This is a genomic window from Streptomyces sp. NPDC024555 (assembly GCF_055559335.1).
In genome coordinates, this window is sequence record NZ_JBVHKV010000009.1 from 111968 (window position 1) to 223522 (window position 111555).

A 111555-nucleotide genomic window follows, 5' to 3' on the forward strand; every position below is an offset into this window, starting at 1 on the left:
CTCTTCCTCCATGCTTCCGGCGCGCGCGCCGCGCCACGAGGTGCCGGGCCCCCGGACCGGGGGTGGAGCCCGCTACACCCCCGGGGTGCCCGCCGTCCCGTGCGGCCGAGCGGCCGAGCGCCCCCGCGTCCGTGCGCGACGCTCCGGGCGGACCGCGGGACGCGGCGCGGGGGGATCGGACATGATTCGCGCATGACACCGTTACGGGGGCACCGCAGAAGCCCCGGTTCCGGCCCGGCCCCCCGCGCGGCCGGGTACGGGACGGCCGTACGCCCCGGGCCCCGCACACCGCCCCGGGCCGGCGAGATGCGCCGCTTCCTCGCGGTCGGCCTCGACTGCTATCTGTGCGTGGTCCCGGCGGGACTGCTGGCCAGGCCGTACGTGGACGGCGTCCCGGCCGCCGAGGCGGCGGCGCTGCTGGCCGGGCCGGTGCTCGCGCTGTCCTTCCTGAACCAGGTGCTGCTCACCGCCTGCTTCGGCGGCGGCGCCGGGAAGCTGATCATGGACATCCGGGTGGTGAGCCTGCCGGAGGTCCGGCGCCCCGGCCCCGGCCGGCTGGCGCTGCGCTGGCTGTACGGGCTGTGCTGGCTGCCCCTGCGGCCCTGGTACGGGCTGCGGGCCGCCCGTACCGGCGGCGGGGGCCCGTACGCCGCCGCCGGCGCTCCGCACGGCGGCCAGGGACTCGCGGAGCATCTCGCCCCGGACGACCCGCTGGGGCTGCGCCAGGTCCGCCGGGGCGATCTCGCGGCGTTCCGCCGGGCGGCGGCCCTCACCGGCCGGGCCCGGACGGGCTGAGTCCCCCTCCGCCCCGGCGGACGGGGCGGAGGGAGCGGAGGATGCGCCGGGGGGAGGAGGGACGTGCCCCGGCCCCGCTCAGGCCGCCGCGTTCTCCGTGATGGTGACCTTGCCCTTGCGAATGGTGGCCAGCCGCGGTGCGCGGCGGGCGATCGCGCTGTCGTGGGTGACCATGACGAAGGTGAGCCCGTGCTCCTTCCACAGGGTCTCCAGCACCTCCATGATCTCGTCGCGCATGGACTCGTCGAGGTTGCCGGTGGGCTCGTCGGCGAGCAGCACCTTGGGCCGCTTGACCAGGGCCCGCGCGATGGCGACGCGCTGCTGCTGGCCGCCGGACATCTCGCTGGGCAGATGGCCGAGCCGTTCGCCGAGGCCGACGGAGTCGAGCGCCTCGGCGGCCCGGGTGCGCCGCTCGGACGCCTTGACGCCGAGCGGGACGAGGGCGGTCTCGACGTTCTCCTGGGCGGTGAGCGTCGGGATGAGGTTGAAGCTCTGGAAGACGAATCCGATGTTCTCGGCGCGCACCTTGGTGAGCCTGGCCTCGCTGAGTCCGGCGAGGTCCACCCCGTCGAGCTCGACCGTGCCGGCGGTGGGCCGGTCCAGGCCGCCGAGCATCTGGAGCAGGGTGGACTTGCCGCCGCCGGTGGGTCCCTGGATGACGAGGCGGCCGCCGTCCTCGATGGTGAGGTCGACGCCGGCGAGCGCGTGGACGGTGGACTTTCCCCGGGTGTACTGCTTGGTGACGCCTTGAAGGGTGTACATGGGCCAACTCCTGCTGGACGGTGGGCGCGTGTCGCGCGACGGGTGACGGGTGCGGGGGCTCGGGCTACTCGACCCGGCGCAGCGCGTCGGCGGGACGGAGCCGGGAGGCGCGCCAGCCGCCGAAGGCACCCGCGATCAGTCCGCCCGCGACGGCCAGGCCGACGGCGGTCAGGATGACCGAGAGGGAGACCGGTGCGGTCAGCGCGATGTCCAGGGCCTTGGACGCGCTCTGCCGGCCGGGGCCGCCCATCCCGCCGCCCATCGGGCCGCCGCGCATCCCGCCGCCGGAGGCGCCGAGTTCGGCGGTGAGGGTGGGGCTGACGGCGGTGACGGCGTACGCGCCGGCCAGACCGACCGCGATGCCGAGGACACCGCCGATGAGGCCGTTGACGAGGGCTTCGCCGATGACCTGGCGGGTGACCCGGCCGCTCTTCCAGCCGAGCGCCTTGAGCGTGCCGAACTCGCGGACGCGGCGGCTGACGGCGGAGGAGGTGAGGAGCCCCGCGACGAGGAAGGCGGCGGCGAGGACGGCGATGGAGAGCCACTTGCCGACGCTGGAGGCGAGGTCGGAGGCGGTGGACAGGGAGCCGGAGACGGTGTCGGCGAGGTCGGCCGAGGTGGTGACCGTGGTGCCGGAGATGTTCTTCTGGATGGCCGACTTGACGCTGTCGATCTTCTGCGAGTCCGTGGCCTTCACATAGACCGTGGTGACCTTGTCCTTCGCGTCGGCGAGGGTCTGCGCCTGCTGGAGCGGGACGTAGAGGTTGGCCGCCGCGTCACCGCTGTCGGCGGTGGAGACGCCGATGACGGAGAACTTCGTGCCGTGGATCGTCACGGTCTTGCCGACCGCGAGGGACTTCTCCTTGGCGTACGCGGAGTCGACGACGGCGACCTTCGCGTCGGTCTCGGTGGTCTTGAAGGTGCGTCCGGCGGTGATCTTCGACGAGGTGAGCGGGCCGAGGTCCTGCCGGGTGACGTCGGTGCCGTACACGGTGTAGGAGTTGACGTCGAAGGAGGCGCCGCCGCCCTGGACCTCGCCCTGCGGCTGGCCGGAGCCGCCGCCGAACCCGCCGCGGCCGCCGCCCTGGGACGTACCGCCCTCCTGCTGCTTGAACTCGCCGCGCTTGAACTGGCCGTCGACCTTCATGACCGTCAGGCTCAGCCCGCCGACGGCGTCGGCGACGCCGGTCTGCTTGCCCACCTGGTCGACGGTGGAGGCGGCCAGCGACTGGAAGCCCTGGACCATGACCCGGTCCGTGCTCTGCGTCGTGTCGTCGTCGCCGTCCTTGGCGTCGAACTGGAACCGGGGCCGGTCCGTGCCGCCGGAGCCGGGCGCCGCCGCGGCCTTGGTGACGGTCATGTCCGTACCGAGGCCGTACAGGGATTCCAGGACCTTGTCCTGGGCCTTGCTCATGCCCGAGGAGACCGAGCTCACGATGATGACCAGCGCGATGCCGAGGGCGAGCCCGGAGGCGACGACGAGCGCCGCCTTTCTGCGGCGGCGCAGTTCGCGCCGGAGGTAGGTGAAGAACATGGGCGCGAGGCTAGGGAGCGCGCGTGATGGTGGGTTAAGGCCGCGATGAGAGCCGGATGAGAACGCGTACGCCGAAGGCGGCGGCACCGCGGTCCTCGAGGGACCGGGCGCCGCCGCCTCCGGCGTACGGGGTGGGGTTCCGGCTGGGGAGCGGGGAGGCGGATCAGGCCTCGGAGCCCGCCGTCCACTGGGCCCAGCTCATGTTCCAGCCGTTGAGGCCGTTGTCGGGCTGGATCGTCTTGTCCGGGGAGTTCTTGACGACGACGACGTCACCGATCATCGAGTTGTTGTAGAACCAGGCGGCGGCCTGGTTGGGGTCGCCGGCGCCCTGGACGTCGGCGAGGCCGACGCAGCCGTGGCTGGTGTTGACCTTGCCGAAGATGCCCTTGCCCCAGTAGTTGCCGTGGATGAAGGTGCCCGACGTGGAGAGCCGCATGGCGTGCGGCACGTCCTTGATGTCGTACTCGCCCTTGCCGTCGTCGTCCGTGAAGCCGACGGTGGCGCCGTTCATCCGGGTCTCCTTGTACTTCTCGGAGATCACCATCTGACCGTTGTACGTGGGGTTGTCGGGCGAGCCCGCGGAGATCGGGATGGTCTTGACGGTCCTGCCGTCCCGGGTGACGGTCATCATGTGGGTCTTGGCGTCGACCGTGGAGACCTGGTTGCGCCCGATCTTGAAGGTGACGGTCTTCTGCTGGACGCCGTAGACGCCGTCCGCGCCCTCGACGCCGTCCAGGGCGAGCTTCAGCGTGACGGTGGAGCCGCCCGTCCAGTAGTCCTTCGGGCGCAGGTCGAGCCGCTGGGAGTTGAACCAGTGGCCGACGACCTCCTGGCCGCTGCTGGACGTCACCGTGATGCCGGCCTGGACGGCCTTCTTGTCGGTGATCGCCTTGTTGAAGTTGATCGAGACGGGCATGCCGACGCCGACCGTGGAGCCGTCCTCGGGGGTGAAGTTCCCGATGAAGCTGTTGGCGGGCGAGACGGTGGTGAAGGAGGAGTTCTCGTGGGCCTCGCGGCCCTTGGCGTCCTTCGCCGTCGCGGTGATCTTGTACGTGGTGGAGCGCTCCAGCTGGACGTCCGGCTTCCAGCTGGTGCCGTCGGCGGAGATCGTGCCCTTGACCGCCGCACCGGCGGCCGTCGTCATCTCGACGGACGTCAGCGTGCCCTTGGTGACGGAGACCTTGGCGGCGTTGTTGATGCTCGCGTTCGTCGCACCGTTCTTCGGCGCGATCGTTATCTGTGCCTCGGAGGTCTCCTGCGCCGCGGCCTTGTCGACGTCGGCCGCCTGCGACTGCGTCGAGGCGGCGGGAGCCGCCCCGCCGCTGTCACCGTCGCTGTCGTTGCAGGCCGAGAGCACCAGTACGCCGCCGAGCAGTGCGGACGCGGCCACGAGGCCCTTGCGCCGCTTGCTGTCCGTCATCACACGCTTCTCCATCGTTGCCGAAATCCCCGAAAAACCCCGAGCAAGGCCGTCGACCGGCACTACCCCTCAATGTTCCAGAACCCCCGTAATGGGTCACCCGTTCCACATGCGTCTCCGATGTGGGGAACACCACTCATCGACGCGGTGACGGGGGCGGCGGTTCCCGTGGCCGGCTCCGGTGTCTCCGCCGGTCCACCGCCTGGCTCCGTTCCTCCCCATTGTGCGGGACACCGAAAGCGGCACCGTTGCCGCGTCCCTCTCCGGCTGCTCGCCTTCCCCGCCCCGGATGCCGGTATGCGTACGGGCTCCGGCGGGTCGGGTGACGGGGCGGACACCGTCCGCAGACGTCCGTGATGTCCCTCACCATTTCCACCTGAAAGAGTGCGAACCGGGACGTCCTGGAACGTGCGCGGTCCCCTGATCCCACGCGCCGCGCCACCGCCCCCTCCGCGCCCTTTCCCGGGGCCCGCGACGTTCACTAGCATCGCCGCAACAGGCCCGAGGGGGCCCGGCACTTGGGCCGCCCCCTCCTCCACGGCTGTCTTGAGGGAGAACGATTTCCTTGGCCATCCCCCGCCGCCCCCTGCTCACCGCGACCGCCGCGGGAACGCTGCTGTGCGCGCTGTGGTTCGTCCCGTCCGCCCATGCCGACGGCGACCGTTCCGGAGCGCCCGGCCCCGAGACCCCCACGGCCGCGTCCGCCCAGGCCGGTCCGGGCGCCACCGCGCTCGCCGAGAACGGGCCCGGTTTCGACACGACGCCCTATCTGCTGGGCGGCATGGCGTTCCTGGGCGCCGGTGCCGGCTTCGCCGTGCGCTCGGCCCGCCGGACGGAGCCACGCCCGGTGCGCTGAGCACCCGCCCCCGCAGCGCGGAAGCGGCCACCGGATCCGTCCGGTGACCGCTTTCCCGTTGCGGCGGGTCTCAGGCCAGCGGGCCCGTGACCGGCTCGACGGCCGTCACCAGGCCGCCGGAGCGCACGAAGGCGTCCGCCGCGGCCAGGTCCGGAGCGAGGAAGCGGTCCGGCCCCGGGCCCTCGGCCCCGGCCGCCCGCAGCGCCTCGATCGCGGCACGGGAGGCGGGCGCCGGGGTCAGCCCCTGCGCGGCGCGCAGCTCGATCGCCCGGGTCGCCGCGTACAGCTCGACGGCGACGATCCTGGCGAGGTTGTCGACGGCGGTACGGAGCTTGCGCGCGGCCGACCAGCCCATGGAGACGTGGTCCTCCTGCATCGCGGAGGACGGGATGGAGTCCGCCGACGCGGGGACGGCGAGCCGCTTCATCTCGCTGACCAGGGCGGCCTGGGTGTACTGGGCGATCATCAGGCCCGAGTCGACCCCGGCGTCGTCGGCGAGGAACGGCGGCAGCCCGTGCGAGCGGTTCTTGTCGAGCAGCCGGTCGGTGCGGCGCTCGGTGATCGACCCGAGGTCGGCGGCGGCGATCGCGAGGAAGTCCAGGACGTACGCGACCGGGGCCCCGTGGAAGTTGCCGTTGGACTCGACCCGGCCGTCGGGAAGGACGACCGGGTTGTCGACGGCGGCGGCCAGTTCGCGGTCGGCGACGGTCGCGGCGTGCGCGAGGGTGTCCCGGCCCGCGCCGTTGACCTGGGGCGCGCAGCGCACCGAGTAGGCGTCCTGGACGCGCGGCGCGTCGTCCTGATGGTGGCCGGTGAGGCCCGAACCGGCCAGCACCCGCAGCATGTTGTCCGCGCTGGCGCCCTGGCCGGGGTGCGGGCGGATGGCGTGCAGCTCGGGGGCGAGGACCTTGTCCGTGCCGAGCAGGGCCTCCAGGGAGAGGGCGGCGGTGATGTCGGCCGAGGTGTAGAGGGCGCGCAGGTCGGCGAGGGCCATCACGAGCATGCCGAGCATGCCGTCGGTGCCGTTGAGAAGGGCCAGGCCCTCCTTCTCGCGCAGCTCGACCGGGGTGATGCCGTGGGCGGCGAGGAGTTCGCCGGCGGGGCGCACGGTCCCGTCGGGGCCCTCCGCGTCGCCCTCGCCCATGAGGGTCAGCGCACAGTGCGAGAGCGGGGCCAGATCGCCGGAGCAGCCGAGCGATCCGTACTCGTGAACGACGGGTGTGATCCCGGCGTTCAGTACGTCCGCCATGGTCTGCGCGACCTCCGGCCGGACGCCGGTGCGGCCGGAGGCGACCGTCTTCAGCCGCAGGAACATCAGCGCCCTGACGACCTCGCGCTCGACGCGCGGGCCCATCCCGGCGGCGTGCGAGCGGACGATGTTGCGCTGGAGGCGGGCGCGCAGGTCCGGGCTGATGTGGCGGCTGGCCAGCGCGCCGAATCCGGTGGAGACGCCGTAGACCGGTTCGGGCTTCGCGGCGAGCGCGTCCACGATCTCGCGGGCGGCGGCCAGGGCGCCCACCGCGGCGGCGGAGAGCTCGACCCGGGCGTTGCCGCGGGCCACGGCGATGACGTCCTGTGCGGTGGTGCCGGACGTCCCCACCACGACTGTGTGCATATCCATATTCAGAAGCGTACGGACTGAAACCCTTCATGTCACTAGCGGAAGGCGGGTTGACCCCTTACGCGGCTCAGTCCTCCGGGTGGTGCCCGCGCAGCCTGCGGCGGTCGTGCGGCGAGGGCGGCGGGGAGTCCGCGAGCCGGATGACCTCGTTGTCGCGGCCGGCCACCACGGGGCGGGCGGAGCGGGCGGCCTTGGCCCGGTACTGGGCGGCGTCCGCCAGCCGGAAGAGCCGGCGGCCGGAGACGTCCGGTCCGATCGGGTCGCCGGTGGACGCGAGCCCGCAGGCGACCCCGTCGCCCAGCTCCATCTCGGCCGCCCGGTCGCACAGCTCCGTGGCCACCGCGACCACCTCGTCCGCCTCGGGGCCCACCGCGAGCAGACAGAACTCGTCCCCGCCGAGCCGGGCCGCGAGCGCCCCCGGGAGCATCGCCCCGCAGCGGGAGAGCACCGAGCCGAAACGTTCCAGCAGGCGGTCGCCGACGGCATGCCCCCGGGTGTCGTTGACCCGCTTGAGACCGTTGAGGTCGCAGACGACCAGGCTCACCACGGAACCGTCCGCCCGGTGCCGCTCCACCGCCTCGTCCAGCCGCATGTCCACGGCCCGCCGGTTGGCCAGGCCCGTCAGCGGATCGGTGAAGGCGAGCTTGCGCACCTCCTCCAGGCGTTCGGTCTGGACGATCCCGGCGGCGGCCACGGCGGCCAGCACGGTGGCGAAGTCCGCGTCCCGGCGGCCGAACACCGGCTCCCCCAGCGGGCGGGCCACATACAGCTCGCCCCAGGCCCGCCCGTGCAGGACGATCGGCGCGACGACACAGCTGCCGCGGCCCCGCCGCCGCAGGGCCGTCACCCGCTGGTGGCAGTAGCCGCGCCCGTATCCGCGTACGCCCGCGGCCGCCGGCCCGTCCGGTTCGTCGGCGGTCTCCACCCAGGCGTCCGGCTCACCGCCGCCCGCCCACCGCTCGTGCAGGAACTCGGTGATCTCCGGGAACTGGTGGACCGGATAGGTCTCGTCCTCGGGGAACTCCTCCTCCCCCTCGGCCCGCGCACCCGCGTTGACCAGGACCCTCAGCCGGCCGGGCCCGCGCTCCCAGACCGAGAGCGCGGCGAAGGAGCCGCCCAGCGCCTCGCACGCGCCGAGGGCCGCGGCCCGCCAGCACCCCCGAGGGGTGTGCGCCGCGGCCATCGCCTGCGCCAGGGAAACCACGGACCGCAGTCGCGCATCGTCACCACCCATCACCCCAGTTTAGGGAGATTTCGGGCACTTTGATCAGTTAGCCGCCCTCTTTAGATACGGTGCGTCGTCGAAACCTCACCGAACGTGATGCCCCTCACTCGCCGGGCCAGTTCGGCTTCCGCTTCTCGTTGAACGCGGCCACGCCCTCCGCCCGGTCGCCGGAGAAGGCCACCGAGCGCCACGCGGCGTCCTCGACCTCCAGTCCCGCCCGCAGATCGAGCCCGTGCCCCAGCCGCAGCGCCCGCTTGGCCGCCCGCAGCCCGACCGGGGAGTTCGCCGCGATCCGGCCGGCCAGGGCCAGCGCCTCGGCCCGGTCCTCGCCCGCGCCGACCAGTTCGTCGACCAGCCCGAGCGCGCGGGCCTCGGCGGCCTCCACCCGCCGGGCGGTGAAGACCAGCTCGGCGGCGCGGGCCGCCCCGATCCGGCGCGGCAGCAGCTGGGTGCCGCCGCCGCCGGGGATGACCCCGACGGACACCTCGGGCAGCCCCACCAGCGCGGTCGGGTCGGCCACGATCAGATCGCAGGACAGGGCCAGCTCGAAGCCGCCGCCGAGCGCGAAGCCGTGCACGGCCGCGATCGTCGGCATCGGCAGCTCCAGCACGGCGGTGTAGGCGGCGCGCGTGACGGGCCGCTGGCGCAGCAGATCGGCGTCCGTGAAGGAGTTGCGCTCCTTGAGGTCCGCGCCCACGCAGAAGGCGCGCTCATGACTGGAGCTGAGGACCGTGACCCGCACCGCCGGGTCGGCGGCCAGCGCGGCGCAGGCGGCGGTGATCGAGCGCGCCATGTCCGTGGACACGGCGTTCATGGCCTTCGGCCGGTCGAGGACCAGCTCGGCGACGTGCTCCAGGCCCTCGCGGCTCCGTACGACGACGAACTCCCCGAACCGCTGCTCGGACGTGACCGTCATGACTGCACCCCTCAGATCGACGCGTTAACGAGCGTTATCGGAAGGATCCTAGAGCCCCGCCCCGGAGGGGGGCGGGGGGTGGTGTCAGGAGGTGCCGCGGCGGGCCAGCAGCCAGGGTTCGACGATGCCGAGGCCGCGGACCGGGCGCTGCCACATCGGCTGGAGCCCGTAGCGGTAGGTGGGCAGCGGGGCGGGCTCGTGGCCCTCCGCGCCCTCCTTCTCGGCCCGTTCGGCGGCGGCCGCCGCCTCCTGGGCGGCCCGCGCCTCGGAGACGGGGGCGTCGCCGGTCCGGGTCAGCTCCTCGGCGAAGGCGCCGTCCACCAGCACGGCGTCCTTCGGGGCTATGGAGGTCAGCCGGCTGGCGAGGTTCACCGTGGTCCCGAAGACATCGCCCATCCGGGTGGTGACCGTGCCGAAGGCGATGCCCACGCGCAGGGCCGGCATCGTCTCGTCCTGGGTCATCGCCTCGATCAGGCGCAGCGCGATCTCGGCGGCGGTCCCGGCGTCGTCCGCGGCGAAGAGGACCTCGTCGCCGAGGGTCTTGATGAGCCGGCCGCCGTGCGCGGCGACCAGGTCGGCGCAGGTGGTCTCGAAGGACTCGACGAGCTCGCCCAGCTCCTCCTCCTCCAGGCGCCGGGTGAGCCGGGTGAAGCCGACGAGGTCGGCGAAGCCGACGGCCAGGCGCCGGTCGACCATCTCCTCGTCGTCGGCGGCCTGGACGACCCGGCCGGTGGCGGCGGCCAGCTGGCGCCGCCACACGTACACCAGGAACTCCTCCAGCTCCGGCAGCAGCAGCTCGATCAGCGGGTACGTGACCTCGGTGCGGGTCATGCCCGGCTCGGGCGGCTCGGTGAGCCCCTCCAGGAAGGAGTCGATCTGCCATTCGGCCAGCCGGGCGGTGGTCTGGCCGGTCGACCGGGCCACCTGGATCGCCATCGGCTCGCTGAGCAGCCCGGCCTCGACCAGACCGGAGAGCCGCCGCAGCGCCAGGACGTCCGCCTCGGTGAGCGCCTTGGCCTGGCCGATGTCCGCGAAGCCCATGGCGCGCCAGAACCGGGAGGCGAGGTCCATGGAGACACCGGCGGTCCGGGCGGCCTGGAAGGGGGTGTAGCGCCGGTCGGCGCCCAGGATCAGCGCCTCCAGCCGGATCGCGAGCGGATCGTCGGTCGGCTCGGCCGTGTGGTCGACGTCGTGATGCGGTGTCGCGTGGACCGAGGGGCCCGGCGGGGGCTGCTCGCCCGCACCGGAGTTCGTGTCGTCGACGGTCACCAGCCGCCTCCTGCCCGTTCCCTGCGCACTGCCCTGCCGATCTGTCGGTGGATCGCCTCAACGATACGGCAGGTGTGCCCTACCTCACGTCGTCGCGTCGGGACCGGAACGGGCACCCGGGTCAGGTCAGACCGCCGCCCGCGCCCCTCAGGTGCACGATGTCACCGGCGGAGACCGGTGCGCGCAGTCCGTCACCGGTGGACAGGACGATCCGGCCGTCGCCGTCGATCGCGACCGCCTCCCCGGTGAGGGTGCGGTCGCCGGGGAGCTGGGCGCGCACGGTCCGGCCGAGGGTGGCGCAGCCGGCCGCGTAGGCCGCCTGGAGCCCGCTGGCCGCCGCGTCGCCGTCGGCCGCCTTCCACTGCCCGTACCACTGCTCCAGGGAGCGCAGTACGGCCCGCAACAGCGTCTCGCGGTCGGTGGAGACGGCTCCGGCGAGGGCGAGCGAGCCGGCGGTGGGGGCGGGCAGCTCGTCCGCGCGCAGGGAGACGTTGAGGCCGATGCCGACGACGACGCCCTCGCCGGCCCGTTCGGCGAGGATGCCGCCGGCCTTGCGTTCCCCGCCGTCCACGGTGACCAGCAGGTCGTTGGGCCATTTCAGTGCCGTGTCGACCCCGGCCGAGCGGGCCAGCCCGGTGGCGACCGCGACGCCGGTGAGCAGCGGCAGCCAGCCCCACCGCCCCATCGGTACGTCGCCGGGGGTCAGATAGACCGAGAAGAACAGGCCGGAGCGGGCCGGGGCCGACCAGGCGCGGTCCAGCCGGCCGCGTCCCGCGGTCTGCTCCTCGGCGACCAGGACGGTGCCCTCGGCGAGGGAGCCGGCCCGCGCGGCGAGGTCGGAGTTGGTGGAACCGGTGGACTCGACCACGTCGAGCGCGGTCCACAGCCCGTCCGGCCGCAGCAGTCCGCGCCGCAGCGCCGTGAGGTTGAGGGGCGGCCGGTCCAGGTCGGACCAACGGCTGTGTGGCGCATCCGAGGGAGTCATGCAAGCCACCCTAGGTGTGTCAAACGACGCACTGCCGAACGGTATCCGCGCGGATACGCTACGGCTCAGTAGCTGTCCACGGCTGTCCATCCGCCGACCGGCCGCAGCGCCGGCAGCAGCAGTCGTCCCCCGTGACCAGGCAGGGAGCCGCCACCCGATGTCCGAGCCGGAAGAGACCGACATCCACACCACCGCGGGCAAGCTCGCGGACCTGCAGCGCCGTATCGACGAGGCGACCCACGCGGGTTCCGCGCGCGCGGTGGAGAAGCAGCACGCGAAGGGCAAGCTGACCGCGCGCGAACGCGTCGATCTCCTCCTCGACGAGGATTCCTTCGTGGAGCTCGACGAGTTCGCCCGGCACCGCTCGACCAACTTCGGCATCGAGAAGAACCGCCCGTACGGCGACGGCGTCGTCACCGGCTACGGCACGGTGGACGGCCGCCCGGTCTGCGTGTACTCGCAGGACTTCACCATCTTCGGCGGCTCGCTCGGCGAGGTCTACGGTGAGAAGATCGTCAAGGTGATGGACTTCGCGCTGAAGACCGGCTGCCCGGTCATCGGCATCAACGACGGCGGCGGGGCACGCATCCAGGAGGGTGTGGCGGCCCTCGGTCTCTTCGCGGAGATCTTCCGCCGCAACGTCCACGCCTCGGGCGTGATCCCGCAGATCTCGCTGATCGTCGGACCGTGCGCGGGCGGCGCGGTCTACTCCCCCGCGATCACCGACTTCACGGTCATGGTCGACCAGACCTCGCACATGTTCATCACCGGACCCGACGTCATCAAGACGGTCACCGGCGAGGACGTCGGCTTCGAGGAGCTGGGCGGCGCCCGTACGCACAACACCACCTCCGGGGTGGCGCACCACATGGCGGGCGACGAGAAGGACGCCATCGAGTACGTCAAGTCGCTGCTGTCGTACCTGCCGTCGAACAACCTCTCCGAGGCCCCGGCCTTCCCGGAGGAGGCGGACCTGGCGGTGAGCGACGAGGACCGGGAGCTGGACACGCTCATCCCGGACTCGGCGAACCAGCCGTACGACATGCACACCGCCATCGAGCACGTACTGGACGACGGCGAATTCCTGGAGACCCAGGCCCTGTTCGCGCCGAACATCCTCACCGGCTTCGGCCGGGTGGAGGGTTTCCCGGTCGGTGTCGTCGCCAACCAGCCGATGCAGTTCGCCGGCTGTCTGGACATCGACGCGAGCGAGAAGGCCGCGCGTTTCGTCCGGACCTGCGACGCGTTCAACATCCCGGTGCTGACCTTCGTGGACGTGCCGGGGTTCCTGCCCGGTGTCGACCAGGAGTACGGCGGCATCATCCGGCGCGGCGCCAAGCTGATCTACGCGTACGCGGAGGCGACCGTCCCGCTGATCACGGTGATCACCCGCAAGGCCTTCGGCGGCGCGTACGACGTCATGGGCTCCAAGCACCTGGGCGCCGACATCAACGTGGCCTGGCCGACCGCGCAGATCGCCGTCATGGGGGCGCAGGGGGCGGTCAACATCCTGCACCGGCGCACGATCGCCGCCGCGGACGATCAGGACGCCACCCGGGCCGAGCTGATGCGGGACTACGAGGACGCGCTCCTCAACCCGTACGTGGCGGCCGAGCGCGGCTACGTGGACGCGGTGATCATGCCGTCCGAGACCCGCGCCCATGTGGTGAAGGGGCTGCGCCAGCTGCGGACCAAGCGGGAGGCCCTGCCCCCGAAGAAGCACGGCAACATCCCTCTCTAGAAAGGGTCCTGGCCATGATCAAGGTCGTACGGGGCAACCCGACCCCGGAGGAGCTGGCCGCCGCCCTGGCGGTGGTCCGGGCGCGTGCCGCGGCGGCGTCCGCCGTGTCCTCGGGCGCGCCGGAGCTGCCCGCGCAGTGGTCCGACCCGGGCCGGGTGGCCCGCCGGGGCCGGCACGTCCCGGGCCCGCGCGCCTGGGCGCGCACCTACTGGCCCGTGTGACGCGGGTGACGTGCGGGGGCGGCGCCTGAGTACGCGTACTCAGGCGCCGCCCAAGGACCGCCGGGGAGGATCGACGGCATGCTCTGGTCCGACCCCGAGAACAAGCCCCCCAAGGAACTGCGCGACGCGGAGAACATGATGCGCCGCGCGGGCCTGGTGCTGGCGCTGGCCATGGTGGTGGCGATGTTCGTCCTGGGCACGCGCTGACCCGGCCGCGTCCGTCCGTACGATGGCGCCCATGACCACGCCGACGCCCCGCCGCCTCGTCCTCGCCTCCCAGTCCCCCGCCCGTCTCGGTCTGCTCCGGCAGGCCGGGTTCGCTCCCGAGGTGATCGTCAGCGGGGTCGACGAGGACGCCCTGGACGCGCCGTCCCCCGCCGAACTGGCCCTCGTCCTGGCCGAGGCCAAGGCCGCGGCGGTCGCCGCGCGTCCGGAGGCGGCCGGGGCCCTGGTCATCGGCTGCGACTCGGTCCTCGAACTGGACGGCGAGGCGCTCGGCAAGCCGGCCGACGCCGAGGAGGCCACCGCCCGCTGGAAGTCGATGCGGGGGCGCTCCGGGGTGCTGCGGACCGGGCACAGCGTGATCGACACCGCGAGCGGGCGCACCGTCTCGGCGACCGCGTCCACGACCGTCCGCTTCGGGGAGCCCTCGGACGCCGAGGTCGCCGCCTATGTGGCCTCGGGCGAACCGCTGCATGTCGCGGGCGCGTTCACCCTGGACGGGCGCTCGGCACCGTTCGTCGACTCCATCGACGGGGACCCGGGCAATGTGATCGGTCTGTCGCTGCCGCTGCTGCGGCGGCTGCTGGGCGAGCTGGACGTCCTGGTCACCGACCTCTGGGCCTGACCGGCCGCGTTCAGGCGGGTGCGGGGGCCGCGGGCTGCTCGGGCTCGGGGGCGGGGTCCGGCTTCTCGCCGGCGGGGCCGTACGCCACCAGGGCCAGCACGATCAGGCCGAGGACCAGCATCATCCAGGCGAAGGCCGTCCAGCCGACCAGGCCGACGGTGAGCGCGCCCAGCACCCCGTGGACGACGGCGCAGACGACGAGGAGGATCCGGGCCGCGCGGCCCGGGGCGCGGTCGCGGATGCCGGCGGTCAGGAGCAGCGCACCGCACAGGAGCAGGAAGACCCCACTGACGCCGCCGAGCACCCAGGTGCCCTTGGACATGACGTCGGGGTCGGTGCCCGCGAGGGACATGGTCTGGTTCTTCACGACCGTGCCGAGGACCAGGTTGACGATCACCACGCCCACGGCCTCCGCGAACAGCACGAGCGCGGCTATGAAAGCCACCGGCCTGCGCACCACGGCGCTCACCCCCTGTTACCAGCAGTACGTGACAGCCCGGACCCTACTAACGGGTAATCGCGGGGACAAGGGGTGCGGCACGACCCCGCCCCACCCCTTCCTTCCGGACCCCGGACCCCTGTTGTTCACCCCCAAGTGCGTCGGGCAAAGAATCTTTCGCGGCTTAGTAGGAAACCAACAAAGAAACAGCGCACGTCGCTGCTCGTACCAACAGAGACCTGGACCACACCTCGTGGCTACTGTGCGGTCACGGCTCCCGGCGTACCGTGGTGCCACAAGGGATTTCGCGACTCGAGCAAGCCTCGAATCACACTCCGTGTGGGCAAGCTCACCATTGGGGACGGGTCGTACGGCCGTGTCGGTAGTCCCTAAACTCAGCTTGTTTCAAGGAGGGAGCCATCGTGCGCAAGGTGCTCATCGCCAACCGTGGCGAAATCGCTGTCCGTGTTGCTCGGGCCTGCCGGGACGCGGGTATCGGGAGTGTGGCCGTCTACGCCGACCCCGACCGCGACGCTCTGCACGTCCGCGCGGCCGACGAGGCATTCGCCCTGGGCGGTGACACCCCGGCCGCCAGCTATCTGGACATGGCCAAGGTGCTCCAGGCCGCCAAGGACTCCGGGGCGGACGCGATCCACCCGGGCTACGGCTTCCTCTCGGAGAACGCCGAGTTCGCCCAGGCCGTGCTGGACGCCGGCCTGACCTGGATCGGCCCGCCGCCGCACGCCATCCGGGACCTCGGTGACAAGGTCGCCGCCCGGCACATCGCCCAGCGCGCCGGCGCCCCGCTGGTGGCCGGCACCCCGGACCCGGTCTCGGGCTCCGAGGAGGTCGTGGAGTTCGCCCGGGAGAACGGGCTGCCGATCGCCATCAAGGCCGCCTTCGGCGGCGGCGGGCGCGGACTGAAGGTCGCGCGCACGCTGGAGGAGATCCCGGAGCTGTACGACTCCGCGGTCCGCGAGGCCGTCGCCGCCTTCGGCCGCGGGGAGTGCTTCGTGGAGCGCTACCTCGACAAGCCCCGGCACGTGGAGACCCAGTGCCTGGCCGACACCCACGGCAACGTGGTCGTCGTCTCCACCCGTGACTGCTCGCTCCAGCGCCGCCACCAGAAGCTCGTCGAGGAGGCCCCGGCCCCCTTCCTCTCCGACGAGCAGAACGCGGAGCTGTACGCGGCCTCCAAGGCGATCCTGAAGGAGGCCGGCTACGTCGGCGCCGGCACGGTCGAGTTCCTGGTGGGCCTGGACGGCACGATCTCCTTCCTGGAGGTCAACACCCGTCTCCAGGTCGAGCACCCGGTGACCGAGGAGGTCTCCGGCATCGACCTGGTCCGCGAGATGTTCCGGATCGCGGACGGCGAGGAGCTGGGCTACGACGACCCCGCCGCGCGCGGCCACTCGTTCGAGTTCCGGATCAACGGCGAGGACCCGGGCCGCAACTTCCTCCCGGCCCCGGGCACCGTCACCCGCTTCGACCCGCCGAGCGGTCCGGGCGTCCGCCTGGACGCGGGCGTCGAGTCCGGTTCGGTCATCGGCCCGGCCTGGGACTCCCTGCTCGCCAAGCTGATCGTGACCGGTGCGACGCGTGAGCAGGCGCTCCAGCGCGCCGCCCGCGCGCTCGCCGAGTTCCACGTCGAGGGCATGGCCACCGCGATCCCGTTCCACCGCGCGGTCGTGGTCGACCCGGCGTTCACCGCCGACCCGTTCCGCGTCCACACCCGCTGGATCGAGACGGAATTCGTCAACGAGATCAAGCCGTTCGCCGCGCCCGCCGAGGCCGAGGCGGACGACGAGGCGGGCCGCGAGACGGTCGTCGTCGAGGTCGGCGGCAAGCGTCTGGAGGTCTCGCTGCCCTCCTCGCTGGGCATGAGCCTGGCCCGTACGGGCCTCGCTGCGGGCGCCAAGCCCAAGCGCCGCGCGGCGAAGAAGTCCGGTTCGGCGGTCTCCGGCGACACCCTCGCCTCCCCGATGCAGGGCACCATCGTGAAGGTCGCCGTCGAGGAGGGCCAGGAGGTCCAGGAGGGCGATCTGATCGTCGTCCTGGAGGCCATGAAGATGGAGCAGCCGATCAACGCCCACCGGGCCGGCACGGTCAAGGGCCTGGCCGCCGAGGTCGGCAGCTCGGTCTCCTCCGGCGCGGTCCTCTGCGAGATCAAGGACTGATCCGTCCGTACGCTCCACCGGCGCCCCGCCCATGTCACCGGACGTGGGCGGGGCGCCGGTCGTCGTCCGGGGGGATCGCTCCGCCCGCGCGGTGGCATCCTGGACCCCGGTGCGGACACTGGGAGGACTGCGCAATGGCGATCAGCACGGCACGGACACCGGCCCGCGCGCCGCAGCGGCCCATGCGCGCCGACGCGCGGCGCAACTACGACCGGCTGCTGACCGAGGCCCGCGCCGCCTTCGCCGAGCACGGCACGGACGCGTCCCTGGAGGACGTCGCGCGCCGGGCCGGGGTGGGCATCGGCACGCTGTACCGGCACTTCCCGACCCGGCACGCGCTGATGAGCGCGGTCTTCCAGGAGGCGGTGGCCGCCCTGATCGACCGCTCCCGCGAACTGGCGGCGGCCGAGCGCCCGTGCGCCGCGCTGGTGGAGTGGCTGGGCGCGATCATCACTCATGCGGGTGAGTACCGGGGGCTGGCCCAGGCACTCATCTCGACCTGCCGGGACGAGAATTCGGCGCTGTCCCGGTGCAATGTGCCGTTGCGCGAGGCGGGCGCGGTGCTGCTGTCCCGGGCGCAGGACGCGGGCTCGGTCCGCGCCGATGTCTCCATCGACGACCTGATGCAGCTGACCAACGCGATCGCGCTGGCCGCCGAGCAGTCGCCGGACGATCCGGCGCTGGCGGAACGGCTCCTGACGCTCACTCTGCTCGGCCTGCGGACGGCCTCCACGGCCTGATCCGGGAGGACGGTCCGAACACGCCCTAGCGGCGGCGGAGGTCGGCGACTCTGGACCGTTCGCCCTGGCCGCCCTGGTCGGCCAGGACCGATCCGCCGCGCAGCTGCTGGGCGTGGGTACGGCGCTGTCCCGGCAGGGGCATCTCGCGGCGCGAGGAGCGTCCCGAGGGCAGCGGGTCGGTGGTGGGGGCGGCCCCGCCGGGTCCGGCGACCGCGATCTGCACGCCCTGGTCGGCGAGGGCCTGGAGCTCTGCGGCCGAGCGGTCGTCGTGCGCGGCCGGTTCGTCCGTGACCAGACGGGTGATGAGGTCCGTCGGCACGGTCTGGAACATGGTGTCGGAGCCGAGCTTGGTGTGGTCGGCGAGGACCACCACCTCGGCGGCGGCCTGCACCAGCGCCCGGTCCACGCTCGCGGAGAGCATGTTGGACGTGGAGAGTCCGCGCTCGGCGGTGAGGCCGCTCCCGGAGAGGAAGGCGCGGGAGACCCGCAGCCCCTGGAGGGACTGTTCGGCCCCGCTGCCCACGAGGGCGTAGTTGGAACCGCGCAGGGTGCCCCCGGTCATGACCACTTCGACCCGGTTGGCATGGGCCAGGGCCTGGGCGACCAGCAGCGAGTTGGTGACCACGGTCAGACCGGGGACCCGCGCGAGCCGGCGGGCCAGCTCCTGCGTGGTCGTACCGGCGCCGACGACGATGGCCTCGCCCTCTTCGACGAGGCCGGCCGCCAGATCGGCGATGGCCGTCTTCTCCGCGGTGGCGAGATGGGATTTCTGCGGAAAGCCGGACTCCCGCGTGAAACCGCCCGGCAAGACCGCACCGCCGTGCCGGCGGTCGAGGAGTCCTTCTGCCTCCAGCGCCCGCACGTCCCGCCGTACGGTCACTTCGGAGGTCTGGACGACGCGGGCGAGCTCACGGAGCGATACCGCCCCGTTGGCGCGCACCATTTCGAGGATCAACTGACGACGTTCTGCAGCGAACACAAAACTGACAGTAACGTGACCGCCCGAGCGTTTTCAGGTGTTTGCGGCGAATAGCAGAAGTTGCGCATGCCGAGGGTCACCAAGTGGTATAGGCGGCCCTGTTGTTGTTCCGTACTGACCGAACGGCGGTCATGGGACCGCCCGAGCGGTCGGAAGCCGTCGCGGAGCGGCGGACTTCCGACGTCCGGCGGCCGGTTACGCCTCGCCCGCGCTCTTCCGGGTGTGCAACTGGCGGGCCACTTCCGCGATCGAACCCGACAGCGACGGATAGACCGTGAAGGCGTTCGCGATCTGTTCGACGGTCAGATTGTTGTCGACCGCGATCGAGATGGGGTGGATCAGTTCGCTGGCGCGCGGGGCGACGACACAGCCGCCGACCACGATCCCGGTGCCGGGGCGGCAGAAGATCTTGACGAAGCCGTCGCGGATGCCCTGCATCTTGGCGCGCGGGTTGCGCAGCAGCGGCAGCTTCACGACCCGGGCGTCGATCTTGCCCGCGTCGACGTCGGCCTGGGTGTAGCCGACGGTGGCGATCTCCGGGTCGGTGAAGACGTTGGAGGAGACCGTCTTCAGGTTCAGCGGGGCGACCGCGTCCCCGAGGAAGTGGTACATCGCGATGCGGCCCTGCATGGCGGCGACCGAGGCCAGCGCGAAGACGCCCGTGACGTCACCGGCGGCGTAGACGCCCGGCGCGCTGGTGCGCGAGACCTTGTCGGTCCAGATGTGCCCGGAGTCCTTCAGCCGGACCCCGGCCTCCTCCAGGCCCATGCCCGCGCTGTTCGGGATGGCGCCGACCGCCATCAGGCAGTGCGATCCGGTGATGACCCGGCCGTCGGCGAGGGTCACCTCGACCCGGTCGCCGACCCGTTTGGCGGACTGGGCGCGGGAGCGGGCCATGACGTTCATGCCGCGGCGGCGGAAGACGTCCTCCAGGACGGCGGCGGCGTCCGGGTCCTCGCCCGGCAGCACCCGGTCGCGGGAGGAGACGAGGGTGACCCGGGAGCCGAGGGCCTGGTAGGCCCCGGCGAACTCGGCACCGGTGACACCGGAGCCGACCACGATCAGCTCGTCGGGCAGCACGTCGAGGTCGTAGACCTGGGTCCAGTTCAGGATGCGCTCGCCGTCGGGCTGCGCGTCCGGGATCTCCCGGGGGTGGCCGCCGGTGGCGATCAGCACGGCGTCGGCGGTGAGGGTCTCCTCGGTGCCGTCGGCCGCGGTGACCACGACCTTGCGGGAGCCGTCGGCGGCCTGGAGCCCCTCCAGCCGGCCGCGCCCGCGCATCACCCGGGCGCCGGCCCGGGTGACCGAGGCGGTGATGTCGTGGGACTGGGCCAGCGCGAGGCGCTTGACCCGTCGGTTGACCTTGCCGAGGTCGACGCCGACCACCCGGGCCGCCTGCTCGCTCGGGGTGTCGTCGGCGACGATGATGCCCAGCTCCTCGTACGAGGAGTCGAAGGTGGTCATCACCTCCGCCGTCGCGATCAGGGTCTTCGAGGGCACGCAGTCGGTGAGCACGGACGCGCCGCCGAGGCCGTCACAGTCGACGACGGTCACCTCCGCGCCGAGCTGGGCGCCCACCAGCGCCGCCTCGTACCCGCCGGGTCCGCCGCCGATGATCACGATCCGGGTCACGAAAGTCCGCCTCGCGTTTCTCGTCCCGCGGCCGTCTGCTGCCCCGGCCGGGGGTCCGGGGGATCGCCCCGGGGGAATGCAGTACGTACTTCATTGTCCCGCACGCGCCAAGGTGCTTCGCCCCGGGGCCCTCCATACGTGCGCGCGGCGGCCGGGGACCGGGAAGCGGGAACCGGGAGGCCGGGTGATCCGCCTCCCCCGGCCGGGGGCAACCTTCCGGTAATCGACGCTCCCGCCGTCCCCTCCCGTACCCTCGATCCCATGTCGCTCTACGCCGCGTACGCCGGCAACCTCGACGCGCGGCTGATGACGCGCCGCGCCCCGCACTCCCCGCTGCGCGGCACCGGCTGGCTGAACGGCTGGCGGCTGACCTTCGGCGGCGAGCAGATGGGCTGGGAGGGCGCGCTGGCCACGGTGGTCGAGGCGCCGCGCTCGCAGGTCTTCGTGGCCCTCTACGACCTGGCCGCCATGGACGAGGACTCCATGGACCGCTGGGAGGGCGTCGGCCTGGACATCTACCGGCGGATGCGGGTGCGGGTGCACACCCTGGACGGCGAGGAGCCGGCCTGGATCTATGTGCTGAACGGTTACGAGGGCGGTCTGCCCTCCGCGCGGTACCTCGGCGAGATCGCGGACGCGGCCGAGTCCGCGGGCGCGCCGCACGATTATGTGATGGAGCTGCGCAAGCGCCCCTGCTGACCCCCGGACCCCCGCGCTGAACTGCCGTTTCGCGGCCGTACGCGGACCCGACTGTGGGAACACACGAACGAACACGCCCAGACTCTGTCCAGGAGCATCTACGCGCGTAGGGAATCAGCGGTTACGCTCGTCCGCGTGAACGCATCAGTTATTCCGGACCACATCCAGGGCGACCCGTACTCCGCCGCCGCCGACGCCGCCGCCCGCCTGCGCGAGCTGACCGGCGCCGAGACCCACGACGTCGCCCTCGTGATGGGCTCGGGCTGGGCACCGGCCGGGGAGGCGCTCGGCGTTCCGGAGGCCGAGTTCCCGGTGACCGAGCTGCCGGGCTTCCCCGCCCCCGCCGTCGCCGGCCACGGCGGCACGATCCGCTCGTACCGGATCGGCGAGAAGCGCGCCCTGGTCTTCCTGGGCCGTACGCACTACTACGAGGGCCGGGGCGTCGCCGCCGTGGCGCACGGGGTGCGGACCGCGGTGGCCGCGGGGTGCCGGACCGTCGTCCTGACGAACGGCTGCGGCGGACTGCGCGAGGGCATGCGCCCGGGACAGCCGGTCCTGATCAGCGACCACATCAACCTCACGGCGGCGTCGCCGATCATCGGCGCCAACTTCGTCGATCTGACCGACCTGTACTCGCCCCGGCTGCGGGCGCTGTGCAAGGAGGTCGACGCGACCCTGGAGGAGGGCGTCTACGTCCAGTTCCCCGGGCCGCACTACGAGACGCCCGCCGAGATCAGCATGGTCCGGGTGATGGGCGGCGACCTGGTCGGCATGTCCACGGTGCTGGAGGCCATCGCGGCGCGCGAGGCGGGCGCGGAGGTGCTGGGCATCTCCCTGGTGACGAACCTCGCGGCGGGGCTGAGCGGGGAGCCGCTCAACCACGAGGAGGTCCTCCAGGCGGGCCGCGACTCGGCGACCCGGATGGGCTCGCTGCTGGCCCGGGTCCTGGACCGGATCTGACCCGGCCCGCGCACCTCCCACCCCAGCCACACCCCGGAAGGCGGACGACCGTGACGACGCAGGACCTCATCGCGCGGGCCAGGACCTGGCTCGCCGAGGACCCGGACCCCGAGACCCGCGAGGAGCTGGCGAAGCTCATCGACGCGGAGGACCTGGACGAGCTGGGCGACCGCTTCTCCGGCACGCTCCAGTTCGGCACCGCCGGGCTCCGGGGCGAGATCGGCGCCGGGCCGATGCGGATGAACCGCTCCGTCGTCATCCGGGCGGCGGCCGGCCTCGCCGCGTATCTGAAGGACCGGGGGCAGGGCGGCGGACTCGTCGTCATCGGCTACGACGCCCGCTACAAGTCCGCCGACTTCGCCCGGGACACCGCCGCCGTGATGACCGGTGCCGGACTGCGGGCCGCGGTGCTCCCCCGCCCGCTGCCGACGCCCGTCCTCGCGTACGCGATAAGGCATCTGGGCGCCGTCGCCGGGGTCGAGGTCACCGCCAGCCACAACCCGCCGCGCGACAACGGCTACAAGGTCTACCTCGGCGACGGCTCGCAGATCGTGCCGCCCGCCGACGGGGAGATCGCCGCCGCCATCGCCGCGGTCGGGCCGCTGGAGTCCGTGCCCCGGCCCGGCAGCGGCTGGGAGACCCTGGGCGAATCGGTCCTGGAGGCCTATCTGGCACGGACCGACGCGGTGCTCGCGGCCGGCTCGCCGCGCACCGCGCGCGTCGTGTACACCGCGATGCACGGTGTCGGTACGTCGGTGCTCACCGCCGCCTTCGACCGGGCCGGCTTCCCCGCCCCGGTGCTGGTGGCCGAGCAGGCCGAGCCCGATCCGGCGTTCCCCACCGTGGCCTTCCCCAACCCGGAGGAGCCCGGCGCGATGGACCTCGCGTTCGCCACCGCGCGCCGCACGGACCCCGACCTCGTCATCGCCAACGACCCGGACGCCGACCGCTGCGCCGTCGCCGTCCCGGACCCGGCGGCGGAGGGCGGCTGGCGGATGCTGCGCGGCGACGAGGTCGGCGCGCTGCTCGCCGCCCATCTGGTCGACCGCGGCGTCACCGGGGTGTTCGCCGAGTCGATCGTGTCCTCGTCCCTGCTCGGCCGGATCGCCGGGAAGGCGGGCCTCGGATACGAGGAGACGCTGACCGGCTTCAAGTGGATCGCGCGCGTGGACGGACTGCGGTACGGCTACGAGGAGGCGCTGGGCTACTGCGTCGACCCCGAGGGGGTGCGCGACAAGGACGGCATCACGGCGGCCCTGCTCGTCGCCGAACTCGCCTCGGTGCTCAAGGAGCGCGGCCGCACCCTGCTCGGCCTGCTGGACGATCTGGCCGTGGAGCACGGGCTGCACGCCACCGACCAGCTGTCGGTGCGCGTCGAGGACCTGTCCGTCATCGCCTCCGCGATGCGCCGGCTGCGCGAGTCCCCGCCGGCCGCGCTGGCGGGCCTGCCCGTCGTCTCGGCCGAGGACCTGGCGCGCGGCTCGGAGCAGCTGCCGCCCACGGACGGGCTGCGCTACCGCCTCGACGGCGCCCGGGTGATCGTCCGCCCGAGCGGCACCGAGCCCAAGCTCAAGTGCTATCTGGAGGTCGTGGTGCCGGTCGCCTCGGCCGACGGGCTGCCCGAGGCCCGCGCCCGGGGTGCGGAGCTGCTGGCGGGCATCCGGCGGGACCTGGCCGCCGCGGCGGGCATCTGATCCCCGGGGACGGGACACCGGCCCCCGCACGCGTCCGGTGCGTGAAGCCGGTGTCCGGTCCCGCGCGGGAACGGCCCGCGGGCCGGTGTGCCGCGCCCCCTCACCCGAAGCGGCCGTTGACGTAGTCGGCGGTCCGGCTGTCCCGGGGGCGGTGGAACATGTCGTCGGTCGGGCCGTGCTCGACGACGACGCCGGGGGTGCCCTGTTCGGCGAGGAAGAACGCGCAGTGGTCGGAGACGCGCGCCGCCTGCTGCATGTTGTGCGTGACGATGACGATGGTGACCTCCTCCCTGAGATCGGCGATGGTCTCCTCGATGCGCCGGGTGGAGGTGGGGTCGAGCGCCGAGCAGGGCTCGTCCATCAGCAGCACCCGGGGGCGCACCGCCAGCGACCGGGCGATGCAGAGGCGTTGCTGCTGCCCCCCGGAAAGCGCCCCGCCGGGCTGGCGGAGCCGGTCCTTGACCTCGCGCCACAGCCCCGCCTTGGTCAGGCACTCCTCGACCAGGTCGTCCTTGCCGCCCCTGGCCGCCTTGATGCCGTTGAGCTTCAGTCCGGCGAGGACGTTGTCGTACAGGGACATCGCGGGGAACGGGTTGGGCTTCTGGAAGACCATGCCGATCTCGCGGCGGGCCCGGGTGATACGGCGTCCCCGGTCGTAGATGTCGTCGCCGTCGAGCAGCACCCGGCCGGCGAGGGAGGCGGAGCCGATCAGTTCGTGCATCCGGTTGAGGATGCGCAGGAAGGTCGACTTGCCGCAGCCGGACGGGCCGATGAGCGCGGTGACCTCGCGGGCGGGCATGGCGAGCGAGACGCGGTCCAGGACCTTGTGGTCCCCGAACCACGCCGAGACCGCCTCGGCCTCCAGGGTGGCGGGGGCGGCGGTGACGGTGCGGGGAACGGCGTGCGGCCGGACCGTTTCGATGGTCATGCGGGTCATCAACTCCTGGCGTTTCAGAGCAGGTTGGGAAGCAGGCGGGTGGCGGCGCCGGAGACGGCGAGCCCGAGGGCGACCAGGACGGGACCGGCGGAGATCCAGGTCTGCCAGACGCCCCAGACCCGGTGCAGCCAGACGGCGAGGAGCGCGGCGATCAGCAGCGCCTGCGACCGGAGGAAGACCGCGAGCCAGGCGCCGTTCTCCCGGCCGAGCGCCTCCTCGGCGGGCCCGGTCCAGCCGAGCCGGACGGAGCGCGGCGGGCTGGGCTGTACGGGGGTGGTCAGCTCGGCGTCGACGTACAGCACGCCGGCCGGGGTGTACGGGCCGCCGGAGGCGGTGACGAGCGTGAGCCGGCCCCGGGTCCCGGCGGGGGCCGGGAGCCGGTCCCCGGACCGCCGCACGCCCAGGGTCCGGTACACGGCCTTGCCCTGACCCGTCGTCACCTCGACGGCGGCGCCCGCGGGGAGCGTGCCGAGGGCGTGGAAGGGGCTGCCGTAGCCCCACTGCCGGCCCATGACGACGCTGGTGCCGGCCTGGCCGGGCAGCGGGGTGTCCCGGCGGTGGCCGGGTCCGGACATCAGGACGCCGGAGGTGGTGCCCTCGCCGACGACCTCGCGCAGCCCGAGTGCGGGGATGCGCAGCAGGGCGACGGGCGCACCCGGGGCGAGGAGTCTGCCGTCGAAGGTGCGCTGGCCGACCGGGGCGGTGCCGAGGGCGAGTTGCCGGCGCAGTTCGTCGTAGCCGGTCTGCTGGTCGCGGGCGTGCTGGAGGTGGCCGACCACCGTGAGGTCGGCGGCGAAGCCGAGGAGGACGGCGGCGAGCACGCACAGCACCGCTCCGGCCAGGGCGAGGCCGGGGCGGGCGGGCGGTGCGGCCGGGGCGCCGGGGTCCGTCGCGGCCGGGTCCGGAGGGGGCGGGGCGGGGGCCGCCGGTGGGGGCGGCGGAGTCAGCACGGTGGTCACGGCGGGGGCCTTTCGTTCGGGTCGGGCCGGATCAGAACCGGAGCAGGCCCTTGCGGCGGGCGTGCGTCACGAACGCCGTGCCGAGCCCGCAGAGCGCGAGGGCCGCGGCGCCGAGCGCCAGGGCGCTCGATCCGGTGGAGGCGAGCGGCCCGGTGGCGCTCTCGCCGCCGCCGGCCGATCCGCCGGTGTCCGCGGCCCCGGAGTCGCCGCCGTCGGCCCCGCCCGGGGTCCCGCCGTCGTCGGCGGTGGCGGAGGGGCTGGGGTCGGGGTCGGTGCCGGGGGCGTCGCCGACGCCGTACAGGAACTCGACGCTGTGCCCGTCCGCCGTGTCCTCGGTGAGGCTGAGCGTGTACGTGCCGTCCGCACTGTCGTCCGGGACGGTGAACGCGTAGGCGGTGACGGTCCCCTGGGCGTCGGCGGTGGCGTCGGGGAAGGTGGCCCCGCTGTCGGCGAGGACGGCCTTCACCTTGGCGTTCCCGGTGTAGCCGCGCGCGGTGAGGAGGACCTTCTGCCCCGGGGTGAGCGTCGGGTTGACGTCCAGCGGTGTGCCGTCCGCGTCGGTGGCGTCGAGGTCGGCGGACGCGGTCGGCGTGGGGCTGCCGGTGTCGCTCGGGTCCGGGGAGGGCGAGGATCCGGCCTCGGTGACGGTGTAGGCGGTGGCGGTGGAGACCGATGCGGCGTACGCGGCGGTGTCGGCCGGGGCGAAGGACGCGGTGAGGGTGTGGGCGCCCCGGGCGAGCGCGGTCGTCCTGAGCGCGGCGGTGCCGGAGGCGGTGTCCACGGTGCCGAGTGCGGTGGCCCCGTCCAGGAAGGTGACCTTGCCGGCCGCCTCGGCGGGCGTGACGGCAGCGGTCAGGGTGACCTCGGCACCGGCGGGCGCGGTGGCGGCCGGGGCGGTGGTCAGGACGGTGGTGGTCGCAGCGGCGGCGGGGGCCTCCAGGGCCCAGGAGTCCCCGGTGACCCGGGCCTTCGCGGCGAAGTACGAACCGCCCACGTTGGCCGCGGTGCGGCACATCAGGCGGATGTCGTACGTCCCGTCGAGGGACCCGGTCGGGATCCAGGCGCGCAGCAGCGTCTCCAGCGACTTGCCGGCGAGGATGTCGGCGCTGAACGGCCCCTGGTCGAAGGGGGCGCCGACGGTCGTCCTGCCCAGCGTGACCGTGCCGCCGGTCGGCTTGGCCAGGACCAGTGAGACCTGCTGCGCGTTGGTGGAGGGGCAGGGGCCGTCCGTCGTCACCCGGGGGAACGTCGGATCGTCGGCGATCCTGCCCGAGGTGACCGGGAAGGTCAGCTTCCCCAGCGTGTCCACGGCGCGGGCGGACGGCACGGGCCCGAGGAGGGCCGCGGCGGCGGCGAGCAGGAGCGAGCAGGACAGCAGCAGGGCGGTGGCTGTTCTCGGTGGTGCGAGGTGCCTCATGGTGATCGGTCCCCCCAATGGGATGCGGTGGATGTGCGGGTGCGGATACGCCGGGGGGCCGGGCACCCGTGGGGTGCCCGGCCGTCGCGCGTTTACGGGGTGGTGGTCAGCTCTCGCCCTTGAGGGTCGTGCTGCCGCAGTTGGCGAGGGTGCCGAAGCCGTACGTGTTGATCACGGCGGACTGCGAGCAGACCTTGGACGAGGTGCCGACGAAGGCGGCGGCGATCACCGGGTCGGTGAGCTCGGCGGTCGGGACGACGTTGTAGACGTCGCGGTTGAAGGGGAAGGCGGTGTTGAGCGTGCCGTCGGTCAGCTGGGGGGCGACCCCGTTGACCGAGCCGAGCACGGCGGAGCCGCGCCGGTCGACGACGCCGTCGATCTCGTTGCCCTGGGCGATGTACTGGGCGATGGAGTACGGGGCGATGTCGCCCGCGCTGTCCAGGGCCTCGCCGTTGTGCTCCTGGACCGTGTCGTCCACGCAGGAGCCGAAGGTGTCCTCGGTGAGGCCGAGCTGGGCCAGGAAGAAGGACCGGGTGCCGGAGCCGGACTGGGGCAGCAGCGGGGTGAGCGCCACGCCGTTGAGGCTGGTCGTGTCGCAGGTGTAGATGGAGACCAGCTGCGCCGTCGTGAGTGCCTGGGGCAGGGCGCTGTCGGAGCGGACCGCGAAGGTGACCGCGTCCTTGCCGAACGGGATCCAGGTCAGGTCGGTCGAGGAGGTGTCCGCGACGCCGCGCGAGGAGCGCGCGAAGTCCAGGCATCCGGTGTTGTTGTCGACGGCGTTGCGCAGCGCGTTGATGCCGGCCGAGGAGCCGTTGGGCCGGGCGATCTGGCAGCCGGTGGCCCGGGTCTTGATCGGCGACGGCCCGGTGGCGTCGTAGGAGGCGATCAGCGTGCCGCTGTCGATCGCCGTGCCCAGGCCGTTCACGACGTCCTGCGTGGTGTCGGAGCCGACGCCGGCGAGGACCCGGTAGTCACCGGTGGCCGGGTCCGCCGAGGCGGGGACGGCCAGGACGCCGAGGGCGAGGGCTGCGGCACCGACAACGGCACCGATGCGTGCGCGGGACTTGACGTTCACTTCTGTTCTCCTCCGTGCTTACGGATATGAGGAATGGAAGGAATGGACGTTCAAGACGTACAAGCGGGTTCCGGAATTCTGCAGAATTCGATTCCCTTGTGCCGCCGACCCGTCGGCCGGCCACCGATTACCTTTCCGTATCCGGATATCGGCGGCCACCAACGGCAACGGTTGATCAGGTTAAGAATTCCTGTACGGGGTGACTCCTGGGGAACTCAGCCGGCCCGGACGGATTTCCGCACCGAAAGGCGCAGCAGAACCGGTCCGGAAAGGGCCGCCGCGCCGCCCGCGACCAGGACGCCGAGCAGGACCCAGCGGATGATCCCGAGGACCGTGGAGGGGGTGATCCCGCCGGACTCGGCGACGTTCTGCTGCCTGGGGTCCGCCGGGCCCGCCTTGGCCGGTGCGCCCGCCGCGTCCGGGTCCGCGTCGCCGCCGCCCGCCCCCGCGGTGCCGGTCCCGCCGGGGCCGCCGCCCGCTCCCCCGGGCCCGCCGCCGGAGTCCGCGGAGTCCGAGGCGCTTTCGGCCCCCGACGGTCCGCCGGTGCCCGGAGCCCCGTCCGCGGCCTTCGGGTGCTGGAGCCGGTCGGCGGCGGCGAGCGCCTGGGCGCGGAGGGCGGCGGGCAGCGGGGCGTAGCCCGGGGGGAGCCGGCCGGGCGACAGGCCCGGGGTCTGGCCGGCGCCGGCCGCGTACCGGATGAGCCCGGCGTAGTCCTTGCGGTCGGCCGCCGGGAGGGTCGGGTAGGCGGCGGCGTAGGCGACGGCGGCGAGCGGGTAGGCGGTCCCCTTCGCGGTGCCGGGCGCCGGGGCGAGGACGCCCGGCACGGCCGAGTCCCTCATCGCGGCGACGCCCGCGAGCACGGACGCGGTGGTGGGCGTCACGAAGTGGCCGTCGGCGTTGCGCAGGGCCGCCGTCTGGAGTCCGTAGCGGGCCGCGGAGGCGAGGTCGACGATGGCGAGGACCATCCGCTGCCCGGCCAGCGGCGGGGTGTTCACGAGTTTGGCCGGGGTGCCGTTGCCTCCGAGGGCGGCGGTGGTCGTGGCCCCGTTGTTGCCGCGCCGGGTGCGCAGGGCGCCCTCGTGCATGTCCTGGACGTACGGCGCGACCTCCGTGGTCCCGTACTCCAGTTCCTCGTCCCCGATCGTCAGCGAGGTGCGGGTCGGGTCCGCCTTGGGGAAGTCGGACACGGTGCCGTCGGTGGCGAGGCGCAGCTCCCCGAAGTACGGATTGATCCTCGCGCCCCAGGGATCGGGGGTGCCGGCCAGGAATTCCCTGGCCTCGCGGTCCGATCTGAGCCAGTCCCAGACCATTGCGGAGGTGTCGGAGCTCTCCAGCTGCACCATGAGGCTCATCGGCGCGGGCGAGGTGGATTTCCAGTTCGCGAACAAGGGGTTCAGCTTTTGGAACTCCGGGTCGTGGAAAAGACTGAGCGGATTTCCCGCGAGGTGTTCGGGAACGGACTTCCGGCCCCGGGTCACATCCTTCTGGTAGGAGGAGGTGAGCATTTTCGCGAGGAGCCGGGGGGTGAGTTTCATGGCGGCGAGCTGTCCGCTGTCCGGCATCTCGACGAAGAATCCGACGGCGAGTCCTCCGGCGGCCACCGGGGCGTGCACGGGGGTTCCGGCCGCCGTGCCGCCCTCGGCCGGTGCCACCGTGAAGGCCAGTCCGGGCGATCCGGAGCGCGGTGAGGCGATCGTGTCCCGGGCGTAGGCCTCCCCGCCCTGGGTGAAGGCGAACTTCGCCCCGCCCTTCGCCGAGCAGACCGCGGGCTGCCAGGAGCTCATGGCGTCGGTGACCAGTTCCGATCCGATCACCCGCCGCTCGGTCCGGCCGGCCGGGCAGGTGTCGCCGGCCGGGAGGAAGTCCAGCCGAACGACCATGCGGGCCGCCCAGTTGGAGGCGCTCAGCGGGGAGGAGCGCAGCTCGGTCGCCGTACTGGACACGCCGTCGACGTCCGTGTCGCCGCGCGGCACGATCACCAGCCAGCAGGACCGCCCGGTGACCTTGCCGTTCTTCGTCACCGGCTCGCCGCAGCCGAGGTGCGACGCCTCCTGCCGGGTCTGGAGCGCGAAGGTGAACTCACCGGTGCCGTCGTTGTGGGTGACGGCGTACGGTTCCTCGTTGGTGTCCAGGGAGCTGAAGTAGGTCCAGTCGCGCGATCCGGTGGTCGGCTTCCCGCCGTCCGCGGACCGGAACGGTACGTAGGACTCGAAGGTGCCGTTGTCGACGTACTGCGTCTCGGCGGGGTCGGCGACCGAGAGCTGGCGCAGGTTCGTGGAGCCGGAGGAGGCGCCCGGACTCTGCGCCGCGCCGAACTGGCACTGCTCACGGGTGGGTCCGGCGGGGTCGTCCCCCCAGCACTGCATGAGCTGGAGGTAGTCGCCCCGGAAGCCGGTCTGTGTCGGCCTTCCCCCGGTCCAGGTGATCCGCACCCCCTGGGCCCGCAGGTCCTTCGTCTGCGCCACCGTCACCTTCAGTGCGGAGAAGTCGTTGAACTCCCCCTTCCTGCCGGTCACCGTCACCGCGGAGCCGCTGGCGGCGCGCGCCGGCTGGGTGACCGGGGGCAGCGGGAGGAGCGCCACCACGAGGGCGGCGAGCAGGGCCGCGATGGCGGCCGTGAGGCGTCCGGGTGGCTGTGTACGAACCCCCGTCCGGATCAGGCCGAGGGGCCTGGTGCCTTCGAATCCAAGGCGGAGGTACCAGGCCCCTCGGACCCGGGCGCGGGTTCGTACACAGGCACCGAGCTTCATCGGAGGCCTTCCTTGCGTCGGTTGCGGGCGGCCAGGGCCCGTGCGGTGACCGGGGGGCCGACGACCACGCCGAGGAGCAGGACGGCGGAGAGCGCCATCAGCACACCGCGCAGCCCGAGCGAGTCCGCGGCGGCGAGGGTGACCGGATTGCCGACGACGGAGGCGTCGCCGCCCTGACCGCCGCCGGATGCGTCGAGGAGTTCCCCGGTGTCGGGGTCGACGGCGCCGGAGGCCGCCCCGCCCGCCGCGGCCGGGCCGCCGGTCGTCCCGCCGGTCGCGGAGGCGCCGGCCGAACCGCCCGAACCGCCGCCCGTACCGGCGGAGCCGCCCGTGCCGGCCCCCGTACCGCCGCCCGTGCCCCCGCCGGAGGCACCGCCGGTCGCGGAGGAGCTGACCCGGGTCTGCTGCCTGGCACCCGCCGTGCCCTCGGCGCACTGCGTCGGGCCGCGCTTGTCGCAGTCCTTGGGGTAGGGGGCGTTCCTGGCCAGGGTGTTGGAGCCGTCGGAGGAGAACGTGGGGTTGCGGCACTTGGTGAGGTCCACGCTCGACGCGGGGGCGCCCGGGATGCGGCGCACCTGGTTGAAGCCCGCCTGGACGAGGTTCTTCGGCAGTGGCGAGTAGCCCAGTTCCTCGGCCTGCTGCTGGCCCTCGCAGAGGAAGTAGTTGGCGAAGGTGCCGAGCGTGCGGCCCTTGGCGGTGGTGAAGGGGGCCTCCGCCGCCGTGGGCACGATCATGTAGCTGTACGAGGAGAGCGGGTAGGCGCGCCGGTCGCCGGAGCGGTAGACGCCGTCCAGGATCTGGGTCAGGTAGTTCTCGGAGTTCCTGTCCTCGTTGATCCGGGCCTTCAGCAGGGCGACGGCGACGCTGGAGGCGGTCGGTTCGACGTAGTAGCCCGAGGCGTTGAGCATCTTGGCGACCGGGAAGCCGGTCTTGATCGCGTACGAGTACTCGACGTAGGTGATCGCGCCCTCGGCGTGGCCCTGCTTGGTGTAGCCGGAGACGCCGAGCGAGCCGGATTTGGCGATGGTCGAGGAGCCGGGCACGACCGGGAAGTACGAGGTCATCCCGCAGGGCGTGGAGCGTCCGGCGCGCTTGCAGTACGCGTCCCAGAGCCCGCCGTGCTCCTTGGCCAGCCAGGTGGTCAGCTGGGCGGTCGTGCCGGAGCCGTCGGAGCGCACGACGGGGATGATGCGGCGGGCGGGCAGTGCGAGCCCCGGATTGTCGGCCTTGATCTCGGGGGCGTTCCACATGGTCAGCGTCCCGGTGAAGATCCTGGTGACGACCTCGCCGGAGAGCCGCAGGTTGGTGACCTTCTTCCCGCCGATCTTCAGGTTGTACATGAAGGCCGTGCCGCCGGCGACGATCGGCATGTACGCGTACCCCCGCTTCGGCGGGGCGTCGCGCATACCGGCCTCGGTGAGTCCGTAGGGGATCTCGGAGACGGCGAAGTCCGCGGTGCCGTTCTTGAACTGCTCACGGCCCACCGAGGAGCCGACCGCCGCGTAGTTGACGGTCATGCCGCTGTTGGCGGACACATTGCGGCGCCACTGGTCGAGCGCGTTGGAGCTCCAGGTGGAGCCGCCGCCGCTGATCTTCGTGTATCCGGCCGCCCGCGCGGGCGGCTGGTGCAGGGCGAGCAGCGCGCACACCAGTGCCGCCACCGCCGTGGTCAGTCGGGAGACGGTTGCCGGTCTCACTGGTCACTCACTCCTGTGTCGGTGGGGCGCGGCCGTAAGGCGGTCGCGGGCTTCGGGGAGCGGGCCGCGAAGCGCTCGGCGTCCCGGCGCGAGGTCAGGACGCGGCGGTGCTCCTGGCGCCGGGTCAGCTGGCCCGGTCCGCGCCCGCCGATGACGCGCGCGACGACGAACAGCACGAGCACCAGCGCCATCAGCACGGCCGCCGTGCCGAAACCGCGGGCGATCATGGTGGGTTCGGGCGATTTGACGAACTCGAAGGTGGCGAGCGGCAGCGAGACCTGCGGTCCGGAGAGCGGGTCGCCGTTGATCTCGGCGGTGAACCCGGCGGTGAGCAGCACGGGCGAGGTCTCGCCGACGCCGCGCGCGGTGCCGAGGATGACGGAGGTGGTCAGTCCGGAGCGGGCGGTGGGCAGCACCACGTGCCAGACGGTGCGCCAGCGGGAGGTGCCGAGCGCGTACGAGGCCTCCCGCAGGGTGCCCGGGACGAGCCGGATCACCACGTCCGCCGCCCGGATGATGATCGGCAGCATCATCACGGCGAGCGCGAGGGAGGCGGCGAGCCCGGACCGGTCGAAGCCGAGGGCCAGGATCACCGTCGCGTAGACGAACAGGCCCGCGACGACGGACGGCAGCGCGGTCATCGCCTCGACGACCGTGCGCACGAAGCGGGCGAAGCGTCCCGGGACCTCGTTGAGGAAGACCGCGCAGACCATGCCGCTCGGCACGGTGAGGGCCAGGGCGATGGTGATCTGCTCCAGCGTGCCGAGGATCGCGTGCAGGATGCCGCCGGCCGACAGCGGGTCCAGGGGCCCGGCCTTCGCCATGTCCTCGGTGAAGAAGTTGAGGTGCGGCAGCGCCTTGCGGCCCTCCCACAGCGTGAACACGATGACGAAGCCGAGCGCCACGACCATGACAAATCCGAGGCTCTGCACGACGACGGCGGCCAGCCGGTCGCGTACGGCGGGGCCGTTCTCGTCGAGGGAGACGAGCAGCGCGTACAGGCCGAGGAAGAGCAGATAGGCGATGACGAGGAAGCCGACCGTGCCGCTGAACGGCAGCAGCCGGGTGAAGAGCAGCGCGGTCACGGAGAGCGCGGCGGCCGCGGCGCCCAGCAGGGCGTAGACGTCGGTGGCGCGCAGCAGACGCGTGGAGCGGCGCCGCTCCCCCGCGGTCCGGGTGCGCTCCTCGGCGGGCCCCTCCGTGACGGGGGGCTTCTCGGGTGCGAGGGTCATATGGTCTCCAGCCCTGTTCACTTACTCGCTCGCCGCGCCGGAACGGCTGCGGGCGACGATCGACGACGCGGCGAAGTTGACGACGAGGGTCATCAGGAAGAGCGCGAGGCCCGCGGCCATCAGCGCCGACATGCCGAACTCGCTGGCCTCGCCGTAGCGCAGGGCGATCAGCGCGGCGACCGAGCTGGTGCCGCTCTGCAGCACGTGCCACTGGATCTCGAAGACCGGCGAGATGATCAGGTAGACGCCGATGGTCTCGCCGAGCGCCCGGCCGAGCCCGAGCATGGTGCCGCCGATCATGCCGCCCCTGCCGAACGGGAGGACGACGCTGCGGATCATGCCCCAGCGGGTGGCGCCCAGCGCGTACGCCCCCTCCCGCTCGCCGACCGGCGCCTGCGAGAACACCTCCCGCATCACCGAGCAGGCGATGGGCGCCACCATGAGCGCGACGACGACCCCGGCGACGAAGGTCGAGGAGGTGTAGACGGTCCCGGGGGCGAGCGGATCGTCCGGGTCGGCGCCCCTCACCCGGAGGAAGGGGATCCAGTCGAGGTAGGTCGCCATCCAGCGGGCCGTGGGCAGGATCTTCCCCTCGAAGAAGAAGAGCCCCCACAGCCCGTAGACGACGGAGGGCACGGCGGCCATCAGGTCGACGACGCTGATCAGGGTGCGGCGCAGCCGGACGGGGGCGTACTCGGAGATGTACAGCGCCCCGCCGACCGCCAGCGGTACGGCGACGGCGACCGCCACCACCGCGATCAGCACGGTCCCGACGAGGACGGCGGCGATCCCGAAGCGTCCGGCGTCCGGCTCCCAGGTCTCGGTGGTCAGGAACGACCATCCGGCCCGGGAGAGCGCCTGCCAGGCGCGGTACAGCAGGAACCCGCCGACCAGCAGCATCACCGCGAGGACCAGCCCGCCGCCGCCGCGCGCCACCCCGCGGAAGACGCGGTCGGGCAGCCCGGGATCCGCGTACAGCCGCCGGGGCGCCTCGGCCTCGGCCCCACTCGTATCTCTCGTCACGCGGCAGACGGTCGCGGGGTGCGGTGGCCGGGCCCGCACCGCCGTGTGAACGAGGTGTGCCCTACGGGCAACTTCCCCTCACGCCGCCCCCAGCTCCCCCAGGAGTAAGCGGAACCGCTCGTGGGCGGCCCGGCACGTCGAGTGCCGTTCGTACGCCCGCGCCGACACGGCCACCGACCGCCCGGCCGCGTCCCGCAGCACCCAGACCCAGCCGTTGCCGCCGGGGGCGTGCTGCACCCCGCCGCTCAGCTCCCCGGCCCGCGCGCACAGCTCGCCGAAATCGGCCAGGCACTGCGCGTACGCCTCGTGCGTCCCGGCCGACTCGGCGACCACGCGCCCGTTCTGTGCGACCAGCCGCCATGCGTACCCGCCGCCCGCCGCCACATCGACCCGGCACCGCACCCCGCCGGCGTCGACTCTCGCACCGTCCGCCATCCCGCCCGCCATCACGCCCCACCCCCCGCCGCCCGGTCGGATGCCGGTGCGGCAGGCGCAATGTAAGGAGACGGAGGTGACCGGTACACCGAAAAACCGCCGAACCGGTCGGCTTTCACCCGCTGGTTGCCCCCCGGCCGCCCGGCATACACGCGGGGGCCCGGGACGGCACCCGGAGATCAGCCGAACGCCCCCAGCACCACGAGCAGCACCGCGCCGACGGCGGCCGGGGCGATGATCTCGTAGGCCCAGCGGATCGAGCGGGCGGTGCCGCCGGGGACGGGCTCGTCGCCGGCGCGTTCGGCGAGCTGGCGCAGGTCGACGACCGTCTGGTCGGCGGGGGCGACCCGGCTTTTGGAGTCGCGGACGTCGGCGGTGACGGAGGTCCGGCGGTGCGGGTCGTCCATGGCAGCGCGCGACTGGTTGCGGGCGGCCTTCTTGCGCTGGCGCAGCGAGACCGGGACCGCCCAGAGCTGGAACTTCTGCCCGTCGGCGGTGAACAGCTCGCTGGAGTACCCGGCGCGCACGTCGGCGACCTCGGTCCACGGCAGGACGATCGTGCGGAACGGGTTGCGGATGCGGATGCGCTCGTCGTTGACCGCCACGACGGGCCGCAGGGTGAAGGCGATCACCAGCGGCACCGAGGTCAGCAGTCCGGCGAGGGCCAGCCACGGCACGCGGCCGTGCCCCCGGAACGCGGCGTCCCCGCCGATCCAGCAGATGAGCAGGAGCATCAGGGCGCCCCCGACCAGCCCGGCGGGCGACCGGAAGGTCCGGTCGGCGTAGGTGGGCTCGGAGGGCGGCGTGGGGCTCGTCATGGGCCCGATTCTGCCTGACGGCCGCGGCGCGTGCGGGGGCGGCCGCCCGGACACGCGGACGTGCCCGGCGGGGCGGGCGGCGGCCCGTGCGGCGGGGACGCCGGGAACCGTGGCCGGACCCGACCCCCTGTACAGGCCGCTACGCGCGTAGATATGCTCATGTGGTGACCATGCCCACCACTGCACCCGCATTCGCCGAAGCGACGGCGTCCGACAGTGCGCTGCGCCGCTTCCTGCACGGGCTGCCCGGCGTCGACGCCGTCGGCCTGGAAGCCCGCGCCGCCGCGCTCGGAACCCGCTCGGTCAAGACGACGGCCAAGGCGTACGCCATCGACCTGGCCATCTCGATGATCGACCTGACGACGCTGGAAGGCGCGGACACCCCGGGCAAGGTCCGGGCGCTGGCCGCCAAGGCCCTCCACCCGGACCCCACCGACCGCACGGTGCCGCGCACCGCCGCCGTCTGCGTCTACCCCGACATGGCTGCCACCGCCGCGGCCGCGCTGGCCGGCTCCGGTGTGAAGGTGGCCTCCGTGGCGACGGCCTTCCCGGCGGGGCGCGCCGCGCTGGACGTGAAGCTCGCGGACGTCCGCGACGCCGTCGCGGCCGGTGCCGACGAGATCGACATGGTGATCGACCGGGGCGCCTTCCTCTCCGGCCGCTATCTGAAGGTGTACGAGGAGATCCTCGCCGTGAAGGCGGAGTGCGGGACCGCCCGCCTCAAGGTGATCTTCGAGACCGGCGAGCTGTCCACGTACGACAACATCCGGCGGGCCTCCTGGCTCGGGATGCTGGCGGGCGCGGACTTCATCAAGACCTCGACGGGCAAGGTCGCCACCAACGCCACGCCCGCGAACACCCTGCTGATGCTGGAGGCGGTGCGCGACTTCCGCGCGCAGACCGGCGTCCAGATCGGCGTGAAGCCGGCCGGCGGCATCCGCACCTCCAAGGACGCGATCAAGTTCCTGGTGCTGGTCAACGAGACGGCGGGCGAGGACTGGCTGGACAACCACTGGTTCCGCTTCGGCGCCTCCAGCCTGCTGAACGATCTGCTGATGCAGCGCCAGAAGCTCAGCACCGGCCGTTACTCCGGCCCCGATTACGTGACGGTGGACTGATACCCCATGGCATCCGCATTCGAGTACGCACCGGCACCGGAGTCCCGCTCCGTCGTCGACATCGCCCCCTCGTACGGCCTGTTCATCGACGGTGAGTTCACCGACGCGGCCGACGGCAGGGTCTTCAAGACGGTCAGCCCGTCCTCCGAGGAGGTGCTGTCCGAGGTCGCCCGCGCGGGGGCCGAGGACGTGGACCGCGCCGTGAAGGCGGCCCGCAAGGCGTTCGAGAAGTGGTCGGCGCTGCCCGGCTCCGAGCGCGCCAAGTACCTGTTCCGGATCGCCCGGATCATCCAGGAGCGCTCCCGCGAACTGGCCGTCCTGGAGACCCTGGACAACGGCAAGCCGATCAAGGAGACCCGCGACGCGGACCTCCCCCTGGTCGCCGCGCACTTCTTCTACTACGCGGGCTGGGCCGACAAGCTGGACCACGCGGGCTACGGCCCGAACCCGCGCCCGCTGGGCGTGGCCGGGCAGGTCATCCCGTGGAACTTCCCGCTGCTGATGCTCGCGTGGAAGATCGCCCCGGCGCTCGCCACGGGCAACACGGTGGTCCTCAAGCCCGCCGAGACGACCCCGCTCTCCGCCCTGTTCTTCGCGGACATCTGCCGCCAGGCCGGGCTGCCCAAGGGCGTCGTCAACATCCTCACCGGGTACGGCGACGCGGGCCAGGCACTCGTGGAGCACGGGGACGTGAACAAGGTCGCCTTCACCGGCTCGACCGCCGTCGGCAAGGCCATCGCCCGCCAGGTCGCGGGGACCGACAAGAAGGTCACCCTGGAGCTGGGCGGCAAGGGCGCCAACATCGTCTTCGACGACGCCCCGATCGACCAGGCCGTCGAGGGCATCGTCACCGGCATCTTCTTCAACCAGGGCCAGGTCTGCTGCGCCGGCTCCCGCCTCCTGGTCCAGGAGTCGGTCGAGGAGGAGCTGCTGGACGCCCTGAAGCGCCGGCTCTCCACGCTGCGCCTCGGCGACCCGCTGGACAAGAACACCGACATCGGCGCGATCAACTCCGCGGAGCAGCTCGCCCGGATCACCGCGCTCGCCGAGACCGGCGAGGCCGAGGGCGCGGACCGCTGGTCTGCCCCCTGCGAACTGCCCTCGGCGGGCTACTGGTTCGCCCCGACGCTCTTCACGAACGTCACCCAGGCCCACACCATCGCCCGCGACGAGATCTTCGGCCCGGTGCTCTCCGTGCTGTCGTTCCGCACACCGGACGAGGCGGTCGCCAAGGCCAACAACAGCCAGTACGGCCTGTCGGCCGGCATCTGGACGGAGAAGGGCTCCCGCATCCTCGCGGTGGCCAACCGGCTCCGGGCGGGCGTCGTCTGGGCCAACACGTTCAACAAGTTCGACCCGACCTCGCCGTTCGGCGGCTACAAGGAGTCGGGCCACGGCCGCGAAGGCGGCCGCCACGGCCTGGAGGCGTACCTCGATGTCCGATGACCGACTGAGCGTCTTCAAGACCTACAAGCTGTACGTCGGGGGCAAGTTCCCCCGCTCCGAGAGCGGCCGGGTGTACGAGGTGACGGACTCCAAGGGCCGGTGGCTGGCGAACGCCCCGCAGTCCTCCCGCAAGGACGCGCGCGACGCGGTCGTGGCCGCCCGCAAGGCGTTCGGCGGCTGGTCGGGCGCGACCGCGTACAACCGCGGCCAGGTCCTCTACCGCGTCGCGGAGATGCTGGAGGGCCGCCGGGACCAGTTCGTCCGCGAGGTGGCGGACGCCGAGGGCCTGTCGAAGTCCAAGACGGCGGCCGTGGTCGACACGGCCGTCGACCGCTGGGTCTGGTACGCGGGCTGGACCGACAAGATCGCCCAGGTCGTGGGCGGGGCGAACCCGGTCGCGGGCCCGTACTTCAACCTCTCGACGCCCGAACCGACCGGTGTCGTGGCGGTCCTGGCCCCGCAGAAGTCCTCGTTCCTGGGCCTGGTCTCGGTGCTGGCCCCGGTGATCGCCACCGGCAACACGGCGGTCGTCGTCGCCTCGGAGCACGCCCCGCTCCCCGCGCTGTCCCTGGCCGAGGTGCTGGCCACCTCGGACGTCCCGGGCGGCGTCGTCAACATCCTGTCCGGCCGCACGGCGGAGATCGCCACGCCCCTGGCCTCGCACCAGGACGTCAACGGCATCGACCTCACCGGGGCCGGCGCGGAGCTGGCCAAGGAGCTGGAGGTCGCGGCGGCGGACAACCTCAAGCGCGTCCGGCGTCCACAGGCTGTGGACGCCGACGCGGAGCCCGACTGGTCCGAGGACCCCGGCACACACCGCCTGACCGCGTTCCTGGAGACCAAGACCGTCTGGCACCCCACGGGCGCGCTGGGCGTCTCGGGCTCCTCGTACTGACGCGCCCCGACTCACGTACGAGGGCACGCCGGCTCGTACGGGGGCGGGCGCGCGAAGGGCGCGGACCGGGCACCCGGGAGATCCGGGGCCCGGCCCGCGCCCTCGCGTGCGTCAGCCGTGCAGCAGCCCGGTGACCTGGCCGACGACCGGCAGGTCCTTGAGCGCGCCGCCGCTGGTGAGCGGGTCGGTGACCAGGGCCGTGGAGACCGGCTTGAAGTCGGCGACCTGGGTGCCGACCCCGTTGTCCAGCGGGTCCACGCCGGTGCCGGCCAGCGGGTCGAGCCGGAGGTGGGTCACCGGGGCGAGGCCGTTGCCCACCGCGCTGCCGAGGGCACCGGTGACCGCGCCGCCGGCCGCCTCGGTGGCGTCGCCGATGCTGGTGTCGGTGCCCGTCGCCTGGACGAGGGGCAGCGGCGCCGCCTGGGCCGCCGCACCCCCCGCGCCGAGCGCGGCGCCGACCGCGGTGACGGTCAGGCCCGCGCGCAGCAGCGTGCGGCGCCGGGAGGTGAATCGTGCGTGACGTGCCATGGGGTTCCCACCTGGTCGGGTCGATCGAACCGTCGATCGAATCGGGTAATCGACTGAATGCGTAGCGTAGTTGAGGTGTGATGCTGGATACCAACAAGACCTCCGGGGGATCCCCTGTGCGGGTCAATGCCTCACACTCGTGTTCTGTGAGTTCCCAAGCGATTTCGAGCCGTGTCGTCCTGCTGGCGGGCCCCTCCGGTTCCGGCAAGTCCTCCCTCGCCGCGCGCACCGGCCTTCCGGTGCTGCGGCTGGACGACTTCTACAAGGAGGCGGGCGACCCCACGCTGCCCCTGGTCACCGGCTCCCAGGACATCGACTGGGACTCTCCCGACTCCTGGGACGCGGACGCCGCCGTCGCCGCGATCGAGGAGCTGTGCCGCACGGGGCACACGGACGTCCCGGTGTACGACATCGCCACCAGCTCGCGCACCGGCCACGAGGGCTTCCACATCGAGCGCACCCCGCTCTTCGTCGCCGAGGGGATCTTCGCCGCGGACATCGTCGGGCGGTGCCAGTCGCTGGGCCTCCTCGCCGACGCGCTGTGCCTGCGCGGCCGCCCCTCGACGACGTTCCGTCGCCGGCTCCTGCGCGATCTGCGCGAGGGCCGCAAGTCGGTGCCGTTCCTGCTGCGGCGGGGCTGGCGGCTGATGCGCAGCGAGCGCCGGATCGTGGCGCGCCAGGCCGGGCTGGGCGCGTACCCCTGCGGCAAGGACGAGGCCCTGGGCCGCCTGGCCGCCGCGGCGGCGGGCCGCTGCCGGACCCCCGCGACGGCGAGCGCGGCCGTGCCCGCGACCGCGGAGCCGTCCGGCCCCGACGCCGGCTAGGGCCCCGGAACCCGGCCCCCGGGCACGCCAAAGGGTCGGACAAGACCCCCCGGCCCGTCCGACCCTTCGGCTTTCCCCGTGTTCCCCCGTGCACCGCCGCTTCCCCCGAAGCGGCGATCACGTTCCCCCGTGGTCCCCCCTCTTTTCCCCCGATACCCCCGTATCCCCGTACCCCGCGGGCCCCCGGACTCCCCCGAGCCCTTCCCGCGGGTTTCCCCCAGCCTCAGGCCACCAGCTCGCCGAAGGACTCCTCCTCGTCACGGCCGAAGCTGAGGACCTCGTCCTCGCGCAGCCGGCGCAGGGACCGCCAGATGCTCGACTTCACCGTGCCGACACTGATGTCGAGGATGGACGCGATCTCCGGGTCCGTACGGCCCTCGTAGTACCGCAGGACGAGCATCGTGCGCTGCAGCTCGGGGAGGCGCGCCAGCGCCTGCCAGAGCACGGCGCGCAGCTCCGTACCGCGCATCGCGTCCGTGTCGCCCGCCGTCTCCGGCAGCTCCTCGGTCGGGTACTCGTTCAGCTTGCGCCTGCGCCAGGCGCTGATGTGCAGATTGGTCATGGTGCGGCGCAGATAGCCGCCGACCGCCGCCTTGTCGCTGATCCGGTCCCAGGCCCGGTACGTCGAGAACAGCGCGCTCTGCAGCAGGTCCTCGGCCTCGAACCGGTCACCGGTCAGGTGGTAGGCGGTGGCGTACAGGGAGGCACGGCGCTCCCGGACATAGGCCGTGAACGCCGCTTCGGCGTCCTCGGTCCGCGCCGGGACCTTCCGCTCCCCCGAGCCCTCCCCGTACGCGCTTCCCCCGTCGCCGGCGTCGACCACCGTCATGAACGCCGAATGCGGACGCCTCGCGGCGCGCTCGCACCCCCGCCCGTTCAGTGCCGGGCCGGACTTCTCGGTGCTCCGCCCGACGTCGTGGAGACGCGTGACGACTGCGCTTGCGGTGATGCTGTGAGTTGCGTTCATCTCGCGCCCCCCATCGGTGGAGTCCGTCCGTTCCTTGTGCCACCGAGCTTGCCGGGGCGATTTCATGGCGCTGTCCGCCGACTGTCACAGACCTGTCACAGGCCCCCTGCGCGAAGGTGATCAAGAAGCACGGAAGGTGCACGAAGGGTGCGCGGACGGTGCGCGGAGCGTACGCATGAGGGGTGTGGGACGCGTGGGAACGGGGTGCGGGACGCAAGAGAGGGGACCAACTGTCGAACTGGGGCACCCCCATGGGTCAGAATGACCAGCGTGCCTTTCCTGTTGCTGATCGAGGACGACGACGCCATCCGCACGGCCCTCGAACTCTCGCTGTCACGCCAGGGCCACCGTGTGGCCACCGCGGCGACGGGAGAGGACGGCCTGAACCTGCTCCGTGAGCAGCGGCCCGACCTGGTCGTGCTGGATGTGATGCTGCCCGGGATCGACGGTTTCGAGGTGTGCCGGCGCATCCGGCGCACCGACCAGCTGCCGATCATCCTGCTGACCGCGCGGAGCGACGACATCGACGTCGTGGTCGGTCTGGAGTCGGGGGCCGACGACTACGTGGTGAAACCCGTGCAGGGCCGGGTGCTCGACGCCCGGATCCGCGCGGTGCTGCGCCGCGGCGAGCGGGAGTCGACCGATTCGGCGACCTTCGGCAACGTGGTGATCGACCGGTCCGCGATGACCGTCACCAAGAACGGCGAGGACCTGCAGCTCACGCCGACCGAGCTGCGGCTGCTGCTGGAGCTGAGCCGCCGGCCCGGCCAGGCGCTGTCCCGGCAGCAACTGCTGCGGCTGGTCTGGGAGCACGACTACCTCGGCGACTCCCGGCTGGTGGACGCCTGTGTGCAGCGGCTGCGCGCCAAGGTGGAGGACGTACCGTCCTCGCCGACCCTGATCCGTACGGTGCGGGGCGTCGGATACCGGCTGGACTCGCCGCAGTGAGTACCGCGGTGAAGCGGGGCCTGCTCAGCGGGCTCCGCTGGACCAGCCTGCGGCTGCGGCTCGTCATCGTCTTCGCGCTGGTCGCGCTCACCGCCGCGGTCTCGGCCTCCGCGATCGCGTACTGGCTGAACCGCGAGGCGGTGCTGACGCGTACGCAGGACGCGGCGCTCGGCGACTTCCGCCAGGAGATGCAGACCCGGGCGGCGTCGCTGCCGCTGAAGCCCTCGCGGGACGACCTCCAGACGGCCGCCGTGCAGATGGCGAGCAGCAGCCCCGGCTACAGCGTCCTGCTGATAGACGAGCGCGATCCGGGGAAGCCCATCGTCGGCAACTCCGACCTGGACACCTTCACGCGCGACAACGTGCCGGAGTCGCTGCAGGAGCAGGTGGACCGCAAGCAGCCGGTGAAGGCGGGCAACAAGTACCAGTACCACCTGTTCTGGCAGCGGACCTCGATCCGCGGTACGCCGTACCTGGTCGCCGGTACGAAGATCATCGGCGGCGGCCCGACCGGCTACATGCTCAAATCACTGGACCAGGAGCGGCAGGACCTCAACTCGCTGGCCTGGTCGCTGGGGATCGCCACGGCGCTGGCCCTGGTGGGCTCCGCGCTGCTCGCGCAGGCGGCGGCGACGACGGTGCTGCGGCCCGTGCAGCGGCTCGGCGAGGCCGCGCGCAAGCTCGGCGAGGGCAAGCTGGACACCCGTCTCGTGGTCTCCGGCACGGACGAACTGGCCGAGCTGTCCAGGACGTTCAACCGCACGGCCGGTTCGCTGGAGAAGAAGGTCGCGGACATGAGCGCGCGGGAGGAGTCCAGCCGCCGTTTCGTCGCCGACATGTCGCACGAGCTGCGCACCCCGCTGACCGCGCTCACCGCGGTCACCGAGGTGCTGGAGGACGAGGCGGACAGCCTCGACCCGATGATCGCGCCCGCCGTGAACCTGGTGGTCAGCGAGACCCGGCGGCTGAACGACCTGGTGGAGAACCTGATGGAGGTGACCCGTTTCGACGCGGGCACCGCCCGGCTGGTGCTCGACACGGTCGACGTGGCCGACCAGGTGACGGCGTGCATCGACGCCCGTGCCTGGCTGGACGCGGTGGACCTGGACGCCGAGCGCGGCATGATGGTCCGCCTCGATCCGCGCCGGCTCGACGTGATCCTGGCCAATCTGATCGGCAACGCGCTGAAGCACGGCGGTTCGCCGGTACGGGTCGCGGTGCGCACCGAGGGCGACGACCTCGTCATCGAGGTCCGCGACCACGGTCCGGGCATCCCCGAGGACGTCCTGCCGCACGTCTTCGACCGTTTCTACAAGGCCAGCGCCTCCCGGCCGCGTTCCGACGGCAGCGGCCTCGGCCTCTCCATCGCCATGGAGAACGCGCACATCCACGGCGGCGACATCACCGCGGCGAACTCCCCGGACGGCGACGGCGCGGTGTTCGTCCTGCGGCTGCCGCGCGACGCCGAGGCGCTGAACCGCACCGGCGAGGAGCACGGGACGCGGCTCCCGGACCAGGAGGACGACGCCTCGTGACGCCCAGCAACCGCCGGGGCGCCCGCCCCGCCGCCGCCCTCGCCGCCGCCGTGCTCTGCGCGGCCCTGGCGGCGGGCTGCGGGATCCGCACCACCTCGGTCCCGGTCGACGCCGGACCGGCCCCGTCCCGGGTGCCGTGCGCGATGCCCGCGGAGGACATATCCGCCCAGGCCCAGCAGGGCATCCCGGTCCAGGTCTATCTGGTCTGCGCGGGCGAACTGGTCGCGGTGGACCGCACCGTACGGGTCCAGGAGTCCACCTCGGACCGGCTCAGGATCGCCCGCGCCCTGCTGGACGAGGTGCGGCGGGAACCGCCGGAGACCGAGCGGCTGGCGGGCTTCTCCACCCGGGTCCCGGCGGCGCTGCGGGTCTCGGGCCCCGGACGGGGCGACGCCCCGGACACCCTCCGGCTGAGCGAACAGCCCGAGGACCTCGTGCCGGAGGCGCTGGCCCAGCTCGTCTGCACCTTCGCGGACAGCGATGCGCTGTCCCCCGAGAACACGGTGACGCTCGGCGGCCCGGGGACGTACCCGCCGCGCGGCTACCTCTGCACCGCGGAGACGAAGGCCAGCCCCGAGGCCGTGCCGACGCTGGACTCGACACCCCGGCCGTGACCGCCGCCGGGGCGGCCCGGTGCCCGCCCCACGCGGGCCGGGCCGCCGCTTCCGCCGGGTGAGCCAGGTCTCCCCGGGACGAGCGGAACCGATCCTGCCGCCCGCGGCGTCTTGGGGATCGTGCGTCAAGGTTCGGACGGCCAAGCCGTCATCCGCTTCCGCGCGGCCGGGGTCTCGCTCCTCCTCGCGTATCTGCTGCTCGTCGGGTGGCTGACCCTGCGCCCGCTGGACGTGCCGTGGATGACCGCATCCAATCTCCAGCCCTTCGCCGGTATCAAGGCCGATCTCTCGCTCGGCCCCGCGGCGGCGGCCCGCCGCATCGGCAAGGAACTCCTGCTGCTGGCCCCGCTGGGCGTGCTGCTGCCGCTGGCCGGGGGCCGGCTCACCGTCCCGGCGTGGTCCTCGCTGGCCCGTACGGTCGCGGCCGGCGCGCTGATCTCGCTGGCGATCGAGCTGGGCCAGACCGGGGTGCCGGGCCAGGTCGTCGACGTGGACTCGCTGCTCCTGAACACCGTGGGCGTCGGGCTCGCCCATGTCCTCGTCGTCCCGGCCTGGCGGGCCCGGCTGCGGCGCCGCACCGCGCGGCGGATCCGTCCGCTGCCCCGGATCGACCCCGAGCAGCCCCGGGAGTCCCGGGGCCCTCAGGGATCCACCCCGACGATTTCCAGGGTCGGCATCGCCCCGTAGAGCGACGCCCCCGGGCGGGGGCGCGGGCCATCCTGGATACATCGGGAGCACAACGGAACGCTCCCCGGACGGTTCGCGAAGGAGCCCACCATGGCCGGACTTGCCCGCCCCCGTGACGGACGGATGCTCGGCGGAGTGTGCGCGGCGCTGGCACGGCGCTTCGGCACCTCCGCGCGGACGATGCGTCTGATCTTCCTGGTCTCGTGCCTGCTGCCGGGCCCGCAGTTCCTGCTCTACCTGGCGCTGTGGGTGCTGCTCCCCGAGGAGAAGACGTCGGGAACGACGGCGGCCGCCTGGTAGGAGGGCCGCCCGTCGCATGACACGCCTGTGGGCGGACCCCGAACCGGGGTCCGCCCACAGGCGTGTGGAGCGACGGGCCGGGGCTCAGCGGCCGAGCGGCAGCCCGTTGACCCCGAGGCCGCTGGTGTTGGCCCCGCCGGCGGGCAGACCGCCGAGGAGACCCTTGGCCGGGGCGGTGGCCTCGCCGAGGACCTTCGTCTGGCTGGTGCCGAGGAGGTCGGTGGCGGTGTCCTGGACGGCCTTCGTGGAGGCGCCGTCCGACACCAGGGAGCCGGCGACGGGCAGGACGCCGGTGGCGGTCTCCAGCGGGAGGGCGGCGGCGGAGGCGGTACCGGCGGCGGCAGCGGCGAACGCGGCACCGAGAACGGCGACACCGAGCGTCCGGGCGGAAGACTTCTTCATAGGAATGCGTCCTTGGGGAGGGGGGATGGGAGCGGCTCTGCAACGTAGCCAGCCCGCACCTCCTCCCGCAAACATCCCGTGACACGCGGAAAAGCGGCTGGAGGGGGAATTCCCAGCCGCTTTCCGTCCGCTCCGTCAGGCGCCCGCGGAGGAGGACACGCTGGTCGCGGCGGTCTGCTCGAAGAGCCATTCGGATTTCAGCTCGGCGTAGCCCGGCTTGATGACGTCGTTGATCATCGCGAGACGTTCATCGAAAGGAATGAATGCCGACTTCATCGCATTGACGGTGAACCACTGCATGTCGTCGAGCGTGTATCCGAAGGTCTCGGTCAGTTTCTCGAATTCGCGGCTCATGCTGGTCCCGCTCATGAGCCGGTTGTCCGTATTCACCGTGGCGCGGAAATGCAGCTTCCGCAGCAGCCCGATCGGATGCTCGGCGTACGAGGCGGCGGCCCCGGTCTGGAGGTTGGAGGTCGGGCAGAGCTCCAGCGGGATGCGCTTGTCCCGTACGTACGAGGCGAGGCGGCCCAGCTTCACACCGCCGTCCTCCGCGACCTCGATGTCGTCGATGATGCGGACGCCGTGGCCGAGCCGGTCGGCGCCGCACCACTGGATGGCCTGCCAGATGGAGGGCAGTCCGAAGGCCTCACCGGCGTGGATGGTGAAGTGGTTGTTCTCGCGCTTGAGGTACTCGAAGGCGTCGAGGTGGCGGGTGGGAGGGAAGCCGGCCTCGGCGCCCGCGATGTCGAAGCCGACGACGCCCTGGTCGCGGTAGCGGTTGGCGAGTTCGGCGATCTCCAGCGAGCGGGCGGCGTGCCGCATCGCGGTGAGCAGGGCGCCGACGCGGATGCGGTGCCCGTCCCGGCGGGCCCTCCGCTCCCCTTCCCGGAAGCCCTCGTTGACGGCCTCGACGACCTCTTCGAGGGTGAGTCCGGCCTCCAGGTGCTGCTCGGGGGCGTACCGGATCTCGGCGTAGACGACCCCGTCGGCGGCCAGGTCCTCGGCGCACTCGGCGGCGACCCGGACGAGCGCGTCACGGGTCTGCATGACGGCACAGGTGTGGGCGAACGTCTCCAGATACCGCTCCAGCGAACCGGAGTCGGCGGCCTCGCGGAACCAGATCCCGAGCTTGTCGGGGTCGGTCTCGGGAAGTCCGTCGAATCCGCTCGCGGCGGCGAGTTCGACGATCGTCCCGGGGCGCAGTCCGCCGTCGAGGTGGTCGTGGAGAAGGACCTTGGGGGCACGCCGGATCTGATCCTGGCCGGGCACATGGAGGGTCGGGCTCATCATCCACGCACTCTAGCGCCTACGCGCGTAGAGCGCTGCGGGGCACGGCTCGCCGATACGTAACAGAGACCGCGAATACGGGTGGCGTACACCTGCCCTTCTGACACTGTTACGTCATGGCACAGCGCGCACTCCCCCTGCCTGCTGCGAGGCTGGGACGGGCCGTCACGGCGGCCGGAGCATCAACAGCGGTCAGCGGCGTGGTCCTGCTGCTCCCGGACGGCGAGCCGTACTCGTACCGCCGCCCCTCCCCCTTCTCCTACGCCTTCCAGCTCCCGCTGGCCCGCGCCCTGGCCCGCGCGGGACAGGCGGACGGCCTCGCCGCCCACGTCGTCCACTACCGCTGCCGCGGCTGGAACACCACGGAGGCCCACCTCGCGGCCGATGCCGCCTGGGCCGTCGACGAGGTCGTCCGCCGCTACGGCGACGTCCCCGTCTGCCTGGCCGGGCACGGCATGGGCGGCCGTGCCGCCCTCCGCGCGGGCGGCCACGACGCCGTCGGCGCGGTCTTCGCCATGGCCCCCTGGTTCCCGGACGCCCCGGACGCCGAACCGGAACCCGTCAAACACCTCGTCGGCCGCCAGGTCCTCCTCGTCCACGGCACCAACGACCACCGCTCCGACCCCGAACTCTCCTTCCGCCTCGCCGAACGCGCCAAGAAGTCCAACCGCGACACCTGCCGCTTCGAGGTCCACTCCGACGGCCACTCCCTGCGCCAGCACCACGCCGAAGTCACCGCCCTCGCCACCGACTTCGTCCTCGGCGCCCTCTTCGGCCACACCTACGCCCGCCCGGTCGCCGACGCCCTGGCGGCCCCGCCGCCGCTCGGCCTGCGGATGCCGCTGGCGGCGGGGTTCGGGAAGTCGCTGCGGGGGTGAGCCGGGCGGCCCCGCGGCTCCGGGCCGGTTCCCCGCACGCGGGCCCTTCCCCGATTTGGGTCCCCGCGTGGGCCTTCGGACACTGTCGATGGGCCCCGATGCCCTCGTTACGTTCGTCCGGACCGGGCCGGCAGCCGACGGCTACCGGTACCCCCCGACGAACCATGACGAGGTGCGACGTGCGACGAAGAGGACTCCTGCATCCGGACGTACACGAAGGAAGGGGCCAGGCGGCGATCGAGTATCTGGCCCTGCTGATCCTGGTGGGCGCGGTGTCCGCCGCCCTGCTCGCCACCTCCACGGACGGCGCCGTCGCCGCGACCGCGCGGCAGCAGATCTGCCGCGTACTGGAACCGGCCGGCGCGGACTGCGGAGAAGACAACGCTGTCACCCCCGATGACAACGATGTCTCCGACGACGGGCAGCCCGACCCCGACTCCCTCCAGCCCGCGACGGCCCCCGGGCCGGGCCCCGTCGACATCCCCGGTACGTCCCCGGACGCCGCCTCGGGCGACCCGGCGGACGGTTCGCCGGACGACCCGGCGGACGGCCAGGAGGGGAACGCGCTGCCCAGTCTGTGCTTCGAGCCGAGGGAGCGGGCCTCGCACTCGTCGGTCTCCGTGCCCGGCAGCGGCACCGTGGGTACGGCGGCCGCGTGGGGCTACTCGTACCTGGTCAACTTCGTCATCGACAGGATCGACAACGAGAAGAACAAGGAGAAGCGGGTCAAGCTGGCGCTCGACGACCTGTCCTACTGCCTCCCCGACTACAACATCGTCATCGCCCAGCCGCACGAGGGCAATCTCCAGCAGATGGACGGTGCGGCGATGATCCAGACCGTCGAGATCAGCGGGACGACGTACCGCGTCTACGCCTTCAAGAAGGGGAAGTTCACCTGGGCGGACGACGCCGACCTCGGCTGGAAGAACCGCGCCTACAAGGGCGTGTTCGACGTCAGCGAGGACCACCGCACCGTCACGTTCCGCGAACCGCCGCGCCCGAAGCGGAAGAAGGACTGGAAGCCCGGCGACGAGGGCTGCCAGATCGAGGGCCAGGAGCCGCCCGACCGCAGCCGGTACTACAACACGTACTCCCCGCTGGACGACGAGGGCTCGACCCGGGCGGTCCGCATGCTCGTGAACGACATGCGGCGCTGCTACCCCGACTACAACGTGGTCGCGATGCACTCGGAGCAGTCCTCGCACTGGGTGACCGAACCGGACACGCTCGTCGACCACAGCAGGTACCGGCTGAACTCCGACGAGTACCACGCGGACGAGTCCGGGGACGACATCGCCGCGGGCCGCGCGGTGTTCGACGTCTACGTCTTCGACAAGGGCACGTTCAGGAACGACGGCGACGGCGGCTACACCAACTGGGCCTACTACGGCGAGGTCACCCGGGACGGCCCGGAGGCCGCCTTCGTCCAGCCGCACCCCGCCGACCTGGACGCCGACGCCCTGACCACCGGAACGGAATCGGTGAACTTCAACGACGGCGCGCCGAAGTACACGGACACGGACGCCGGCCCGTACCCCGGAACCGACTACACGGGCAAGGTGCCGGGCGGCGACGCCGAGCTGAACCAGTCGCTGATCGACGCGTACAGCCGCAGCTTCCCGGACACGAACATCATCGCGGTGAAGAACTTCGACGAGATGTCGTTCTCCGGGATCTCCGGCCTCGAACACCTCGCGGTGGTGGACGGCGTCGACATCTTCTCCGTCAAGGACGGAACCGTGATCAACAACGGGGACGGCGGATGGCAGAACTGGGGATTCGCCGGCGACTTCACCCGGGACGAGGGCGGAAAGGAGATCACCTTCCGGAGCCCGTGACCGTCCCGCGAGGGCCCTGGCGCCTCCCCGCCGGTCCTGGCGCGCCCCACCGACCCGGGCAGGGCAGGGCACGGGGCGGTCCGGGACCGGCCGAGAGGCCTCAGCGGGGCGCGGTCGGGTACCGGCGGGGCGTCGTGGCCGGGATGTCGCAGAGGACGCGGTGGACGTGGATCGTGATGCCGGGTCCGGAGGCTCCGGGGACGGCGTACGCGACGGCCTCCTCGTCGGTCATGGGCTCGTCGCAGCGGGCGCAGATCATCGGCGGTTCCTCCAGGCGCGGCCGAGGCCCACGGCGGTGACGCAGGCGGCGCCGGCGCGGCAGGTGGCGCAGGAGGTGGTGTGGGCCAGCCAGGCCCGGTACGCGGCGTCGGCGCGGGCGGCGCGGCAGCGGGCGCAGGGGCAGCCCTGGAAGGCGACGCGGGCTTCGGTGGTGGCCGGTGTCCCGGAACGCGGGGCTCTGGCGTCCCCGTCGCGAGACAACTCGTACTCGTTGATGGTCATCACGGGCTCGTCCCCCTGACACTCTCGTCGGCAGTGTTCCGACGGTAGGAGCGGGCGGGACGGGCGAGGGGCAGGAATCCTGCCCCTCGGCCAGGGGTTCGACGGGTTCCGGACAGCCCTTATGCCGCGAGGAGTCCCAACTGGTCGGCGAGGGCGGCGGCGCGGCGGCGGCGTACGGGGACGCGGGACTCCGTCTCCTCCAGCACGATCCGGCGGGCGTAGCCGTTGTAGCGGATGGTCTCCGGGGCGGCCTTGTAGGCGCGTTCCAGGGTGGCGAGCGCGGTCTCCGCCTGTCCGTCCAGGTGGTAGGCGCGGGCCTCCTCGATCCGGTGCCGGGCCAGCCTCGGCCGCGAGGGGATCGCGGTGCTGTCCGCGTCGACGGCCTGCCGTACGGACTCGCCTCCGGCGCGCAGTTCGACGGCCACGGTCACGGCGTGGGCCCCCATGATCGCGGTGGAGAAGGAGGTGATGGGGTGGTAGTAGCCGGGCGTCAGCCGCTTCGCGGTGGCGCGGGCCTTGTCCCACCAGCCCCAGGCCTCGCCCCGGGCCCCGCGCCGGGCGGCGGTGTACCCGGCCTCGAACTGCAGCGCCCCCGTGATCGCGGTCGTCCGGTCGTCGGCCTCCGGCAGGAACGGTTCGAGATGGGCGAGCGCGTCCCGCGTCAGGGCGTCGGCCGCGTCGAAGTGGTTGCTGCCCATGTCCCGGTGCGCCTGCGTGGCCAGCCAGGCCGCGACGCCGATGGCGTGCGGGTCCTCGGACTCCTGCGCGGCGACCATGCCCCGCTCGGCCACCCGCCACAGCAGCGCGCTGTCCGGCTGGTACGCCACGAAGAACTGCGCCAGCGAGTACACCTCCGACAGCACCGCCTGCGCCGCCCGCCTGTCCGTCGCCGATTCCGCCTGTCTGACGGCCAGTTGCGCGTCCCGGATCAGTCCCGGCAGCAGGTCGCCCAGCACCTCGCGGTGGTTCGGCGCCCGGTGCCGGGCCATCCACGCCTCGGCGAGCCGGGCCGCGAGTTGCGCGGCCGGCGGAGCCTGCCGCGTCCCGTCCGCCACGAGGACGTTCACCGCGTCCCGGACCGCCGGGAGCCGGGAGTGCCCGGGGCCGATGAACAGGTCGACGGAGTCCGAGAGATCCCCCGTCAGATCCGACAGCGCCCGCACCCGCAGCAGCTCCGCGATGCGCAGCACCATGGGCAGTTTCGGCATGCCGATCTGCCCCGTCTCCACCTGCTTCACCCACGACGGCGACATCCCCAGGAGCCCGGCCACGACCGGCCGCGACATCCCCCTCCTCGTACGCAGCATCTGCATGCGCTGTCCGAACGCGATCGGGTCGGCGTACGGATCCGGCGTGGCGTCACTCGTCATGGCCCTGCCCCTCTCTGTTCACCCGGCCCCCGTCGGAACTGCCAGAGTAGGGCTCGCCCCAGCGCCTTCGGGCGCCCTCGGACGATCCCGGCCCGCCGGGAACGGCCCGCCCCGGGCGGCGGAGCGGGCATGCGGCGGGGCCGTGCGATTCGCCGGAACGGGCGTCGTTCACATGATCGTTGACCACCCGTGGGGCGGGGCCGCCCCCGCCCCGGGACCGAGGTGCCCCCGCCGCCCCCTCACTCCGGCAGCAGATTCCCCCGCCGCGACAGCAGGAACTTCTTGAACGCCGCGACCGGGGGTGTGTCCGGGTGGCCGTCCAGCCAGGCGACGCCGATCTCGCGGGCGGCGCGGGGGGCCGTCACCGTGAGTTCGACGACGCCGGGGCGGGCGACGGCGGGGGGCGGGAGGAGGGCGACGCCGAGGCCGGCGGCGACCAGGCCGCGGAGGGTTTCGGCCTCCTCGCCCTCGAAGGCGACGCGGGGGGTGAAGCCGGCCTCGGCGCAGAGGTCGTCGGTGATGCGGCGGAGGCCGTAGCCGGGTTCGAGGGTGACGAAGGTTTCGTCGGCGGCCTCGGCGAGGCGGACGCGGCGGCGGCCGGCGAGGCGGTGGTCCTCGGGGACGACGAGGCGGAGGCGCTGTTCGTCGAGGCGGCGGGTGACGAGGTCGGGGGCGTCGGGGACCGGGGAGGTGAGGCAGAGGTCGAGGCCGCCGGCGCGGAGGCGTTCGATCATGGCCTCGCCGTAGTTCTGGACGAGCTGGAAGCGGACCCGGGGATGGTCGGCGCGGAAGGCGCGGATCAGGGCGGGGACGGTCTCGGAGCCCATGGTGTGCAGGAAGCCGAAGGCGACCCGGCCCGCGGTGGGGTCGGCGTCGGCCCGGACCGAGTCGGCGGCCTTCTCGACCTCCGCGAGAGCGCGCTCGGCCGAGCCCAGGAAGGTGCGGCCGGCGGGGGTGAGGGAGACGGTGCGGCCCCGGCGGGCGAACAGGGCCACGCCCAGGTCCTGTTCCAGCCGGACCATGGCCCGCGAGAGCGTCGACTGCGGGACGCCCAGCTCCTGCGCGGCGCGGGTGACGTGCTCGTGGCGGGCGACCGCCTCGAAGTAGGCGAGGCGCGGGGCGAGCACCGCGCGAATGTCTTCTTCGTAACTGCTTGGTGACAGCCGAGGCCGTGAGCTGTGCTGATGCGCCATGGGATGGATTATCGCGTGTTTGTGCATTGGACGCATGAGAGGAGGTCGTCCTACGTTCGTGGCATGCCTCCCGCCAGTACCGGGGCGTCCACCCTCACCGTGGCCGCCTCGACCCCGTCGTCCCCCGCCACCTCCGTCGCCCCCGCGCCGGCCGCCACCGCGGACCGGCTCGAACCCGGCCGCCCCGGCTACCGCCGGATGAGCTTCGCGCTCTTCGCCGCCGGTGTCGCGACGTTCGCACTCCTCTACTCCACCCAGGCGCTGCTGCCCGCCGTCTCCGCGTCCTTCGGCGCCACGGCCGGGCAGGCGAGCTGGACGGTCTCCGCCGCGACGGGCGCGCTGGCGCTGTGCGTGCTGCCGCTGAGCGCGCTCTCCGAGCGCTTCGGCCGGCGGCAGATGATGACCGGATCGCTGGTCGTCGCGGTGACGATCGGGCTGTTCGTGCCGTTCGCCCCCTCGCTGGGCTGGCTGATCGCGCTGCGCGCGGTCCAGGGCGCCGCCCTCGCCGGGCTCCCCGCCTCCGCGATGGCGTATCTGGCGGAGGAGGTCCGGCCGAAGGCGCTCGTCGCCGCGATCGGGCTGTTCGTGGCGGGCAACAGCATCGGCGGCATGAGCGGCCGCATCCTCACCGGCTGGATCGCCCAGCTCTGGGGCTGGCGCGCGGCCCTCGGCGCGGTCGGGCTGCTGGCCGTGGCCTGCGCGGTCGTCTTCCACTTCATGATCCCCCGGGCCCGGCACTTCACCCCCGGTTCGCTGAACCCCAAGGCCCTGGCGAAGACCGTGGGCGGCCACCTCGCCGATCCGCTGCTGCGGCGGCTGTACGCGATCGGCGCCCTGTTCATGACGGTGTTCGGCGCCGTGTACACGGTGATCGGCTACCGGCTGGTGGAGGCCCCGTTCGACCTCCCGCAGGGCATCGTCGGATCGATCTTCCTGGTCTATCTGGTCGGTACGGTCTCCTCCGCCGCCGCGGGCCGTCTCGTCGGCCGGCTGGGACGCCGGGGCGCGCTCTACCTCGCCGTCTCCACCACCGCCGCGGGCCTGCTCCTCTCGCTCGCCGACCAGCTGGCCGCCGTACTCCTCGGCCTGGTCCTGATCACGGCCGGCTTCTTCGCCGGGCACGCGGTCGCCTCCTCCTCGGTCAGCCGTACGGCCACCACCGGCCGCGCCCAGGCCTCGGCGCTGTACCAGTCCGCGTACTACCTCGGCTCCAGCGCGGGCGGCACCCTCGGCGCCGTCGCCTTCCACGCCGGCGGCTGGGCGGGCACGGTCGGCCTGGGACTGCTCGCGGTGCTCGGTGTCGTCTCGATCACGCTGTACGGGTCGCGCGCGGCGCGCACCGAACGGCTGCGGGCGGCGGCGCTCGTACCCGTACGGAACTGATGCCCGTACGGCCGCCCCGTACAGAACCGTGACATTCGGCGCACAACCTTCGACTCCCCGACGCGCGTCTAGCAGGCGGAATCACCGCACTGCGCGCGAAGGGGAGTTGGCGCATATGAGGGGCACGGGGAGCATGGGGCGCATACGGGGCTCGGCGGCACGGCGCGGGCTCGCGCTGGCCGTCGCCGGGCTGACCGCCGTACCGGCGTTCGTCCTGGGTACGGGCGGTACGGCCGAGGCCGCGTCCTGTACGACGTCGACGGGGCCGTACCAGAAGCAGGTGGAGAAGTACCTGCACCTGAAGGTGGACGGCCGGCAGTCGGCCGCCGACTGCAAGAAGATCCGCACGTTCCAGAGCACGTACGGGGTCACCCCGACGATCGGGTACGCGGGGCCGGTGACCTGGCGCACCATGCAGACGCTCACCGCGCAGAAGGCGGCCGGGAAGACGCCGAACAAGGCCGGGAAGTGCCCCACCAACAAGGGGCGCATCGCGTGCGTGGACCTGACCCGGCAGATCAGCTGGATCCAGGACGGCAAGAAGCTGAAGTTCGGGCCGGTGCCGGTGCGGACGGGGCGCGACGGGTACGAGACACGGACGGGCTCGAAGAAGATCTACTGGCGGCACAAGAACCACGTCTCGTCGCTGTACCACGTGGCGATGCCGTACTCCCAGTTCTTCGACGGGGGCCAGGCGTTCCACGCGGTCGGCGTGAAGATGTGGAACCCGCCGGGGTCGCACGGTTGCGTCAACATGCGCACCGCCGACGCGAAGACATACTGGAGCCTGTTGAGGAACGGCGACGACGTCTACGTGTACGGGCGCAAGCCCGGAACGTGATCGCTTCTGCTCTTCCCGCCCCGGCTGTCAGTGGCGTGCGGTAGCTTCCGAAGTGCTGAAGTGAGCGGTGTCACAGCGCAACAGGGGTGAAGCGACGCGATGAGTGATCTGACGGCGACGACGGCGGACATCGACAGCCGTCTGGAGGGACACCGGGTCGAGCTGACCGGTTACTGCTACCGGATGCTCGGCTCGGCCTTCGAGGCGGAGGACGCGGTCCAGGACACCCTGGTCCGCGCCTGGCGCAGCTTCGACAAGTTCGAGGGGCGTTCCTCCCTGCGGTCGTGGCTGTACCGCATCGCGACCAATGTCTGCCTGGACATGCTGAACGCGGGCAACAAGCGGGCCAGGCCGGTCGACCTGTCCGGCCCGACCCCGCTCGCCCAGGCCGCGCTCAACCCGCTTCCGGAGAACACCTGGCTGGAGCCGATGCCGGACGGGCGGATCCTGCCCTCGGTCGAGGACCCGGCGGAGGCCGCCGTCGCGCGCGAGTCCGTGCGTCTGGCGTTCGTCGCCGCGCTCCAGCATCTGCCGCCGAAGCAGCGGGCGGTGCTGATCCTGCGCGAGGTGCTGGCCTGGAAGGCCGCCGAGGTCGCGGAGCTGCTGGGCACCTCGGTCGCCTCCGTCAACAGCGCCCTCCAGCGGGCACGGGCGACGCTGACCGACCGGGAGACGGTGACCGCCGACGCGGCGGACCCGCTGGACGAGGAGCAGGCGAAGCTCCTGGAGCGGTACGTGGCGGCGTTCGAGGGCTACGACATGAAGGCCCTGACCGCGCTCCTCCACGAGGACGCGATCATGACGATGCCGCCGTTCGACCTCTGGCTCCAGGGCCACGACGACATCACCGGCTTCATGACCTCGATCGGCGCGAGCTGTGCCGGTTCCCGGCTGATCGCGACGTACGCCAACGGCACCCCGGCCTTCGCGCACTACAAGCCGGACCCCGAGGGCGAGGGCTTCATCCCCTGGGCGGTCCAGGTCATCGACATCAAGGACGGTGCCATCACCGGGATGCACTGCTTCCTCGACACCCCGCGCTGGTTCCCCCTCTTCGGCTTCGCCGACCGCCTGGCGGCCGATGCCGCGTGAGGCGCGGCACGACCCGGGCCCTGGTCGCCGGCTGGGTGGTCCTCGCCGCCGCCGGCTGGACCACGGCCCAGTGGCTCGGCGAACCCACCGCGACCTCCGGCCCCGCCCCCGTCACCCCGCCCTCCTCCGCCGCCGAACCCGGCCCCCAGCCGGAGTACGACTGCGAGGAGCTGACGGCGTCCGCGCGGCGGTCGCCGGGGGTCCCGGAGACGGTGAAGCGGCCGCCGGCGGTCCCGGAGGCCTCTCCGGAGGCGACCAGCCCGTCCGCCGTTCCCTCCCCGCCGCTGCGCGTGACCCCCATCCCGGATCCGCCGGACCCGTGGAACTCGGCGGATCCCTCCGCCGGGCCGACCCCTCCCTCGGAGAAGTACGTCCCGCCGGACGGCCGGACGACCGCCCGGCTCGTTCAAGTGGTCTGCGATACGGCGGAGTTCACGACGGAGGCGGAGGAGTAGGGGCAGGGACGCGGAGCTGACGGCGGGGCGGGGGTCGGGTCCGGCACCCGGCCGGGCCGGGGCCGGCCGACGGGCCTCGGGACGGTCCCCTCTCAGCTCCCGTTCCCGTCCTCCCCCACCAGCCCCACCACGTCCTCGATCCCCACCAGATCGAGCAGCAGCCGCAGTGCGGGCGGAGCCCCGACCAGCCGCAGCCGCCGCCCGCCCGCCCTGCGGGCGACGAGCGACAGCCGCGCGACCGCCTCCACCGAGGTCAGATCCGGGTGCTCGATGCCGCCCACGTCGCAGTCCACGACCGTCGCGTCGGTGGCGGCGAGTATCGCCTCAAGACGTGCGCAGAGGCCCGGCACCCCGGCCCGGGTGATGCGGCCCGTGACGACGAGTGCCGTCGGCGGCAAGAGATCCATGCCAAGGAGACCGTCGCCGCGGGCAAAACTCATCGCGGCCGGCGCCGCGCTTCTCAGCTGACCGGGAAGACCACGGTGTCGAGGTCCGCCCCGAAGGGCTCGGGCAGCTTCAGCGTCCCTCCGTACTCGACGGAGTCCAGCACCCGGTACGTGCTCCCGGACGGCTCCCCGTACAGCGTGGCCGTCGGCCGGCCCGACTGCCAGGGGTCCAGCAGCAGGAACAACGGCACCCCCGCCTTCGCGTACCCGTGCGCCTTGCCGATCCGGTCGTGGTTGGCGTTCGCCCGTGAGGTGATCTCGACGACGAGCCGCGCCTCCTCGGCCGGGACGCGGTTGCCGGGGCCGGACGCGATGGCGCGCGGAACGACGACGAGGTCGGGGATGTAGATGCCTGCGCGGCCGGGGACGGAGACGCCCAGGGTCTGGTAGATCCCCCAGTCCTCCGGGATGACCGCGTACAGCCTGCGTTGCAGCAGTTCCGCGGTGGTGTTGTGGTCCTTGGACGGCGGTGGCGACACAGTGACGATCCCCTCGATGATCTCCACCTTGCAGCCCTCGGGCGCGTCCGTCTCCTCCCAGATCCGGACGAGGTCGTCCCACTCCTGGCCTTGGCCCGGCGCCGGGTCGACGGTGAGTGCGCTCATGGCGATCTCCTCTTGTCGGTGCGTCACCGAGTCCAGCATGCCGAACGGGACCGATGGCAGTCCACCGGTCCCGTTCACCCGTACGAGAAAACCACAGGTCAGGCGATGCGCTCCCGCACCACCGGCGTCGCCGTGAACTCCGTGCCCGCCGGGGCGATGTCGTACGCGTCGGGCAGGGCCTTCAGGGCGTAGTCGAACTTCTCCGGGGTGTCCGTGTGCAGTGTCAGCAGGGGCTGGCCGGCGGTGATCTCGTCGCCGGGCTTGGCGTGGAGTTCGATGCCGGCGCCGGCCTGGACCGGGTCCTCCTTGCGGGCGCGGCCGGCGCCGAGGCGCCAGGCGGCGACGCCGATGTCGTAGGCGTCGAGGCGGGTGAGGACGCCGGAGGACGAGGCCTTGACGACGTGCTGCTCACGGGCCACCGGGAGCGGGGCGTCGGGGTCGCCGCCCTGGGCGGAGATCATGCGGCGCCAGACGTCCATGGCGGAGCCGTCGGCGAGGGCCTTCTCGGGGTCGGCGTCCTTGAGGCCGGCCGCGTCGAGCATTTCGCGGGCGAGGGCGAGGGTGAGGTCGATGACGTCCTTGGGGCCGCCGCCGGCGAGGACCTCGACGGATTCGCGGACCTCCAGGGCGTTGCCCGCGGTGAGGCCGAGGGGGGTGGCCATGTCGGTGAGGAGGGCGACGGTGCGGACGCCGCTGTCGGTGCCGAGGGCGACCATGGTGGAGGCCAGTTCGCGGGCGTCGTCGAGGGTCTTCATGAAGGCGCCGGAGCCGACCTTGACGTCCAGGACGAGGGCGCCGGTGCCCTCGGCGATCTTCTTGGACATGATCGAGCTGGCGATGAGCGGGATCGCCTCGACGGTGCCGGTGACGTCGCGCAGCGCGTAGAGCTTCTTGTCGGCGGGGGCCAGGCCGTCGCCCGCCGCGCAGATGACGGCGCCGGTGGTGTCGAGGACGTCGAGCATCTCGGCGTTCGAGAGGTGGGCGCGCCAGCCGGGGACGGACTCCAGCTTGTCGAGGGTGCCGCCGGTGTGGCCGAGGCCGCGGCCGCTGAGCTGCGGGACGGCGGCGCCGCAGGCGGCGACCAGCGGGGCGAGCGGGAGGGTGATCTTGTCGCCGACGCCGCCGGTGGAGTGCTTGTCCGTGGTGGGGCGGGACAGGGTGTCGAAGTTCATCCGCTCGCCGGAGGCGATCATCGCGGCGGTCCAGCGGGCGATCTCCGTACGGTTCATGCCGTTCAGCAGGATCGCCATGGCCAGCGCGGACATCTGCTCGTCGGCGACCTCACCGCGGGTGTACGCGTCGATGACCCAGTCGATCTGTTCGGGGGTCAGCTCGCCTCGGTCCCGCTTGGTGCGGATGACGGAGATGGCGTCCATGGTCTGGCGTCCTTCCGGCCGGTACGTGCACACGCGTGGAGTCCTTGTGACTCTACGCGCATAGAGAGGGAAAGGGGCGCCGGGTGGGCCCGGAATCGGGGCCCACCCGGCGCGTGGTCAGCCGAGGTGCGCCGGGCCGAAGGCCTGCGGCAGCATCTCGTCGAGGGTGCGGAAGCCGTCCGGGGTCTCCAGGATCAGCTCCGGGCCGCCGAACTCGTACAGCAGCTGACGGCACCGGCCGCACGGGACCAGGATCGCGCCCGTCCCGTCCACGCAGGTGAAGTGGGTCAGCCGGCCGCCGCCGGTGGCGTGCAGCGTGGAGACCAGCCCGCATTCGGCGCAGAGCCCGATGCCGTACGAGGCGTTCTCGACGTTGCAGCCGGTGATCGTGCGGCCGTCGTCCACCCGGGCGGCGACGCCGACCGGGTAGCCGGAGTAGGGCGCGTACGCCCGGGACATGGCGTCCCGGGCCGCGGCGCGCAGGGCGTCCCAGTCGGCCCCGTCGCGGACCGGGGGCGTCACTTGCCCTGGCCCTTGCGGTAGCGCATGCCGTCCGCCTTCGGCATCCGCAGCCGCTGCGCGGAGAGCGAGAGGACGAGCAGCGTGACGATGTACGGGGTCGCGCTGACGAACTCGGTGGGCACGGTGTCCGTGGCGAGGTACCAGACCAGGACCGCGGCGGCGATCACCGCGCTGACGGCGCCCTGGACGAAGCTCTTGCGGTAGAGCTTCCAGGCGGCGATGCCGGCCAGCACCACGAACAGGAGCAGCAGCAGCGCGTGGACGGACTCGCCGCCGTTGCGCAGCTGGAGCGCGTCGGCGAAGCCGAACAGGCCCGCGCCCATGGCGAGTCCGCCGGGCCGCCAGTTGCCGAAGATCATCGCGGCGAGACCGATGTAACCGCGGCCCCCGGTCTGGCCCTCGTTGTAGATGTGCGAGGTGACCAGGGAGAGGAAGGCCCCGCCGAGTCCGGCCATGGCGCCGGAGACGACGACCGCGGCGTACTTGTACGCGTAGACGTTCACGCCGAGGGACTCGGCGGCCACCGGGTTCTCGCCGCAGGAGCGCAGCCGCAGGCCGAACGCGGTCTTCCACAGGACGAAGAAGGTGACGACGAACAGGACGACGGCCAGGATCGTCAGCAGCGAGACGTTGGTGACCAGGCCGCCGATGACGCCGGCCAGGTCGGAGACGAAGAACCAGTGGTGCTTCTCGACGCTGTGCAGCCAGTCGGAGAGGCCGGGGATCGTCACCGAGGTGATGTCGTCGGCCGGCGGGGACTGCTTCGGGGAGCCGCCCTTGGCCGCCGCCTCGCCGGCGTTGAACCAGAGCTTGGCGAAGTAGGTGGTGAAGCCGAGCGCCAGGATGTTGATGGCGATGCCGGAGATGATGTGGTCGACGCCGAAGGTGACGGTCGCGACCGCGTGCAGCAGTCCGCCGAGCGCGCCGCCGATGACGCCGGCGAGGACGCCGAGCCACGGGTTGGTCTGCCAGCCGGCCCAGGCGCCGAAGAAGGTGCCCAGGATCATCATGCCTTCGAGGCCGATGTTGACCACACCGGCGCGCTCCGACCAGAGGCCGCCGAGACCGGCGAGGCCGATCGGCACGGCCATGGCGAGCGCGGCGCTGATCTGGCCGGCCGAGGTGACGTCCTCGGCGCCGGTGATGGCGCGCACCGCGGACAGCGCGAGCAGCACGCCCGCGATGATCAGCAGCAGGACGGGGAAGGAGAGGCGGGTGCGGCCGCCCTTGCCGCCGGAGACCTTGGGGGCCGCGGGGGGCGGGGTGGAAGTCGCCGTGACGGTCACGCCGACACCTCCTGCTGGTCGGAGTTACGGGCGGCCTGTGCGGCGAGTTCCGCGCCGACCTTGCTCTGCTGGCGCTTGAGTCCGTAGCGGCGGACGACTTCGTAGGCGATGACGACGCAGAGGACGATGACGCCCTGGATGACGCCGACGATCTCCTTGTCGTAGCCCTCGAACTCCAGCTTTCCGGTGCCGCGTTCCAGGAAGCCCCACAGGAGCGCGCCGAGCGCGATGCCGATGGGGTGGTTGCGGCCGAGGAGGGCGATGGCGATGCCGGTGAAGCCGATGCCGACGGGGAAGTCGCCGCTGTACTCGTAGCTGTCGTTCAGCAGGGTCGGCATGCCGATCAGACCGGCCACGGCGCCGGAGATGAGCATCGAGGTGACGACCATCTTCTTGACGTTGACGCCGCTGGCCTCTGCGGCGGAGCCGGACTGGCCGACGGTGCGCAGATCGAAGCCGAAGCGGGTGCGCGAGAGCGTGAACCAGTACGCGATGCCGGCGACGACCGCGACCACGATGAAGCCCCAGATGGGCGACGGGGTGGTCGGGAACTCGAAGAAGTGCGAGGACTCCGGGAGCGGCTTGGTGGAGATCTTGGTGCCGGCCTCGTCGAGGTGGCCGAGCCGGTTCTGCTGGAGCAGATAGCCGATGACGGCGGTGGCGATGGCGTTCAGCATGATCGTCGAGACGACCTCGCTGACGCCCCGGGTGACCTTGAGGACACCGGCGATACCGGCCCACATGGCGCCGACGATCATCGCGGTGAGGATGATCAGCGGGATCGAGAGCGCGCCGGGCAGGGTGAGGGCGCCGCCGAGCGCCGCGGCGAAGAAGGCCGCCAGGCGGTACTGGCCGTCGACGCCGATGTTGAAGAGGTTCATCCGGAAGCCGACGGCCACCGCGAGACCCGCGAGGTAGTACGTGGTCGCCTTGTTCAGGATGTAGACCTGACTGTCCGACTTCACGCCGTAGTCGAACATGATGCCGAAGGCGCTGAAGGGCTCCTTGCCGGTGGCGGCGAGCACGAGTGCCGTCACCAGGAAGGCGACCACGATCGCGAGTACGGGGGCCGCGATCCCCAGGAGCAGGCGCTCCTTGTCGATCTTCTTCATCGGTCCTCTCCCCCGTCCCGGGGGTCGGTGTCGTCGTCCGTGGCGGCGGGGGCTCCGCCCTCCTCCGGCGCTTCGAGGTGGCCGCTGGCCGCGCCCGTCATCGCCGAGCCGAGTTCCTCGGGGGTGATGGCGGCCGGGTCGGCGTCCGCGACCAGCCGGCCGCGGTACATGACGCGCAGGGTGTCGGAGAGCCCGATCAGCTCGTCCAGGTCGGCGGAGATCAGCAGCACCGCCAGTCCCTCGCGGCGCGCCTCGCGGATCTGGTCCCAGATCTGGGCCTGGGCGCCGACGTCCACGCCCCGGGTGGGGTGGGCGGCGATCAGGAGCTTGGGGGCGTGGCTCATCTCGCGGCCGACGATCAGCTTCTGCTGGTTCCCGCCGGAGAGGGAGGCCGCGGTGACCTCGATGCCGGGGGTGCGCACGTCGTACGCGCGGACGATGCGCTCGGTGTCGGCGCGGGCGGCCTTGAGGTCGAGGAAGGCGCCCTTGCTGTTGGGGCGTTCGGTGACGTGGCCGAGGATGCGGTTCTCCCAGAGCGGGGCCTCCAGCAGCAGTCCGTGCCGGTGGCGGTCCTCGGGGATGACGGCCATGCCGTCCTCGCGGCGCCTGCGCGTGGGGATGCGGGAGATGTCCGCGCCGTCCAGGGTGAGGGTGCCCGCGTCCAGGGTCCGCATGCCCATGATGGCGTCGACGAGTTCGGACTGGCCGTTGCCCTCGACGCCCGCGATGCCGAGGACCTCGCCCTTGTGGATGGTGAAGGTGATGCCGTCGAGGACGGCCCGGACCACGCCGTCGGGGTCGGTCGCGGTGAGCCGCAGGCCGTCGACGGTGAGCATCGGGGTGTCGGTGACGGTCGACTCGCGGGTCTCCGGCGAGGGCAGCTCGCTGCCGACCATCAGCTCGGCGAGCTGCTTGGTCGTGGTGTGCTCCGGGTCGGCGGTGCCCACGGTGGTGCCGCGGCGGATGACGGTGATCTCGTCGGCCACCGACAGCACCTCGCCCAGCTTGTGCGAGATGAAGATGACGGTCAGGCCCTCGGCCTTGAGCTCGCGCAGGTTGTCGAAGAGCGCGTCGACCTCCTGCGGGACGAGGACGGCGGTCGGCTCGTCGAGGATCAGGGTGCGGGCGCCCCGGTAGAGGACCTTGAGGATCTCCACGCGCTGGCGGTCGGCGACCCCGAGGTCCTCGACCATGGCGTCCGGGCGGACGCCGAGGCCGTACGCGTCGGAGATCTCCTTGATCTTCGCGCGGGCCCGGTCGCCGATCCCGTACAGCTTCTCCGAGCCGAGGACGACGTTCTCCAGGACGGTGAGGTAGTCCGCCAGCATGAAGTGCTGGTGGACCATGCCGATGCCGCGGTCGATGGCGTCGCCGGGGTTGGAGAACACGGCCTGTTCGCCGTCCACCGCGATGGTGCCCTCGTCCGGCTTCTGCATGCCGTACAGGATCTTCATCAGTGTCGACTTGCCGGCGCCGTTCTCGCCGACGAGGGCGTGGACGGTGCCGCGGCGCACGGTGATGTCGATGTCGTGGTTGGCCACGACCCCGGGGAACCGCTTGGTGATGCCGCGGAGCTCCACGGCATGAGGACTGGTGGACGCGTTGATGGCGCACTCTCCTTGGCAGGAGCGGAGGGCGGAGGCGGTGGGACGGAGACGGGGAGGCGTGAGCGGGGGGCGGAAAAAGGTACCGCGCCCGAACCGCAGCTACGCGCGTAGCGCCACCGAATCGTTGGCCAGCTGATCACAGATGGCGGACCGGGGCCGGAGGACCCCCTGCACGGGGGTACGCGATCGGGGCCCGGAAGGGCGGCCGAAGCCACTCGTCCGGGCCCCGATCGACGGGACGGATCAGGTCGTGGTCTTGACCGTGATGGTGCCGTCGACGATCTTCTTCTTCGCCTCGTCCAGCTGGGTCTGGATGTCGCTCAGGTGGTCACCCGTGGTGGTCAGGCTGACGCCGCCCTTGGCCAGGGAGTACGTCTGGGTGCCGGTGAGCGGCTTGCCGTCCTTGACGGACTTGACCAGGTCGAAGACGCCGGTGTCGACGTTCTTGACGACCGAGGTCAGGATCGTGTCCTTGTACTTCGCCAGGGCCGGGTCCAGGGCCTGGTCGGAGTCGACGCCGATCGACCAGGCGCCCTTCTGGCCGGCGACGGCCTCGATCGAACCGGCACCCGAACCGCCCGCGGCGGCGAAGATGACGTCGACGCCCTTGTCGAGCATGCCCTTGGCGGCGGCCTTGCCCTTGTCGGGGCTGCCGAAGCCGGACAGGTCCGAACCGGTGGACAGGTACTGGATCTGCACCGTGGCCGAGGGCTTGGTGTCCTTGACGCCCTGCTGGAAACCGGCGGCGAACTTCTTGATCAGCGGAAGGTCCACACCGCCGATGAAGCCGACCTTGCCGTCCTTCGACTTGAGGGCGGCCGCGACACCGGCGAGGTACGAGCCCTGCTCCTCGGTGAAGACGATCGAGTCGACGTTCTTCGCGGCGGCGACGGAGTCGACCAGGCCGAAGCTGACCTTCGGGTAGTTCGGGGCGATCTTGTCGACCGCGTCCTTGTACGCGAAGCCGACGGCGATGACCGGGTTGTAGCCGCCCTCGGCCAGCGACTGCAGACGCTGCTCACGGTCGGCGGGGGTCTCACCGTTCTTGGCGGTGAGCTCCTTCGTCTGGGCGTCGAACTCCTTCTTGGCCTTGTCGAGGCCACGGGCGGCGGAGTCGTTGAACGAGTTGTCGCCACGGCCGCCGACGTCGTAGGCCATGCCGATCTTCATCTGGCCGTCGTCGGAGCTGCTGCTCTCGTCGGACGAGCTGCCGCACGCGGAGGCGGTGAGCGCCAGCGCCGCGGTGACGGCACAAGCAGCGGTGATCTTGGATACCCGGCGCAAGGGAAGGCTCCTTCAAACCTGACCGAAGCGCCTCTTCCGGCGCTGGTTTCGCCGCGATCGTAACGCGCGTAGATGTCAGATAAGGACCTGTACGGAAGCCGTTATCGGATCGTCGCGAACCGGGGGTGGCCTGTCCGGTTACGTATGGTTGCCGTACAGCAACGCGGAAGCGGTGAAGAGCTCCACCCCCACGGTGATCGCCTCCTCGTCGGCGTCGAAATTGCCCCGGTGCAGATCGAGCCCGCGCGTGTCGCCCGGGGTGCGGACGCCGAGACGCGCCATCGCGCCGGGCACCTGCTCCAGGTACCAGGAGAAGTCCTCCCCGCCGAGGCTCTGCTCGGTGTCCTCGATCGCATACGATCCGCGGCGGGCGGTCATCGCCCCGGCCAGCAGATCGATGGACTCCGGATCGTTGACCACCGGCGGGACGCCCCGGATGTAGTTGATCACCGTCTTGGCCCGGTGCATTCCGGCCACCTCGTCGATGGCCGCGTGCACCAGGTCGGGGGCCTCGCGCCAGGTGGCCAGGTCCAGGCAGCGGACCGTCCCCGACAGCTCGGCGTGCTGCGGGATGGCGTTGCAGACGTGCCCGGTCTCCAGCCGCCCCCAGGTCACCGCGAGCCCGGCGCGGGCGTCGACGCGGCGGGCCAGCAGCGCGGGGACCTCGACGGCCACCTTGGCGGCGGCGGTGACCAGGTCCGTGGTCAGATGCGGACGGGCGGTGTGGCCGCCGGGCCCGTCCAGCGAGACCTCCAGCCGGTCGCAGGCGGAGGTGATGGCCCCGGCCCGCAGCCCGATCCGCCCCACGTCGACCTTGGGGTCGCAGTGCACCCCGATGATCCGCCCGACGCCCTCCAGCACCCCCGCCTCGATCGCCTCCGGCGCCCCGCCCGGCAGCACCTCCTCGGCCGGCTGGAAGATCAGCCGCACCGGATGCGGCAGCAGCCCCTCCCGGTCCAGCGCGGCCAGCACCAGACCCGCGCCCAGCACCGCCGTGGTGTGCACGTCGTGCCCGCAGGCGTGCGCCCGGTCGGGCACCGTCGAGCGGTACGGCACGCCCGCCTTGGTGTCCGGGATCGGCAGCGCGTCGATGTCCGCCCGCAGGGCCAGCATCGGCCCCGTGTCCGCGCCCCGCGTCCCCACGTCGCAGATCAGCCCCGTCCCCGTGGCCAGCACCCGCGGCGCCAGCCCGGCCAGCTCCAGCCGGGCCTTGAGGGCCGCGGTGGTGCGGAACTCCTGGTTGCCCAGCTCCGGATGCATGTGCAGATCACGGCGGAAGGCGATCAGCTCGGCACGGAGCGGGTCGGACAGGGTGCCGGGCAGCACTCCGTCCACGGGCAGGTCGGTTTCGGACGCGCGGGACTTCAACTGGTTCACCCGTTGAAGGGTAGGCCCACATCCCCGTCAACTGACCACAGATCAACAAAAGTTCAGCCGCATAGAGGAACAAAAGGTGGCGTCGGAGCGTGTGGTGGCGGATGGAGGTGGGTAAACTCCTCGACTTTTCGGGCGGGGGGAGGCGGTCCGATGGCCGGCAGCCGCCCCGCCCGTCGGTCAGGCCTCGCCCGTCACCGCCATGGCTCCGCCGAGGCGGTGGGCGCCGCGGGCGGTTTCGGTGACGCCGGAGAGGAAGCCCTGGGCGCGGGGGGAGGCCGTCGCGCGGAGCCATTCGGGGGCGATGTCGCAGACGGCGACCTTGACCTCGGTGCCGGCCAGGGCGAGGGGGAGGGTGTGGACGACGGTGGAGGGGAAGCTCAGGACCGTGCGGCCGATGGGGCCGCGGCGGGCGATGAGTTCCAGGGGGAGGTCGGGGCGGACGATCTCCAGTCCGGTGGCGGCCTCCAGGGCGTGGAGCTTCTCGGTGGACTCGCGGCGGTGGGCGAAGTAGCGGGTGGCTCCGTGGGTGCGGGCCAGGGCGCCGACGGCGTCCAGGTACGGGGCGCGGTCGACGACGCCCGTCTCGACCAGGGAGGTGCCGACCAGGTCGGCGCCCTTGGTGAGCGAGGGCGGGCCGAAGCGGGAGCGGGTCCAGGAGAAGGTGTTGGGGATCAGGGTGATGCCGGGCGGCGGGACCACCGGCATCGCGGTGAAGAGTTCGACCTCGCGGGCCGCGGACGGGGTGAAGCGGCGGCGGGCGGTGGCGGTGACCGGGGCCAGCGCCAGATCGCGCGGGCCGGTGCCGCCGCGCCGGTGCCAGCGGGTGAGGCGTTCGCCGCGGGTCAGCTGGGCGACGAACTCCAGGGTGGCGGTGCCGTCGTCCACCACGGTCAGGCGGCGCGGCCGGACCAGGGTGAGCAGCAGTTGCACGTACCGCGAGAAGGGGTCGCCGATGACGATGTGGTCGGCGCTGCGGACCAGGCGGGACAGGGCGCGCAGCGACTTCAGGGGGGTTCCCGAGTCGCCGCGCGCCTCCTGCCAGCGCACGGTCATGCCCTCGTCGCGGGCCAGCTCCGCCATCCGGCGCAGCTGACCGCGCGACATCGGGTCGACCGGAGGGAGGACGACGACGGTGACGTCCGCGAGGACGCGGGCGCCGCCTCCCTCTGTGACGGCCCACTCCAGGACGTTCAGGAGCTGGACCGGGCTCTCGACGAAGGCGAGGTTCACCGGTCGGCCCGTCAGACCGCGACCGGCTCGGCGGCCTGGGCCGCCTCGGCGACGACGCCCGGGACCCGGCGGAGCTTCTTCATCGGGCCGAGCTCGGACTCGTACACCTTCTTGACGCCGTCGCCGAGCGAGGCCTCGATGGTGCGGATGTCGCGGACCAGGCGGGTCAGGCCCTGGGGCTCGACGGAGGCGGCCTGGTCGGAGCCCCACATGGCGCGGTCGAGGGTGATGTGGCGCTCGACGAAGGCGGCGCCGAGCGCGACGGCGGCGAGGGTGGTCTGCAGGCCCGTCTCGTGGCCGCTGTAGCCGATCGGGACGTTGGGGTACTCCTGCTGGAGGGTGTTGATGACCCGGAGGTTCAGCTCCTCGGCCTTGGCCGGGTACGTCGACGTGGCGTGGCAGAGCAGGATGTTGTCCGAGCCGAGGACCTCGACGGCGTGGCGGATCTGGCGCGGGGTCGACATGCCGGTGGAGAGGATCACCGTGCGGCCGGTGGCGCGCAGGGCGCGCAGCAGCTCGTCGTCGGTGAGGGAGGCGGAGGCCACCTTGTGGGCGGGGACGTCGAACTTCTCCAGGAAGGCGACGGCCTCGGTGTCCCACGGGGAGGCGAACCAGTCGATGCCGCGCTTGGCGCAGTGCTCGGAGATGGCGCGGTACTCGTCCTCGCCGAACTCGACGCGGTGGCGGTAGTCGATGTACGTCATCCGGCCCCAGGGGGTGTCGCGCTCGATGTCCCACTGGTCGCGCGGGGTGCAGATCTCCGGGGTGCGCTTCTGGAACTTGACGGCGTCGCAGCCGGCCTCGGCGGCCACGTCGATCAGCGCGAGGGCGTTGTCGAGGTCGCCGTTGTGGTTGATGCCGATCTCGCCGGTGATGTACACGGGGTGGCCGGGGCCGGCGGTGCGGGTGCCGAAGGTGCGCAGGCGGGAGGTGCTCATGGTGCGTGTCCTTACTCGGGGAGGGGGGTGTCGGTGAGGGTGGGGCCCAGGAGCCAGGCCGCGATCTCGCGGACGGCGCCGAAGCCGCCGGGGGTGGTCGTCACGGCACGCGCCGCGGCGCGTACCGAGTCGTGCGCGCTCGCCACGGCCACGGGCCAGCCGGCGAGTGCGAAGCAGGGGAGGTCGTTGACGTCGTTGCCGACGTACATGACGCGCTCGGGGGCGAGGGACTGCTCCTCGCACCACTGCTTGAGCGCGAGGTCCTTGCGGTCGATGCCGTGCAGGACGGGGATGCGGAGCTTGCGGGCGCGGGCGGCGACGACCGGGTTCTGTTCCGTGGAGAGGATCAGCAGCGGTACGCCGGCCCGGCGCAGGGCGGCGATGCCCAGTCCGTCGCCCCGGTGCACGGCGACGGTCTCGTGGCCGTCGGCGTCGATGAACACGCGGTCGTCGGTCTGGGTGCCGTCGAAGTCGAGGACGACGGCGTCGATGTCCGCGCGGGTGGGCAGCGGGGCCGGGTCCAGGAGCGGGGCGAGCGCGCGGGCGCGGGCCAGGTCGTGCGGGTCGTCGATCTCCAGGACCCGGGCGGGGTCGGTGCGCACCAGCGCGGTGTGGCCGAAGAAGCGGTGGCGGTGGGTGCGGAAGCCGGCCGCGTCCATGGCGTAGGCGGCGCCGGTCTCCAGCAGGTCCTCGGGGCGGTCCTGGCGGCGGGGGCGGACGGCCTTGTCGTGGTTGACGCCGTAGTTGTGGTCCTCGACCGCGGTGCCGTCGCGCCAGAGGAAGCCGTGGAACGGGGCGACGGTGACGGCCGTGTCGGCGCCCTCGCGGGCGACGGCGGCGGCGACGCCGTCGATGTCGTCGCGGCTGACGAAGGGGCTGGTGCACTGGACGAGGAGGACCACGTCCGCGGTCGTGCCGTGCTCGGCCTCGTAGGTGTCCAGGGCGTGCAGGACGGCGGCCTCGCTGGTCGCGGTGTCGCCGGCGATGGCCTCGGGGCGCTGGACGAGGTGGACGCGTCCGCTCTCGCCGAGGGCGTCGGCGGCGGCCCGGACCGTCTCGGCGACGGCGGGGGCGTCGGTGGTGACGACGACGTCCGTGACCTCGCTGGACGCGAGGCAGGCGCGGACGGCGCGGACGACCAGCGGCACACCGCCGACCTGGGCGAGGTTCTTGGCCGGGACGCCCTTGGATCCGCCGCGGGCGGGGATCACGGCGAGCACGGTGGGCTGCGGCATCGCTGCTCCAGAAGGTGACGTGGTGGTGGTGTTCACAGCTCGCCCATCCGCCGGATGACCGGGGCGACGCGCTGGACGCCGTGGCGGTACGCGCCCCGGGCGGCCTCGCGGACGGCGTCGCGGACCGCTCCCCTGACCCGGCCGGTGTCCTTGGGTGCGGCGGTGCCCGGCAGCGGCCGGCCGTCGGGGGCCAGGTGGTGGCGGGCGAGGATGCCGGGGAGGTAGCCGGGGGCGGTGGCGGGCGTGTAGTAGGGCGCGAGCGCGGGCAGCCGGTCGCGTGCCAGGAGGGCGGTGACCCGGGCGCGGGCGGTGTCGTAGGCGGTGGCGTAGGAGCCGTCGGCGGCGACGCCCTGGCGGGCCAGCCAGTCCGGGTCGGGCTCCGGGTGGGCGCCGCCGTCGAGGTGGTCCCAGGAGGTGAGCAGCCCGGAGCCGGTGAAGTGGTGGTTGCCGAGCACCTCGCGGACCCCGAGGTCGGTGAGGACGGCGGTGGGGATGCGGCGGTGCAGGGCTTCCAGGGCGGCGGTGGAGGAGACGGTGACCAGGAGGTCGGTGCGGTCCAGGACCTCGCCCATGTGCCCGTAGACCAGGCGGAGGTTGGGCGGGAGGCCGCCGGGGATCCGTTCGGCAAGCTTCTGGTAGGGCAGTTCCTCGATGTGCGTGGTGTGCTCGCCGGGCTTGGAGCGGAGTTTGAGCAGGACCTCGCGGCCGGGGTGCAGCCGGGCGTGCTCGACGAGCCGGCGCAGCAGGTAGGCGCGGTCCTCGCGGGTGGCGGGGACGGACGGCTGGGCGGCGAACACCACGGTGTCGCGGCCCGGTTCGGGCCGGTGGGGGGCGCCGCCGAGGAAGGGCAGCGCGGCCTCGGTGACGGCGGAGGCGTCGGCGCCCACTCCCTCGTACACCGCGCGGAAGCGGTCGGCGTCGTGGCGGGAGTTGGCGAGGACGACGTCGGCGCCGTGGCGCAGCAGCAGTCCGTCGGCGAGCTTCTCGTACACGACCCCGACGTAGCCGGTGACGACGACGGGCCGGGCGGGGGTGTCCAGCGCGGCCAGTCCGTGCAGCATCGCCTGGACGGCGCCGCCGACCAGGGCGAGGACCACCAGGTCGTAGCCCTCGTCGCGGACCGCGTGCAGGAACTCGACGGCGGTGACCTCGCGGACCCGGTCGGCGTCGATGCCGACGTCCCCGACCTCGGCGAGCTGGCGCGGCGTGGGGGTCGCCCGGCCGCGCAGCAGCAGTCCGCTGATCTCCGTGCGGGGCGCGGGGGCGCCGCCGTCGCCCGTGGTCAGCCGGCGCGCGGTGAGCGCGCCCCACTTCCAGCGGGTGTCGGAGTCGGCGAGTACGGCTACCCGGAGGGCGGTCGTCTTTTCGGTACGGGAGGGCACGTCCCAGAACTTAGGAAGCGATTCGGATTCGCAGCCCAACGTGACAGCAACAACGGGTTAACAGACCACCGACGCTTGGCCAACCGGCCCGGCGCGTCCCCTTTTCCTCCGAGCGGGCCGATCCGGTTCATCAGGTCGACATTCTTCGTTCACCTGTTGTCCCTGTCAGGGCCAGGGCAAATAACGGACCCCGGCCTAGCGTGTGGCGCGTGGTTAAGCTCTCCGTCATCGTGCCGTTCTACAACGTACGGGCCTATGCCCCCGACACCCTGAGAAGTCTGCGGGCCAATGCCCGTGACGATTTCGAGTTCGTCTTCGTCGACGACTGCTCGACGGACGGGACGCTGGACATCCTCCGGCGCGCCGAACGCGAGATCCCGGGTGCCGTCCTCGTCACGCACGAGAAGAACGGGGGGCTGGCCACCGCGCGCAATACGGGGATCGACGCGGCGCGCGGCGAGTACCTCACCTTCCTCGACGGCGACGACTGGGTCGTGCCCGGCCACTACGAGCGGCTGCTGGCCGCGATCACCGCCCTGGGCTGCGATTTCGTCCGTACGGACCATGTGCAGTTCACGGACCGGGTGCGCACGGTCCACCGCGTTCCGCACGGGCTGCGCGACACGGTGCTGCGCCCGCGCGACGTGATCCTGCCGTCGGACCGGTCGACGCCGGTGGACTACGCGTACGCGTGGGCCGGGGCGTACCACCGCAGGCTCGCGGACTCGGGACTGCTCCGGTTCCGGGACGGGCTGCGGACGGCGGAGGACCGGCCGTGGATCTGGCGGCTGCACCGCGAGGCGGATTCCTTCGCGGCGGTCGGGCTGCCCGGGGTCTTCTACCGGCGCGGTGTCGCGTCCTCGCTCACGCAGATCGGCGATGTGCGGCAGCTCGATTTCATCCGGGCCTTCGACCAGGTTCTGGAGGAAACCGCGCGGGATCCGGAGGCGAAGGCGCTGATGCCGAAAGCGGTACGCACGTATTGCGCGGTCATGGCGCATCATCTGGAATCCATCGAAAGGTTCGAACCGGCAGTGGCACGGAAATTGCGTTCCATGAGCGCGGCCTCTCTGCGGCGCATGCCGCAGGATGTTCTCGCCGACACCCTGGACGCGCTCGGGGACCGCCGCGCGGCCCAGTTGCGCCGGGTCCGCCGCCGTTCCGTCTCGCGGGAGGTCGCGGCCTGATGTCCGGTACGCACACGGCACCGGCCGGCCGGTCCACCACCCAGATCTTCTCGGCGTGCACGACGTACGCCGCCGCCACGCTCGTCGCGTCCCTGCGCGCCGGCCAGTTCGGCCCGCGCTCCGCGCACCGGCGCATCCTCGTCGTCAGCGACACCTCCCCCTCCCCCGAACTGGGCACGCCGCTGCACGAGCGCCCCGGATTCGAGGTCCTGGCGGGCGAGTTCGACACGGTGCGGTCCTGGAACGACTTCATCCGCCCCTTCCACCCGGCCGGCTGGTCCCCCCGGGAGCAGGACGCCTCCCTCTGGGAGCGGGCCGTCCGCCAGGAGTGGGAGCTGGGCGACGAACCGGTGGAGCTGGCCTGCGAGTCCATCCAGGCCAACCCCGCCCAGGCCCTCGCGACCGTCTTCGGCGACAGCCCGGTCCACATCTACGCCGACGGGCTGATGAGCTACGGCCCGACCCGCAGCAAGCTCGACCAGCTGCTCGGCACCCGCATCCGCCGCCTGCTCCACCTCGACCTGGTCCCGGGCCTGCGCCCGCTGCTCCTCACGGAGTTCGGCGTGGAGGCGGAGATCGTCCCGACGGACACGTTCCTGAAGGTGCTGGGAGAACTGGCGGGGTCCGTACCCGACTTCGGCGTGCCCGCCGGCGACTTCGGCCCCGCCCTGCTGCTCGGCCAGTACCTCTCCACGCTGGGCATCCTCACTCCCCAGGAGGAGGAGGACCTGCACGCCCGGATGCTGCGCGGGGCGGTCGCCCTCGGCCACACCCGGATCGTGTTCAAGCCGCACCCCAGCGCCCCGGCCCAGTGGGCCCAGTCCCTGGAGGCGGAGGCGGACCGGCTCGGCGCCGAACTGACCGTCCTCGACACCCCGGTCCTCGCCGAGACCCTGTTCGAGACGGCACGCCCCGCCCTGGTCGTCGGCTGCTTCTCCACCGCCCTGCTGACCGCCGCCTCCTTCTACAACCTCCCGGTCGCCCGCGTCGGCACCGCCCCCCTCCTGGAACGGCTCACCCCGTACCAGAACAGCAACCGCATCCCCCTGACCATCGTCGACGCCCTCCTCCCCGACCTGGAGGACCCGGCCGCCGTCACCGCCTGGTCCCTCCCCTCCCCCGAGCAGATCGCGGGCGAGCCCACCGGCCTCCTCGCCGCCGTCGGCTACGCCATGCAGCCCCAGATCCAGGCCGCCCTGCGCCCCGACGCCGAGCGCTATCTCCGCGTGCACCGCGACCACCTCTGGCGGTACTTCAAGCGACGCCGGCTGACCGCGCTGGGCCTGCCGGGGGCGATCCCCGCCCAGCTCGCCTTCATCCCGCGCAACGCCACGGTCCGCCGCCTCGCCCGCAGGGCCCGGACGCTGCGGAGGGCGGCGGCGGGGTGAGCCGGGGGCGGCGGGGTCAGCCGTCTCCCAGCGTCCGCACCATCACCGCGTACGACGGGGAGTCGTCGGAGGGCTTCGCCTCGTCCCGCTTCTCGTAGCCCCAGCGCTCGTACAGGGCCTGGACCCTGGGGTGCGCGGAGTCGACCAAGAGGGTCACGTAGTCGACCTCGACCGCCTGGACCAGGGCGTCGTGGATGCGCTGCGCGCGGCCGGTGCCCTGCCACCGGGGAAGGACCATCAGCTCGGACAGGGCGAAGATCCGGCCGCGTACGCCCTTGGGCCGGTCCGATCCCTTCCACCAGCCGCCGGGCTTGAACCTCGATCCGTACGCGTAACCGACCGGGTCACCGTCCTCCCATCCCGAAACGCACCGCCAGTCCTCGCGCCCCGACCACAGGTCGACGAAGTACGAGAAGCGTTCGCGTGAGTGGAAGGGGTCCGGATCGTGCGCGTAGACCTCGTCGTGGATGTCGAGGAGCAGGGTGCGGGTGGTCGGTGCGTCGGCGTGGGTGTGGGTTCTCAGGTCCATCGGCGTGACTCCTCGATCCAGCTCACGACCTGGGGCGCCTTCGTGCCCGTGGTCTCGACCATGCGGCGTGCGACGGCGAGTGTCTTCGTGGTGCGCTGCGACCCGGACGCCGGCGGAAGCATCGCGTACGCCCTCCGTCCGGTCGCGGCGGCCAGTTCCGCCTCGCCCTGCCGTGCCTGGGCGAGGGACAGGTGCGCGGTGTAGAGCGCCTTGTTCCGGACCATGCCGTCGGGGATCGCGGCGAGGGTGCGGTGAAGACATGCCTCGGCCTGTTCGTGCGCCCCGAGCGCGGTCCAGACATAGGACGACAGGGCGTCGAATTCGGCCCGGTCGTAGAACGAGATCCATGCGCCGTCCTGTGCGCCGACGGCTCGTCCGAACGCCTTCTCCGCGAGGTCCAGCGCCCGCAGGGACTCCGTGTGCTGGCACAGCCGCGCCAAGGCGTTGGCGTGCCGCATGTGACCCAGCGACGCGTACAGCGGGTCACGCCGGGCAATCGACGAGCCCTTCATCACTTCGGCGCCGGCTGCTGCCTCGGCGTGGTTCTCGCGCTGGCTGGAGGTGAGCATCAGGTCATCCCAGACGCGGTACATGGCCTCCCCGTCGCGTGCGAGGCCCGCCAGCGGAAGGGCCCTGCCGAGGTGGGAGGAGGCCCGCTGCGGAGCACGGGCGTCCATGGCGGCAAAGGCCGCGAGGCACGTGGCGGCCGAGGCGAGCCCGTACATCCGGCGCCGGACGCGGTCGGTGGCACTGCCCGTGGCGAGCGACGATGTGACGCGGGCGGCGAGCTCGACGGCGCTGTTCTCGACGTGCCGCGCTCCGCCGAGGCGCGAGTCGTCACCCAGCAGTTCGACGTACTCCAGGCGAAAGCGGCCGGCGTCGGACTGTCCGAGGCGCATACGGCGTGACGGTGTGGTCGCGGCGACGGCGGATCCGGTCGCTGCGACAAGGAAGGTGCGACGGTGCACGGGGTCCTCCACCTGTGCGGCGGTGCGTGGTCGGGCAAAGCCCAGGTCCGTCACGGGGCAGCCGAACACTGCCTCAAGCGCGGCGCACGTGCGGCCGATCGGCCTGCGGGTGCTCCCGTTGAGAAGGTTGCGCACCGTGCGGGCGGACACGTCGCCGGGCCTTCCTCCGAGGTCTTCGATGGCGGCGTTCATCCGGTATGCCAATTCGTCCTGCGTCAGGCCGAGTTCGATCATCCGGCCCCTCAGGATGACGTTCACTCCCATGCGGCAGAACGTAACCGGGCGGGCACGGCCCGCACCAGCGGCCCGGTCAAGCGGACGCAAAGTCTTCCGGTCGGCCGCGAACGACCCGAGCGCAACCCTTCCTGTCCGCCAACGGCTGACGGCCGTTGACTGGGCACACGCCCCGGGGGTCGAAGGACTCTCCGGCGGCTCCCCCGAGGCAGCGGGCCGCAGCGCTTTCCGAGCGGCGGCCCGCTGCCGCCCCCGTACGAGAGGAGCAACCGCATGAGGACCTCCGAAACGCCGCGCAGCAGTCCCGGCACCGGGAGCCGCGGGCGGGCGCAGCCGGAGCCCGTGCCCGGTCCGCCGAGCCGGGCCCTGCGCATGCGGGCGGCACGCGGCTGGGTGCGGTTCATGCGCCGCGCCGAGGCCGAGACCGAGGAGCAGCGGGAGACCGGGACATGAACACGGTCGGCACCGACGGCTACGAGGACCACCCGCTGCTGCATCGCAAGGTCCGCGACATCGTGAGCCGGGGCGAGGGTGAACTGACGGCCGTCGTCCACGAACTGCACTCCGGCGGGAACACCGTCCGCGTCGCCCATATCCGGCCCGAGAGCGGCATCGAGTGGACGACCCACGCGGACAACATCCAGGCCACCCCGTGATCTCTTCGCGCCGCTTACCCATTACGTGAAGGAGTTCCGCCATGCCCCTCCTGCATGAAGTAGACCGCACGAACGCCATCGCCCTGCTGAACCAACTCGTCGCCGTCGGCGTCGACTTCAAGCTGGGCGACCAGGTGACCCGCGAGAAGCTCACTCCGGCCGAGATCCGTGATCTGCTCGTCATCGAACTGCCCGAGCGGCCGTCGGGTCTCGACGCGGTCGTGCGGGAGCTGGTGGAGACGGTACTGCCGATGTGCAACAACGAGGCGTCTCCCCGGTTCCTCGGCTTCGGACACACCGGTGCGGACGTTGCCGCGCTCGCCGGCGGTCTGGTGGCCCTGTTCGCCCAGCAGAACCTCATCAACCAGTCCTTCGCCGCCCCGTCGGCGACCTTCACCGAGATCGCCGTCATCCGGTGGCTGCGCGACCTGCTCGGCTACACCAACCCGGCCGTCGCCGAGGTGAAAACGGTGTGGGACGTCGGCGGCGTCACCACCTACGGCGGCACCGGCTCCAACACCACCGCCATGATGCTGGCCCGCGAGAACATCTCCCCCGGCACCATGCACCAGGGCGTCACCGACGCCGGCCGCATGCATATCGTCGTCCCTGCCGGGATCGGTCACTACAGCGTGAAGAGCGCACTGGAGTGGATCGGCTGCGGGGACAGGGTCATCGAGGTCCCCACCCGCGACTACCGCTACGACCCCAAGGCTCTGGAGCGCACGCTGCGGGAGCGTCAGGGCGAGATCATGGCCGTGGTCGCCTACACGGGCGACAGCCGCACGCACACGGTGGAGAACCTCCGTGCGGTCCACGACATCACCCGTGCCTCCGACGCCCGCGTCTGGCTCCACGCGGATGCCTGTTGGGGCCTGATGTGCGCGTTCGCCCCCGAGCTCACGCCCAAGCTCGACGGGATCGAGGACTTCGACTCCGTCACCGTCGATCCCCACAAGGTCATGGACATCCCCTACGCGATGTCCGCGCTCCTCGTACGCGACCCGGCGGCACTCCGGCTGGTCTCCTCCTACTCGGACCTGATCATGCAGGAGGACTTCGCCTTCGGGCAGGTCACCCCGTTCATCGGCACCAAGGAGTGGTCCTCGGTCAAGCTCTGGGCCATGATGCGCGCCCACGGCCGCCGAGGACTCACCGATCTCATGCGCCGCCGCCTGATCACCACGCGTACCTTCACCGGCCTGGTCGACGACAACCCGCACCTGCTGCGGCTCAACGACCCCGACATGACGGCCGTCGTGTTCCTGTACCTGCCCACCGGCCACGACCCCCAGCGCCCCGACGTCGACCGGATCAACAGCGTCAACAAGCGCATCCACGCCCGCCTCCTGGAGGAAGGGCGCTGGCACTTCCACCAGTTCTCCCTCCCTGACGACACCGGCCGCGTCAACCAGGGCGCGACACTGCACCCGCTGCGCTTCATGGGCAACAACCAGCGCATCACCGAGAGCCACATGCGCGACGCCCTCGCCTACGTCACCGGCCTCGGCCACGCCTTGGAACAGCAGTGACCACCACTCTGTTCTCCAAGGCCGCCGCCCTGCACCCGACCGCCGACGGCTACGCGCTCGCGTACGGCTCCCACGCCACCGGCCCGGGACCGACGAGCGACCTCGACCTCCTCTACACCGGCAGCCGGCCTCTGCGCGGCGACCGGCTCTCCCGACTGACCGACAGCGTGATGCAGCTCCACAACGCTCACGGACTGACGATCGACGAAGAAGTCGGCTACGCCACCAAGCTCTACGCCACCACACACGAGATCGAACACGCCGGCCTCCTCGGTGGCTTCTACGGCGTCACCGACTACGCCACCCCCGTAGACAACCCGCAGGCACTCAACTCGCAGGCGTTCAAACTGCGGCTGATCCTCAACGCCCTGACTACCCCGCACGTGTTCCTCACCGGTGACGTGCACACCTACCGGCGCCACATCGAGCAAGCCGAACGCGGCTGCGCCCTGCTCGCCCTGCGCATCACCGGTACGACCAGGCTCACCATCGCCGACGCGGCCGGCGCCCTACTGTCGTCTCCCCGGGGACTCGTCGGCAAGCACTACCTCGGCTACCGCGACACACCTCATCTCCACGCGGTCCTTCGTCGGGGCCTGTACCACCTCGCCCACGAGCGCCTGGTCGGCATCACGCACGACACGATCACCTGGAGACCGACGTGACCACCCGCATCTGGAACGACCTCCCGCTCACGCTCCGCCGCCGCATCGCCGACCGACTCGGCGGCATCGGTCCGGCCGAGCCCGTCGCAGGCGGCTTCACTCCCGGCGTCCGCGTACGGATGCCCCAGGCCGACGAGCGCGCGGCCTTCGTCAAGGCCATCCCCGCCGGGGACCCGGCAGCCTCCATGTACCGCACGGAGGGAGTCATCAACCGTTACCTGCCCGCCGGGGCGGGGCCACGGCTGCTCTGCGCACTCGAAGAGGACGGGTGGATCGTCCTGTCCTTCGACTATGCCGAGGGACGCAACCCTGACCTCTCCCCCGGCTCACCGGATCTGACGCCCGTCCTCGACTCGGTGGCCGCGCTCCAGGCCCCCCTCACGCCCTGCCCGTATCCCGACGCGCCGGACTTCATCCACCACCCCGTTGTCGAACGCGCGGCGGCACATCACGAGGCGATGCGCGGGAACACGCTCCTGCATTGCGACATCAGGTCCGACAATCTCCTGATCGGCGACACCGTCCTCTTCGTCGACTGGGCCCTCGCCCATCGCGGCGCGGCCTGGCTCGACATCGCCCTGCTGATCCCCCAGCTCATCCTCGCCGGGCACACCCCCGAGGAAGCGGAGGGGCACGCCGCTCGGATTCCCGCCTACCAAGACGTCCCCACAGCGGCGGTCTCGGCCTTCGCTTCGTCGGTCACGGCCTACTGGGAACTGCGTGCCCAGGAGGGCGGACCCGAGCTGCGGAAGTACCGTGCGCGGGCCATGAACGCCGGACGCGCGTGGACGGCATACCGCAGCCAGTAGTGGGACGAGCCGTTCCAGCCCCTTCACCGCCCGGCTCCTGATCGACCGGCGCGGCTCCCGCGCCCGGAGGATCGAAGGCACCCCGCCCGCATCCGTGCGGCCGAGCGTCCCGCGCGGCACGTGACCGGACACGGACCGGCACATGAAGGGCCGCCGTCCATCCGGTGAACCGCCCTCTCCGGCAGCGGATTTCACGATGTTCGATGACATATTCGACCCATCATGAGGACTCTGCCACTTACCCGGTCCCCCCGCGCCCGGGGCGCCGCTCTCGCCGCGTTGCTCGCCGTCGTCACGGTCTGTGCCGGGGACGCGGTGGCCCGCAGTTATCCGTTCGGGCCGCATACGCGGAGTGTGAACGATCTGGGGAACCAGTTCGTCCCGTTCCACGCGCGGCTGCTGGACCTGTTGCACGGGAACGCGGAAGTCGGGCTGCTGAACTGGCGGTCCGGGTTCGGGACGAGCTTTCTGCCGGACTTCGGGACGTATCTGGGCAGTCCGTTCGCGCTGCTGGTGGGGTTCTTCCCGAAGGACCGGATCGATCTGGCCGTGTACGTGGTGACGCTGGTGAAGACGGGCGTGGCGGGGGCGGCGATGGCGTGGCTGCTCACGTCGCTGCGGCGGGGGCGCGGGCGGGAGTGGGCGGCGGGCGTGCTGGGGGGCGCGTACGCGCTGTGCGGCTGGTCGGTGGTGGAGGCCGTGTACAACCCGATGTGGCTGGACGGGCTGATCGCGTTTCCGCTGCTGTGCCTGGCGGGCGAGTGGGCGCGGCGGGGGCGGCGGCCGGTGGTGGGGACGCTGCTGGTGACGCTGGCGTGGGTGTCGAACTTCTACACGGCGTACATGGCGACGCTGGGTGCGGCTCTGGTGCTGGCGGTGCGGCTGGGGCTGGAGGAGGGGACCGGGCGGGAGCGGGTCCGGGGGCTGGGGCGGGCGGTGCGGACGGCCGCGGTGGGGGTCGGGCTGGCCGGGCCGGTGCTGGTGCCGGTGTATCTGGGGACCAGGCACGCGTATCCGGGGTGGAACCGGGCGTTCGCCCCGGCGGACTGGTCCGATGTGGCGGCGCGGCTGCTGCCGGCCACGTACAGCTTCTTCAGTCCGGCGCTGTTCCTGGGGACCGGGGCGCTGCTGCTGGCCTGCGCGCTGGCCTTCCACCGGGGCGCGCCGCGCGCCGAGCGGTTCGTCTGGGCGGGGGCGGTGGCGGTCGTCGCGCTGTCGCTCCAGTGGGAGCCGACGCATCTGCTGTGGCACGCCTTCGCCACGCCGAACGGGAGCCCGTACCGGCAGACGTTCGTGCTGTCCGGGCTGGTGGTGATCGCCGCGTGGACGGCGGTGGCGTCCGGCTGGCCGGACCTGCGGGCGCTGCTGGGCGGTGCGGTGGTGCTGGGGGCGGTCGCGGCGGGCGGCGCCGGCAGCGCGCTGGTGACCGGGTGGACGTATCCGCTGTTCGCGGCGGGGCTGCTGGCCGCGCTGGGGGCGCTGGTGCTGGCCCGCCGGGGCGGGTTCGCGGTGCTGGCGGCGCTGCTGCTGATCGGTGCGCAGGCCGGGCAGGCCGCCGCGACGACCGCGTACGCCGACCGGCAGCGGCTGAACCGGCTGGACGACTACGCGCCCTGGGGCGTACGCCAGGACCGCCAGGCGGCGGCGGTGGCAGGGGCGGACGGCTGGCCGCGCTACCGGACCGATCCCGGTCTGGAGCAGTCCACGGCCAACGATCCGATGCTGGTGGGCGGTGAGGGCGGGGCGTACTACAGCAGCCACACCCCCGACGTGCTGACCCGCACCTTCCTCGCACTGGGCGGCGGCTGGACGTCCAACGGGCGCTCGCTCCAGAGCCTGGACAATCCGGTGACGGACGCGGTGTTCTCGGTCGGCGCCCGGGTCCGCATGCCCCGGGACCCGCACCAGGGCTGGAACCGGCCGGACGGCCGCCCGGTCACGGTGGTCCGGCAGGACGCGCCGCCGCTGGTGACCGTGCGGCCGTCCACCGGGGACGGGCGCCTGGGCCGCTCACCGTTCCGCAACCAGGAGCGGCTGCTCGGCACGGACGTGTACACCGTGCCCGCGACGGCACTGACCGCCGGGAACGGGGCGGGCGCGGAGGACTCCGGGGCGTACGACTACCGGGTGCGGCCCGGTACGTACACGCTGACGGCGCGCTGCCCCGCACAGAGCGGGGTGTATCTCTGGGCACCCGATCTCTTCGGCCGGGCCCGGCTCGGACCCGACGGCGAACTGAACGACTTCCGGGGGGAGTTGCCGGGCCGACGAGCCGGGATGCGGTGGATCGGGACCGGCGGCGGAGCCCTGTCCGTGGCGCTGCGGGTGGACCGGGACGGAACCGTGCCGCACGAGGCGGTCGGCTGTCTGGACCGGGACCGGCTGGCCGCGGCGGTCGCGGGGCTGAAGCGGACGGGGGCGCGGACGGTCTCCGTCTCCGGCAGCGGGGTCCGGGCCGAACTGCCCCCGGGCAGCACGGGCGTCGCGGTCCTGGCCGCTCCGCGCATCGCGGGCTGGAGCTGTGACGGGCGGCCGGCCGGTTCGTATCTGGGGCTGGTCGCCGCGCCGCTGGACGGCGGGCGGACGACGGTCGACTGCGCGTTCCGGCCGCCGGGGCTGCGGGCCGGACTGCTCGCCGGGGGCGCCGCGCTGCTGGCCCTGGTGGTGACGGCCGGTGTACCGGTGGTACGGAGGCGGCGGCGGGGGCGCGCCGCCGGTCTGCCCGCGCGGCCGGTGGCGCCCCTGACGGACGAGGGGCGGGAAAGGTTGCCCGTGTAGCCGTGCGGACACCGAGACTTCATCTGCGCGTGGTGGGACCGGTGCGCGGCCACGCGTACGTTCCCACCCATGCCCTCCCTTCTGCGCAACCGTCTGACGAAGCGCGCCCTGCGCCCCGCCCTCGATCTGCTCGACCGCCGCATCCGCCTGCGGGCGGAGCGGGCGGCCGAACCGCTCCGCTCCGAACTCGCCTCTTTGCGGGCGGACATGGAGGAGGCGCGGCGCGGCGACTACGCGCTGGGGCTGCTCCTCGACGGCACCGGCCGGGGCGCGCACCGGATTCCGCCGGCCCGGGAGATCGACACCCTGGTCGACCAGATCGCCGTGCTGTGCGGGGACAGCGCGAAGGCGCGGCGCAGTGTCGTCACGGCCTACCGCACGGTGGTGGCGCTGGAGGCGCTGGGCGTCGGCCGGCTGGCGGGGTCCACGTCCAATGTGTGCGGGAAGCTGGCCACGGTGCCGCTGCTGGCCCCGTCGAACGGGAGCATCCTGGAGATCGGCACGCTGTACGGGCTGTTCGCCTCGGCGCTGACCCGGATGGTGCACCGGGCGGGCATCGAGCCGGAGCTGACGATCGTCGACCCGCTGGCCGGGGCGCAGCTCCAGCCGGGCACCTCGCTGTCCACCGACCCGACGGGAACGCCGGTGCGCGAGGACGTGGTGCGGGCCAATCTGGCGCTGACCGGGGCCGGTGCCACCCACCATCCGCGGATCCGCCGGGGCTTCTCCTCCGATCCGGACGTCCGGGCCGAGGTCGGCGACCGGGCGTACGGGGTGATCGTCGTGGACGGCGACCACTCGATGGAGGGCGTGGCCGCGGATCTGGAGTGGGTCGAGGAGATCGTCGCGCCGGGCGGCATCGTCGTCCTCGACGACTACGGCGACGCGTCCTGGCCGGGCGTCCAGGAGGCCCTGGACAAGCATCTGGCGGACGGATCGTCCCGGCTGACGATGCTGGGCCGGGTCGCGACGTCGGCCTTCCTCCGGGCCGCGTGAACACCTCCGGGCCGTACGAGCACCACCCGCTTGCGTGAGCACTGCTCCGCTACGTGAGCGCTGCTCTCTCATGTGAGCACCGCCCTGAAACGTGAGCGCCACTCTGCAGCATGAGCAGCACTCCGGAATGTGAGCAGCGCCCCGCCGCGTAAGCACCGACCGCCCTCACCCCCGCTGCCCGTACCGGCTCTCGATGCCGGCGATGATCAGCCGCAGGCCGTCCTCGAAGCGCTCGTCGTAGTGGGCGAAGATCTCCTCGCCGGCCGCGGCGGCCAGCGGGTAGCGGGCCAGGCGTTCCGCGCGTTCGCCGATGTCGAAGCCGTCGCGCTGCTGCTCCGGCAGCGGGCGGACGCCCTGCTCCTCGCTGACGAAGCCCATGGTGTAGGAGTACGCGGTGGTGCCCGCGCGCACCGCCTGCCACAGCTCGAAACCGGCGTCGACCATGGTCCGCAGATGGTCTTCGAGCCCTTCGGCGTGTTCGGTGCCGGTGAACCGCGCGCCGCCGTAGACCTTGGCCCCGTCGCGGTAGCGCAGCAGTCCGCGGCGCAGTCCGCTGTTGTACGCGACGAGCTGGTCCTGCCAGCTCTCCGGTGTCGGGCCGGGCAGCCCCTCGTCGGCCATCCGCCGGTACATGACCGTGGCCATCTCGTCGAGCAGGGCCTGCTTGTCCTTGAAGTGCCAGTAGAGGGCGGGCGCCTTGACGTCCAGCTCCTTGGCGATGGCGCGCAGGGAGAGCCCGTCGAGGCCCACCTCGTTCAGCAGGCGCAGCGCGGTGTCGGCCACCCGTGCGCGGTCGATCTTCGTCGTACCCACCTCGCCAAGTTAACAGCCCCCGCACGGCCCCCGCCCTTGACAACTTAACAGCGTTAAGGACACACTCGCGAGCATGGAACTTAACAACGTTAAGGAAACCGTCGCGGACACCTCCGTCCTCATCGTGGGCGCGGGCCCCTGCGGTCTCGCCCTGGCCTGCGACCTGGCCCGTCGGGGCGTGCCCGCCCGCCTCGTCGAGCGGGGGCCGGCGCTCTTCCCCGGCTCACGCGGCAAGGGCGTCCAGCCGCGCACCCGCGAGGTGCTGGACGATCTCGGGGTGGGGGACGCGGTGCGGGCGCACGGCGGTCCGGCGCCGGTCGGGATGGCGTGGCAGGACGGCGCGCGGAGGGGCGAGCACCGGATGTTCCGGGTGGCGCCGCCGACGGAGGCGGAGCCGTACGGGGAGCCGTGGATGATGCCTCAGTGGCGCACCCAGGAGATCCTGCTGGCACGCCTGCGCGAGCTGGGCGGTGACGTGGAGTTCTCCACCGCGCTGACCGGACTCGGCCAGGACGCCGACGGGGTGACCGCGCGGCTGTCCACGGGGCCGGTCCGCGCCGCATACCTGGTGGCGGCGGACGGCGGGCGCTCCACCGTGCGCCGCGCGCTCGGCATCGCGATGACCGGCGAGACGGTGGACCCGGCCCCGATGCTGGTGGCGGACGTGCGGATCGCTGAGCACGCCCTGGACCGGCTCAACTGGCACATGATGAACACGGACGCCGGGTTCCTCACGCTCTGCCCGCTGCCCGGCACGGCCGACTTCCAGCTGGTCGCCCAGTTCAAGGAGGGCGCGCCGGACCTCTCCGCCGACGGGGTGCGGGCCCTGGTCGCCGCGCGCACCCATCTGCGCGCCGAGGACGTCACCGAGGTGCGCTGGGCCTCCGACTTCCGCCCGCGCGCCGCGCTCGCCGACCGCTTCCGCGCGGGGCGGGTGCTGCTGGCCGGGGACGCCGCGCACGTCCACTCCCCGGCCGGCGGGCAGGGTCTGAACACGAGCGTGCAGGACGCGTACAACCTGGGCTGGAAGCTCGGCCAGGTGCTGCTCCACGGGGCGTCCGCGTCCCTGGTCGACAGTTACGAGGAGGAGCGCCGTCCGGTCGCCGCCGGGGTGCTCGGCCTGTCCACCCGGATCCACCGGGGCGAACAGGAGCGGGGCGCGGCGACGCAGCAGCTGGGCCTCGGCTACCGGGGCGGCCCGCTGTCCACCGGCCGCGCGGGCGTGCTGGAGGCGGGCGACCGCGCGCCCGACGGCCCGTCCGGCGACGGCCGCAGGCTCTTCGACGTCTTCCGCGGTCCGCACTTCACCCTGCTCGCGGTGGGCACGGACGCGGAGCCGCCGACGGGCGGCGGACCGATGCTGCGGGTGCACCGCACCGGTGCCTACGAGGCGTACGGGAAGGGGCTGTTCCTGGTCCGTCCGGACGGGTACGTCGGCTGGGCGGGCGAGGACGCCACGGGGCTCGCGGAGTACCTGGCCCCGCTCGGCCTTGACCTCAAGCGCGGTTGAGTTCCTACCGTCCTCGGCATGGACTACTCACATGACGACGCCGGACTCGCCCGCCAGCCCATCGGTTACTGGAGCTGGGCCGCGCACAAGGCCACCGTGACCCGCATCCGTGCCGCGCTCGCCGACCACGGACTGACCCAGCCCCCGTGGTGGGTGCTCAACCAGCTCGTCGACTCCGACGAGGAAGGCAGGCCGCGCGCCGACGTGGTCACCCTGCTCAGCAACTACCTCGACACCGGGGACCGTCTGGAACCGGAGATCGACACCCTGGTCGAGCGCGGTCTGGTCACCCAGGACCCCGGCGCCCGGCTGCGGCTGACGCCGGAGGGCCACGCCCTGCGCACCCGTGCCATGGAGAGCGTCACGACCGCCCGCGCGGAGATCCACGACGGCATCCCCGACGAGGAGTTCGTCGCCGCCCTCAAGGTGCTCCAGCGCATGATCCACAACGTGAACGGCACGGCCTGGCACGAGTAGCGCGGCCCCGGGGGCCGCCCCGGTCAGACGCTGCTGAGCGAGAGCTTCGCCGCGAACCCGAGGAACAGCACGCCCGCCGCCGAAGTGGCTCCCGCCGAGAGCCGCTTGCGGCGGCGGAAGGCGGCGGAGAGCCGGGTGCCGCCGAAGATCAGCACCGACAGGTACAGGAAGCTGGCGATCTGGAGCAGGGTGCCCAGCACCAGGAAGGACAGCGCCGGGTAGGCGTACCCGGGATCGACGAACTGCACGAAGAAGGAGATCAGGAAGAGGATCGCCTTGGGGTTGAACAGGCTGACCACCAGGGCCCGCCGGTACGGCCGCTCCAGGGCCGCCGGGGCCTCGGCCCCCTCTGCCTCGCCGGTGATCTCGGCCACCCTGCGGTGCCGCTCGCGCCACATGCCGGCCGCCGCCCGCAGCATCCCGATCGCCATCCAGGTCAGATAGCCCGCGCCCGCGTACTTCACCACGGCGAAGAGCACCGGCGTGGTCTGCAGCAGCGACGAGGCCCCGAGCGCGGACAGGGTCATCAGCACGGTGTCCCCGGTCCACACCCCGGCCGCGGCGGCGTACCCGGTGCGCACCCCGCGCCGGGCGGCGACGGAGAGCACGTACAGGGAGTTCGGGCCCGGCAGCAGGACGATGAGCGCGAGGCCGGCGAGATAGGTCGGAAGGTCGGTGACACCCAGCATGGGACGGAGTGTCGCACGGGCGTGCGATCCTTCGGAAGCGGGGTTCGGCGGCTCGTCCGCGCTCCATGATCGACCACCGCTATCCCTTCGTTACGCGCGATCCGGCAACCGGAGGGAACGGGAATCCGTCCCAGGGGATACCGCAGAAGAAGGGGGCCGGGATGATAGCCAACGGAAGAACCGGGCGCGGTCACGCACACCTCGGCGGCCGGGGAGCGGGTGCGGCCGCGGCGGCCGTCCTGGCCCTGGTCGCCATGACCGCGGGATGCAGGGCGGAGCCGGCCGGCAGCGCGTCGGCGGCGCCCTCCGCGCCCGCGAGCAGCAGCCCGCCGGCAACGGACTCCGGCACCTCGCCCACCCCGTCGGCGAGCGCGGAGCCGGACACGCCGGCGAGCCCGTCGCCGAAGACCACGCCCACGAAGCCCCCGGCGTCCGCCCCCGCCGCCACTCCCGCGGCCAAGGTGCTGATGGCGAGCGGATCGCAGGGCAAGCAGGTGCGGGAACTCCAGGCCCGGCTGCGGCAGATCGGCCACTTCGACCGCACCCCCACGGGCTACTACGGCTCCGTCACGGTCACCGCCGTCCAGTCCTTCCAGGGCAAGCGCGGACTGCCGCGGACCGGGAAGACGGACACCGTCACCTGGCAGAAGCTGCTCGGTATGACGCGCACGCCGACGGCGGCGGAGCTGACCCCGCCGACGACGCGACCGGCCGCGAAGCCGGACAAGCGCTGCATGACCGGCCGGGTGATCTGCATCAGCAAGACCAGCAGGTCGCTGTCGTGGATGATCGACGGCAAGGTCGTCTCGACGATGGACGTGCGGTTCGGCTCGCAGTACACCCCGACCCGCGAGGGCACCTTCTCGGTGTACTGGAAATCCCGGCACCACGTGTCGTCGATCTACCACACGGCCATGCCGTACGCGATGTTCTTCAGCGGCGGCCAGGCGGTGCACTACTCGTCGGACTTCGCGGCCCGCGGCTACAACGGCGCCTCGCACGGCTGCGTCAACGTCCGGGACGAGGGGAAGATCGCCGCGCTCTTCGACCAGGTCCGCAACGGCGACAAGGTCGTCATCTACTGGTGAACCGCGCCGGTGCGCGCGGAGAGCGGTGCGGGAGAGAGGGGCGCGGGCGGGACCGGGGGAACGTGTCCCGCCCGCGCCATGTGCGCCGAGCCGCAGGTACGGGGGGAACCCCGGCTCCGGGCGCTGCCGATGACCAGTCGGCTCACTCAGTACTGCGCCCGGCGGCCGGAAAACGTCACACCCGGCCGTGCGGGCCGGTTCAGCGCGCGGCGAGGGACGGGGTCGGCTCCGGGGCGTCCGCGAGGCCGGGGTCCGGGGCGCCGGCCGTGGTGGGCCCCGGGGAGGCGGTGGAGAAACCGATCGACGGCAGGGTGCCCGAGCCGCCGTCGGAGTCGTCGTCGCCGGGATCGCCCTGGCTGTTCCCGTTGCCGTTGCCGCTCTGGTTGTCGCTGCCCTTGGCGCCCGGCTGGTCGAGCAGGCGGTCGCAGAAGCGGTCCAGGTTACGGACCCCGTTCGCCAGGGCCACCAGCCGCTTCCGGCGGGTCTCGTCGAGCGTGCCGTCGCGGTAGTCGCGGCAGGCCTTGAGGGTCTTGGCGTACCAGGCGGCGGTGTTGTCCTCGACGCTGTCGGAGGACGTGTCGTCGCCCTGGCCGCTCCGGCCGCCCTGACCGTCCTGTCCCTGGCCGGTGGTGCCGGGAGTGGTGTCGTCGGACGCGCCGCCGGCGTGGTCGTCGGTGCCGTCCGGGCCGGCGCCGGTGGTCCCGTCCCGCGAGGGGGTGCCGCCGGGGGTGGGTCCGGTTCCGGTCGCGTCCGGGGTCTTCGCGTCCCGGCCCGGGGACCGGGGCGGGGTGGCGGCGGTGCCGTCCTCGCCGGCGCTGGTGCCGGAGCCCAGCTCCTCGGGGGAGGCCGCGGCGGACACCGAGGTGGCCGGTGCGGGGTTGTGCCGGCCGAACGGGCCGGGCAGCACACCGGATCCGGCGGCCACGGCCACACCGCCTATCGCGCAGCACGCGAGGGAGGCGACCAGGCCGAAGCGGATCGGCCGGCTCCAGCGCATCGGGCGGGGGCCGCGGGAGGCCGCGGACCCGGCTGACGTGCCGGGGCCGGCCGCGCGTATGCGGACCGGCGCGAGCATGCCGGAATCCCCGGTTCCGCCCTGGGCCTGCTCCGCCCGTCCGGCACCACCGCTCCGCGCGGAGGCGCGGGGGACGGCGCGGAAGGCGGCCAGCGCGGCGGCTTCGCCGGGCAGTTCACCGGTGGCGGGGCGGACGGTGCGGGCCGCAGCGTCCAGGGCGGCCGCGAGGCGTTCGGCGTCCTGCCGGGCCGGGCCGTCGGAGGGGACGACCGGTTCGCGGCGGAACAGTCGCTCCGCCGCTTCCTTGTCGAGCCATCCGTACTGCTCGTCGGCCATCACATGTCCTTCTGCGTCCACAGACGCGAATGCGTCACACCCGCGGGGGCCACCAGCCCGGTGCGGGAGGGGCGTTGCGCGGGCACGGCGCCGAGTCCCAGGGTGCGGCCCACCGCGTTGTCCTGCGCGGACGGCGTCCGGGGCGTGCCGTCGCCGGGCCCGCCCCCGGGGCCGGCCGGCGTAACCGGACCATTGCCGGACGGACGGTCTTGTTCCGCTGCCGGACGGCTCGGCTCCGGGAGTGCGGGACCCGTGTCGGAACGGCTCCGGCCCGCTTCCGCCGAGGGCCGGCCGCCCCGGGAACGGGGCGCGGGGGGCGCCGCGGGCGCGGGCAGGGACACCCGGCCGTCGCCGGTCCCCGCGGCGCCCTCGTCACCGGCGGCACCGGCCCCTCCGGCGGCGGCGTCGGCGCGGAGCAGCTCGGCGAGGCGCTTGAGTCCGCGGTGCGCGGCGGTGCGGACGGCGCCGGGCCGCTTGCCGAGGGTCTGGGCCGCGCTCTTGGCGTCGAGCCCGACCACCACGCGCAGGACGACGGCCTCGGCCTGGTCCTGCGGCAGCTGGGCGATGAGCGACATGGTGCGTCCGGTGGCCAGGGCCTCGATGGCCTCGTCCGCCGTGTCGGAGCCGGCCGGCTTCTCGGACAGTTCGGTCTCGTCCCCGCCGATGGCGGGCCGCCTGCCGCGCATGCGCAGATGGTCCAGCGCGCGGTTGCGGGCTATCCGGGCCGCCCAGCCCCTGAACCGGTCCGCGTCCCCGCTGAACCGATCGAGGTCCCTGGCTATCTGCAGCCACGACTCGGACGCCACGTCCTCGGCGTCCGGCTCCCCCACCAGCGTCCTTATGTAGCCCAGCAGCCGCGGCTGCACAGCGCGGTACACAGTACGGAAGGCGTCCTCGTCCCCGTCCTGAGCCGCGAGCACCGCGGCGGTAAGCCCCGCGTCGTCCCCCAGCACTCCCTCAACCTGCCCTGCTGTCCCGAATCGCAGCTGGTCACCACTGCCGCGCCACCCTGCGCGACTCCGCACGCTACGTCCTGCGCGGGCGCCGCGTCCATGACTTGTACAACCTGCAACATCCGGTGGTCCGCGCGCGGTGTGACAGAAATCGCGGCCGTGGCGCAGAGATGAGTACGGGGTCGTCCTGCGGCCCCGCGGAAGACGACCGGGGCCTCTCCTGTGGGGGGTGGCGGCCCCGGTCGTCCTCCACTCCCCCCCAGGTCTCCCGGGCCGCGCGCCCGCTCCGGCCTCAGCCTCCCGGCGTCTCGTCGACCTTGAAGTCCATGTTGACCTTGCCGCCGTCGACGGAGGCCGCGGTGACCGTCACCCCGTACTGCTTGCCGTCGGCGGCGAGCTGGCAGCGGACCGTCGCGCCGACGCGGGCGGGAAGGTCCTCGGGGCAGGAGAAGGCGTCGGGCTGACGGCCCGCCTGGGCGGCGAGGGCGGCCTTGCCCTGGCGGGCGACCTCGGCCTTGGCGACGGCGCCGGAGGCGCCGGCGGAGGAGGCCGGGTCCGGACGTTCGGAGGACTGGCCGCCGGACGGGGCGTCGTCGACCTTGAAGGCCATCTGCACCTTGTCGTCGTCCACGGACTTCGCGGTGACCGTCATGCCGTACTTCGTGCCGCCGCTCGTCAGTTCGCAGCGGACGGTGGCGCCGACCTTCGCCTTGAGGTCGTCCTGGCAGCTGACGTCGTCGGGCTTCTTGCCGGTCTGCTTGGCGAGGGCGTCCGACGCCTGGGAGGCGACCTCGTCCTTCTTCACTTCCTTCGAGCCCACGCTCACGGAGCAGCCCGCGGCGAACAGCACCGTCAGCGTGCCCGCGACCACTCCCACGGCCGTCCTGCTCAACGTCGTCCGGCGCACCGGGTCCCCCTCAATCGAGTCCATGTCAAGGCTTCGCGGGCAAAGCTATCACCCGGGCCTCTTCCGGGAATTCGCCCTGGCTAATGGCGATGTGCCGGATTTCCCCTGACATCTGGGCACGATTCTTCGCAACCGCACACCTCAGCGAACGCGGGCTTTCCGGGCGGCGGCGGCGCGCAGCACCCGCTGGCCCTCGGTCGACACGTCCATGACCTGACGCAGTCCGGCGCCGACCGGCGCCCCCTCGCCGATCTCCGCGAGCATCTCCAGGATCCGGGTCTGCCGGGCGGCCTCACCGGCCAGCAGCGGGCCCGCCCCCTCGGTCGCACCGGTGCGGAGTCGCGCGACCGGGTCCTCCGCACGTCCGGCCCCGACCGCGTCGTAGCCGCGGTGGACGTCGAGCGCCAGCAGCGAGCAGGCGTCGGCCCAGGCGCGCAGTTCCTCGCCGGTCCGCTCCCCCGGGGCCCCGCCCAGGAGTTCACGGATCCGCGCGAGGGTGTCGTCGCCGTCCGCCTCCGCGAGGGCGTCCACCGCCGTACGCGCCTCAGCCAGCCGGTCCGGCCACACCCCCGGATCGGCGCAGCCGGACCAGAGCGGTCGGAGCGGATCGGCTCCGGACCCGCCCCCCGGGCGCGGCAGGCAGCGGTCGAGACAGCCCGCGGCACTCGCGGCGAGTCCCCGCGCGTCGGCGGCTGCGATCAGTTCGAGCAGGCTCATCGGCGTCTCCCGTCGGCCGTCCCCGTGCCCGGACACACAGGGACTCAGCGCGTCGTCCGGGACCGACGGCGCGTCGAGAGCGGTGCCGGTCCTCTCACCTTCAGCGCCGAATGGCTGAAAATCATCACTCTTGATGACTGAAATAGCGTTAGCGCCCTCCGCGCGTCAAGAGGTCGGCCGCGCGCTCCCTGTACTCCCTCAGCCCTTGTCGATCTCGGCCGCCAGCGCCTTGAACGCCTCCCAGCCCAGCGCGGGCTTCCCCGGGTCCCAGAGCTTCTGGGCCGTCGCGCGCAGCGGCATCCGGATGCCCGCCGCCACCTGCGCGGCGGTCTGGGCGTTCGGGAAGTCGCCCCAGACCGCGAAACGGCCGCCCAGGATCTGGTCGGAGTAGCGCGAGGGGACCGGGGCCGTGCCGCGCAGGACGAGTGGGGTCCACTGCTCGTAGATGCGCTTGCCGGTCGGATAGACGAACGCGTTGGGCTGGCCGAGCACGTAATAGAGGTACTCGTCGTTGAGGTTCACCACCTGGCGCCCCTCGGCCAGGTACTGCTCGGGCGGCCGGGCCCCGTACTCCTTGCCCGTCCAGTACTCGACCTCGATGTCCTTGGCCGCCCGGACCCTGCTGTCGCGGAACATGCCGTCGTTCCACGCCTTCGGTGTCATCCCGTGCGGCCGGACCACCGCGGCCCGGTCGTTCAGCCAGCCGGTGGCCAGATCGGAGATGCCCGCGCCCGCCCCGTACTTCGCCACGGCGGCGCGCTGGAGCTGGGGGTACGAGGCGGCCGGATCGCGGGCCATCAGCGCGCGGTACTCGTCGGCGCCCAGATGCCAGAAGGACCCGCCGAAGAGCTTGGTGTACTCGTTCAGCAGTTCGTCGATCAGCTTCGCCGCCCCCGGCTTGGAGATGTCCAGCGAGCCGGTCGAGGCGACGCCCGAGACATTGCGCAGCTGGAGGTCCGGATGCGCCCGGAGCACCGCCCCGAGGTGGCCCGGCGAGTCGATCTCCGGGACGACGTCGATGTGCAGCCGGCGGGCCAGCGCCACGATGTCCCGGACCTCGGCGGTGGTCAGGTGCTGCGGCGACACGATCTCCGGGTGGGTCGTGGACTGGATCCGGAAGGCCTGGTCGTCGGAGAAGTGCAGCCCGAGCTGGTTGAGCTTGAGGTCGGCCATCTCCCGCAGCCGGGTCTCGATCCAGGCCGCGCTGTAGTACTTGCGCGCGATGTCCAGGTTGAGCCCGCGCTGCGGCCGGTCGGGCCGGTCGCGCACCTCGCCCTCCGGCATCAGCCCGTCGGCGCGCACGGACTGCTTGAGCGTGCGGGTGCCGTAGAAGACGCCCGCCTCGCCCGGTCCGCTGATCGTGACCCGTCCGTCGCGGGTGCGCAGGGTGTACGACTCGGGCCCGCCGGAGTCCTTCGGGGCGAGGGCCAGCTCGACATCGCCCGCACGGGCCGCGGCCTCGCCCCGGTAGCTCAGCTTCAGCTCCCCGGCGAGCAGCTTCGCCTCGTCCGCGAGCGCCCCGTCCCCCCGGGCGATCACGACCCCGCCGCCGGGCTCCGGTCGCCAGCCCGGCCCCCGGGCGGCGGTGTGCTCGCGGACCGCGGGGATGGTCCGGGGCGCCTCGGAGAGCGGATAGCTCCGGGTCGGGGACGGCGAGGGGGCGGCGGACGACGGGCGCGGCGGCGAGGACGCGGCCCCGGCCGGGCCCCCGGTGCCGGAGCCCTCCGGCCAGAGGACGACGACGAGGGTCGCCGCGGCCGCCGCCGTGAGGGCGGCTCCGGCCACGAGCGGGCCGCGAGAGGGCGACATCGGTCAGAAACCTCCTGGTACGGAGAGAACAGAGGGGAGGGAGGGTGTCGAGGGTGCGGAGGGGACGGCGGAGAAAGGGAAGAACGGATGATAGGGATATGGTCCACCCGATCTCATGTTTTCTCTGGCAATAGCCGGGCATTCACCGCGTCGTATCGCCTCCCGGGGGGCGTGAAACTCTCCCGTCCGGGTGAAATTCGCGCATCCGTCGGACGGCCGTTGCACCGGGTCGTTAGCTTTGAGGCACATTCACCACTCCTTGTACTTCCCTCACCCTGCATCCGTCTGGTCCCTCCGGTCCCTCCCCACTCCAGGCGCACCGATGCGTTCATTCCAGGAGCTCACGCTGTCCAGGTCCAGCGAGTCCCACGCCGGCCTCCCCGCGCAGCCGCCCCCGCCCGCACCGCACACCGCCGTCCCCGTGCAGAACTGCGGGCCCGTGCCGGCCGCCGGGCTGCGGCGGTTCAACGCCGTGCCCGCCGCCGAGGCCGAGGCCGCGCTGCTGGACTGCTACGGCAGCCGCCGCTGGGCGCAGCGGCTGGCCGACCACCGCCCCTACCCCGACCTGGACGCGCTGCTCGCCGCCGCCGACGAGGCGGGGTACGACCTCTCCCCCGCGGACCGGGCCGAGGCGCTCGCGGCGGAGGAGTCGCCGGGGCTGCGCCCGGACGCGCCGCCCTCCGCCCATCTGGCGCTGGCCGCGGCGCACGCGGCGTACGAGAGCCGGTTCGGGCATGTCTTCGTGATCTGCCTGGACGCGTTCCTGCCCGCCGAGCACCCCGACCAGGTGCTGGCCGGCATCCGGGCGCGGCTGGCGCACGAGCCCGAGCACGAGCGGGTGGTGACGGCCGACGAGATGCGGCGGCTCGCCCGGGGCCGCATCATCGAGCTGGTATCGAGTCAGTAACGGACCGGTCGCGGTTCCGACCGCGGCGGCCCGCCCGTTCCCGAGGGGGCGGAAAGGGCTTTCGCGGCCTGTCCATAGCCCGTCCGTGCCTGTTTCGTTGCCACTTTGATCACACCAGAGGCCCCCGCGCGAGCGAACCGACAAACCGTCGCTACGATGGCCGGGGCCGGTGGACCGTACCCGGCCGGGTCAGACCGACAGTCAAGCCGGCCGACCCCAATCCCCGCTCCCGGAGGGTTCTTCCGTGCCGGCTGGAACGCTGTACCGCGGCCGGGAAGGCATGTGGTCCTGGGTGGCTCATCGAGTCACCGGTGTCCTCATTTTCTTCTTCCTGTTCGTTCATGTCCTGGACACCGCCCTTGTCCGCGTCTCCCCCGAGGCGTACGACGACGTCGTGTCCACGTACAAGACGCCGATCGTCGCGCTGCTGGAATACGGCCTGGTGGCCGCGATTCTCTTCCACGCGCTGAACGGTCTGCGCATCGTCGCCGTGGACTTCTGGGCCAAGGGCCCGCGCGTTCAGAAGCAGATGCTCTGGACCGTGCTGGGCATCTGGATCGTGCTGATGATCGGGGCGCTGTACCCGGTGCTCGGCCACGCCGTCCGCGAACTCTTCGGGAGCTGAGGCCCATGTCCACCGAGACTTCCGCGATCGGCGCCGTCGAAGGCGTTTCGCTGTACGACGTCGACAATCCCGCGCCCGTCATCGAGCCGCCGCGCAAGCGGACCGGCAAGACGCCCAAGGGCTCGCGCACCAACTTCGAGATGTACGCCTGGCTCTTCATGCGCCTGTCGGGCATCGTGCTGGTGGTCCTGGTCCTCGGCCACCTGCTGATCCAGCTGGTGCTGGACGGCGGTGTCTCCAAGATCGGCTTCGCCTTCGTCGCCGGCCGCTGGGCCTCGCCGTTCTGGCAGGTCTGGGACCTCGCCATGCTGTGGCTCGCCATGCTGCACGGCGCCAACGGTCTCCGTACGGTCATCAACGACTACGCCGAACGGGACAACACCCGCTTCTGGCTGAAGATGCTCCTGTACACCGCCACGGTGTTCACCGTCCTGCTGGGCACGCTGGTGATCTTCACCTTCGACCCGAACATCCGCTAGGCGCCGGGCCCGAAGACCAGAGGTAAACCATGCAGATCCACAAGTACGACACCGTCATCGTCGGCGCCGGCGGCGCCGGCATGCGCGCGGCCATCGAGTCGACCAAGCGCAGCCGCACCGCCGTGCTGACCAAGCTCTACCCCACCCGCTCCCACACGGGCGCCGCGCAGGGCGGCATGGCCGCCGCGCTGGCCAACGTGGAGGAGGACAACTGGGAGTGGCACACCTTCGACACGATCAAGGGCGGTGACTACCTGGTCGACCAGGACGCCGCCGAGATCCTGGCGAAGGAGGCCATCGACGCCGTTCTCGACCTGGAGAAGATGGGCCTGCCGTTCGGCCGTACGCCCCAGGGCAAGATCGACCAGCGCCGGTTCGGCGGTCACTCCCGCAACCACGGCGAGGCCCCGGTCCGCCGCGCCTGCTACTCGGGCGACCGCACCGGCCACATGATCCTCCAGACGCTCTACCAGAACTGCGTCAAGGAGGGCGTGGAGTTCTTCAACGAGTTCTACGTCCTGGACCAGCTGGTCGTCGAGGAGGACGGCGTCAAGAAGTCCGCCGGCGTCGTCGCCTACGAGCTGGCCACCGGCGAGATCCACGTCTTCCAGGCGAAGTCGGTCATCTACGCCTCGGGCGGCACCGGCAAGTTCTTCAAGGTGACGTCGAACGCGCACACCCTGACCGGTGACGGCCAGGCCGCCTGCTACCGCCGGGGTCTGCCGCTGGAGGACATGGAGTTCTTCCAGTTCCACCCGACGGGCATCTGGCGCATGGGCATCCTGCTGACGGAGGGCGCCCGCGGTGAGGGCGGCATCCTCCGCAACAAGGACGGCGAGCGCTTCATGGAGAAGTACGCGCCCGTCATGAAGGACCTCGCCTCCCGCGACGTCGTCTCGCGCTCCATCTACACGGAGATCCGCGAGGGCCGCGGCTGCGGTCCCGAGGGCGACCACGTCTACCTGGACCTGACGCACCTGCCGCCGGAGCAGCTGGACGCCAAGCTCCCGGACATCACCGAGTTCGCGCGTACGTACCTCGGCATCGAGCCCTACACGGACCCGATCCCGATCCAGCCGACCGCGCACTACGCCATGGGCGGCATCCCGACCAACGTCGAGGGCGAGGTGCTGGCCGACAACACCACCGTCGTCCCGGGCCTGTACGCCGCCGGCGAGGTCGCCTGCGTCTCCGTGCACGGTGCCAACCGCCTGGGGACGAACTCGCTGCTCGACATCAACGTCTTCGGACGCCGGTCGGGCATCGCCGCCGCCGAGTACGCCTCGACGCACGACTTCGTCGCGCTGCCCGAGGACCCGGCCCGGACGGTCGTCGACCAGGTCGAGCGGCTGCGCAACTCCACGGGCACCGAGCGGGTCGCGACGATCCGCCAGGAGCTCCAGGAGTGCATGGACGCCAACGTGATGGTGTTCCGCACCGAGCAGACGATCAAGACGGCGGTCGACACGATCGCGGAGCTGCGCAAGCGCTACCTCGACGTGTCGATCCAGGACAAGGGCAAGCGGTTCAACACGGACCTGCTGGAGGCCATCGAGCTGGGCAACCTGCTCGACCTGGCCGAGGTCATGGCGACGTCGGCGCTGGCCCGCAAGGAGTCGCGCGGCGGTCACTACCGCGAGGACTACCCCAACCGCGACGACGTCAACTTCATGCGCCACACCATGGCGTACCGCGAGGTCGCCGACGACGGCACCGAGTCGATCCGGCTGGACTACAAGCCGGTCGTCCAGACCCGCTACCAGCCGATGGAGCGTAAGTACTGATGGCTACACCCACCCTGGACAAGGCCGACAAGGCTCCCGAGCCCGAGGCCGGCTTCGCCGACTCGCCGTACATCACGGCGACGTTCCGCATCCGGCGGTTCAACCCGGAGGTCTCCGACGAGGCCCAGTGGCAGGACTTCCAGATCGAGATCGACCCGAAGGAGCGTGTCCTCGACGCCCTTCACAAGATCAAGTGGAACCAGGACGGGACGCTCACGTTCCGCCGCTCCTGCGCGCACGGCATCTGCGGTTCGGACGCCATGCGGATCAACGGCAAGAACAGGCTCGCCTGCAAGACGCTGATCAAGGACCTGAACCCGGAGAAGCCGATCACGATCGAGGCCATCAAGGGCCTCACGGTCCTCAAGGACCTCGTGGTCGACATGGACCCGTTCTTCCAGGCCTACCGCGACGTCATGCCCTTCCTCATCACCAAGGGGAACGAGCCGACCCGCGAGCGTCTGCAGTCCCCCGAGGACCGCGAGCGCTTCGACGACACCACCAAGTGCATCCTGTGCGCCGCGTGCACGTCCTCGTGCCCGGTGTTCTGGAACGACGGCCAGTACTTCGGCCCGGCGGCGATCGTCAACGCGCACCGCTTCATCTTCGACTCGCGCGACGAGGGCGGCGAGCAGCGCCTGGAGATCCTCAACGACCGTGACGGTGTGTGGCGCTGCCGCACCACCTTCAACTGCACGGACGCCTGCCCGCGCGGCATCGAGGTCACCAAGGCGATCCAAGAGGTCAAGCGCGCGCTGATCACGCGTCGCTTCTGATCCCCCGCTTCCGCACGGCCCCGCCCTCCGCAGCACGTCCGCGGAGGGCGGGGCCGTTTGGCGTACGGTCGGACGCGGCTCCCCGGCGCGGCGGGTGCCGGGGGCCGGTTCCTCGGGAGGGGCGGGGCGCATGGCCGTACTCAGGCATTCCGTCGAGGTCGTGGCGGTGGAGCGGGACCGGCTGCGGGAGCTGACCTCGCTGCTGCTGGAGATCGCCGAGTCCACCCGGGCGCGCGGCGGCACGGTGCTGATGCCCGACGGCCGGCCGGTGCCGGACCTGCGGCTGACCGGCGGCCGTCATCTGCGTCCCGGGGCCCGTTACGAGGTGGTGGAGCCGGACGTCCGGGAACGGATCGTGCTGCGGATACGGGAGTGGCGGCGGGGCGGCCCGGTCGCGGTGGAGCAGCTGATGAGCGCGCCGGACCTCTCCGCGCGGCTGACGGTGCGGCTGACGACACCGGAGCGGCCCCGGCTGCTGGAGGCCGAGGGCCGGATGCGGGGCGCGGAGGGCTCCGGGGCGCTGCAACGCGGGACGGGGCGGGCGCGGGTCGATCTGGCGGCCTGGTGGGCGGCGGCGGAACTGCCAGCGGGGGCTCCGGCGGGGGCGAGGGTCTTCCGTTCGGATCAGGCTGGATCAGGGAGCGGGGTGTGGCGCGTGCGGCTGCAAGGCGGAGGAGGGCGTCAACGCGGAGCGTCGGCAACCGACGACAACGCCGGAGGGGGTCCCCCCGTGGTCGAGCGCAGCCGAGACCGTGGGGGAGTGCGTGCCACACCCCGCGAGCCCAGCCTGATCCGAACGGAAGACCCTAGGGCTCCGGCCACGGGGCGGGTGCGGCATCGGCTGGGGGAGGTGCGGTTGTCGCTGCGGCCGCGGCGGTCGGGGGACGGCTGCTGGCGGGTGGAGGTCGCGGCGAGCGTGCGGGGGCGGTGGCTGCTGCGGCCGGTGGCGGCGGTGGCGCTGCTGCTGGCGGGGCGGGCGCTGCGGCGCGGTTTCCGGGACGGGGTGGAGCGGGCGGCCGAGGAGTGGAACAGGGCGGCCGGCGCGCTCCTGGCGCTCTCCCCGGACGAACTGCGCGCCGAACTGACGTCGGGCGGCGGTCTTCTGGGGCCCGACCGCCGCGCGGACTGACCGCCGCGGGCGGTCACCAGTCGGCTTCGCCCCGGGCCTCGGCGAGGACCATGACGCGCCGCAGCATCGCGTTGAGCAGGGTGCGCTCCTGGGCGGACAGGACGCCCAGCAGGCGCTCCTCCTCGTTGCCGAGGACCTCCATCGCGCCGACCCAGGTGGCGCGGCCCTCGTCGGTCAGCTCCACGTCGACGCGGCGCCGGTCGGTGGTGGAGGGGGTGCGGCGGACGAAGCCGCGGCGCTCCAGGGCGTCCAGCCGGCCGGTGACGGAGGCGGGGGCGAGATCGAGGTCGGCGGCCAGTTCGGAGGGAGCGGCCGTGCCGCCGCGTCCGGCGAGCTTGTGGAGGGTGTCGAACTCCTGGCGGTCCAGGTCGAAGTCGACCAGCGACTGCTCGCGCACCCGGCGCAGATGGACGGAGAGCTTCTTCATCCGGGTGACGGCGCCCTCGACGTCCGGGTCGAGTTCGGGGAGGACCGGCTTCCACCGCTCGACGTGGCCGTCGGTCCAGTCGCGTTGCTCCATGCCCCCACCCTACGCCGGACCGTCAACATCCCTTCGGTATCTAATATTTCGTTGACGAACAGTTTGCTCGCGAAATAGATTGCCCCGCATGTCTCAGCCCGCCGCTCCGAAGTCCGCCGCCCCGCCCCATCCCTTACGGATCCGCTCCTTCCGGTTGCTCTTCATCGGCCGGAGCCTCTCGCTGCTCGGCGACGCGGCCATCCCCGCCGCGCTCACCCTCGCCGTCTACCTGGCCACCGGCTCGACCGGCGCCCTCGCCCTGGTGCTCGCCTGCGCCATGGTCCCCAAACTGCTCCTGCTGCCGCTGGGCGGTGTGGTGGGCGACCGCTTCAACGCCCGTACGGTCGCGCTGACCACCGACGCCGTGCGGTGCGTCAGCCAGCTCTTCGTCGGCGCCGAACTGCTCTCGGGCACCCCGGCCCTCTGGCAGATCGCGGTGGCCGAGGCGATCGGCGGCGCCGCCGGGGCCTTCGCCATGCCGACCGTCTCCCCGCTGGTCCGGGGCACCGTCGCCGGGTCCGGACTGCTGCGCGCCAACGCCCTGATGGCGGTGGCCGCGAGCACCACCCGGATCGGCGGGCCGGCCGTCGCCGGGGCGCTGGTCCTCACCGCCGGTCCCGGCTGGGCCTTCGTGCTGGACGGGGTGAGCTTCGCGGTGAGCGCGGCGCTGCTGGCCGCGATCGAGGTCCGGCACGTGCCGATCGCGCGCCGCTCGCTGGCCGCCGATCTGAAGGAGGGCTGGGACGAGGTCCGGGGCCGCGACTGGTACTGGACGAGCCTGATCGCCCACGCCCTCTGGAACGGCGGGGCGGCCGTCCTGATGACGGTCGGTCCGGCCCTCTTCCTCGCGGACCTGGGCGGCAAGGGCGTCTGGGTGGTCTTCCTCCAGGCCGGGGCCGTCGGGCTGCTGCTGGGCTCGCTGGCGGCCGGCCGCGTACGGCCCCGCCGTCCGGTGCTCTGCGCCAATCTCTGCGGCGCGCTCTACGTCCTGCCGCTCTGCCTGCTGGCCGCGCACGCGCCCGTCGCCCTGAGCATCACCGCCTACGGGGTGGCCATGGCCGGCCTCGGCTTCCTCAACCCGGTCTGGGAGACCGCGGTCCAGTCGGCCGTCCCCGCCCACGCGCTGGCCCGCGTCACCTCGTACGACTGGCTGCTCTCGCTGGGCGCGACCCCGCTCGGCTACGCCCTGGCCCCGCTCGCCGCCTCCCGGTGGGGCGTGGAGACCCCGCTGCTGGTGGCCGGTCTGACGGTCGGCGCGGCCTGTGCGGCCACCGCGGCGGTGCCGGGGGTGCGGCGCTTCACGGACCCGGCGCGGACGGCCCCGGAACCGGGTCCCGGGGTGCGGGAGCCGGTCGCGGAGTCGTAGGGACGGCGGACGGGGGCGGGCCGCACCGATACCCTCGGGTCCGTGGTGAAGCACGTGAAGAACGCCGGGGAGGCCAAGGCCCCCAAGAGCGAACAGACCCGCACGCTCATCCTCGGAACCGCGCTCCGGCTCTTCCAGGAACGCGGCTACGACAAGACGACGATGCGGGCCATCGCGCAGGAGGCCGGCGTCTCCGTGGGGAACGCGTACTACTACTTCGCCTCCAAGGAACACCTCGTCCAGGGCTTCTACGACCGGCTGGCCGCCGAGCACGCGGAGGCGGTCGGGCCGGTCCTGGACGGCGACCGGGACCTCGCGGTGCGCATCCGCGGGGTCCTGCTGTGCTGGCTGGACGTGGCCGGGCAGTACCACCGCTTCGCCGCCCAGTTCTTCAAGAACGCCGCCGACCCGGAGAGCCCGCTCAGCCCCTTCTCCCCCGATTCGCTCCCGGCCCGTGAGGCGGCGGTCGCCATCCAGGAGCGCTGTCTGTCCGGCTCCTCGACCCGGACCGACCCCCAGCTCGCCGAGGTCCTGCCGCGGCTGATGTGGCTGATGCAGATGGGCCTGGTGCTGTTCTGGGTGTACGACCGCACGGAGGGCGCCGAGCGCAGCCGCCGGCTGGTCGAGCGGACCGCGCCGATCGCCGCCCGCGCCATCGCGCTGTCCCGTTTCCGGGTGCTGCGTCCGCTGGTCCGCCAGATCCACGACGTGCTGGAGGAGTTCCTGCCCGGCGCGGCGGCGCGGTAGCGCGGGCGGCGACGGCGAAGCGGCCGCCCCGGGAGACCGGGGCGGCCGCTGTCGTGCGCGTACGGGGCGGATCAGATCCGGCCCAGCTCCCACAGGCGCCAGATGCCGGTGCCGTCGGTGAGGTACTGCGATCCGGAGATCTCCGGCTTGGCGACGACGTAGTCCTTCTTCTGCCACAGCGGCACCAGCGGCACGTCCTCGCCGACGAGCTTCTGCAGCGACTTGAAGTCGGCGGAGGTCCGGCTGCGGTCGCTGTACTGGAGCGTGGCGGCGATCAGCTGGTCCATCTTGGTGCTGGTGTAGCCGTTGTGGAGGCTGTTGTCACGGCCGACGAGCGGCTGGCTGAAGGTGTCGGGGTCCGGGTAGTCGGGGAGCCAGCCGACGGTGTACGCGTCGTACGCGCCGTTCGCGTACCCCTTCTGGAAGGCCTGCCACTCGACCTCCTTCACCGAGACCTTGAACAGCCCGTCCGCCTCCAGCTGGCGGCGGATCTCCGCCGTCTCCTTCTTGTACGACTCGTCCGAGGCGCGGTAGGCGAAGGTGATGTGGACCGGCAGCTGGACGCCCGCCTCCTGCATCAGTTCCCGGGCCCGCTTCGGGTTGGGCGAGGGGTAGGCGTCGAAGAACGGGGTGCTGTGCCCGATGTAGCCCTGCGGGATCAGCGAGTACAGCGGTTCGACGGTGCCCTTGTAGATGTCGGTCACCAGCGGGGCGCGGTCGATGAGCGACGCGATGGCCTGGCGGACCTTCTTGTTGGCGAGCGGGGCGCCCTTGCGGACGTTGAAGACCAGGTTGCGGATCTCGGCGCTGTCGGCCTCGGTCACGCGCTGGTCGACGTCGGCCGTGTCCAGCTCGGCGAGCGTGGACGGCGGGAGCTGGCGGTGCGTCACGTCGACCTTGCCGGACTTCCAGGCCGCCAGGAGGTCTTCCGACTGCTTGTAGTAGCGCACGGTGACCGGGCCGCCGGTGCTCTTCAGCGCGCCCTTGTACCGCGAGTTGGGCACCAGCTGGGCGGAGACGCCCGGTTCGTACGACTTCAGCACGTACGGCCCGGAGCCCGTGACCTTGTTGTCGCCGCGCAGCTTGTGCTCCGAGTAGGCCTCCTTCTCCACGATGGAGCCCGCGCCGGTGGCGAGCTTCTGCGGGAAGGTGGCGTCGCGCGCCGAGAGGTTGAAGGTGACGGTGAGGCCCTTGGCCACCACGTTCTTCAGGCTCGGGAAGAGCACCGAGGGACCGACGTCGACCTTGATCGCCATCATGCGGTCGAAGGAGTACTTGACGTCCTCGGCGGTGATCTTCTTGCCGTCGGAGAAGGTGACGTCGTCCCGGAGCGTGCACTGGTAGGTCTGCAGCTTCGCACCGACGAAGTGGCACTCCTCGGCCGCGTCCGGCTCGGGCACGATCGCCCCGGACTTGAACGTCATGAGCGACTGGTAGACGTTGCTGTACATCGCCCAGGAACCCGCGTCGTACGCGCCGGCCGGGTCGAGCGAGGTGACCTCGTCGGTCGTGCCGACCGTCACGGGATCGGTGCTGGCCTCATCGGAGGGAAGCAGCTGCCAGGCGCCTACGCCTGCGATGAGCAATACCGCGAGAATCGCGAGAATCCGTAGCCGGACCGACCGCATTGACGTGCTCTCCCTTACCAGCCCCACCTCGGTGACGCGCATCAGAGGCGCAGGTCACCGCACAAGTTCGCACTCAGCCAATCACACGCTTTTCACATCAGGAAGAGGAAATCTGAGGCTCATAGCCTTTTGTTCTTTACTTGAAACCTTGCACCGTAAGGTCGAATACAGAGGGTTCACCCCCGGTCACCCCATGAGGCGTCCCGAGGGTGTCCGTGCCCGGTTCACGCCTGTTTCGAGGCCAGTTCCACGACGGTGATGTCGGAGGGCGCGCCGACCCGGACGGGCGGCCCCCAGGCACCGGCGCCGCGCGTCACGTAGAGCTGGGTGTCGCCGTACCGTTCGAGCCCGGCGACGGTGGGGTTGGACAGCTCCGCGATGTAGTTGCCCGGCCAGAGCTGGCCGCCGTGGGTGTGCCCGGAGAGCTGGAGGTCCACCCCGTGCTCGACGGCCTCGTCGATGACGACCGGCTGGTGGGCCATGAGGACGGCGGCGCGGGTGCGGTCGCGGTCGCCGAGGGCCCGCCCGAAGTCGGGGCCCTGCCCCTCGCTCTCGCCCGCCACGTCGTTGACGCCGGCGAGATCGAATCCGGCGATCTCCACCCGGGCGTTCTCCAGCGGGTGCAGGCCCAGTTCCCTGACGTGCTCGACCCAGGGGGCGGCGCCCGAGTAGTACTCGTGGTTGCCCGTGACGAAGAACGCGCCGTGCCGGGAGCGCAGTCCGGCGAGCGGTTCGGCGGCGGGCCCGAGGTCGGCGACCGTGCCGTCGACCAGGTCCCCGACGACCGCGATCAGATCGGGCTGGGTCCGGTTGACCGTGTCGACGATCCGCCGGGTGTGGGCCCGGCCCAGGACCGGGCCCAGGTGGATGTCGCTGACGACGGCGATCCGGAAGCCGTGCGCGGAGCGGGGCAGCCGGGCGAGCGGGACGGTGACGCGCTTGACCCGGGGGCCGCGCAGCACCCCGTAGGTGCCGTAGGCGGTGGTCCCGAGCCCGGCGACGGCCGCCGCGCCGCCGACGGTCCGCGCGACGAAGAGCCGCCGGGAGGGGGATGCGGGGGTGGTCGGGGCGGCGGCCGGGGGTGCCTCGGTCACGACGGACGAGGAGCCCGAGCCGTCCGCACGGGAGGTCGCGGTGTCGCCGGGGGTCGCGGGCACCGGCACGGCGTCCGGTTCCCGCGCCGCAGCCCGGCGCTCCAGCGCCCGGCGCAGCAGCGGCCGTACCGCCTCGCCCACCAGCAGAGCGAGCGTCAGATAGAGCAGGGCGGCCAGCCAGAGGTAGCCCGGCCAGGCCAGGACCCGCTGGAGCCAGAACGGCGCGCCCGCGCGGCCGGAGACCAGCGCGCCGACGCTGAGCAGCGGCAGGACGTACGCCGCCACGGTGCCGGCCCGGCGCAGCGGGCTGCCCGGGGCCGTCGTGTCGCCGACGAAGCGGCGCCACACGTACCGGTGGACCAGCACCAGCAGTGCGAGCACCACGACCGCGATCAGTGCGAGTCCGACGACCGCCATACGTATGTCCCCCGCCTCGTTCGTCCTTGTTCGTCCGGTGTCAGGTCCGGCCGGAAACCGGCTCTCTACTCCGCCGGGCGGCGCAGGGCCCTGACGCCCCGGAACCCGATGACGCCGACCGCCGTCCCCAGGAGAAAGGACGTGATGGCGAGCAGCAGATGCACCCAGAAGTAGGCGGTGGGGTCACCCGCGTCGTCGAAGGCGAGACCACTGCCGTCCTTCCAGAGGTTCTTGACGAAAGTGATCCAGATGAACCAGCTCCACACCCCGAAAGCGAGCAGGAACCAGGAGACGGGGCGGCTGAGCTTCATGAAGTCAGTATCTCCGCCGCCCTGCGGGGGCTTCGTCCGGGGTGGGCTGTCCCGGCGGAGCGCACGGCGGGTCATAGCGTCGGGGTCCATATTCAGATCAACTGCATGTACGTTTTCGACCGTGTCAGCTCTCAAGAAGACCGCGTTGTCGGTCACCTCTGCCGTTTTGCTGTCCGCTTTCCTTGCCGCTCCCGCGTCGGCGGCCGGGGGCGACGAGGACGACGGCGAGCCGAAACCGCCCGCCGTCATGTCGAAGATCGGCGGCGCCCAGCTCGGTATGAGCGGAACCCAGGTGAATCTGGGCGCGGGCGCCCCGGTGCTGCCCAAGGGGCTGACAGGCAGGTCCTGGATGGTCTCGGACGCGGAGAGCGGCGAGGTGCTCGCCGCGCACAATCCGCACTGGCGGCTGCCCCCGGCCTCCACGCTGAAGATGCTCTTCGCCGACACGCTGATCGAGTCGCCCGCGCTCCAGCCGAAGACGCTCGCGTACACGGTGAAGGACGAGGACCTGGCCGATCTCGGTGAGGGCAGCAGCCTGGTCGGGGTCAAGGAGGACCTGAGCTACACGGTGCACGACCTGTGGCTGGGGGTCTTCCTGCGCTCGGGCAACGACGCGGTGCACGTGCTGGCGTCGATGTACGGGGGCGTGCCCAAGACCGTCGCCGACATGCAGGCGCACGCGGTGGAGCTCCAGGCGCTGGACACCACGGTGGTCTCGCCCGACGGGTACGACGCGCCCCGGCAGGTCTCCAGCGCGTACGACCTCTCGCTGTTCGCCCGCAGCGGGCTCCAGAAGGCGGACTTCCGGGAGTACTGCGCGACGTCCACCGCGCAGTTCCCGGGCAAGCAGGAGAAGGGCAAGAAGCGCGAGACCTTCGGCATCCAGAACACCAACCGGCTGCTGACCGGGGCGGACGGCGTCACCCCGTACAAGGGCATCGCCGGGGTCAAGAACGGCTACACGACGCACGCCGGCAACACCTTCACCGGAGTCGCCGAGCGCAACGGCAGGGTGCTGCTCGTCACCGTCATGAACCCCTCGTCCGACGAGACGCACGCCGTCTACAAGGAGGCCGCCAAGCTGCTCGACTGGGGCTTCGCCGCGAGCGGCAAGGTCACCCCGGTCGGCGAGCTGGTCGCGCCGAAGTCCCTGGAGGACGCGACCGGGACCGGCAAGGGCGCGGAGGCGGGCAAGCCCGCCGCCGACCGGGGGAACGGGCCGCAGACCGCGAAGAAGGCCGCGGCCTCCGGCGGATCCAGCGGGATGGGCGTCGCCTTCGGCATCACCGGCGGGGTGCTGGTGCTGCTGGCCGGGGCGGCGTTCCTGGTCAACCGGCGCTGGCCGCTCCCGGACCTGGTGCGCCGGATCCCCCGCCGCTGAGCGTGGAGCCGCCGGCGGCGGGCTCGGGGCCCTGTTCCGCGTCCGCCGCCCGCTCCGCCGACCGGCTCGGCGTCGCCGTCCAGGCGGCGCAGAACAGCAGCAGCTTGGCGGTGAAGTTGATCCAGAGCAGCAGCGCGATCGGCACGCCGAAGGCGCCGTACATGCTCTTGGAGGCGACGCCCTTCATATAGCTGCCGAGCAGCAGCTTGAGCAGTTCGAAGCCGACGGCGCCGATCACGGCGGCCACCACGAGCGGCCGGCGCGGCGGTTCGACGCCGGGCAGCAGGGTCAGCAGATAGAGCAGCAGCAGGAAGTTGGCGACGGCGGCGACCAGCAGCGCGGCCACCCGCAGCAGTACGCCGCCCGCGCCGCTGGACGGGATGCCGAGCAGATCCGCGAACCGGTCGACGGCCACCGAGCCCACCGAGGAGATCGCCAGGGTCAGCAGGGCCGCGCCGCCGAGCCCGAACAGCACCCCGGCGTCCTTGACTTTGCGCAGCACCGGATTGCCCAGGTCCTGGTCGTCCTTCCCCCAGACCGCGCGCAGGCAGTCCCGCATCGAGCCGACCCAGCCGATGCCCGTGAACAGCAGCAGCGCACCGGCCACCAGCCCGATCGTCCCCGCGTGGGCCACCAGATTGCCGATGCCGAGCTGGTCGGAGATGCCGGGCACCTGCTCGGCGATCTTGTCCTCGATCTTGTGGAGCTGCTCGGTGGAGAGCAGGGCCGCGCCGATCGCCGCGCCGACCGCGATCAGCGGGAAGAGCGCCAGGAAGCTGATGAACGTGATCGCCGCGGCGAGCCGGGTCCAGTGGACGCGGTCCAGCGTCTCGTAGCTGCGCCAGGCGTGGGTCTCCATCAGCCGGGAGACGAGCGGCCCGATGACGGGGAGTTTCTTCAGCCAGTCCATGGACGTACGACTACCCTCCCGGACGGCGAAAACGGGTGTCCGCTGCGGCGGGGAGGGAGTGACTCCCCCTCAATCACCCATTTCGGTGAGTGTTGTAACAAATCCCTCAAAGGTGTTTTCTCGGACGATACGGTCACCCCCATGTCCGTCGACACCGTGTCCCTGACCGGCTGGGGCCGCACCGCCCCGACCACCGCGCTGCGCTTCCGCCCCCGCAGTTACGAGGAGGCGGCGGCGACCGTGCGCGGCTGCGGGCCGCGCGGTTCGATCGCCCGCGGCCTGGGCCGGGCCCACGGGGACGCGGCGCAGAACGCCGGGGGGTCGGTCCTCGACATGACGGGGCTCGACCGGATCCGCACCGTCGACGCGGAACGCGGCACGGTGGTCTGCGACGCCGGGGTCAGCCTGCGGCGGCTGCGCGAGGTGCTGCTGCCGCTCGGCTGGCTGCCGCCGGTGGCGCCGGGCGGGCGGTACGTCACGGTGGGCGGGGCACTCGGCTCCGACGCCCACGGGAGCAACCACCTCGCGGCGGGCGCCTTCTCGCGCCATGTCACGGAGTTCGCGCTCCTCACGGCGGACGGCGAGATCCGCGAGGTGCTGCCCGGCACCCCGCTCTTCGAGGCCACCGCGGGCGGTCTGGGGCTGACCGGGGTGATCCTCTCGGCCACGCTCCGGCTGCGCCCGGCCCGCACCCCGCTGATCGCCGTCGACACCGAACGGGCCCTGGACCTCGACGATCTGATGACGCGCCTGGCCACCGGGGGCCGCCGCCGGCACTACGCCTCCGCCTGGGTCGACCTCACCGCCCGGGGCCGGGCGACGGGACGGGGGATCCTGACCCGGGGGGAGCACGTCTCCCCCGACGTCCTCGCCGCGCTCCCCGCGCACGCCCGGCGCACGGTGCCGGCCCTCCGCCCTTCCTCCGCGCGCTTCCCGGAGCCGGTGCCCGGGGGTCCGGCCGGCCGGCTGGCCGCCGCCGCGGTCAACGAGCTGCGCTACCGGCGCGCCCCGCGCTCCCGCACCGGCGAACTCCGCCGGATCGGCGCGTTCTTCGCCCCGCAGGACACCGGACCGTACGGCAGCCGGGTCGGCGGCCGGGGCGGTCTGGTGCACTACGCGTTCACCGTCGGGGACAACAGGGCCGAGACGGTGCGCCGGATCGTCCGGGGCCTCGCCCAGCGGCGCGTCCCCGCGTACTCCGCCGCGCTGGGGCGCTTCGGCGCGGCGGACGCCGGCTGGCCGTCGTTCCCGCGGCCCGGCTGGAGCCTGGCCCTGGACCTGCCGGCCGGGCTGCCGGGGCTGGCCCGGCTGCTGGACCGGCTGGACGAGGACGTGGCGGCGGCCGGCGGGCGGGTCTGTCTGACCGACGACTCCCGGATGCGCCCGGCCGCCGCGGCCGCGATGTATCCCCGGCTGGACGCCTTCCGGGCCCTGCGCGCCGAGCTGGACCCGCACGGCGCCTTCCGGTCGGACCTGTCGCGCCGGCTGGGCCTCTGACCCGGCCATCACCGGCCGGCGCCCCTCTCACCGCCGGTCGTGAACAGCCGTGAACAGCCATGACCCTCAGTGAACCGCCGTGAACCGCCGTGAACCGCCGTCCACCGTCTCAAGGAGTGTGCTCGTGAAGGACGCCTTCGGTGCCCCCCAGTCCCTGCTGATCCTCGGCGGCACGTCGGAGATCGGGCTCGCCACCGCCCGCCGGCTGATCGCCCGCCGCACCCGTACGGTCTGGCTGGCCGGCCGCCCCTCCCCCGAGCTGGACGCGGCCGCCGCCGAGCTGCGCGGCCGGGGGGCCTATGTCCGTACCGTCGACTTCGACGCCCTGGACACCGAGTCCCACGAGACCGGCCTCGGCAAGATCTTCGCCGAGGGCGACATCGACATGGTGCTGCTGGCCTTCGGCGTCGCCGGTGACCAGGAACGCGACGAGGAGGAACCGCTCGGCGCGGTCCGGGTGGCGCAGACGAACTACACGGGGGCGGTCTCGGCCGGGCTGGTGTGCGCGGGCGCGCTCCAGGCGCAGGGGCACGGCTCGTTGGTGGTGCTGTCCTCGGTGTCCGGGGAGCGCGCCCGGCGCGCCGACTTCATCTACGGCTCCAGCAAGGCGGGGCTGGACGCCTTCGCCCAGGGCCTCGGGGACGCCCTGTACGGCACGGGCGTGCAGGTGATGATCGTCCGCCCCGGCCCGGTGCGGAGCGCCGAGGGCCGGGGGTACGCGCAGGAGCCGCGGCTGACACGGGTTCCGCTTCTGCGGACGCCGCTGGTGACCACGCCCGACGAGGTCGCGGACGCGATCGTGGCGGGGCTGCGCAGGCGCGCGGAGACGGTGTGGGTGCCGGGCGCGCTGCGCGGGGTGATGGCGGCGCTGCGGCATGTGCCGAGGCCACTGTTCCGCCGGCTGCCGGTCTGAGGGGCGTACGGGGGGCTCGCCGCCCCGGGCTCTCAGGGGTGGAAGGAGGGTGCGTCCACCGCGCTGCCGCTCTGCGCGGGCACGGCGGACGCGCCGCCGCCCGCGCCGAACGGGAACTCGTGGATCTTGCGCCAGACGCCGTCCGGGCCCTGTTCGTAGAGCGCGAAGGAGCCGCAGGTCCACGCCGCCTCGTAGTCGCCCAGCTCCTCGTAGGCCCGGTCCATCGCGGACTCGGAGATGGCGTGGGCCACGGTGACGTGCGGGTGGTACGGGAACTGGAGCTCGCGGACCAGCGGCCCGGAGGCGTCCCGGACCCTCTTCTGGAGCCAGGAGCAGGCCGCCGCGCCCTCGACGACCTGGACGAAGACGACCGGCGAGAGCGGGCGGAAGGTGCCCGTGCCGGAGAGCCGCATCGGGAAGGGGCGGCCGGCCGTGGCGACCGAGGACAGATGCGCCTCGATCGCCGGGAGGTCGGCCGCCTCCGCCTCGGTCGGCGGCAGCAGGGTGACGTGGGTGGGAATGCCGTGTGCGGCAGGGTCCCCGAAGCTCGCGCGCCGCTCCTGGAGCAGGCTGCCGTAGGGCTCCGGGACCGCGATCGAAACGCCGAGCGTTACGGTCCCCACGTCGTTCTCCTCCATGCTCGATGGTCTGTTTTCAGCCACTGACGGCCGCATACTTCACGCCGCCAGTGTGCCGCCTGTGGAGGCCCGGACGCCAGGGTCCTTGGACTCAGTGCTTGGCGGGCAGAAGGCCCATCCGCTCGTAGGTCCGCGCCAGGGTCTCGGCCGCGACGGCACGCGCCTTCTCCGCGCCCTTGGCCAGAATGGAGTCCAGCGTCTCGGTGTCGTCGAGATATTCCTGGGTCCGGGTGCGGAACGGTGTGACGAAGTCGACCATGACCTCGGCGAGGTCCGTCTTCAGCGCACCGTAGCCCTTGCCCTCGTACTTCTGCTCCAGGTCGGCGACCGACGTGTTGGTGAGCGTCGAGTAGATCGACAGCAGATTGCTGACGCCGGGCTTCTCCACCTGGTCGAAGCGGATCACGGCCTCGGTGTCCGTGACGGCGCTCTTCACCTTCTTGGCGGTCACCTTCGGCTCGTCCAGAAGGTTGATCAGACCCTTGGCCGTCGCCGCGGACTTGCTCATCTTCGAGGACGGGTCCTGGAGGTCGTAGATCTTCGCCGTCTCCTTGAGGATGTACGGGTCCGGGATCGTGAACGTGTCGCCGTAGGTGCCGTTGAAGCGCTCCGCGAGATTGCGGGTCAGCTCCAGGTGCTGGCGCTGGTCCTCGCCCACCGGGACCTCGTCGGCCTGGTAGAGCAGGATGTCGGCGACCATCAGCAGCGGGTAGGTGAACAGCCCGACCGTGGTGCGGTCGCTGCCCTGCTTGGCCGACTTGTCCTTGAACTGCGTCATCCGGGAGGCCTCGCCGAAACCGGCCAGGCAGTTCATCACCCAGCCGAGCTGGGCGTGCTCGGGCACATGGCTCTGCACGAAGAGCGTGCAGCGCTCCGGGTCCAGACCGGCGGCGAGCAGCTGCGCGACGGCGAGCCTGGTGTTCGCACGCAGTTCGGCCGGGTCCTGCGGGACGGTGATCGCGTGCAGGTCGACGACCATGTAGAAGGCGTCGTGCGATTCCTGCAGGGCCACCCACTGGC

At 72.4% G+C, this 111555-nt stretch carries 107 protein-coding genes (1 of these 107 running past the window's edge); 49 read left to right on the top strand and 58 right to left on the bottom strand.

The window, feature by feature from the left end; all coding sequences use genetic code 11:
* The first annotated feature begins 306 nt into the window (after positions 1-306).
* On the top strand, positions 307-795 hold the full coding sequence (locus tag ACZ4FH_RS17330; RefSeq protein ID WP_467305794.1) for an RDD family protein: 489 nt from the start codon (positions 307-309) through the stop codon (positions 793-795).
* Between the two features lie 78 nt (positions 796-873).
* On the opposite strand, the gene ACZ4FH_RS17335 is transcribed toward ACZ4FH_RS17330, so the two are convergent.
* The 3 genes from ACZ4FH_RS17335 to ACZ4FH_RS17345 all read right to left on the bottom strand — a co-directional run bounded on the left by ACZ4FH_RS17335 (position 874) and on the right by ACZ4FH_RS17345 (position 4526).
* Positions 874-1557: an ABC transporter ATP-binding protein gene (locus ACZ4FH_RS17335; RefSeq protein ID WP_467305513.1), complete on the bottom strand. Its 684-nt coding sequence runs from the start codon at positions 1555-1557 to the stop codon at positions 874-876.
* 64 nt (positions 1558-1621) lie between these two features.
* Entirely contained in the window at positions 1622-3091 is a 1470-nt protein-coding gene (locus ACZ4FH_RS17340; RefSeq protein ID WP_467305515.1) for an ABC transporter permease, read from the bottom strand.
* 163 nt (positions 3092-3254) lie between these two features.
* Complete coding sequence (locus tag ACZ4FH_RS17345; RefSeq protein ID WP_467305517.1) at positions 3255-4526, bottom strand: L,D-transpeptidase; 1272 nt, start codon at positions 4524-4526, stop codon at positions 3255-3257.
* Between the two features lie 550 nt (positions 4527-5076).
* Here ACZ4FH_RS17345 and ACZ4FH_RS17350 point away from each other — a divergent pair.
* Positions 5077-5367: a hypothetical protein gene (locus ACZ4FH_RS17350; RefSeq protein ID WP_467305519.1), complete on the top strand. Its 291-nt coding sequence runs from the start codon at positions 5077-5079 to the stop codon at positions 5365-5367.
* Between the two features lie 70 nt (positions 5368-5437).
* Here ACZ4FH_RS17350 and hutH read toward each other — a convergent pair whose 3' ends face one another.
* The 5 genes from hutH to ACZ4FH_RS17375 all read right to left on the bottom strand — a co-directional run bounded on the left by hutH (position 5438) and on the right by ACZ4FH_RS17375 (position 11383).
* A complete protein-coding gene (gene hutH / locus ACZ4FH_RS17355) occupies positions 5438-6988 on the bottom strand; it encodes a histidine ammonia-lyase (protein ID WP_467305521.1) in 1551 nt (516 codons plus the stop codon).
* Between the two features lie 67 nt (positions 6989-7055).
* Positions 7056-8222 (bottom strand): GGDEF domain-containing protein, encoded by a 1167-nt coding sequence (locus ACZ4FH_RS17360; RefSeq protein WP_467305522.1) that lies wholly within the window; start codon positions 8220-8222, stop codon positions 7056-7058.
* Between the two features lie 94 nt (positions 8223-8316).
* Positions 8317-9129 (bottom strand): enoyl-CoA hydratase/isomerase family protein, encoded by an 813-nt coding sequence (locus tag ACZ4FH_RS17365; protein WP_467305524.1) that lies wholly within the window; start codon positions 9127-9129, stop codon positions 8317-8319.
* Between the two features lie 84 nt (positions 9130-9213).
* Entirely contained in the window at positions 9214-10398 is a 1185-nt protein-coding gene (locus tag ACZ4FH_RS17370; RefSeq protein ID WP_383650193.1) for an adenylate/guanylate cyclase domain-containing protein, read from the bottom strand.
* A gap of 121 nt (positions 10399-10519) precedes the next feature.
* On the bottom strand, positions 10520-11383 hold the full coding sequence (locus ACZ4FH_RS17375) for a biotin--[acetyl-CoA-carboxylase] ligase (RefSeq protein WP_467305526.1): 864 nt from the start codon (positions 11381-11383) through the stop codon (positions 10520-10522).
* Positions 11384-11540: 157 nt separating this feature from the next.
* On the opposite strand from ACZ4FH_RS17375, the gene ACZ4FH_RS17380 reads away from it, so the two are divergent.
* The 4 genes from ACZ4FH_RS17380 (at position 11541) to ACZ4FH_RS17395 (ending at position 14192) form a co-directional block, all read left to right on the top strand.
* On the top strand, positions 11541-13124 hold the full coding sequence (locus ACZ4FH_RS17380) for an acyl-CoA carboxylase subunit beta (RefSeq protein ID WP_467305527.1): 1584 nt from the start codon (positions 11541-11543) through the stop codon (positions 13122-13124).
* 14 nt (positions 13125-13138) lie between these two features.
* On the top strand, positions 13139-13345 hold the full coding sequence (locus ACZ4FH_RS17385) for an acyl-CoA carboxylase epsilon subunit (RefSeq protein WP_467305529.1): 207 nt from the start codon (positions 13139-13141) through the stop codon (positions 13343-13345).
* Positions 13346-13423: 78 nt separating this feature from the next.
* Positions 13424-13552, top strand: coding sequence for a morphogenic membrane protein MmpB (gene mmpB, locus ACZ4FH_RS17390; protein ID WP_306056857.1), 129 nt, complete (start codon positions 13424-13426; stop codon positions 13550-13552).
* A 31-nt stretch (positions 13553-13583) separates the two neighbouring features.
* Positions 13584-14192, top strand: coding sequence for a nucleoside triphosphate pyrophosphatase (locus ACZ4FH_RS17395; RefSeq protein ID WP_467305531.1), 609 nt, complete (start codon positions 13584-13586; stop codon positions 14190-14192).
* A gap of 10 nt (positions 14193-14202) precedes the next feature.
* Here the strand turns inward: ACZ4FH_RS17395 and ACZ4FH_RS17400 are convergent, their stop codons facing one another.
* Complete coding sequence (locus ACZ4FH_RS17400; RefSeq protein ID WP_467305532.1) at positions 14203-14661, bottom strand: hypothetical protein; 459 nt, start codon at positions 14659-14661, stop codon at positions 14203-14205.
* Between the two features lie 392 nt (positions 14662-15053).
* On the opposite strand from ACZ4FH_RS17400, the gene ACZ4FH_RS17405 reads away from it, so the two are divergent.
* On the top strand, positions 15054-16808 hold the full coding sequence (locus ACZ4FH_RS17405) for an acetyl/propionyl/methylcrotonyl-CoA carboxylase subunit alpha (protein ID WP_467305533.1): 1755 nt from the start codon (positions 15054-15056) through the stop codon (positions 16806-16808).
* Between the two features lie 134 nt (positions 16809-16942).
* Positions 16943-17548, top strand: coding sequence for a TetR/AcrR family transcriptional regulator (locus tag ACZ4FH_RS17410; protein WP_467305535.1), 606 nt, complete (start codon positions 16943-16945; stop codon positions 17546-17548).
* A 25-nt stretch (positions 17549-17573) separates the two neighbouring features.
* On the opposite strand, the gene ACZ4FH_RS17415 is transcribed toward ACZ4FH_RS17410, so the two are convergent.
* Both ACZ4FH_RS17415 and ACZ4FH_RS17420 read right to left on the bottom strand, forming a co-directional pair.
* Positions 17574-18527, bottom strand: a complete 954-nt coding sequence (locus ACZ4FH_RS17415) for a DeoR/GlpR family DNA-binding transcription regulator (RefSeq protein ID WP_383650169.1) — start codon at positions 18525-18527, stop codon at positions 17574-17576.
* A 195-nt stretch (positions 18528-18722) separates the two neighbouring features.
* A complete protein-coding gene (locus ACZ4FH_RS17420; RefSeq protein WP_383650167.1) occupies positions 18723-20159 on the bottom strand; it encodes an NAD(P)H-quinone dehydrogenase in 1437 nt (478 codons plus the stop codon).
* A 261-nt stretch (positions 20160-20420) separates the two neighbouring features.
* Between ACZ4FH_RS17420 and ACZ4FH_RS17425 the strand changes: the two genes are divergently transcribed.
* The 3 genes from ACZ4FH_RS17425 (at position 20421) to ACZ4FH_RS17435 (ending at position 23512) form a co-directional block, all read left to right on the top strand.
* Positions 20421-20858: a gamma-glutamylcyclotransferase family protein gene (locus tag ACZ4FH_RS17425; protein WP_383650164.1), complete on the top strand. Its 438-nt coding sequence runs from the start codon at positions 20421-20423 to the stop codon at positions 20856-20858.
* A gap of 135 nt (positions 20859-20993) precedes the next feature.
* On the top strand, positions 20994-21818 hold the full coding sequence (locus tag ACZ4FH_RS17430) for a purine-nucleoside phosphorylase (protein WP_467305537.1): 825 nt from the start codon (positions 20994-20996) through the stop codon (positions 21816-21818).
* Positions 21819-21868: 50 nt separating this feature from the next.
* Positions 21869-23512: a phospho-sugar mutase gene (locus ACZ4FH_RS17435; protein ID WP_467305539.1), complete on the top strand. Its 1644-nt coding sequence runs from the start codon at positions 21869-21871 to the stop codon at positions 23510-23512.
* Between the two features lie 100 nt (positions 23513-23612).
* Here the strand turns inward: ACZ4FH_RS17435 and ACZ4FH_RS17440 are convergent, their stop codons facing one another.
* The 10 genes from ACZ4FH_RS17440 to ACZ4FH_RS17485 all read right to left on the bottom strand — a co-directional run bounded on the left by ACZ4FH_RS17440 (position 23613) and on the right by ACZ4FH_RS17485 (position 35855).
* Entirely contained in the window at positions 23613-24440 is an 828-nt protein-coding gene (locus tag ACZ4FH_RS17440; protein WP_467305541.1) for a phosphate ABC transporter ATP-binding protein, read from the bottom strand.
* A gap of 23 nt (positions 24441-24463) precedes the next feature.
* Complete coding sequence (locus ACZ4FH_RS17445) at positions 24464-25408, bottom strand: sortase (RefSeq protein WP_467305543.1); 945 nt, start codon at positions 25406-25408, stop codon at positions 24464-24466.
* 31 nt (positions 25409-25439) lie between these two features.
* On the bottom strand, positions 25440-26825 hold the full coding sequence (locus ACZ4FH_RS17450) for an Ig-like domain-containing protein (RefSeq protein WP_467305545.1): 1386 nt from the start codon (positions 26823-26825) through the stop codon (positions 25440-25442).
* Positions 26826-26931: 106 nt separating this feature from the next.
* Complete coding sequence (locus ACZ4FH_RS17455; protein ID WP_467305546.1) at positions 26932-27900, bottom strand: hypothetical protein; 969 nt, start codon at positions 27898-27900, stop codon at positions 26932-26934.
* A 215-nt stretch (positions 27901-28115) separates the two neighbouring features.
* Positions 28116-30650 carry a hypothetical protein gene (locus ACZ4FH_RS17460; protein WP_467305547.1) on the bottom strand — a complete coding sequence of 845 codons (2535 nt, stop codon included), beginning with the start codon at positions 30648-30650 and terminating at the stop codon, positions 28116-28118.
* A complete protein-coding gene (gene pstS / locus ACZ4FH_RS17465) occupies positions 30647-32347 on the bottom strand; it encodes a phosphate ABC transporter substrate-binding protein PstS (protein WP_467305549.1) in 1701 nt (566 codons plus the stop codon). Before pstS ends, ACZ4FH_RS17460 begins: the two co-directional genes overlap by 4 nt.
* Positions 32344-33579 (bottom strand): phosphate ABC transporter permease PstA, encoded by a 1236-nt coding sequence (gene pstA / locus ACZ4FH_RS17470; protein WP_467305550.1) that lies wholly within the window; start codon positions 33577-33579, stop codon positions 32344-32346. The genes pstS and pstA overlap by 4 nt, the downstream gene beginning before the upstream one ends.
* Before the next feature lie 21 nt (positions 33580-33600).
* Entirely contained in the window at positions 33601-34602 is a 1002-nt protein-coding gene (pstC, locus tag ACZ4FH_RS17475; RefSeq protein WP_467305552.1) for a phosphate ABC transporter permease subunit PstC, read from the bottom strand.
* A gap of 78 nt (positions 34603-34680) precedes the next feature.
* Positions 34681-35037 (bottom strand): hypothetical protein, encoded by a 357-nt coding sequence (locus ACZ4FH_RS17480; RefSeq protein WP_467305553.1) that lies wholly within the window; start codon positions 35035-35037, stop codon positions 34681-34683.
* A 179-nt stretch (positions 35038-35216) separates the two neighbouring features.
* Positions 35217-35855, bottom strand: a complete 639-nt coding sequence (locus tag ACZ4FH_RS17485; protein WP_467305555.1) for a PH domain-containing protein — start codon at positions 35853-35855, stop codon at positions 35217-35219.
* Between the two features lie 170 nt (positions 35856-36025).
* On the opposite strand from ACZ4FH_RS17485, the gene deoC reads away from it, so the two are divergent.
* From deoC to ACZ4FH_RS17500, 3 genes are read left to right on the top strand one after another with little or no spacing between them, the layout of a single operon-like run.
* The gene (gene deoC, locus ACZ4FH_RS17490) at positions 36026-36973 is read left to right on the top strand and encodes a deoxyribose-phosphate aldolase (RefSeq protein WP_467305557.1); all 948 of its coding nucleotides are present in this window, start codon (positions 36026-36028) and stop codon (positions 36971-36973) included.
* 6 nt (positions 36974-36979) lie between these two features.
* On the top strand, positions 36980-38419 hold the full coding sequence (locus ACZ4FH_RS17495; RefSeq protein ID WP_467305558.1) for an aldehyde dehydrogenase family protein: 1440 nt from the start codon (positions 36980-36982) through the stop codon (positions 38417-38419).
* On the top strand, positions 38409-39314 hold the full coding sequence (locus ACZ4FH_RS17500; RefSeq protein WP_467305560.1) for an aldehyde dehydrogenase family protein: 906 nt from the start codon (positions 38409-38411) through the stop codon (positions 39312-39314). Before ACZ4FH_RS17495 ends, ACZ4FH_RS17500 begins: the two co-directional genes overlap by 11 nt.
* 111 nt (positions 39315-39425) lie before the next feature.
* Here the strand turns inward: ACZ4FH_RS17500 and ACZ4FH_RS17505 are convergent, their stop codons facing one another.
* Positions 39426-39842, bottom strand: a complete 417-nt coding sequence (locus ACZ4FH_RS17505; RefSeq protein ID WP_383639518.1) for a hypothetical protein — start codon at positions 39840-39842, stop codon at positions 39426-39428.
* A 182-nt stretch (positions 39843-40024) separates the two neighbouring features.
* On the opposite strand from ACZ4FH_RS17505, the gene ACZ4FH_RS17510 reads away from it, so the two are divergent.
* Positions 40025-40666 carry a uridine kinase family protein gene (locus ACZ4FH_RS17510; RefSeq protein WP_467305796.1) on the top strand — a complete coding sequence of 214 codons (642 nt, stop codon included), beginning with the start codon at positions 40025-40027 and terminating at the stop codon, positions 40664-40666.
* A 223-nt stretch (positions 40667-40889) separates the two neighbouring features.
* Here ACZ4FH_RS17510 and ACZ4FH_RS17515 read toward each other — a convergent pair whose 3' ends face one another.
* Positions 40890-41633 carry a SigE family RNA polymerase sigma factor gene (locus tag ACZ4FH_RS17515; RefSeq protein ID WP_467305562.1) on the bottom strand — a complete coding sequence of 248 codons (744 nt, stop codon included), beginning with the start codon at positions 41631-41633 and terminating at the stop codon, positions 40890-40892.
* 270 nt (positions 41634-41903) lie between these two features.
* On the opposite strand from ACZ4FH_RS17515, the gene afsQ1 reads away from it, so the two are divergent.
* The 5 genes from afsQ1 (at position 41904) to ACZ4FH_RS17540 (ending at position 45717) form a co-directional block, all read left to right on the top strand.
* Positions 41904-42581, top strand: coding sequence for a two-component system response regulator AfsQ1 (afsQ1, locus tag ACZ4FH_RS17520; RefSeq protein ID WP_026171255.1), 678 nt, complete (start codon positions 41904-41906; stop codon positions 42579-42581).
* Positions 42578-44116 (top strand): ATP-binding protein, encoded by a 1539-nt coding sequence (locus ACZ4FH_RS17525; protein ID WP_383639526.1) that lies wholly within the window; start codon positions 42578-42580, stop codon positions 44114-44116. Before afsQ1 ends, ACZ4FH_RS17525 begins: the two co-directional genes overlap by 4 nt.
* Entirely contained in the window at positions 44113-44730 is a 618-nt protein-coding gene (locus tag ACZ4FH_RS17530) for a hypothetical protein (RefSeq protein ID WP_467305564.1), read from the top strand. The genes ACZ4FH_RS17525 and ACZ4FH_RS17530 overlap by 4 nt, the downstream gene beginning before the upstream one ends.
* 120 nt (positions 44731-44850) lie before the next feature.
* Positions 44851-45417 (top strand): VanZ family protein, encoded by a 567-nt coding sequence (locus ACZ4FH_RS17535; protein ID WP_383639532.1) that lies wholly within the window; start codon positions 44851-44853, stop codon positions 45415-45417.
* 90 nt (positions 45418-45507) lie between these two features.
* Entirely contained in the window at positions 45508-45717 is a 210-nt protein-coding gene (locus ACZ4FH_RS17540; RefSeq protein ID WP_467305566.1) for a PspC domain-containing protein, read from the top strand.
* Between the two features lie 84 nt (positions 45718-45801).
* Here ACZ4FH_RS17540 and ACZ4FH_RS17545 read toward each other — a convergent pair whose 3' ends face one another.
* On the bottom strand, positions 45802-46119 hold the full coding sequence (locus ACZ4FH_RS17545) for a hypothetical protein (protein WP_383639537.1): 318 nt from the start codon (positions 46117-46119) through the stop codon (positions 45802-45804).
* Between the two features lie 135 nt (positions 46120-46254).
* Positions 46255-47409: an adenosine deaminase gene (locus ACZ4FH_RS17550; protein ID WP_467305567.1), complete on the bottom strand. Its 1155-nt coding sequence runs from the start codon at positions 47407-47409 to the stop codon at positions 46255-46257.
* Positions 47410-47522: 113 nt separating this feature from the next.
* Between ACZ4FH_RS17550 and ACZ4FH_RS17555 the strand changes: the two genes are divergently transcribed.
* Positions 47523-48284, top strand: coding sequence for an alpha/beta hydrolase (locus ACZ4FH_RS17555; RefSeq protein WP_467305569.1), 762 nt, complete (start codon positions 47523-47525; stop codon positions 48282-48284).
* 179 nt (positions 48285-48463) lie between these two features.
* Positions 48464-50122 (top strand): hypothetical protein, encoded by a 1659-nt coding sequence (locus tag ACZ4FH_RS17560; protein WP_467305570.1) that lies wholly within the window; start codon positions 48464-48466, stop codon positions 50120-50122.
* Positions 50123-50222: 100 nt separating this feature from the next.
* Here the strand turns inward: ACZ4FH_RS17560 and ACZ4FH_RS17565 are convergent, their stop codons facing one another.
* From ACZ4FH_RS17565 to ACZ4FH_RS17580, 4 genes are all read right to left on the bottom strand, one after another.
* Complete coding sequence (locus ACZ4FH_RS17565; protein ID WP_467305572.1) at positions 50223-50381, bottom strand: hypothetical protein; 159 nt, start codon at positions 50379-50381, stop codon at positions 50223-50225.
* A complete protein-coding gene (locus tag ACZ4FH_RS17570; protein WP_467305574.1) occupies positions 50378-50623 on the bottom strand; it encodes a hypothetical protein in 246 nt (81 codons plus the stop codon). Before ACZ4FH_RS17570 ends, ACZ4FH_RS17565 begins: the two co-directional genes overlap by 4 nt.
* A gap of 119 nt (positions 50624-50742) precedes the next feature.
* Positions 50743-51993: a helix-turn-helix domain-containing protein gene (locus ACZ4FH_RS17575; RefSeq protein ID WP_467305576.1), complete on the bottom strand. Its 1251-nt coding sequence runs from the start codon at positions 51991-51993 to the stop codon at positions 50743-50745.
* Positions 51994-52232: 239 nt separating this feature from the next.
* On the bottom strand, positions 52233-53186 hold the full coding sequence (locus tag ACZ4FH_RS17580) for a LysR family transcriptional regulator (protein ID WP_467305578.1): 954 nt from the start codon (positions 53184-53186) through the stop codon (positions 52233-52235).
* Positions 53187-53249: 63 nt separating this feature from the next.
* Between ACZ4FH_RS17580 and ACZ4FH_RS17585 the strand changes: the two genes are divergently transcribed.
* The 4 genes from ACZ4FH_RS17585 to ACZ4FH_RS17600 all read left to right on the top strand — a co-directional run bounded on the left by ACZ4FH_RS17585 (position 53250) and on the right by ACZ4FH_RS17600 (position 56957).
* A complete protein-coding gene (locus ACZ4FH_RS17585; protein WP_467305580.1) occupies positions 53250-54569 on the top strand; it encodes an MFS transporter in 1320 nt (439 codons plus the stop codon).
* A gap of 133 nt (positions 54570-54702) precedes the next feature.
* Positions 54703-55410: a L,D-transpeptidase family protein gene (locus ACZ4FH_RS17590; RefSeq protein ID WP_467305582.1), complete on the top strand. Its 708-nt coding sequence runs from the start codon at positions 54703-54705 to the stop codon at positions 55408-55410.
* Between the two features lie 99 nt (positions 55411-55509).
* Entirely contained in the window at positions 55510-56502 is a 993-nt protein-coding gene (locus ACZ4FH_RS17595) for a sigma-70 family RNA polymerase sigma factor (RefSeq protein WP_467305584.1), read from the top strand.
* Positions 56499-56957 carry a hypothetical protein gene (locus ACZ4FH_RS17600; RefSeq protein ID WP_467305586.1) on the top strand — a complete coding sequence of 153 codons (459 nt, stop codon included), beginning with the start codon at positions 56499-56501 and terminating at the stop codon, positions 56955-56957. The genes ACZ4FH_RS17595 and ACZ4FH_RS17600 overlap by 4 nt, the downstream gene beginning before the upstream one ends.
* 92 nt (positions 56958-57049) lie before the next feature.
* On the opposite strand, the gene ACZ4FH_RS17605 is transcribed toward ACZ4FH_RS17600, so the two are convergent.
* The 13 genes from ACZ4FH_RS17605 to ACZ4FH_RS17665 all read right to left on the bottom strand — a co-directional run bounded on the left by ACZ4FH_RS17605 (position 57050) and on the right by ACZ4FH_RS17665 (position 71357).
* Positions 57050-57364, bottom strand: coding sequence for an STAS domain-containing protein (locus ACZ4FH_RS17605; protein ID WP_467305587.1), 315 nt, complete (start codon positions 57362-57364; stop codon positions 57050-57052).
* Positions 57365-57417: 53 nt separating this feature from the next.
* On the bottom strand, positions 57418-58008 hold the full coding sequence (locus tag ACZ4FH_RS17610) for a Uma2 family endonuclease (RefSeq protein ID WP_467305588.1): 591 nt from the start codon (positions 58006-58008) through the stop codon (positions 57418-57420).
* A 98-nt stretch (positions 58009-58106) separates the two neighbouring features.
* On the bottom strand, positions 58107-59384 hold the full coding sequence (locus tag ACZ4FH_RS17615) for a thymidine phosphorylase (RefSeq protein ID WP_467305590.1): 1278 nt from the start codon (positions 59382-59384) through the stop codon (positions 58107-58109).
* A 117-nt stretch (positions 59385-59501) separates the two neighbouring features.
* Entirely contained in the window at positions 59502-59906 is a 405-nt protein-coding gene (locus ACZ4FH_RS17620) for a cytidine deaminase (RefSeq protein ID WP_467305592.1), read from the bottom strand.
* Complete coding sequence (locus tag ACZ4FH_RS17625) at positions 59903-61192, bottom strand: ABC transporter permease (protein WP_467305593.1); 1290 nt, start codon at positions 61190-61192, stop codon at positions 59903-59905. The genes ACZ4FH_RS17620 and ACZ4FH_RS17625 overlap by 4 nt, the downstream gene beginning before the upstream one ends.
* Positions 61189-62304, bottom strand: a complete 1116-nt coding sequence (locus ACZ4FH_RS17630; protein ID WP_467305594.1) for an ABC transporter permease — start codon at positions 62302-62304, stop codon at positions 61189-61191. Before ACZ4FH_RS17630 ends, ACZ4FH_RS17625 begins: the two co-directional genes overlap by 4 nt.
* Positions 62301-63884, bottom strand: a complete 1584-nt coding sequence (locus tag ACZ4FH_RS17635; protein ID WP_467305596.1) for an ABC transporter ATP-binding protein — start codon at positions 63882-63884, stop codon at positions 62301-62303. The genes ACZ4FH_RS17630 and ACZ4FH_RS17635 overlap by 4 nt, the downstream gene beginning before the upstream one ends.
* A gap of 270 nt (positions 63885-64154) precedes the next feature.
* On the bottom strand, positions 64155-65195 hold the full coding sequence (locus tag ACZ4FH_RS17640; protein WP_383639614.1) for a BMP family lipoprotein: 1041 nt from the start codon (positions 65193-65195) through the stop codon (positions 64155-64157).
* 138 nt (positions 65196-65333) lie between these two features.
* Entirely contained in the window at positions 65334-66563 is a 1230-nt protein-coding gene (locus ACZ4FH_RS17645) for an amidohydrolase (protein ID WP_467305798.1), read from the bottom strand.
* Between the two features lie 186 nt (positions 66564-66749).
* Positions 66750-67802, bottom strand: coding sequence for a hypothetical protein (locus ACZ4FH_RS17650; RefSeq protein ID WP_467305598.1), 1053 nt, complete (start codon positions 67800-67802; stop codon positions 66750-66752).
* Positions 67803-67813: 11 nt separating this feature from the next.
* Positions 67814-68740: an N-acetylneuraminate synthase family protein gene (locus tag ACZ4FH_RS17655; protein WP_467305600.1), complete on the bottom strand. Its 927-nt coding sequence runs from the start codon at positions 68738-68740 to the stop codon at positions 67814-67816.
* Between the two features lie 11 nt (positions 68741-68751).
* Positions 68752-69975: a cytidylyltransferase domain-containing protein gene (locus ACZ4FH_RS17660; RefSeq protein WP_467305601.1), complete on the bottom strand. Its 1224-nt coding sequence runs from the start codon at positions 69973-69975 to the stop codon at positions 68752-68754.
* Positions 69976-70007: 32 nt separating this feature from the next.
* A complete protein-coding gene (locus ACZ4FH_RS17665; RefSeq protein ID WP_467305603.1) occupies positions 70008-71357 on the bottom strand; it encodes a DUF6716 putative glycosyltransferase in 1350 nt (449 codons plus the stop codon).
* A gap of 209 nt (positions 71358-71566) precedes the next feature.
* Here ACZ4FH_RS17665 and ACZ4FH_RS17670 point away from each other — a divergent pair, with 209 nt between their 5' ends.
* Together ACZ4FH_RS17670 and ACZ4FH_RS17675 are read left to right on the top strand one after the other, a co-directional pair.
* The gene (locus ACZ4FH_RS17670; RefSeq protein WP_467305605.1) at positions 71567-72544 is read left to right on the top strand and encodes a glycosyltransferase family 2 protein; all 978 of its coding nucleotides are present in this window, start codon (positions 71567-71569) and stop codon (positions 72542-72544) included.
* Positions 72544-73932, top strand: coding sequence for a polysialyltransferase family glycosyltransferase (locus ACZ4FH_RS17675; protein WP_467305607.1), 1389 nt, complete (start codon positions 72544-72546; stop codon positions 73930-73932). Before ACZ4FH_RS17670 ends, ACZ4FH_RS17675 begins: the two co-directional genes overlap by 1 nt.
* Positions 73933-73948: 16 nt before the next feature.
* Here the strand turns inward: ACZ4FH_RS17675 and ACZ4FH_RS17680 are convergent, their stop codons facing one another.
* Both ACZ4FH_RS17680 and ACZ4FH_RS17685 read right to left on the bottom strand, forming a co-directional pair.
* Positions 73949-74461, bottom strand: a complete 513-nt coding sequence (locus ACZ4FH_RS17680; protein ID WP_467305609.1) for a GNAT family N-acetyltransferase — start codon at positions 74459-74461, stop codon at positions 73949-73951.
* Entirely contained in the window at positions 74452-75693 is a 1242-nt protein-coding gene (locus ACZ4FH_RS17685; protein WP_467305611.1) for an XRE family transcriptional regulator, read from the bottom strand. Before ACZ4FH_RS17685 ends, ACZ4FH_RS17680 begins: the two co-directional genes overlap by 10 nt.
* Positions 75694-75936: 243 nt before the next feature.
* Here ACZ4FH_RS17685 and ACZ4FH_RS17690 point away from each other — a divergent pair, with 243 nt between their 5' ends.
* The 7 genes from ACZ4FH_RS17690 (at position 75937) to ACZ4FH_RS17720 (ending at position 83099) form a co-directional block, all read left to right on the top strand.
* Complete coding sequence (locus ACZ4FH_RS17690; protein WP_467305612.1) at positions 75937-76116, top strand: hypothetical protein; 180 nt, start codon at positions 75937-75939, stop codon at positions 76114-76116.
* Positions 76113-76319, top strand: coding sequence for a hypothetical protein (locus tag ACZ4FH_RS17695; protein WP_467305614.1), 207 nt, complete (start codon positions 76113-76115; stop codon positions 76317-76319). The genes ACZ4FH_RS17690 and ACZ4FH_RS17695 overlap by 4 nt, the downstream gene beginning before the upstream one ends.
* A gap of 41 nt (positions 76320-76360) precedes the next feature.
* A complete protein-coding gene (locus ACZ4FH_RS17700; RefSeq protein WP_467305615.1) occupies positions 76361-77851 on the top strand; it encodes a pyridoxal phosphate-dependent decarboxylase family protein in 1491 nt (496 codons plus the stop codon).
* Positions 77848-78516, top strand: a complete 669-nt coding sequence (locus ACZ4FH_RS17705; RefSeq protein WP_467305617.1) for a hypothetical protein — start codon at positions 77848-77850, stop codon at positions 78514-78516. Before ACZ4FH_RS17700 ends, ACZ4FH_RS17705 begins: the two co-directional genes overlap by 4 nt.
* Positions 78513-79325, top strand: a complete 813-nt coding sequence (locus tag ACZ4FH_RS17710; protein ID WP_467305619.1) for a phosphotransferase — start codon at positions 78513-78515, stop codon at positions 79323-79325. Before ACZ4FH_RS17705 ends, ACZ4FH_RS17710 begins: the two co-directional genes overlap by 4 nt.
* A gap of 222 nt (positions 79326-79547) precedes the next feature.
* Positions 79548-82103, top strand: a complete 2556-nt coding sequence (locus ACZ4FH_RS17715; protein ID WP_467305621.1) for a YfhO family protein — start codon at positions 79548-79550, stop codon at positions 82101-82103.
* Between the two features lie 69 nt (positions 82104-82172).
* Positions 82173-83099: a class I SAM-dependent methyltransferase gene (locus ACZ4FH_RS17720; protein WP_467305622.1), complete on the top strand. Its 927-nt coding sequence runs from the start codon at positions 82173-82175 to the stop codon at positions 83097-83099.
* A gap of 165 nt (positions 83100-83264) precedes the next feature.
* Here the strand turns inward: ACZ4FH_RS17720 and ACZ4FH_RS17725 are convergent, their stop codons facing one another.
* Positions 83265-83912, bottom strand: a complete 648-nt coding sequence (locus ACZ4FH_RS17725) for a TetR/AcrR family transcriptional regulator C-terminal domain-containing protein (protein WP_467305624.1) — start codon at positions 83910-83912, stop codon at positions 83265-83267.
* Between the two features lie 73 nt (positions 83913-83985).
* Here ACZ4FH_RS17725 and ACZ4FH_RS17730 point away from each other — a divergent pair, with 73 nt between their 5' ends.
* Both ACZ4FH_RS17730 and ACZ4FH_RS17735 read left to right on the top strand, forming a co-directional pair.
* Positions 83986-85422, top strand: a complete 1437-nt coding sequence (locus ACZ4FH_RS17730; protein ID WP_467305626.1) for an FAD-dependent monooxygenase — start codon at positions 83986-83988, stop codon at positions 85420-85422.
* Between the two features lie 18 nt (positions 85423-85440).
* Positions 85441-85899 carry a MarR family winged helix-turn-helix transcriptional regulator gene (locus ACZ4FH_RS17735; RefSeq protein ID WP_467305628.1) on the top strand — a complete coding sequence of 153 codons (459 nt, stop codon included), beginning with the start codon at positions 85441-85443 and terminating at the stop codon, positions 85897-85899.
* Positions 85900-85922: 23 nt separating this feature from the next.
* On the opposite strand, the gene leuE is transcribed toward ACZ4FH_RS17735, so the two are convergent.
* The gene (gene leuE, locus ACZ4FH_RS17740; protein WP_385106658.1) at positions 85923-86588 is read right to left on the bottom strand and encodes a leucine efflux protein LeuE; all 666 of its coding nucleotides are present in this window, start codon (positions 86586-86588) and stop codon (positions 85923-85925) included.
* Positions 86589-86749: 161 nt separating this feature from the next.
* On the opposite strand from leuE, the gene ACZ4FH_RS17745 reads away from it, so the two are divergent.
* Positions 86750-87676, top strand: coding sequence for a L,D-transpeptidase family protein (locus tag ACZ4FH_RS17745; protein ID WP_467305630.1), 927 nt, complete (start codon positions 86750-86752; stop codon positions 87674-87676).
* A 199-nt stretch (positions 87677-87875) separates the two neighbouring features.
* Here ACZ4FH_RS17745 and ACZ4FH_RS17750 read toward each other — a convergent pair whose 3' ends face one another.
* The 5 genes from ACZ4FH_RS17750 to ACZ4FH_RS17770 form a co-directional block, all read right to left on the bottom strand.
* Positions 87876-89027: a hypothetical protein gene (locus tag ACZ4FH_RS17750; protein ID WP_467305632.1), complete on the bottom strand. Its 1152-nt coding sequence runs from the start codon at positions 89025-89027 to the stop codon at positions 87876-87878.
* Complete coding sequence (locus ACZ4FH_RS17755) at positions 89027-89980, bottom strand: RNA polymerase sigma factor (protein ID WP_467305634.1); 954 nt, start codon at positions 89978-89980, stop codon at positions 89027-89029. Before ACZ4FH_RS17755 ends, ACZ4FH_RS17750 begins: the two co-directional genes overlap by 1 nt.
* 292 nt (positions 89981-90272) lie before the next feature.
* Positions 90273-90911, bottom strand: coding sequence for a DUF4333 domain-containing protein (locus ACZ4FH_RS17760; RefSeq protein ID WP_467305636.1), 639 nt, complete (start codon positions 90909-90911; stop codon positions 90273-90275).
* A gap of 117 nt (positions 90912-91028) precedes the next feature.
* The gene (locus tag ACZ4FH_RS17765; RefSeq protein WP_467305638.1) at positions 91029-91604 is read right to left on the bottom strand and encodes a hypothetical protein; all 576 of its coding nucleotides are present in this window, start codon (positions 91602-91604) and stop codon (positions 91029-91031) included.
* Between the two features lie 198 nt (positions 91605-91802).
* Positions 91803-93413, bottom strand: a complete 1611-nt coding sequence (locus tag ACZ4FH_RS17770) for a beta-N-acetylhexosaminidase (protein WP_467305639.1) — start codon at positions 93411-93413, stop codon at positions 91803-91805.
* A gap of 322 nt (positions 93414-93735) precedes the next feature.
* Between ACZ4FH_RS17770 and ACZ4FH_RS17775 the strand changes: the two genes are divergently transcribed.
* The 6 genes from ACZ4FH_RS17775 to ACZ4FH_RS17800 all read left to right on the top strand — a co-directional run bounded on the left by ACZ4FH_RS17775 (position 93736) and on the right by ACZ4FH_RS17800 (position 99113).
* Positions 93736-94320, top strand: coding sequence for a 2-oxo-4-hydroxy-4-carboxy-5-ureidoimidazoline decarboxylase (locus ACZ4FH_RS17775; protein ID WP_467305640.1), 585 nt, complete (start codon positions 93736-93738; stop codon positions 94318-94320).
* Positions 94321-94564: 244 nt separating this feature from the next.
* Positions 94565-94945, top strand: coding sequence for a succinate dehydrogenase, cytochrome b556 subunit (gene sdhC, locus ACZ4FH_RS17780; RefSeq protein WP_467305642.1), 381 nt, complete (start codon positions 94565-94567; stop codon positions 94943-94945).
* A gap of 5 nt (positions 94946-94950) precedes the next feature.
* Positions 94951-95424 carry a succinate dehydrogenase hydrophobic membrane anchor subunit gene (locus ACZ4FH_RS17785; protein WP_018101094.1) on the top strand — a complete coding sequence of 158 codons (474 nt, stop codon included), beginning with the start codon at positions 94951-94953 and terminating at the stop codon, positions 95422-95424.
* Between the two features lie 29 nt (positions 95425-95453).
* A complete protein-coding gene (sdhA, locus tag ACZ4FH_RS17790) occupies positions 95454-97208 on the top strand; it encodes a succinate dehydrogenase flavoprotein subunit (RefSeq protein ID WP_467305645.1) in 1755 nt (584 codons plus the stop codon).
* The gene (locus ACZ4FH_RS17795; RefSeq protein WP_383639688.1) at positions 97208-97984 is read left to right on the top strand and encodes a succinate dehydrogenase iron-sulfur subunit; all 777 of its coding nucleotides are present in this window, start codon (positions 97208-97210) and stop codon (positions 97982-97984) included. The genes sdhA and ACZ4FH_RS17795 overlap by 1 nt, the downstream gene beginning before the upstream one ends.
* Before the next feature lie 130 nt (positions 97985-98114).
* On the top strand, positions 98115-99113 hold the full coding sequence (locus ACZ4FH_RS17800) for a hypothetical protein (RefSeq protein ID WP_467305648.1): 999 nt from the start codon (positions 98115-98117) through the stop codon (positions 99111-99113).
* 13 nt (positions 99114-99126) lie between these two features.
* On the opposite strand, the gene ACZ4FH_RS17805 is transcribed toward ACZ4FH_RS17800, so the two are convergent.
* A complete protein-coding gene (locus ACZ4FH_RS17805) occupies positions 99127-99633 on the bottom strand; it encodes a MarR family winged helix-turn-helix transcriptional regulator (RefSeq protein ID WP_467305649.1) in 507 nt (168 codons plus the stop codon).
* Between the two features lie 88 nt (positions 99634-99721).
* On the opposite strand from ACZ4FH_RS17805, the gene ACZ4FH_RS17810 reads away from it, so the two are divergent.
* Positions 99722-100999, top strand: a complete 1278-nt coding sequence (locus ACZ4FH_RS17810) for an MFS transporter (RefSeq protein ID WP_467305651.1) — start codon at positions 99722-99724, stop codon at positions 100997-100999.
* A gap of 42 nt (positions 101000-101041) precedes the next feature.
* Positions 101042-101746, top strand: coding sequence for a TetR/AcrR family transcriptional regulator (locus tag ACZ4FH_RS17815; RefSeq protein WP_467305653.1), 705 nt, complete (start codon positions 101042-101044; stop codon positions 101744-101746).
* A 71-nt stretch (positions 101747-101817) separates the two neighbouring features.
* Here the strand turns inward: ACZ4FH_RS17815 and ACZ4FH_RS17820 are convergent, their stop codons facing one another.
* The 3 genes from ACZ4FH_RS17820 to ACZ4FH_RS17830 all read right to left on the bottom strand — a co-directional run bounded on the left by ACZ4FH_RS17820 (position 101818) and on the right by ACZ4FH_RS17830 (position 105196).
* Complete coding sequence (locus ACZ4FH_RS17820; RefSeq protein ID WP_467305655.1) at positions 101818-103374, bottom strand: ABC transporter substrate-binding protein; 1557 nt, start codon at positions 103372-103374, stop codon at positions 101818-101820.
* 224 nt (positions 103375-103598) lie between these two features.
* Positions 103599-104885 carry a metallophosphoesterase gene (locus ACZ4FH_RS17825; RefSeq protein WP_467305656.1) on the bottom strand — a complete coding sequence of 429 codons (1287 nt, stop codon included), beginning with the start codon at positions 104883-104885 and terminating at the stop codon, positions 103599-103601.
* A gap of 65 nt (positions 104886-104950) precedes the next feature.
* Complete coding sequence (locus ACZ4FH_RS17830; RefSeq protein WP_467305657.1) at positions 104951-105196, bottom strand: SCO4848 family membrane protein; 246 nt, start codon at positions 105194-105196, stop codon at positions 104951-104953.
* A gap of 121 nt (positions 105197-105317) precedes the next feature.
* Here ACZ4FH_RS17830 and ACZ4FH_RS17835 point away from each other — a divergent pair, with 121 nt between their 5' ends.
* Positions 105318-106577 carry a D-alanyl-D-alanine carboxypeptidase family protein gene (locus ACZ4FH_RS17835; RefSeq protein WP_467305659.1) on the top strand — a complete coding sequence of 420 codons (1260 nt, stop codon included), beginning with the start codon at positions 105318-105320 and terminating at the stop codon, positions 106575-106577.
* Here the strand turns inward: ACZ4FH_RS17835 and ACZ4FH_RS17840 are convergent.
* Positions 106525-107487 carry a YihY/virulence factor BrkB family protein gene (locus ACZ4FH_RS17840; protein WP_467305661.1) on the bottom strand — a complete coding sequence of 321 codons (963 nt, stop codon included), beginning with the start codon at positions 107485-107487 and terminating at the stop codon, positions 106525-106527. The two genes, ACZ4FH_RS17835 and ACZ4FH_RS17840, sit on opposite strands and share 53 nt — an antisense overlap.
* 141 nt (positions 107488-107628) lie before the next feature.
* Between ACZ4FH_RS17840 and ACZ4FH_RS17845 the strand changes: the two genes are divergently transcribed.
* Both ACZ4FH_RS17845 and ACZ4FH_RS17850 read left to right on the top strand, forming a co-directional pair.
* Complete coding sequence (locus ACZ4FH_RS17845) at positions 107629-108984, top strand: FAD-binding protein (RefSeq protein WP_467305663.1); 1356 nt, start codon at positions 107629-107631, stop codon at positions 108982-108984.
* 124 nt (positions 108985-109108) lie between these two features.
* On the top strand, positions 109109-109897 hold the full coding sequence (locus tag ACZ4FH_RS17850) for a decaprenylphospho-beta-D-erythro-pentofuranosid-2-ulose 2-reductase (protein WP_467305665.1): 789 nt from the start codon (positions 109109-109111) through the stop codon (positions 109895-109897).
* A gap of 32 nt (positions 109898-109929) precedes the next feature.
* Here the strand turns inward: ACZ4FH_RS17850 and ACZ4FH_RS17855 are convergent, their stop codons facing one another.
* Together ACZ4FH_RS17855 and trpS are read right to left on the bottom strand one after the other, a co-directional pair.
* Positions 109930-110520: a 2'-5' RNA ligase family protein gene (locus tag ACZ4FH_RS17855; protein ID WP_383639725.1), complete on the bottom strand. Its 591-nt coding sequence runs from the start codon at positions 110518-110520 to the stop codon at positions 109930-109932.
* Positions 110521-110626: 106 nt separating this feature from the next.
* Positions 110627-111555 carry the 3' portion of a tryptophan--tRNA ligase gene (trpS, locus tag ACZ4FH_RS17860; protein ID WP_383639728.1) on the bottom strand. The gene runs 85 nt beyond the window's last position, so the window shows 929 of its 1014 coding nt (coding positions 86-1014); its start codon lies off the right edge, out of view; it ends in the stop codon at positions 110627-110629.

Bases quoted from the DNA above. Each gene is read 5' to 3' on its own strand.
- ACZ4FH_RS17745 (WP_467305630.1), top strand. From the start codon at position 86,750: ATGATAGCCAACGGAAGAACCGGGCGCGGTCACGCACACCTCGGCGGC.
- ACZ4FH_RS17595 (WP_467305584.1), top strand. From the start codon at position 55,510: ATGAGTGATCTGACGGCGACGACGGCGGACATCGACAGCCGTCTGGAG.
- ACZ4FH_RS17825 (WP_467305656.1), bottom strand. From the start codon at position 104,885: ATGGCGGTCGTCGGACTCGCACTGATCGCGGTCGTGGTGCTCGCACTG.
- ACZ4FH_RS17330 (WP_467305794.1), top strand. From the start codon at position 307: ATGCGCCGCTTCCTCGCGGTCGGCCTCGACTGCTATCTGTGCGTGGTC.
- ACZ4FH_RS17580 (WP_467305578.1), bottom strand. From the start codon at position 53,186: ATGGCGCATCAGCACAGCTCACGGCCTCGGCTGTCACCAAGCAGTTAC.
- ACZ4FH_RS17360 (WP_467305522.1), bottom strand. From the start codon at position 8,222: ATGGGTGGTGACGATGCGCGACTGCGGTCCGTGGTTTCCCTGGCGCAG.
- ACZ4FH_RS17440 (WP_467305541.1), bottom strand. From the start codon at position 24,440: ATGACCATCGAAACGGTCCGGCCGCACGCCGTTCCCCGCACCGTCACC.
- ACZ4FH_RS17795 (WP_383639688.1), top strand. From the start codon at position 97,208: ATGGCTACACCCACCCTGGACAAGGCCGACAAGGCTCCCGAGCCCGAG.
- ACZ4FH_RS17610 (WP_467305588.1), bottom strand. From the start codon at position 58,008: ATGAGCGCACTCACCGTCGACCCGGCGCCGGGCCAAGGCCAGGAGTGG.
- ACZ4FH_RS17660 (WP_467305601.1), bottom strand. From the start codon at position 69,975: ATGCCGCAGCCCACCGTGCTCGCCGTGATCCCCGCCCGCGGCGGATCC.
- ACZ4FH_RS17770 (WP_467305639.1), bottom strand. From the start codon at position 93,413: ATGTCGCCCTCTCGCGGCCCGCTCGTGGCCGGAGCCGCCCTCACGGCG.
- ACZ4FH_RS17425 (WP_383650164.1), top strand. From the start codon at position 20,421: ATGTCGCTCTACGCCGCGTACGCCGGCAACCTCGACGCGCGGCTGATG.
- hutH (WP_467305521.1), bottom strand. From the start codon at position 6,988: ATGGATATGCACACAGTCGTGGTGGGGACGTCCGGCACCACCGCACAG.
- ACZ4FH_RS17655 (WP_467305600.1), bottom strand. From the start codon at position 68,740: ATGAGCACCTCCCGCCTGCGCACCTTCGGCACCCGCACCGCCGGCCCC.
- ACZ4FH_RS17545 (WP_383639537.1), bottom strand. From the start codon at position 46,119: ATGAAGAAGTCTTCCGCCCGGACGCTCGGTGTCGCCGTTCTCGGTGCC.
- ACZ4FH_RS17550 (WP_467305567.1), bottom strand. From the start codon at position 47,409: ATGATGAGCCCGACCCTCCATGTGCCCGGCCAGGATCAGATCCGGCGT.
- ACZ4FH_RS17630 (WP_467305594.1), bottom strand. From the start codon at position 62,304: ATGAAGAAGATCGACAAGGAGCGCCTGCTCCTGGGGATCGCGGCCCCC.
- ACZ4FH_RS17695 (WP_467305614.1), top strand. From the start codon at position 76,113: ATGAACACGGTCGGCACCGACGGCTACGAGGACCACCCGCTGCTGCAT.
- mmpB (WP_306056857.1), top strand. From the start codon at position 13,424: ATGCTCTGGTCCGACCCCGAGAACAAGCCCCCCAAGGAACTGCGCGAC.
- ACZ4FH_RS17480 (WP_467305553.1), bottom strand. From the start codon at position 35,037: ATGGCGGACGGTGCGAGAGTCGACGCCGGCGGGGTGCGGTGCCGGGTC.
- ACZ4FH_RS17380 (WP_467305527.1), top strand. From the start codon at position 11,541: ATGTCCGAGCCGGAAGAGACCGACATCCACACCACCGCGGGCAAGCTC.
- ACZ4FH_RS17570 (WP_467305574.1), bottom strand. From the start codon at position 50,623: ATGACCATCAACGAGTACGAGTTGTCTCGCGACGGGGACGCCAGAGCC.
- leuE (WP_385106658.1), bottom strand. From the start codon at position 86,588: ATGCTGGGTGTCACCGACCTTCCGACCTATCTCGCCGGCCTCGCGCTC.
- ACZ4FH_RS17715 (WP_467305621.1), top strand. From the start codon at position 79,548: ATGAGGACTCTGCCACTTACCCGGTCCCCCCGCGCCCGGGGCGCCGCT.
- ACZ4FH_RS17495 (WP_467305558.1), top strand. From the start codon at position 36,980: ATGGCATCCGCATTCGAGTACGCACCGGCACCGGAGTCCCGCTCCGTC.
- ACZ4FH_RS17585 (WP_467305580.1), top strand. From the start codon at position 53,250: ATGCCTCCCGCCAGTACCGGGGCGTCCACCCTCACCGTGGCCGCCTCG.
- ACZ4FH_RS17555 (WP_467305569.1), top strand. From the start codon at position 47,523: ATGGCACAGCGCGCACTCCCCCTGCCTGCTGCGAGGCTGGGACGGGCC.
- ACZ4FH_RS17365 (WP_467305524.1), bottom strand. From the start codon at position 9,129: ATGACGGTCACGTCCGAGCAGCGGTTCGGGGAGTTCGTCGTCGTACGG.
- ACZ4FH_RS17505 (WP_383639518.1), bottom strand. From the start codon at position 39,842: ATGGCACGTCACGCACGATTCACCTCCCGGCGCCGCACGCTGCTGCGC.
- ACZ4FH_RS17410 (WP_467305535.1), top strand. From the start codon at position 16,943: ATGGCGATCAGCACGGCACGGACACCGGCCCGCGCGCCGCAGCGGCCC.
- ACZ4FH_RS17685 (WP_467305611.1), bottom strand. From the start codon at position 75,693: ATGGGAGTGAACGTCATCCTGAGGGGCCGGATGATCGAACTCGGCCTG.
- ACZ4FH_RS17800 (WP_467305648.1), top strand. From the start codon at position 98,115: ATGGCCGTACTCAGGCATTCCGTCGAGGTCGTGGCGGTGGAGCGGGAC.
- ACZ4FH_RS17830 (WP_467305657.1), bottom strand. From the start codon at position 105,196: ATGAAGCTCAGCCGCCCCGTCTCCTGGTTCCTGCTCGCTTTCGGGGTG.
- sdhA (WP_467305645.1), top strand. From the start codon at position 95,454: ATGCAGATCCACAAGTACGACACCGTCATCGTCGGCGCCGGCGGCGCC.
- ACZ4FH_RS17615 (WP_467305590.1), bottom strand. From the start codon at position 59,384: ATGGACGCCATCTCCGTCATCCGCACCAAGCGGGACCGAGGCGAGCTG.
- ACZ4FH_RS17700 (WP_467305615.1), top strand. From the start codon at position 76,361: ATGCCCCTCCTGCATGAAGTAGACCGCACGAACGCCATCGCCCTGCTG.
- ACZ4FH_RS17605 (WP_467305587.1), bottom strand. From the start codon at position 57,364: ATGGATCTCTTGCCGCCGACGGCACTCGTCGTCACGGGCCGCATCACC.
- ACZ4FH_RS17820 (WP_467305655.1), bottom strand. From the start codon at position 103,374: ATGCGGTCGGTCCGGCTACGGATTCTCGCGATTCTCGCGGTATTGCTC.
- deoC (WP_467305557.1), top strand. From the start codon at position 36,026: ATGCCCACCACTGCACCCGCATTCGCCGAAGCGACGGCGTCCGACAGT.
- ACZ4FH_RS17385 (WP_467305529.1), top strand. From the start codon at position 13,139: ATGATCAAGGTCGTACGGGGCAACCCGACCCCGGAGGAGCTGGCCGCC.
- ACZ4FH_RS17485 (WP_467305555.1), bottom strand. From the start codon at position 35,855: ATGACGAGCCCCACGCCGCCCTCCGAGCCCACCTACGCCGACCGGACC.
- ACZ4FH_RS17395 (WP_467305531.1), top strand. From the start codon at position 13,584: ATGACCACGCCGACGCCCCGCCGCCTCGTCCTCGCCTCCCAGTCCCCC.
- ACZ4FH_RS17675 (WP_467305607.1), top strand. From the start codon at position 72,544: ATGTCCGGTACGCACACGGCACCGGCCGGCCGGTCCACCACCCAGATC.
- ACZ4FH_RS17760 (WP_467305636.1), bottom strand. From the start codon at position 90,911: ATGGACTCGATTGAGGGGGACCCGGTGCGCCGGACGACGTTGAGCAGG.
- ACZ4FH_RS17805 (WP_467305649.1), bottom strand. From the start codon at position 99,633: ATGGAGCAACGCGACTGGACCGACGGCCACGTCGAGCGGTGGAAGCCG.
- ACZ4FH_RS17730 (WP_467305626.1), top strand. From the start codon at position 83,986: ATGGAACTTAACAACGTTAAGGAAACCGTCGCGGACACCTCCGTCCTC.
- ACZ4FH_RS17750 (WP_467305632.1), bottom strand. From the start codon at position 89,027: ATGGCCGACGAGCAGTACGGATGGCTCGACAAGGAAGCGGCGGAGCGA.
- ACZ4FH_RS17590 (WP_467305582.1), top strand. From the start codon at position 54,703: ATGGGGCGCATACGGGGCTCGGCGGCACGGCGCGGGCTCGCGCTGGCC.
- ACZ4FH_RS17515 (WP_467305562.1), bottom strand. From the start codon at position 41,633: ATGAACGCAACTCACAGCATCACCGCAAGCGCAGTCGTCACGCGTCTC.
- ACZ4FH_RS17785 (WP_018101094.1), top strand. From the start codon at position 94,951: ATGTCCACCGAGACTTCCGCGATCGGCGCCGTCGAAGGCGTTTCGCTG.
- ACZ4FH_RS17460 (WP_467305547.1), bottom strand. From the start codon at position 30,650: ATGAAGCTCGGTGCCTGTGTACGAACCCGCGCCCGGGTCCGAGGGGCC.
- ACZ4FH_RS17450 (WP_467305545.1), bottom strand. From the start codon at position 26,825: ATGAGGCACCTCGCACCACCGAGAACAGCCACCGCCCTGCTGCTGTCC.
- ACZ4FH_RS17345 (WP_467305517.1), bottom strand. From the start codon at position 4,526: ATGGAGAAGCGTGTGATGACGGACAGCAAGCGGCGCAAGGGCCTCGTG.
- ACZ4FH_RS17845 (WP_467305663.1), top strand. From the start codon at position 107,629: ATGTCCGTCGACACCGTGTCCCTGACCGGCTGGGGCCGCACCGCCCCG.
- ACZ4FH_RS17690 (WP_467305612.1), top strand. From the start codon at position 75,937: ATGAGGACCTCCGAAACGCCGCGCAGCAGTCCCGGCACCGGGAGCCGC.
- pstA (WP_467305550.1), bottom strand. From the start codon at position 33,579: ATGACCCTCGCACCCGAGAAGCCCCCCGTCACGGAGGGGCCCGCCGAG.
- ACZ4FH_RS17335 (WP_467305513.1), bottom strand. From the start codon at position 1,557: ATGTACACCCTTCAAGGCGTCACCAAGCAGTACACCCGGGGAAAGTCC.
- ACZ4FH_RS17840 (WP_467305661.1), bottom strand. From the start codon at position 107,487: ATGGACTGGCTGAAGAAACTCCCCGTCATCGGGCCGCTCGTCTCCCGG.
- ACZ4FH_RS17565 (WP_467305572.1), bottom strand. From the start codon at position 50,381: ATGATCTGCGCCCGCTGCGACGAGCCCATGACCGACGAGGAGGCCGTC.
- ACZ4FH_RS17720 (WP_467305622.1), top strand. From the start codon at position 82,173: ATGCCCTCCCTTCTGCGCAACCGTCTGACGAAGCGCGCCCTGCGCCCC.
- ACZ4FH_RS17540 (WP_467305566.1), top strand. From the start codon at position 45,508: ATGGCCGGACTTGCCCGCCCCCGTGACGGACGGATGCTCGGCGGAGTG.
- ACZ4FH_RS17775 (WP_467305640.1), top strand. From the start codon at position 93,736: ATGCGTTCATTCCAGGAGCTCACGCTGTCCAGGTCCAGCGAGTCCCAC.
- ACZ4FH_RS17765 (WP_467305638.1), bottom strand. From the start codon at position 91,604: ATGAGCCTGCTCGAACTGATCGCAGCCGCCGACGCGCGGGGACTCGCC.
- ACZ4FH_RS17500 (WP_467305560.1), top strand. From the start codon at position 38,409: ATGTCCGATGACCGACTGAGCGTCTTCAAGACCTACAAGCTGTACGTC.
- ACZ4FH_RS17340 (WP_467305515.1), bottom strand. From the start codon at position 3,091: ATGTTCTTCACCTACCTCCGGCGCGAACTGCGCCGCCGCAGAAAGGCG.
- ACZ4FH_RS17375 (WP_467305526.1), bottom strand. From the start codon at position 11,383: ATGACTCCCTCGGATGCGCCACACAGCCGTTGGTCCGACCTGGACCGG.
- ACZ4FH_RS17810 (WP_467305651.1), top strand. From the start codon at position 99,722: ATGTCTCAGCCCGCCGCTCCGAAGTCCGCCGCCCCGCCCCATCCCTTA.
- ACZ4FH_RS17680 (WP_467305609.1), bottom strand. From the start codon at position 74,461: ATGGACCTGAGAACCCACACCCACGCCGACGCACCGACCACCCGCACC.
- ACZ4FH_RS17575 (WP_467305576.1), bottom strand. From the start codon at position 51,993: ATGACGAGTGACGCCACGCCGGATCCGTACGCCGACCCGATCGCGTTC.
- ACZ4FH_RS17735 (WP_467305628.1), top strand. From the start codon at position 85,441: ATGGACTACTCACATGACGACGCCGGACTCGCCCGCCAGCCCATCGGT.